This is a genomic window from Kitasatospora sp. NPDC002522 (genome assembly GCF_053595195.1).
Genome location: NZ_JBSFXE010000020.1, coordinates 56,745 through 138,565, shown reverse-complemented (window position 1 = coordinate 138,565; position 81,821 = coordinate 56,745). Strand labels below are relative to the sequence as shown.

The 81,821-nt window shown below is 71.7% G+C and carries 51 protein-coding genes and 4 pseudogenes (1 of these 55 only partly in view); 34 read left to right on the top strand and 21 right to left on the bottom strand.

The window, feature by feature from the left end:
• The coding region (locus ACWD4U_RS19035; RefSeq protein WP_449787237.1) for a non-reducing end alpha-L-arabinofuranosidase family hydrolase at positions 1-336 on the top strand (336 nt) is incomplete at its 5' end.
• A 76-nt stretch (positions 337-412) separates the two neighbouring features.
• Here the strand turns inward: ACWD4U_RS19035 and ACWD4U_RS19030 are convergent.
• Positions 413-820, bottom strand: a complete 408-nt coding sequence (locus ACWD4U_RS19030) for a hypothetical protein (RefSeq protein WP_363454661.1) — start codon at positions 818-820, stop codon at positions 413-415.
• A 148-nt stretch (positions 821-968) separates the two neighbouring features.
• Positions 969-3,719: a LuxR C-terminal-related transcriptional regulator gene (locus ACWD4U_RS19025; RefSeq protein WP_363454663.1), complete on the bottom strand. Its 2,751-nt coding sequence runs from the start codon at positions 3,717-3,719 to the stop codon at positions 969-971.
• A 237-nt stretch (positions 3,720-3,956) separates the two neighbouring features.
• Here ACWD4U_RS19025 and lanL point away from each other — a divergent pair, with 237 nt between their 5' ends.
• The 10 genes from lanL (at position 3,957) to ACWD4U_RS18975 (ending at position 13,063) form a co-directional block, all read left to right on the top strand.
• Positions 3,957-6,653, top strand: a complete 2,697-nt coding sequence (gene lanL / locus ACWD4U_RS19020; protein WP_363454665.1) for a class IV lanthionine synthetase LanL — start codon at positions 3,957-3,959, stop codon at positions 6,651-6,653.
• A 35-nt stretch (positions 6,654-6,688) separates the two neighbouring features.
• Complete coding sequence (locus ACWD4U_RS19015; protein WP_449787236.1) at positions 6,689-8,464, top strand: alpha/beta hydrolase family protein; 1,776 nt, start codon at positions 6,689-6,691, stop codon at positions 8,462-8,464.
• A 6-nt stretch (positions 8,465-8,470) separates the two neighbouring features.
• A complete protein-coding gene (locus tag ACWD4U_RS19010; RefSeq protein WP_363454669.1) occupies positions 8,471-8,599 on the top strand; it encodes an ALQxL family class IV lanthipeptide in 129 nt (42 codons plus the stop codon).
• A 44-nt stretch (positions 8,600-8,643) separates the two neighbouring features.
• Positions 8,644-8,778 carry an ALQxL family class IV lanthipeptide gene (locus ACWD4U_RS19005; RefSeq protein ID WP_363454671.1) on the top strand — a complete coding sequence of 45 codons (135 nt, stop codon included), beginning with the start codon at positions 8,644-8,646 and terminating at the stop codon, positions 8,776-8,778.
• A 53-nt stretch (positions 8,779-8,831) separates the two neighbouring features.
• Positions 8,832-8,966: an ALQxL family class IV lanthipeptide gene (locus ACWD4U_RS19000; RefSeq protein ID WP_363454673.1), complete on the top strand. Its 135-nt coding sequence runs from the start codon at positions 8,832-8,834 to the stop codon at positions 8,964-8,966.
• Positions 8,967-9,014: 48 nt separating this feature from the next.
• Positions 9,015-9,137: an ALQxL family class IV lanthipeptide gene (locus tag ACWD4U_RS18995; protein ID WP_363454675.1), complete on the top strand. Its 123-nt coding sequence runs from the start codon at positions 9,015-9,017 to the stop codon at positions 9,135-9,137.
• A 41-nt stretch (positions 9,138-9,178) separates the two neighbouring features.
• Positions 9,179-9,295 carry an ALQxL family class IV lanthipeptide gene (locus tag ACWD4U_RS18990; RefSeq protein ID WP_363454677.1) on the top strand — a complete coding sequence of 39 codons (117 nt, stop codon included), beginning with the start codon at positions 9,179-9,181 and terminating at the stop codon, positions 9,293-9,295.
• Positions 9,296-9,340: 45 nt separating this feature from the next.
• Complete coding sequence (locus ACWD4U_RS18985; protein ID WP_363454679.1) at positions 9,341-9,457, top strand: ALQxL family class IV lanthipeptide; 117 nt, start codon at positions 9,341-9,343, stop codon at positions 9,455-9,457.
• A 79-nt stretch (positions 9,458-9,536) separates the two neighbouring features.
• On the top strand, positions 9,537-11,303 hold the full coding sequence (locus tag ACWD4U_RS18980) for an ABC transporter ATP-binding protein (RefSeq protein WP_363454681.1): 1,767 nt from the start codon (positions 9,537-9,539) through the stop codon (positions 11,301-11,303).
• Positions 11,285-13,063 (top strand): ABC transporter ATP-binding protein, encoded by a 1,779-nt coding sequence (locus ACWD4U_RS18975; protein ID WP_363454683.1) that lies wholly within the window; start codon positions 11,285-11,287, stop codon positions 13,061-13,063. Before ACWD4U_RS18980 ends, ACWD4U_RS18975 begins: the two co-directional genes overlap by 19 nt.
• A gap of 12 nt (positions 13,064-13,075) precedes the next feature.
• Here ACWD4U_RS18975 and ACWD4U_RS18970 read toward each other — a convergent pair whose 3' ends face one another.
• Positions 13,076-18,553 (bottom strand): AAA family ATPase, encoded by a 5,478-nt coding sequence (locus ACWD4U_RS18970; protein WP_363454685.1) that lies wholly within the window; start codon positions 18,551-18,553, stop codon positions 13,076-13,078.
• Between the two features lie 508 nt (positions 18,554-19,061).
• On the opposite strand from ACWD4U_RS18970, the pseudogene ACWD4U_RS18965 reads away from it, so the two are divergent.
• Positions 19,062-19,229: pseudogene (locus ACWD4U_RS18965) on the top strand (nitrate reductase); the annotation flags it as partial.
• A 531-nt stretch (positions 19,230-19,760) separates the two neighbouring features.
• On the opposite strand, the gene ACWD4U_RS18960 reads toward ACWD4U_RS18965, so the two are convergent.
• Both ACWD4U_RS18960 and mycP read right to left on the bottom strand, forming a co-directional pair.
• Complete coding sequence (locus tag ACWD4U_RS18960) at positions 19,761-20,294, bottom strand: type 1 periplasmic-binding domain-containing protein (protein ID WP_363454687.1); 534 nt, start codon at positions 20,292-20,294, stop codon at positions 19,761-19,763.
• A gap of 31 nt (positions 20,295-20,325) precedes the next feature.
• Positions 20,326-21,573, bottom strand: coding sequence for a type VII secretion-associated serine protease mycosin (gene mycP / locus ACWD4U_RS18955; protein WP_449787235.1), 1,248 nt, complete (start codon positions 21,571-21,573; stop codon positions 20,326-20,328).
• A gap of 908 nt (positions 21,574-22,481) precedes the next feature.
• Here mycP and ACWD4U_RS18950 point away from each other — a divergent pair.
• Positions 22,482-34,280: a LamG-like jellyroll fold domain-containing protein gene (locus ACWD4U_RS18950; RefSeq protein WP_363454690.1), complete on the top strand. Its 11,799-nt coding sequence runs from the start codon at positions 22,482-22,484 to the stop codon at positions 34,278-34,280.
• A gap of 12 nt (positions 34,281-34,292) precedes the next feature.
• Positions 34,293-34,784, top strand: coding sequence for a hypothetical protein (locus ACWD4U_RS18945; RefSeq protein WP_363454692.1), 492 nt, complete (start codon positions 34,293-34,295; stop codon positions 34,782-34,784).
• A 775-nt stretch (positions 34,785-35,559) separates the two neighbouring features.
• On the opposite strand, the gene ACWD4U_RS18940 is transcribed toward ACWD4U_RS18945, so the two are convergent.
• Positions 35,560-37,227, bottom strand: a complete 1,668-nt coding sequence (locus tag ACWD4U_RS18940; protein WP_449787234.1) for a recombinase family protein — start codon at positions 37,225-37,227, stop codon at positions 35,560-35,562.
• A 79-nt stretch (positions 37,228-37,306) separates the two neighbouring features.
• On the opposite strand from ACWD4U_RS18940, the pseudogene ACWD4U_RS18935 reads away from it, so the two are divergent.
• Positions 37,307-38,557: pseudogene (locus ACWD4U_RS18935) on the top strand (uracil-xanthine permease family protein); the annotation flags it as partial.
• Positions 38,558-38,584: 27 nt separating this feature from the next.
• Here ACWD4U_RS18935 and ACWD4U_RS18930 read toward each other — a convergent pair.
• The 4 genes from ACWD4U_RS18930 to ACWD4U_RS18915 all read right to left on the bottom strand — a co-directional run bounded on the left by ACWD4U_RS18930 (position 38,585) and on the right by ACWD4U_RS18915 (position 45,001).
• Positions 38,585-40,102: an arabinofuranosidase catalytic domain-containing protein gene (locus ACWD4U_RS18930; RefSeq protein WP_449787233.1), complete on the bottom strand. Its 1,518-nt coding sequence runs from the start codon at positions 40,100-40,102 to the stop codon at positions 38,585-38,587.
• Between the two features lie 113 nt (positions 40,103-40,215).
• The gene (locus ACWD4U_RS18925; protein ID WP_449787232.1) at positions 40,216-41,913 is read right to left on the bottom strand and encodes a glycoside hydrolase family 27 protein; all 1,698 of its coding nucleotides are present in this window, start codon (positions 41,911-41,913) and stop codon (positions 40,216-40,218) included.
• A gap of 1,328 nt (positions 41,914-43,241) precedes the next feature.
• Positions 43,242-43,916: a hypothetical protein gene (locus tag ACWD4U_RS18920; protein WP_363454698.1), complete on the bottom strand. Its 675-nt coding sequence runs from the start codon at positions 43,914-43,916 to the stop codon at positions 43,242-43,244.
• A 101-nt stretch (positions 43,917-44,017) separates the two neighbouring features.
• Positions 44,018-45,001, bottom strand: coding sequence for a LysR family transcriptional regulator (locus tag ACWD4U_RS18915; protein ID WP_363454700.1), 984 nt, complete (start codon positions 44,999-45,001; stop codon positions 44,018-44,020).
• A 218-nt stretch (positions 45,002-45,219) separates the two neighbouring features.
• Between ACWD4U_RS18915 and snpA the strand changes: the two genes are divergently transcribed.
• A complete protein-coding gene (gene snpA, locus ACWD4U_RS18910) occupies positions 45,220-45,846 on the top strand; it encodes a snapalysin (protein WP_363454702.1) in 627 nt (208 codons plus the stop codon).
• Positions 45,847-45,956: 110 nt separating this feature from the next.
• Here snpA and ACWD4U_RS18905 read toward each other — a convergent pair whose 3' ends face one another.
• Positions 45,957-47,654: a purine-cytosine permease family protein gene (locus ACWD4U_RS18905; protein WP_363454704.1), complete on the bottom strand. Its 1,698-nt coding sequence runs from the start codon at positions 47,652-47,654 to the stop codon at positions 45,957-45,959.
• A 178-nt stretch (positions 47,655-47,832) separates the two neighbouring features.
• Positions 47,833-48,912 (bottom strand): substrate-binding domain-containing protein, encoded by a 1,080-nt coding sequence (locus tag ACWD4U_RS18900; RefSeq protein WP_363454706.1) that lies wholly within the window; start codon positions 48,910-48,912, stop codon positions 47,833-47,835.
• A 110-nt stretch (positions 48,913-49,022) separates the two neighbouring features.
• On the opposite strand from ACWD4U_RS18900, the gene ACWD4U_RS18895 reads away from it, so the two are divergent.
• Positions 49,023-49,472 carry a MarR family winged helix-turn-helix transcriptional regulator gene (locus ACWD4U_RS18895; RefSeq protein WP_363454708.1) on the top strand — a complete coding sequence of 150 codons (450 nt, stop codon included), beginning with the start codon at positions 49,023-49,025 and terminating at the stop codon, positions 49,470-49,472.
• Positions 49,473-49,506: 34 nt separating this feature from the next.
• Here the strand turns inward: ACWD4U_RS18895 and ACWD4U_RS18890 are convergent, their stop codons facing one another.
• Positions 49,507-51,906 (bottom strand): SpoIIE family protein phosphatase, encoded by a 2,400-nt coding sequence (locus ACWD4U_RS18890; RefSeq protein ID WP_363454711.1) that lies wholly within the window; start codon positions 51,904-51,906, stop codon positions 49,507-49,509.
• Positions 51,907-52,101: 195 nt separating this feature from the next.
• Positions 52,102-52,473, bottom strand: coding sequence for a recombinase family protein (locus ACWD4U_RS18885; protein ID WP_363454714.1), 372 nt, complete (start codon positions 52,471-52,473; stop codon positions 52,102-52,104).
• 347 nt (positions 52,474-52,820) lie between these two features.
• Here ACWD4U_RS18885 and ACWD4U_RS18880 point away from each other — a divergent pair.
• From ACWD4U_RS18880 to ACWD4U_RS18870, 3 genes and pseudogenes are all read left to right on the top strand, one after another.
• Positions 52,821-53,618 (top strand): annotated as a pseudogene (locus ACWD4U_RS18880) (Tat pathway signal sequence domain protein); the annotation flags it as partial.
• A complete protein-coding gene (locus ACWD4U_RS18875) occupies positions 53,598-54,008 on the top strand; it encodes a carbohydrate-binding protein (protein WP_363454841.1) in 411 nt (136 codons plus the stop codon). The pseudogene ACWD4U_RS18880 and the gene ACWD4U_RS18875, both read left to right, overlap by 21 nt.
• A 217-nt stretch (positions 54,009-54,225) precedes the next feature.
• Positions 54,226-55,959, top strand: coding sequence for a glycosyl hydrolase family 18 protein (locus ACWD4U_RS18870; RefSeq protein WP_363454717.1), 1,734 nt, complete (start codon positions 54,226-54,228; stop codon positions 55,957-55,959).
• Between the two features lie 71 nt (positions 55,960-56,030).
• Here the strand turns inward: ACWD4U_RS18870 and ACWD4U_RS18865 are convergent, their stop codons facing one another.
• On the bottom strand, positions 56,031-58,001 hold the full coding sequence (locus tag ACWD4U_RS18865; RefSeq protein WP_363454720.1) for a sigma-70 family RNA polymerase sigma factor: 1,971 nt from the start codon (positions 57,999-58,001) through the stop codon (positions 56,031-56,033).
• A 366-nt stretch (positions 58,002-58,367) separates the two neighbouring features.
• Between ACWD4U_RS18865 and ACWD4U_RS18860 the strand changes: the two genes are divergently transcribed.
• Together ACWD4U_RS18860 and thpR are read left to right on the top strand one after the other, a co-directional pair.
• Positions 58,368-60,062 (top strand): glycoside hydrolase family 71/99-like protein, encoded by a 1,695-nt coding sequence (locus tag ACWD4U_RS18860; RefSeq protein ID WP_363454723.1) that lies wholly within the window; start codon positions 58,368-58,370, stop codon positions 60,060-60,062.
• A 117-nt stretch (positions 60,063-60,179) separates the two neighbouring features.
• The gene (gene thpR / locus ACWD4U_RS18855) at positions 60,180-60,797 is read left to right on the top strand and encodes an RNA 2',3'-cyclic phosphodiesterase (RefSeq protein WP_363454726.1); all 618 of its coding nucleotides are present in this window, start codon (positions 60,180-60,182) and stop codon (positions 60,795-60,797) included.
• 66 nt (positions 60,798-60,863) lie between these two features.
• Here thpR and ACWD4U_RS18850 read toward each other — a convergent pair whose 3' ends face one another.
• Positions 60,864-61,448: a TetR/AcrR family transcriptional regulator gene (locus ACWD4U_RS18850; protein ID WP_363454728.1), complete on the bottom strand. Its 585-nt coding sequence runs from the start codon at positions 61,446-61,448 to the stop codon at positions 60,864-60,866.
• A 161-nt stretch (positions 61,449-61,609) separates the two neighbouring features.
• On the opposite strand from ACWD4U_RS18850, the gene ACWD4U_RS18845 reads away from it, so the two are divergent.
• From ACWD4U_RS18845 to infA, 5 genes are all read left to right on the top strand, one after another.
• Complete coding sequence (locus ACWD4U_RS18845; protein WP_363454731.1) at positions 61,610-62,311, top strand: SDR family oxidoreductase; 702 nt, start codon at positions 61,610-61,612, stop codon at positions 62,309-62,311.
• A 153-nt stretch (positions 62,312-62,464) separates the two neighbouring features.
• Entirely contained in the window at positions 62,465-63,970 is a 1,506-nt protein-coding gene (locus ACWD4U_RS18840) for an FAD-binding oxidoreductase (RefSeq protein WP_363454733.1), read from the top strand.
• Positions 63,971-64,100: 130 nt separating this feature from the next.
• Positions 64,101-64,625 carry a gamma carbonic anhydrase family protein gene (locus ACWD4U_RS18835; protein WP_363454736.1) on the top strand — a complete coding sequence of 175 codons (525 nt, stop codon included), beginning with the start codon at positions 64,101-64,103 and terminating at the stop codon, positions 64,623-64,625.
• A 287-nt stretch (positions 64,626-64,912) separates the two neighbouring features.
• Entirely contained in the window at positions 64,913-65,713 is an 801-nt protein-coding gene (locus ACWD4U_RS18830; protein WP_363454739.1) for a GNAT family N-acetyltransferase, read from the top strand.
• Positions 65,714-65,763: 50 nt separating this feature from the next.
• The gene (gene infA, locus ACWD4U_RS18825) at positions 65,764-65,988 is read left to right on the top strand and encodes a translation initiation factor IF-1 (RefSeq protein WP_363454741.1); all 225 of its coding nucleotides are present in this window, start codon (positions 65,764-65,766) and stop codon (positions 65,986-65,988) included.
• Between the two features lie 110 nt (positions 65,989-66,098).
• On the opposite strand, the gene ACWD4U_RS18820 is transcribed toward infA, so the two are convergent.
• Positions 66,099-66,377, bottom strand: a complete 279-nt coding sequence (locus ACWD4U_RS18820) for a hypothetical protein (protein ID WP_363454744.1) — start codon at positions 66,375-66,377, stop codon at positions 66,099-66,101.
• 158 nt (positions 66,378-66,535) lie between these two features.
• Here ACWD4U_RS18820 and ACWD4U_RS18815 point away from each other — a divergent pair.
• Positions 66,536-66,793 (top strand): annotated as a pseudogene (locus tag ACWD4U_RS18815) (Uma2 family endonuclease); the annotation flags it as partial.
• Between the two features lie 217 nt (positions 66,794-67,010).
• Here ACWD4U_RS18815 and ACWD4U_RS18810 read toward each other — a convergent pair.
• Positions 67,011-67,523, bottom strand: a complete 513-nt coding sequence (locus ACWD4U_RS18810; RefSeq protein ID WP_363454746.1) for a hypothetical protein — start codon at positions 67,521-67,523, stop codon at positions 67,011-67,013.
• A gap of 407 nt (positions 67,524-67,930) precedes the next feature.
• Here ACWD4U_RS18810 and ACWD4U_RS18805 point away from each other — a divergent pair, with 407 nt between their 5' ends.
• Positions 67,931-68,305, top strand: coding sequence for a hypothetical protein (locus ACWD4U_RS18805; RefSeq protein WP_363454749.1), 375 nt, complete (start codon positions 67,931-67,933; stop codon positions 68,303-68,305).
• Positions 68,306-68,334: 29 nt separating this feature from the next.
• On the opposite strand, the gene ligA is transcribed toward ACWD4U_RS18805, so the two are convergent.
• Positions 68,335-70,380 (bottom strand): NAD-dependent DNA ligase LigA, encoded by a 2,046-nt coding sequence (ligA, locus tag ACWD4U_RS18800; RefSeq protein WP_449787239.1) that lies wholly within the window; start codon positions 70,378-70,380, stop codon positions 68,335-68,337.
• 119 nt (positions 70,381-70,499) lie between these two features.
• The gene (locus ACWD4U_RS18795; protein ID WP_363454755.1) at positions 70,500-71,924 is read right to left on the bottom strand and encodes a helix-turn-helix domain-containing protein; all 1,425 of its coding nucleotides are present in this window, start codon (positions 71,922-71,924) and stop codon (positions 70,500-70,502) included.
• A 240-nt stretch (positions 71,925-72,164) separates the two neighbouring features.
• On the opposite strand from ACWD4U_RS18795, the gene ACWD4U_RS18790 reads away from it, so the two are divergent.
• Positions 72,165-75,356 (top strand): M28 family peptidase, encoded by a 3,192-nt coding sequence (locus ACWD4U_RS18790; RefSeq protein WP_363454757.1) that lies wholly within the window; start codon positions 72,165-72,167, stop codon positions 75,354-75,356.
• A gap of 96 nt (positions 75,357-75,452) precedes the next feature.
• Here the strand turns inward: ACWD4U_RS18790 and ACWD4U_RS18785 are convergent, their stop codons facing one another.
• Positions 75,453-76,640 carry an ABC transporter substrate-binding protein gene (locus ACWD4U_RS18785; protein ID WP_449787238.1) on the bottom strand — a complete coding sequence of 396 codons (1,188 nt, stop codon included), beginning with the start codon at positions 76,638-76,640 and terminating at the stop codon, positions 75,453-75,455.
• Here ACWD4U_RS18785 and ACWD4U_RS18780 point away from each other — a divergent pair.
• From ACWD4U_RS18780 to ACWD4U_RS18765, 4 genes are all read left to right on the top strand, one after another.
• Positions 76,591-76,728, top strand: coding sequence for a hypothetical protein (locus ACWD4U_RS18780; protein WP_363454857.1), 138 nt, complete (start codon positions 76,591-76,593; stop codon positions 76,726-76,728). The two genes, ACWD4U_RS18785 and ACWD4U_RS18780, sit on opposite strands and share 50 nt — an antisense overlap.
• Before the next feature lie 367 nt (positions 76,729-77,095).
• The gene (locus tag ACWD4U_RS18775; RefSeq protein WP_363454760.1) at positions 77,096-80,179 is read left to right on the top strand and encodes an amino acid adenylation domain-containing protein; all 3,084 of its coding nucleotides are present in this window, start codon (positions 77,096-77,098) and stop codon (positions 80,177-80,179) included.
• Complete coding sequence (locus tag ACWD4U_RS18770) at positions 80,172-81,401, top strand: cytochrome P450 (RefSeq protein WP_363454763.1); 1,230 nt, start codon at positions 80,172-80,174, stop codon at positions 81,399-81,401. Before ACWD4U_RS18775 ends, ACWD4U_RS18770 begins: the two co-directional genes overlap by 8 nt.
• Before the next feature lie 147 nt (positions 81,402-81,548).
• On the top strand, positions 81,549-81,821 hold the beginning of the coding sequence (locus tag ACWD4U_RS18765; RefSeq protein WP_449787231.1) for a CehA/McbA family metallohydrolase. 1,269 nt of this gene lie beyond the right edge of the window; the window shows 273 of its 1,542 coding nt (coding positions 1-273); its start codon is at positions 81,549-81,551; its stop codon lies off the right edge, out of view.

Here is an 81,821-nt window from a genome sequence, read left to right as displayed (position 1 = left end):
GTCTACAAGGTCAAGGACCAGAACCAGTACCTCATGATCGTCGAAGCCCAGGGCGCCAACGGCCGCTACTTCCGCTCCTTCACCGCCACCAGCCTCAACGGGTCGTGGACCCCGCAGGCCGCCAACGAGAACAACCCCTTCGCCGGCAAGGCCAACAGCGGCGCCACCTGGACCAACGACATCAGCCACGGCGACCTCGTCCGCAACAACCCCGACCAGACCATGACCATCGACCCCTGCAACCTCCAACTCCTCTACCAGGGCAAGAACCCCACCGCCGGCGGCCCCTACGACCAACTCCCCTGGCGCCCCGGCCTCCTCACCCTCCAACACTGACCCACCCAGCACACAGGAGCCCCGACCACACAACGGCCGGGGCTCCCCCCATTCACAGCAGATGCAGGGCTGCAGCTCAGAGCCCGGCTTCGAGGGCCTCCTGGAGGCGCTTCGCGCGCTCCTCGCCGTGGTGGGTGTTGGTGTCCGACTTGTGGTCGAACGTCAGCACGCCGTCGGTGAAGGAGATCCCGGCCGGGCTGAAGTACTCACCGGTGTTCCGGATGACGACCTTGGAGATCCCCTCGCGGAGCGCCTCCTTGCCCATGTCGTCGGCCCCGACCACGCTCAGCGCGTCCACCAGCGGCTGGAAGTACACCTGGGGGAAGTAGTCGGCGTAGCTGTCGGCGTAGTCGGGGACGGCCAGTTCCTGCCACTCCACCTCGATCGGCACCTCGAAGCCTGCCGCCTCGTCGATCCGCGACTTCCAGCCCGGGTAGTCGTCGTTCTTGAACCGCTCGACGCTGCGGCGTTCGGCCAGGCCCATGCGGGACCTCCACATTGTTCGTGATTGTGCTGTTCTTCAGAGCACAGCGGTGATGTTCCTCGCTTGCGGTGATCCTTCCGGTCGTGCGGCCGGGAGGCATCCGTAAGTTCACGGAAATCCCCTACGCAGCAGCCGTGGTGATGGGTGCTCAGGCGGCCTCCAGGATGCCGAGGGCGATGATCAGGTCGGACCGCGACGTGACGTGGAGCTTGCGGAAGATGCGGGTCAGGTGTCCTTCGACGGTCTTGACGGAGATGAAGAGTTCGGCGGCGATGGCGCGGTTGCTCCGGCCGCGGGCGACGAGCTCGGCGATGCGGTGCTCCTGTTCGGACAGGGCGGGGTGGGCGGGGGCGTGGCGGCCGGGGCGGGGGCGGTGACCGCCGATCCGGCGCTGGGCGTTGACGGCGAGGATGCCGAGGTGGGCGGCCCCGCAGGCGTCGGCGAGCTGTTTCGCCCGACCGACGGCGAGTGCGGCCTCGTCGAGCCGGTGACCGTCGGCGAGGCTGCGGCCGAGCAGCAGGCGGGCTCGGGCCTCGGCGGGGGAGAGGCCCGCGGAGGCGAAGAGGTCGGCTGCGGATCGACAGAGTTCGGCGGCGGTGTCGGGGTCGTCGCTCCGCACCGAGGCCAGGGCGAGTGCGGCGTATCCGCGCTGGCCGGGCAGGTCCACGGTGTCGGCCGCCTCGGCGGCGGCCGTGGCCCAGTCCCGGGCCGCGGCATGGTCGCCCCGGGCCGCCTCGGCCCGGGCGGCGGTACAGCACCACATGGCCCGCAGGGCGGGCAGGGGCACCGGGCGGCCCGGTTCGACGACGGCGCGGATGAGGTCCAGGCAGTCGTCGGGTCGGCCCTGCTCCAGGCGCAGCGCGGCCAGCATGCCGGCGGACGCCTCCCAGAGCCGTCCGCGACGGTCGACGGCGCGAAGCGCCTGCTCGACGGTTTCGGCCGCCGAGGTGGGGCCGGTCTGCAGGGCGGTCGCCGCGGCCCGCAGGGTCAGGGCGAAGGCCGCGAGGTGGGGCAGGGCGAGCTGACGTGCCGTCTCCTCGGCGCTTCCGGCCGCGGCGGCGCTGCCCGCCAGTTCGCCGGTCGCCTGCTGCGCGTAGGACTGGCACAGCAGCAGGTGGGGCAGCAGGTGGGTCTGCCCGGTCCGGCGGGCGATCGCGACGGCGCGGGTGGTGTGGCGCAGGGCGTCGTGGTGGCGTTCGGACAGTGCTTCGGCCCAGCCCAACTGGGCGGCCCCGTCGAGGCAGGCGGCCAGTTCCCCGTCCTTCATGGAGGCGAACGCGGCTGCCGCTTCGACCGCGTGCGTTCGGGAGGGTTCCCGGCAGCCGCGGTACGCGGCGCCCAGGGCGCGGCAGGCGGCGACGGCGGTCCGGGTCCTGCGGTCGGAACGGCTTGCCCGGAGCGTGTCGAGGAGGCCCGCGGCCTCGTCGTACCTGCCCTGCGCCGTGCGCACGATGGCGAGTTGCAGCCGGAGCGGGTCGGCGCGGGGGTCGTGCTGCGGCCAGCGGGCCAGTTCGCGTTCCAGGGCGGGGCCGTTCGACCGCGGGGTGAGGGTGCGTTCGACGGCCGACCCGGCTGCCACCAGGGGCACCCGCAGCTCGGGTCGGTCGGGTGGCACCAGGTCGAGGGCCTGACCGAGGCTGTCGCGGCACCCGGCCAGGTCGCCGGTCATCGCGACGGCTTCGGCCAGCCCCAGCAGCATGCCGCGTCGGAGCGGGGCCACCTCGCCGGAGCGGTCGGTGGCGGACAGGCGCAGCGCGGCGCGCAGCCAGGTGGCCGCGGTGGCGGGGGAGAGGTGGAGGGTCGACGCAGCCGCCTCGACCAGCACCGCGAGGGCCTCGCGGTCCCCGGGGCGCGCCGAGCGCGCGACATGGGGGGCGCGTTCCACCGGCCCGGCGCCGCTGTCGCGCAGGGCCAGGTCGGCGCGGCGGTGCGCGGCCAGGGCCCAGCCCGGCGGGGTGTCCCCGGCCACCGCCTCGCGCAGGACGGGATGGCGTGAGCGCAGCAGCCGGTGCACGTCCGACGGTGCTCCCGCGGGGTCCGCGGACCGGACGAGGTCGAGTGCGGACAGGCCGTCGAGGGCGTCCAGCGCGCGCTGGTCGGGGAGGTCGGCCACCGCCGCGAGGAGCAGCGGGTCGAAGGGGTCGCCGAGCACGGACGCGGCGCGCAGCACCGCGAGTTCGTCGGCGGAGAGCACGGCGGTCTCCCGGATCAGGGCCGCCCGGACGGCCTCCGGCAGACCGGCGGCGGCGTTCCGGGCCAGGTCGCCCAGCAGGCTCAGGTAGAACGGGTTGCCCTGGCCGGCCGTGCAGAGCCGGTCCCGGTCGTCGGAGGTGTACCCGGGGCCGAGCAGGGTTTCGCAGGCTTCCCGGTCCAGCGGCGCGAGCGGGACGCGGAGGACCCGGTAGGGCGCCGCCGGGTGCTGGAGCGCGGCCAGGAGTCGGGCCGGGGACTGCCGTGGCCGGTGACCGCAGGCCAGGATCAACGCGGTGCCGGGCGCTCGTCGCAGCAGGTCGTGGAGCAGGCCGAGCGTGGCCTCACCGGCCCAGTGCAGGTCGTCCAGGCAGAGCAGGACGCCGCGGCCGCGGTCGGCGTCCGCGAGCAGTCGGGCGAGGTCCGGGCGCGGCCCGTGCCGTCCGGGGTGCTCCTGCGCGGCGGTCCGGAGCAGGTCCAGCAGGAGCGGGCGTTGCCGTTCGAAGGCCGAGGAGCGGTCGCAGAGGACGGTCAACCCCTCGGCCCGGGCCAGCCGTTCGAGCTCGGCGAGCAGGGTGGACTTCCCCAGGCCGGGGTCGCCGGTGATCTCGAGGACGGTGGACGCTCCGTCGGCGCATGCGGTGACGGCCGACCGGAGGAGTGACATCTCGTGCGCCCGGCCGGTCGGCGGCGGGTTCTGTTCCCTCATAGGCATCCCCTCTGACGTGCTGAGGCCCCGTGGAGCTGATCGTCAGTCATGTCCCGCCCAGGCAGCGTCCGTTGAACTACGCCAGCCCCTTACGCAACTGCCGGCGGCGCGGGAGAAACGAGGGTCGCACCCTCATGCTGGTCCCCCCGGTCCGCTGCCAGATTGGCCGTCAAGGTCGCTGCCGAGCGGCGGATCGTCGGATGGGGTAGTCACGTGCATGACTTTCGCTTGCAGTGGGTGGTGGAGTCGGTTCTCGCCGAGCGCGGGCTGGACGGCTGGTCGTTCACCGAGGACGAGGTCTGGTGCCGGGTGACACCGGCCGGCGACGGCGGGGTCGACCGGGTACAGGGGTGGAAGCTCCACGTCTCCGCGACGCGGCTGTCCGCTCCGGAGGTGCTGCACCGGGTCGCGCACGTCCTGGTCCCGCGCGGGGTCGCGTTCAAGTTCTCCCGCAGCATCAGGATGGTCGAGGAGATGACCGGCGAGCGGTACGACCGGGCCCAGTGCGGGAAGATCATCGCCGTCTACCCGTCCGACGAGGACGAGTTCCGCGAGCTCGCCACGGCGCTCGACGAGGCCACGGCGGGGCTTCCCGGGCCGGCCATCCTGAACGACCGGCCGCTGCGGCCCGGCAGCCTGGTGCACTACCGGTTCGGCGCGTTCCGGGGCGTTCCGGTGCTCACCGACGACGGGGTGTTCGAGATCCGGGTCGCCGATCCGGACGGGACCCCGGTCGAGGACCGCCGCAAGCCGTGGTTCTGCCCGCCGTCCTGGGCGGAACTCCCGTACCCCAGCCCGCCGAAGGCGTCCAAGCCCGGCGCGCTGCTCGCCGACCGCTTCGAGGTGCGCCAGGCGATCCGGCACTCCGCCCGCGGCGGCGTGTACCGGGCGCTGGACCACCGGACCGGCGCGGAGGTGATCGTCAAGCAGGCCCGCGCGCACGTGGGCGGGCGGCTGAACGGCGAGGACTGCCGCAGCGGCCTGCGCAGCGAGTGGCAGGCCCTGAGCACCCTGGCCGGGATCACCGCCGAGCCGGTCGACCTCTTCGACCTCAACGGCCACACCTTCCTGGTGGAGTCCCTCGTCCCCGGGGTGACCCTGGCCCAGTGGCTCGACGAGCAGTTGGCGGACGGCGACTGGCGGGGCGGACTGGAACCGGCGCGGCTGCTGGACATGGCGCGGAAGCTGACCGGGCTGCTGGCCGAGGTCCACGCGCGCGGGCTGGTGTTCCAGGACTTCACCCCGCTCAACATCATGGTGACCCCGGACGGCGAGCTGAAGCTGATCGACCCGGAGATGGCACGCGTCCCCGGCGAGTGGGGCGTCCGGGGTCACACGCTCGGCTTCGCCGCCCTGGAGGTCGTGCGCAACCCCGGCGAGGGCTGGGTGCCGCAGCAGACGGCCGACCTGTACTCGCTGGGAACGGTGCTGGCCTTCCTCGCGGTGGGGACGGCGCCGATGTTCGGGAAGGACGGCCCGAAGCCGCTCTCCGTGCACGAGCGCCTCGCCGCGGTCCTGCACGCGGCCGGCGTGCACTACCCCGCGGCGCGGATGGTGGCACCGGCGGTGCGCGGCCTGACCGCCGACGACCCCGAGCAGCGCTGGTCGCTCGACCGGCTCCGGGAGTTCCTCGCCACCTGCACCGTCCCGGCGGCCGTCGTCCCGGCCGGCGGAGACACCGCAGCCGCGGACCGGCTGTCCGACGCCGACCGGCAGCGCTTCACCGACGACGGTCTCGCCCACCTGCTGGCGACCATGGCCGCCCCCGGTGACGACGCCCGCCGGCTGTGGCCGAGCACCGACTTCGGCGACGGCACCGACCCCTGCAACGTCCAGCACGGCTCGGCCGGCGTCCTGGGCGTGCTCACCCTCGCCGACCGCCACCTGCACCGGGACGACCTGCGCGCGGCCGTCGTCCGGGCGGCGGACTGGACCGCTCGGCGGCGCGACGCGATCCCCCGGCTGCTGCCCGGCCTTTACTTCGGGCGCTCCGGCACCGCCTGGGCGCTCTTCGACGCGGCCCGCCACCTCGGTGACGCGGAACTCGAGCGGCAGGCGGTCGACCTGGCCCTCGCGGTGCCGGTGGAGTGGCCCAACCCGGACGTCTGCCACGGCGTCGCGGGGTCCGTCCTGACCCAGCTCCACCTGTGGCGGGGCACCGGCCGCGGCGAGTTCCTGGAGCGGGCGACCAAGGGCGGCGAGGCGCTGCTGGCAGCCGCCGAGCACAGCGACGGCCAGGTCTACTGGCCCGTCCCCGCCAGCGTCGACTCGCTCCTGGCGGGCATCTCCCACCTCGGGTTCGCGCACGGCGTGGCCGGAGTCGGGTACACCCTGCTGGCGATCGCGCAGGCCACGGGCGACGAGCGGTACCTGGCGGCCGCGGTGGCCGCCGGGAGGACCCTGGTCGCCGAGGCCGAGCGCGAACCGTCGGGCGCGCACTGGCGCAACGACCGCGCCGACGAGCCCGGCACGGGCATGCGCACCCACTGGTGCAGCGGCGCCTCCGGCGTGGGGACCTTCCTGCTGCGGCTGTGGCAGGCCACCGGTGACGCCGAGTACCTGCAGCTGACGGAGGAGGCCGCGCAGGCGGTCCGCCGGGCCCGGTGGTACTCGGGCACCGCGGCCTGTCACGGCCTGGCCGGCAACGGCGAGTTCCTGCTCGACCTCGCCGACGCCGTCGGCGGCCCGTACCGCGAGTGGGCCGAGGAACTGGCCTGCGCGATGGCGCTGCGCCACGGCATCCGCGGCGGACGCCTGGTGATCCCCGACGAGTCCTCGCAGGGCGTGGCCGTCGACTACAACGTCGGGCTGAGCGGCGCCGTCGGCTTCCTGCTGCGGCTGGCGCACGGCGGGGTCAGGCCCTGGATGGTCGACGGGGCCTCGGAGCAGGCCGTCGACGGGGCCCGGTGCTCGATGCAGTTGGTGACGCGGTGACAACTCCCTGGCGGGGGCGCATCGATGACACCACGGTGACGGCGCGGATCAGCTTCCGGTTCTCCGCCTCCGGCACCCGGGCCGCCTGCCTGGCCACCACCGAGTCCGGCCGGCAGTACGCCGAGAGCTGGAGCCTGCGGGAGAACGGGCCGGTCCTGGACTTCTCCGCCGAGCTGACGGGCGACCTCACCTACACGATGGTCCTCCCGCTGGACGGCGAACGCCTGCTGGTCTCCCGGCACGGCCCCGAGGACACCCAGACCCTGAGCCTGCTGCACGACGACGGGCGGCTCAGCGCCGTGGGCAGCACGCAGCACGCACCGCTCGCCCTGCTGGGCCTGCCGGAGGGAGCACCCGGCCTGGCACTGGCCTGGTCGAGCCGCGGCGGGGGTGCGGCGGACGAGGAGACGGCGCTGTACCGGGTGACCACCGGAACCCCGTGGCTGCAGGAGCTGGTCCGGCTGCCGGGGCCGGTCCGGGACGTGACGGTCTGCGGCCCGCGGGTCCTGTTCACCCTGGAACCGGCGTCCGGCCGGGTGCGCCTGCTGGTCGATCCCCGCGACGGGACCACCGTCCCGGTGCCGTTCCCCGACGACGCCTCCCGCGTGCTGGCCGGCACCGAGCACCAGGTGCTGCTCGCCCGGCGGGGGCCGCAGGGATCGTCGCTCGCCCGGGCGGACCTCGCCGACGGCAGCATCCGCCCGTTCGACCCGGACACTCCGCCACGGGGGACCGTCTACCCGCTGGCGCTGGACCCGACCGGGACGTTCGTCGCGGTCCTGGAGACCGTCGGCGCCCACTCGCTGCTCAGCTGCTGGGACACCGAGTCCGGGGCGGTGCACCGGATCGCGGTGCCGGAAGGCGAACTCCTCCCGCTCGCGGCCTGGACCCCCGCGGGGCTCTGGCTCCCGCACTCCGACCCCCGGCGGCCCCGGACCATGGCCTGGCTGCCACCGGGCTCGCCGGAACTGCGGCTCCCCGCCGCGCCGGTGGAGCCCTGGCTGCCCGGCCGGGTGGAGACCTTCCCCGGGGCGGAGGGGCCGGTCGAGGCCGTGGTCCACGGACCGGACTGGCGCACCAGCCCGCGCGTCGTGGTGGCCCTGCACGGCGGCCCCACCAGCCACTGGACGCTCGGCTTCAACCCGCTGTTCCAACTCCTCGCGGCGGCCGGCATCGCGGTCGTGGCACCCAACCAGCGCGGCAGCACCGGCTACGGGGCGGCGCACACGCTCGCGCTCGTCGGAGCCTGGGGCGTGCCCGACCTCGCCGACGTGTCGGCCGTCGCGGCCCACGTCCGGGACCACCGCGCGGCGGGACTGCAGCGCCCCGCCGTGCTCGGCATCAGCTACGGCGGCTACCTGGCGCTGCTGGCCGCCGGCACCCGACCGGACCTGTGGTCCGGCTGCGTGGCCGTCGCCCCGTTCCTGTCCGGACCCCGGCTGCACGCCGAGGGCTTCGCCACAGTGCGCGGCATGGTGGAGCGCCTCGACGGGCTCACCGAGGCGACCGACGCCCTCGGGCCGCGTGACGTGACCCGGTTCGCCGCCGACCTGCGGGCCCGGCTGCTGCTGGTCCACGGGGCCCGCGACGAGTCCACGCCGGTGGAGCATTCCCGCTCCCTGGCACGCCAGTTGGCCGACCTCGGCCGCCGCGAGGGCACGGACTTCCGGTATCTCGAACCCCCCGACCGCGGCCACGCCGCCCTCGGTTCCTCCGTCCAGGACCCGATCGCCGCCCTGGTGACCCGGTTCCTCATCGACGGCGAGCCGGCCGCCGACCCCGCCGGTGTACCCGCGCACGAGAGGAGGTGACCGTTCATGGAGTTCGACCTGGAAGCCCTGCAGGAGCTTCCCCCCGAGGAGGAGCTGGCTGCAGGTACGTGCAAGGCGAGCTGCAGGTTCTCCGCCTGCTCCGCGTTGACGTCCACGACCCTCTACGGCCAGTGATCCGTTCGGCCCGTGTGCCAGTCCGTGAGAGGAGGTGATCACCCATGGAATTCGACCTCAACGCGCTTCAGGAGCTGCCCGCCGAGGAGGACCAGGCCGGCATCGGCTGCCGCTTCAGCTGCGGCGTCAGCTGCGGCGGGTCCTGCCCGGCGACCTGCCTGGCCACCGGCAACCAGTGAGCCGGTAGGTGACGGTCCGTCAGATCACGGTCCGTGAGAGGAGGTGATCATTCATGGAGTTCGACCTCGACGCCCTGCAGGAGCTTGCCTCGCAGGAGGAGCAGGCGGCTGCCGCCTGTGCCTGGAGCTGCGGCCGGAGCTGCCAGGTGACGGTGTGCCCGTCCACCTGCCCGGTGAGCACCGTCTGACAGCCCTTCAGCCCGCGCCACCGATCCCGTGAGAGGAGGTGATCACCCATGGACTTCGACCTCGACGCCCTGCAGCAGCTCGCGCCGCAGGAGACGCAGACCACCGGCGCTTGCACCAAGAGCTGCTACCCGACGGTCTGCCCGGCCACCTGCACGATCACCGACCCGTGACCGGCGCCCGCAAGGACAACCCACACCAGAAAGGACCTCGCATGGAACTCGACCTCGACGCGCTGCAGGAACTGCCCGCGCAGGAGGAGCAGACCGGCTACTGCGGCCGGAGCTGCTCCGGCACCTGTCCGGCGACCTGCACCGTCACCGGGTTCTGACAGCCCGCCACCAGTCCGACCCACACACCGAAAGAGGTGCCGTACATGGAGCTCGACCTGGACGCCCTGCAGGAACTCCCCGCCGACGAGGAGCTGGCCGGGAACTGCGGCTTGAGCTGCTCCGTCAGCTGCCGGTCCACCTGCCACTCGACGGGCGTCTGACGCCGTAGCGGTACCGCGGTGCCGGAGCGACCCGGCTCCGGCACCGCGCCCACGCCCCCTTTCTCCTCCCGGAGGTTCCATGCCAGCCACCCCCGGTGGCCGACTGCTGGTCGCCACCGCGATCCGCCTGCGCACGCGACTGATCCTGCTCACCGCCGCACTCGGTACGCAGGTGGCCGCGGGGCTGGCCCTCCCGGTCCTGCTGGCCCGGGCCGTGGACGCGGTGCTGCGGCACGGCGACACCGTCCGGCCGGTCGCCGCCCTGGCCGCCGTGCTGGCCGCCGGCGCGATCGGCGAGACCGCCACGGTGCGGCTCTCGGTCTCGGCGGGTGCGCACGGCACCGCCTGGATACGGATGCTGACGGTCCGTCGGCTGCTCGGCCTCGGGCCGCGATCGCCGTTCCCGGTCGGGGAGGCGGTGACACAGGTGGTCCAGGCCGCGCCCCAGGCGGCCACCCTCCCCGCCCAGGCGACCGAATCAGCCGTCGCGTCCGCCGGCTCGGCCGTGGCGCTGGTCGCGCTCTGGACGGTGGACTGGCGGGCCGGCCTGGTCTTCACCGTGCTGTTCCCGCTCACCGCGCTGGTGGCGCGCAGGTTCATCACCGAGGCCGGCGACGCCGAGGCCCGCTACCTGGCCGCCCAGACCGGCATGGCGACCCTGCTGGTGAACGCGCTCGCCGGGGCCCGCACCATCCGCGCGGTCGGCACCCTGGCCGTCGAGACGGAACGCGTGGTCGCCCCGCTGCCGGACCTGTCCGCCGCGGGACACGCGATCTGGCGCGTCCAGCGGGACGTGGTGTGGAAGATCGGGCTGCTGATGCCGCTGACCCAGGTCCTGGTCCTGGCCACCGCGGGGCTGGACCTGGTCGCCGGACGCATCAGCCCCGGCAGCCTGCTGGCCGTCACCGGCTACCTGACCCTGGCCTCCGGCCTGCTCGACCAGGTGGACGTGTTCCTGGGTCTGGCGAGCGCCCGGGCCGGCGCGTCCCGGCTCGGCGAGGTCCTGGACCGGCCCGTCGTCGAGGGCGGGCCGCTGCGCACGCCGCCGCCGAGCGGGGCGCTGTCGCTGCGCGGCGTCACCGTCCGCCGCTCCGGCACCGCCGTGCTGGACCGGCTCGACCTGGACGTCCCCGACGGAGCGTCAGTGGCCGTGGTGGGCGCGACCGGATCCGGCAAGAGCCTGCTGGCCGCGCTGCCGGGCCGGCTGGCCGACCCGGACGAGGGGGAGGTGCTGCTCGGCGGGGTGCCCGTCCGGGAGCTGGACCTGCGTACCCTGCACGACGCCGTCGCCTACGCCTTCGAGCGCCCCGCGCTGCCCGGCGGCACCCTGCACGAGGCGATCGCCTTCGGACGTCCCGAACTCCCGCGCCACGCCGTCGAGTCCGCCGCCCGCGCCGCGCAGGCCGACCCGTTCGTGCGCCGCCTGCCCGCCGGCTACGACACCCCGCCGAGCCTCGCGCCGATGTCGGGGGGACAGCTCCAGCGCATCGGGCTGGCCCGTGCCCTGGCCCGCCCGGCCCTGCTGCACGTGCTGGACGACGCCACCTCAGGGCTGGACACGGTGACCGAGACCCTGGTCAGCGAGGCCGTCACCGAACGGCTCGGCGGCAGCACCCGACTGATCGTCACCCACCGCGCCACCACCGCCGCCCGCTGCGACCTGGTGGCCTGGCTGCACGACGGACGCATCCGCGGCTTCGCCCCGCACGCCGTGCTCCGGGCGGACCCCGCCTACCGGGCCGTCTTCGCGCCCGCTGCCGAACCCACCGCCGCCGAACCCACCGCCGCCGAACCCACCGACGACGACCTCCCCGGCAAGGAGCAGCGATGCACAGCCGACCGCTGACCGGCGCGGCAGCCGAACCGGCCGCCGCCGCACCGTGGTTCAGGAGGACGCCGCGCCTGGGCCTGACACCGACCGCGGCGGCGCTGCTCGCCGACGGCCTGCACGGGAGCCGGCGACCACTGCTGCGGATCGCCGGGCTGTCCGCGGTCGAGGCGGCCCCCGCACTCGCCTCCGGCTGGGTGACCGCCGCCGCCCTCGACCACGGCTTCCTGGCCCACCGCACCGGCACCGGACTGGCCTGGCTGGGCGTCCTCGCCCTGCTGTACCTGGTCCGTGCCTGCGCCGAGCGCGCCATGTTCGACCCGATGGCCGCAGTCGTCGAACCGCTGCGCGACCACCTCACCCGTCGGGTCGTCCACAACACCCTGCGCCAGGCGACCGAGCTGGGCCGCGACCCGGGCACGGCGAGCGTGTCCCGGCTCAGCGGCCAGATCGACTCCGCCCGCGGCCTGATCGCGTCCCTGCTGCGCACGGCGCGCCCGCTGGCGGTCACCCTCCTCGCGGCGCTGGTCGGACTGGCCGGGCTCGACCCGCTGCTGGCCGTCCTGGTGCTGGTCCCGCTCACCGCGGCGGTGGCCCTCTTCGCCTGGTCCATGCGCCGGCTGACCGCGCTGCGCCGGGACGCCCTCCTCGCCGCGGAGGAGGTGGCGCGCCAGGTCGGGGCGGTCCTCGCCGCCGCCCGCGACGTCACCTCGCTCGGGGCCGAGGAGCACGCGGCGGCGCTGGTCGAGGCGGAGTCGGACCGGGCCCGCAACTCCCTGCTGCGCGTCGGACGCGCCGTCACCCTGCGCATCCCCGTGGTGCTGCTCGGCGGGTACGTCCCGCTGCTGGGCCTGCTGCTCGGCCCGCGCCTGACGGACGGTCACCCGATCACCGTCGGCGCCCTGATCGGCGCGGCCGTCTACGTGGCGGGGTCCGTCGTTCCGGCGCTGCAGCTGATGACCGGCACGGTCGGCGGCTACTGGAGCCAGCTGGGTGTGCTGCTGCACCGCCTCGGCGAGGTCGCGCCGGAACGGTCGGCGCCCGCCCGCCCGGGGCCGGACGGGTCGCCGCTCGGGAGCCCTGCCGAGTCCGTGCCGATGCCGGACCTGACCGTCGACCGGTTGTGCTTCGCCTACGGCGTCGGCGCCGAGCCGGTGCTGCACGACCTGAGCCTCACCGTCCCGTTCGGCGACCACCTGGTGATCACCGGAGCCAGCGGCATCGGGAAGTCCACCCTCGCCGCCCTGCTCGCCGGCCTCCACGAACCGACGTCCGGCGCCGTCGCGTTCGCCGGTCGCCGGGTCACCGCGCTGCCGGAGGAGACCCGGTGCCGCCTGGTCGTCCTGGTCCCCCAGGAGGCGTACGTGTTCCCCGGAACGGTCCGGGACAACCTCCGCTACCTCGCCCCGCTCGCCGAGGACGCCGCCGTCCTCCACGCCGCCGAGTGCGTCGGGCTCCAGCCCCTGCTCACCCGGCTCGGCGGCCTCGACGCGCAGGTGGGCGATCCGGCCGACCTCTCCAGCGGGGAACGCCAACTCCTGGCACTCGTCCGCACCTACCTCTCACCCGCACCGGTCGTCATCCTCGACGAGGCCACGGCCCACCTCGACCCGGCCGCCGAGGAGCGGGCGGAACGAGCCTTCCGGGCCCGCCCCGGCACGCTCATCGTGATCGCCCACCGCACGGGTTCCGCCGCCCGCGCCCGACGGATCCTCCACCTCGACGGCGAGGCACACCGGCTGACGACCAATGAGCCCCTCGCCACCGTTGCGTCGTGAGCGGCGTGGCGCTCACCGGGACGGCGGGGCGGCGGTGGCCAGTCGCGCCCGCAGGTCGGCGGCGTCGGCGCCCAGGCGTGCCGAGCCGCACTGGTCGGCCAGCACCGCGGCCCGGTGCAGCCAACCGCCCACCGCGTCGGTCCGCCCGGCGTCCAGCGACACCGCCGCCGCCGTGAGCAGGGTGCGGGCCAGCTCGATGCGGTCACCGGCGTCGGCGAAGTCCGCGATCGCGTCCTGGGCGCAGCGCAGTGCGCCGTCGGTGTCCCCACCCACCGCGTGGGCCCGCAGACGGGCCCGCAATGCGAAGCCCTGCCGGCCCACGGAGGGAAGTTGGGCGACGCTCTCCTCGGCCAGCCGCGCCCAGCGGTCGGTGGCGGCCGGGTCGCCGTCCGCGGCTGCCACCTGCGCCAGCAGGTCGCACCAGCGGGGCCTGCGCCAGGCGGTGAGCCTCGGCAGCTCCTCGCCGCCCGCGACGTCCAGCAACTGCCAGCCGGCCCGGGCCGGGTCGCCCGTGTGCAGGATGAACTCGGCCTGGGCGCAGCGCACGGAGACCGCCCACGAGGTCAGCGTGCTGCCGACGGCCGCCCTGGCACGTTCGGCGGTGGCGGACGCCTCCGCCAGGTCACCGGGGCCGTCGCGCCAGAGCAGTACTTCGGCCCGCAGCGTCATGAGGACCGTCTCGGTGGTGGTGTCGCCGATCCGTCTGACGTGCTGGTCGGCCTCGTCCAGCGTGGTCAGTGCGCCGGACAGGTTCCCGGCGCGCAGCCGGGCGTTGCCGAGGACCGTCAGGATCTGCGGATGGATGTAGGTCTGCCCGGTGCGCCGGGACAGGTCCGCGCCACGGGCGAGGTGGCGCTCCGAGTCGGCCAGCCGTCCCATCATGCCTTCGGCGATGCCCACCTGGAACGCGGCTTCCAGGTAGGCCACCAGCATCGTGTCGGGGACGGTGTCCAGGATGTCGGCGGCCTTGGCCAGCGTCGCCAGCGCGCCCGCCTGGTCTCCGGTGAACAGGTGGCCGAGTGCTGCCTTGCCCAGGGCGTTGGCCTCGCCGACCGGGTCGAAGTGCGCCCGTGCGAGCCCGGCGGCGGTCTCGGCGTGCTGCTGGCACGTCTCGTAGTCCTGCACGTCGTAGGCGTAGTCGGCCAGTTCCGCGTGCAGGGCGGCGGCGGTGGCCGAGTCGTCGTCGGTCAACGCCGCGAGTCCGGCACGGGCGAGGGCGCCGGCTTCGCTGTACCGGCCCAGTCGCCGTTCGATCCGGCTGGAGTCGGCGAGCGCGGTCGCACCGTCGGCCGGCCCGCCGGGAATCTCCGAACGCAGCGCCTCGAGCAGCGCCCGGCCCTCCGAGGCGTCCCCGGTCAGCAGCCGGGCCCGGGCGAGCAGGACCTTCGCCTCGTACCAGTGCGCCCCGCCCTCGCGCAACAGCGACAGGGCGGCCTGCAGGTGGCCCGTCGCCACGGCCGGAGCGGTGTAGAGCATGCCGCGGGCCGCCGCGATCAGCGTCGTCGCGTGTTCCGGCTGCCACGGGTCGGCGGCCCGCGCGACGTGGTGGGCGCGCTCCGCGATCGGCGCCGCCCGCCGGGCGAGTTCGGCCTCCGCGCGCTGGTGCAGGGCGATGCGGCGGCTGGGCTCCAGCCGCTCGTAGACGACGTCGGCGACCGCCCGGTGACGCAGCGACAGCCGCGGCGCGGGCTCGGCCGGGCGGACCAGGTCGAGCCGGGTCAGCCCGTCCACTGCGGCCATGACCTCCTGCGGGTCCAAGTCCGCGACGGCGGCGAGGAGTTCCGGGTGGACGTGATCGCCGAGGACCGCCGCGACCTGGACGACTGACAGGGCGACGGCGTCGAGACCGTCGAGTTCGCCGAGGATCGCCGTCCCGGCATCGGCCGCCGTCCCACCGTCGGCGGCCAGCACCTTGAGGTACTGCGGGTTGCCGCCCGCCACGCCGTGGACCTCCTCCAGGTCCGGCCGGTCGCCGAGCAACTCGCGGGCCTGCGCCCGGGAGAGCGGTCCGAGGTTCCACACCTCCAGGAGCCCGGCGGACGACGCGCGGGAGAGCACCGCGGCGAGCGGGGACGAGAGCTGGCGCTGCCGGTAGGCCATCAGGCACAGCACCGGACCGGTGACGGTGGCCTCCAACAGCCGCTCCACGTCCGCGATCCGCTCGGGCGCGAGCTCGTGCAGGTCGTCCACCACCGCCAGGACGGCGGCGCGGTCGTCGGCGCGCGCCGCGAGCTCGTAGACGTCCACGAGGTCGGGTCCGGCGGGCAGCGGAGGCAGCGGCGCGTGCTTGCCGCGCGCGGCGAGCACGGGCACGCCCTGGGACCGGGCGTGCGCGGCGGCCGTCCACAGCAGGCAGCTCTTCCCGATGCCCGGCTCGCCGACCAGGACGACCGCCCGACCGGAGCCCGCCTTCAGCGCCTCCAACGCCCGGGTCACCGCGTCGAGTTCGACCTCCCGGCCGAGCAGCCGGGGCGCGTCGACCACGGCCCGCGGCGTCGCCGGCGCGAGGTCGCCCGCTTCCGGACCGTCAGCGGGAAGCGGCACCTCGGGGGCAGGCCGGCGGGCCTTGAGGTACGCCTGCTCAGGCCCGGTGTTGCGGCTCACGATGACGGCCAGCGCGGCGCGACTGGACACGCCGGTCTTGCGGTAGATCCGGGCGATGTGGGACTCGATGGTGCGCGGGCTGAGCACGAGCTTGTCGGCGATCGCGGCGCTGGTCAGGCCCTCGGCGACCAGTTCGGCCACCTCCCGTTCGCGGGCGGTCAGCGAGACCAGCTCACCGGCCGGTTCGGCCGGGGCGGCGAAGACCACCGGACGGATGCGTTCGGCGAGGCCCGAGAGCAGGCGGGCCCCTCCCTCCGAAGCCAGCCGTGATCCCCGGTGCCACATCTCGGCCGCGCCGGTGCCGTCGCCCACGGCGCGCGCGTGCGGAGCGGCGAGGAGCAGTGACTGCGCTTCGCGGAGCGTCGCCCGGGACCGGACGCTCTGCTCGGCCGCCGCGGTGAACATCCGGGCCGCCTCGGCCGAGTCGCCGTGGTACGCGGCGATCCGGCCGAGACTGCGCAGCGCCGCGCCGCGCTGGGCCGGCAGACCGAGTTGCTCCGCCTCCTTGCGGGCGCGCTCCGCCCAGCGCACCGCGGCGTCGGTGTCGCCGACGGCGAGGGCGGCGCTGCTGAGCATCTCCAGGCAGTTGGGGCGGGTCGAGGGCTGCAGCCGGCGCAGGTCGCTTCCGCCGCCGGCCCGCAGCAGGATGTCCGTCGCCCGGTGCGGATCGGCGGCGTCGAGTGCGGCGGAGGCGAGCATGCACAGCGCCAGGGTCGCCCACCAGTGGTCGTTGCCGCCGGCCGCGGCCGCGGCCTCCTCCGCGACGGCCAGTGCGCTCGGTGGTTCCGGCCGGCAGGCCTGCTGCAGGATCTGGGAGCGGAACGCCAGGGTGAAGGCGAGCAGTTCGTCACTCCCCACGGCGCGCGCCATCGGCTCGGCCTCCTCGGCCAGTTCCAGCGCGCTGGTGATCCGACAGGTGCTGAAGTGGACGTAGGCCTTCGCGGTCAGGAACTGCGGGACCAGACAGACCTGGCCGGTCCGCCGGGCGATCTCCAGCCCGCGGTCCAGACGGCTCTCGGCAGCGGCGTAGTCCTCCAGGAACGCCTCGGTCCAGCCCAGGGTGCACAGCGATTCGCACAGCTCGGCGAGGTCGGAGTCGGCCAGGGTCTCGGCGAGTGCGGCCGCCGATGCGGCAACGGTGCGGGCCGTGCCCAGGTCGCCCTCGTACGCCTCGCCCAGGGCGATCCGGGCCAGGGCGCCCAGCTCGCCGATCTCGTCGCCGAGCGAACGCGCCGCAGCCAGAACCTCGTTGATGTCGGCACGGGCCTCCGGGTAGCGGGCGGCGGACAGGATGCAGGAGCACAGCTCCAGGCCGATCCGGACCGCGTGGGACGCCGACGGCCCGGGGGTGCGGGCCAGTTCACGGCGGAGCATCGCCTCGGCTTCCTGGTGGCGTCCGAGCTGCCGCTCCAACTGGCCGCGCAGCGTGGCCGCAGCGGCGCGGATGTCGTCGTAGCGGTCCGGGGCCGGCATGTCCATCACCTGCTGCAGGAGGTCCCGGCCCTCCTGCAGCCCGCCGCTCACGCCGAGCGCGCGGGCCCGCAGGAGCGTCAGTTCGCGGCGGGCGGCGAGGTGTTCCGGGCCGTCCGGGAGCAGCCGCAGGACGACGCCGAGCCAGTGTGCGGAGGCGGCCGGAGCGGTCGCGGCGCTCTGCTCGGCGGCCGCGACGAGGACACCGGCTGCCTGCGGATCCCAGTAGGTCACCGACCGCTCGACGTGGTAGGCCCGCTCGATGACGGTGGCTCCGGCGGCGGCGATCTCCGCCGAGGCCCGGCGGTGGAAGTCCTCCCGCAGCCACGGGTCGATGTTCTCGTGGACGAGTTCCCGGACCAGCGGATGCCGCAGCGCCAGCCGTCCGCCCTGTCCTCGCCGCAGGAGGTCACGGTGCATCAACCCCCGCAGCGCGTGGATGACCTCCTCGGAGCCGGACCCGGTCAGTAGCCCGATCATCCGCGGGGTGGTGTGGTCCCCCAGGACGGCGGCCGCCTCCAGGATCCGGCGCTCCACGGGGCTCAGCGGCGCCAACTCGTCGAGCAGCAGCGTGCCGAGCCCGACCGGCAGGCCGTCCGGCTCTCCGGACACCGCCCGGCCCGCGACGGGGGAGGGGCGCCCCGGTGACTGGCGGGCCTCGCGGTGGGCCTGGAGGAGGGCGAGGAAGTACAGCGGGTTGCCGTCGCTCGCCGCGTACAGCTCCGAAGCCTGCGGCTGCGGAAGATCTGCGGCCAGGCCCTCCACGCAGTCACGTTCGGCCAGCGGGCCCAGCGTGATCCGGAGCACCGTCCCGGAGTCCACACCACGCGCGAGCGACGTGGTCAGCACGGGCGGAGTCTGCCGGCCCCGGCGGGAGACGACCAGGAGGAGCGGAGAGCAGACGGGATGGCGCACCAGGTGGTCCACCAACTCCAGCGACGCCGGGTCCGCCCAGTGGAGGTCGTCCAGCACCACGGCGAGCCCGTGCGGGCCGAGCCGGTCCAACAGGGCCGCGGTGGCCTGGTACAGGGCGAACCGGTTGGTGTCGCCCGGGGCGACCGGCGTCTCGGCGACGCCCCGCAGGGCCGGCGACAGCTCCGCCAGCGCGGGGAAGCGGCGCAGCACCACGGGGCTGAGGTCGGCGAACGCATCCGCGAACGGCCTGAACGGGCTGTGCTGTTCGTACTCGGTGGCCTGCCCGCTCAGCACGGTCAGCCCCCGGCTGCGGATCCGCGCGCAGAACTGCGCCAGCAGCCGGCTCTTGCCGATCCCGGCCTCACCCGTGACGTCGATGATGGCCAGTCCGCCGCCCTTGAGCTGATCCAACACCGAGTCCAACAGCCCGACTTCGGCAGCTCTGCCGACGAACGGCACCTGGCCGGCGCGCTCCGGTTGGCCGCCATACGCTTCGACCACGGGTGGCTCCCTTCAGATGAATCCTCCGCCAGGCTCAAGGCGCCGAACTGCGAGGGTAGGCCGAAACCTCGGATCTCGGACACGGGTTCTACGGCTGGCAGCAGCGTAGTTGATGCTCCGTCAGTAACCCGCTCACACGTGCGGGGCTCGGAACGCCCCTGCCGGCGGTCGCGGTGGTCCTGCCCACGGCGACCTCGGCACCGGACTCCGCCCGGGCCTCGCACTCGTGGCGGCTGCCCGGCGCTCGGCGTCCGATCATGACGACCAAGCCGGAATCGGCGTCGATGAGGAGGGTCAGCATAGCGATGCCGGCCCCGGAACGGGTTCCCCGAGGATCTTCCCTGCCGGGCCTGCACTCAGTCGTTGCCGAACGCGGAGTGATGGAGCTGTGGTGGCCGTCCCCGCGGTCCGTCGATCGATGACACGGGTGGCCTGCGTCGGTGCGCCGGCCGCCGTGGGAGATCATGGCGCGACGTACGGATGGTCGAGCGCAGAGGCGGAGAGCGGCATGAACGTCGGGTTCGGGTGGAAGCTGCACGGCGACGGGCGCTCCCCGCGGCCCGGGGCGGTGGTGAAGCCGGACGAGCGGCTGTCGTGGGGGAGGACGGTCGGGCTCGGCGCGCAGCACGTGGTGGCGATGTTCGGGGCCACCTTGGTTGAACCAGTACTGGTGGGATGAGTTCTCCAAGTCCCTTCTGGATAAGGGGATTTGAACTATGAGGAATCGTCAGATGGGCAGCTTTGGTTAGGGCAACCTCAGCTCATCTGGTGCACTTGCCTGCCGGCAGGCACAGCACGGCCACCTCGACGAGAGTTCAGTCGGACATGAACAGCCCGATGGTGTTGGTGCAGGTGTCCGGGCCAGCTCCACGCGCGCGGGGGTAGCCCGTCATCCACGAGCGCGTCAAGATCGATCCACTCGTCAGCCCCATCCACAACTGCCCTTGCCGACGGCGGTGATTGCGTGGGGTGCGGGCAGAGCCCTGTTTGAGGTCTCAAAGTCCGCCCGGGCGGACGCCGTGCTGTTCCTGGCGCCGCGGTGCCGGTACCGCTGCCGACGGCCGTCTCCGCTTCGCGGCCGAATGCGGACAGCGTGGTGAGATCGACACCGACGAGCAGGATGGAGGCGAGCCAGGGTCCAGGGCTCCGGACTCCTACCGTGAGGCTGGCCGCTCGAGGGCGGGCTGAAGTCGCGCGTCACCTATGGCTACCGGATGGGCGTGGACTCCTGGATGCTTTGCATCTGCTGGCGGATGCGGTCGGGTGCTTCGTCGGCGGTCACTACGGTCGCACCCGCGATGGTGGTCGACGACGTGGGTTCGACTGCGGTGAACTGGATCGTCGGTACCAGCTTGGCCAGTGGGGCGATGGCTTGGCCGAAAGGTGCGCCCACCGTGACGATAAGGGTGCATCGTTGGCTGATCAGACCTGCGAGGTATGACTGCGCTTGGGCGGGATCACTGACTGGCATGGTGAGCTGCTGGGCGTTCTCGGCGTTCGGTTTCGCCGCGTCCTGAATGGCTGCCCAGACCTTGGCGACAGTCGCGGACTTGGTGGCGGTGGCGCTGTCCGAAGCCAGGCACACCGTTGGGCGACCGGAGACATTGTTGGCGACCACCTTCGGCGGGTGTTTCGGTTGGCCCTCGCCGTACACGAGCAGGAGGACCGTGAATGCGGCGACGCAGGTGACCGCGGTGGCGATGAGGATGACTCGGGCCCGCCTGGATGCGGGGAACTTCATCGGATGGCTCCTTGCAAGGTGGGTGTCCCGATCATCGGTGTCGACGATTGGGTTGATTCCTGGGCCGCGATCCGCCCTGGCGGGCTGCGGCGCTCGGACGGGCGCTCGGTCGGTGCGGGTGCTTGATCTTGTTCAGGGGCCGATCTTCGGGGGTCGGTGTGTTTCCGGTCGTACGGCGCTTGCGGCGCCACATGAGGACAACTGCCATGGCTGCTAGTCCTGTTACGCCCAGAGCTGCTAGGGCGAGGGCGAGGCTGGGCGAGTGTCCCGTAGGTACCGGGGGATTCGGGGCGGGGTGAAGAAGCGGGTTTCCGGTGTCGGCCGTGTCGACGCGGGCTGTGAGAGCGGCCAAGGGATTGAGTCTGCCGTAGCCGGTCTTCGGGTCCGGTTGGTTGTGGTGGCCGTCGGTTGTGGTGATGAGGCGGCGGATGACCTGACCGTTGGTCAACTGGGGGTAGCGGGCACGGACGAGAGCGGCGCTGGCCGAGACGTAGGCGGCGGCGTAGCTGGTGCCGCTCGCGTTGACGTATTGCCCTTGGTCGTTGGCGGAATAGATTTCCTCTGCGGGTGCGGCGAGGGTGATTCCGGTGCCGGACTCGCTGGGCTTCCAGAACTGGCCATTCTGGTCGATTCCCGAGACCGAGACGACGCCCGGGAACGCGGCCGGGTAGAGGGCGGGGTTGTCGCTCTCTCCTTGGTTGCCGGCTGATGCGACAAGAACGATGTCTTTTCTCAGTGCGTATGTGACGGCCTGTCGAAGCAGTGGGTCGGGGCTCGGAGATCCTATGGAGATATTGATGACTCTGGCACCGTGATCCGCAGCCCAGACAATGCCCTGGGCAAGTGTTGACGGTGAGACCTGGCTGCCCTGGGCGACGCGGACGGGGAGGATTTTCGCGTCGGGGGCGAGTCCTGTCAGGCCCGTCCCAGGGGCAGGACCTCCGGTGGCCGCGATGATTCCGGCGATGGAGGTGCCGTGGGAATCACCCGAGGTGTCGGTTCGGCCGTCTCCGCCATCGCCGAGCAGGCTGGTGCCGGGAAGCACTTGGCCGGCCAGGTCAGGATGACTGGCAGCGACGCCGCTGTCGACGACGGCCACGGTTATCCCCCCGCCGCGGGAGAGCTGCCAGACCTTGTCGGCTTGGAAGTGGTGACTGTCCAGCGGCCACTCGGCGCTGCGTACGGAGTCGGCCTGCGCGGAGCTGCCTGTCAGCGCTGCGACTGAGGCGGCGAGAAACACGGCCGTACATCTCAGCAAAGGCGGGCGGGTTCCCGGCACGGCGGCCTCCTGCGATCAGCGGGCGGTTTGCGCCTGCGTGCCCGGAACTGGCCACTGACTGTCAGGCGTCTAGGGGACGGAGCGTGATAGTACCCGCTGCCCGGATGGGACATAGAGACGGCGGCATGACTGATGGACCATCAAATCTTCCTCATGTCGGCGGACTGCAAAATCTTGGCAAGCAACGCTGAGTCATATCGACGCGAATAGATGTAGAAGCCGCATGTCACCCTCGGCGAATGATCGACAGAACATACGTGTGATCGGTAGAAGGTTGTTCGCCTGCTCTCGGGAGTGGGCGTACTTCTTCTGCGCTCTGGGGGTCGGCTGTGCGCCGCTCGTCGCTGTACTCGTTCGGTTCGCTTGTGAGGATGGCCGCGGCGGCTATGCGGCTCGCTCGGCGGACTACGCGACCTCGTCTGCGCTGGGCCGCGCTCCAGTGGACCGCCGTGGTCACCGGCCTGGCTGTGCTGCTCATGTTGTCGACACAGTCAGCCAGCGCCTTTACGCTCCTGCAGGCCGGTAAGGCGGGAAGTGCTCCGAAGACGCCGGAGCAGCTCAGTGGCAGCGCAGCGGGCCGCTCATCCGTGGTCTCGGCCTCTGCTACGTCCCGCAATTCGGGGAAGGACAAGGGCGACCACGTGCCTGCGGCGGGGGAGCTCCCGGAGCAGTCAGGCCCGACGAGAACCGGTGGGCCTCGGCTTTCTGATGTTCCCCCTCCTGCGGTGAAGGGTGAGGAAACGACGCCACCCGAGTGGATGAATCAGCGCAAGTCCGGGCCGTCTGCGGCGCCTTCGGCCGCTTCCGTGCCGTCCTTGGCACCTACGGACGCCGCTAGCTGGATCGGTCCGGCAGGTTCCGATGCAGGCGCGACTGAGCTCACGGCTTCTCGGACGGCGACCACGTCGGTGTTCCAGAACCCGGATGGCACCAAGACGGTGCGGATCTACAGCCGCCCCGTGCACTACAAGAAGTCCGACGGTTCCTGGGACAACATCGACACTGGGCTCGCTCAGCGTCGCGACAGGCGCTGGAGCGAGACGGCGAACGGCCAGGACATCAGCTTCTCCCCGAAGGCCGACAGCACCGCTCTGCTGAACTGGTCGGTCGATGCCGGCCACAGCCTCTCCTACAGCCTGAAGGGAGCTCAGGCGGCCACCGCCGTGGCCAAGGCGGACACACTCACCTACCCGATGGCCGCGCAGTCGACCGACGTCGTCTACAACACCCTCGCGTCCGGGATCAAGGAGTCGCTGGTCCTCCACGACGCATCGGCACCGACCACCTGGGTGTTCCCGCTGACTCTCAATGGCCTCACCGCCACGCTCGACGACGCGGGCGACGTGCAGTTCACCGACGAGACCGGGCAGGTCAGGCTAAAGATCCCCCACGGGTTCATGGAGGACTCGGCCGTCGACTCCCACTCGGGTGACGGTGTCATCTCCGACGGAGTCGCGTACCACCTCACGACGGTCGACGGAGCCCCGGCACTCGAAATGGACCTCGATACGGCATGGCTGCACGACTCCCACCGCGTGTTCCCGGTGAAGGTCGACCCGTCCACGAGCCAGATCAACTCCACGCGTACCACATACGTCTCGACCCAGTACCCGAGCAACCACTCGTCCGAGAACGAGCTACGCGTCGGCAGTTACAACGGCGGCACCGACTCCAACGTCGGCTACGTCGTCTTCGACAACATCGGCACGACGCTGCAGAACATGTACGTCGAGAAGGCCGAGCTCGACATGGACGCAATCTGGGGCGGCGGATGCTCCTCCCGGTCAGTGGATGTGCACCCCATCAACGGGTCGTGGGATCCGGGAAGCGTCACCAGTGCATCCCAGGTCGCCACCAGCAGCTCAGTCATCGGAACGGCGAATTTCCAGGCATACAACTACAACTGCTCCAACTCGCCGAGCGGCCCGACCTGGGTGCCGTTCGATCTCGGTGATGACCCGACGACTGCTGGTGTCCAGTATGTGAACGGCTGGACCCATGGTGGCGGCAACTTCGGCGTGGCGTTGACCGCCGACACGGGCGATGTCGCGGCATGGAAGAAGTTCAACAGCGTCAACACCAGTTTCCCGCCGTACCTCAAGGTCACCTACGTGGACTGGGCCGCGACCTACTCCACCGATGGGACCTACAACCCGCCGACGTACAACACGGCAGGCTCGCAGCAGCTCACCATGACCAACCAGGGTGCCAATTGGTGGGACTCAACCAGCATGCAGGTGAAGCCCAGGTTCTACGACGCCAACTGGCACGAGCAGTTCCCCGCCAGCAGTCCTCCGCTTACCGCGATACCTGGATCCCAGACTCCCGTACATAGCAATCAGACGGTGACCTTCACGGCGACGATCCCGCCGATCCCACCGGGGCAGCAGTACCAGTTGTGCTGGGACGGATACGTCCAAGGCATTACCTCGCTCAGCGACTCCTACCGCGTTCCGGTATCGCACTGCACTTGGATCCAGGCGGCCAATGTTGCACCGCAGATTGATACGGCGTCACCACTCGGGGGCACCGTTGTCGGCGTCTTGACTCCCCAGTATTACGCGTCGGGGCATGACCCGGACAACTTCCCGGGTACCGGCCTGCAGTACCAGTTCCAGGTGTTCCCGGCGGCCGGCTCGACCCCGGTGGCGGACTCGGGTCTGCAGGCGAACACCTCCTGGTCGGTGCCATCGGGCCTGTTGGCGTGGAACTCCAGCTACTACTGGATCGTCCGAGTGACGGACGGTCAGGCGTCGTCCGCGTGGTCGAGCCCGATCCCGTTCTCGACCAAGGTGCAGCAGCCGGTGATCACGGGCCAACTGGGCGGCGCCGCAGGCGACGTCGAAGGCCACACGTTCAACGCGCAGGTGGGCAACTACACCACCGACGCGACGGACGCGGCGGTGGCGGCTGTAGGCCCCGCGCTGCAGGTGCAGCGTTCCTATAACTCCCTTGACCCGCGGACCTCGGCGCTGTTCGGAGCGGGCTGGTCGTCGACGTGGGACATGAGCGTGGTCCCCGACGCGGACGGTACCGGCTCGGTCCTGGTGACCGGGGCCAGCGGCCGGGAGGAGCGGTTCGGCCGCAACGACTTCCAGCTGACCCAGATGGCCGGCGCGGGGGATCAGACCGGTGACGGTATCGACGACGCGGTCGCTGTCGATTCGACCAACGGACAGCTGTGGCTGTACCCGGGGCCTGACTTCTCTGCGTCGAAGCGGAAGATGCTCGGCGTCGGCTGGTGGGGCCTGTCGCACCTGACTGGTGCGGATGTGACCGGTGACAATGTCGGCGACCTCCTCGGGGTGGCGAACTCCGACGGCACGCTGTGGGAGTACAAGGGCGTCGCCGGTGGCGGCTACAGCACCAAGACGGCTGTCGCCTCGGGGTTCGGCTCGATGACCGACCTTGCGATCACGGCACCGCTGGCCGGCGGCGGCGGCAAGGACCTGGTCGCGGTGGACTCCACGACCGGGCTCCTGTGGGCGTACCCGTTCAACTCCGATGGCACGCTGAACACCGCGGGCCGCGCCTCGCTGGGCACCGGTTGGAATGGAATCACCGAGCTGATCGGCGGCAACTTCAACAGCACGGGCATCGGCTCGCTCGTCGGTATCCAGACCGGTACCGGCAACCTCGTGCAGTACCAGGGCACCGGCAACACCACCCTCGGTACCAGCACGCTCGGCAACCCGACGGTGCTCGGCACGGGTTGGGGCGGCATGCGGAACCTCGCCCCCATCCGTGGCGTACCCGGCGACAGCGGCACCGGCGTCCTCACCGTCGCCAAGGACACCGGCATCCAGTACCTGTACCACAACAACGCCACCCAGAGCGGCGGTGCCAAGACCACGACGGGCATGGCGCTCTACAGCTCGGCGCAGGGCGAGTTCGAGACCCTGGCGACCGACACGGCCACGGCAGGCGGCGGCTGGGTCCTGCAGGACAAGACCGGCACCGTCTACAGCTTCAACCAGCCGACCGCGAACAGCGGCTTCCAGCTGTCGAAGATCACCGACCGTGAGAAGCACACCCAGGTGCTGCACTACAACACCTCCGGGAAGCTGGACACCGTCACCGACAGCACCTCGGCGAGGGTGCTGCACCTGACTTGGACGGCGGACGGCCGGCACGTCGCCAGCGTCACCACCGACCCCGTCTCCGGCACAGACCCCGCGCTGACGTGGACGTACAGCTACAACACCAACGGGACCAACAACCCGGACGAGTTGGACAAGGTTTGCGCGCCGCCGACCGGCGGCAACAGCACCCCGTCCTGCACCCAGTACACCTCCCAGGCCGGCTCTCACCTGCGCAGCGCGACGCTGGACCTGGTCCCGTCGTCGTACTGGCGCCTCGGCGAAGCCAGTGGCACGACCGCGGCCAGCGAGGTGATCGCCAACCAGGGCAACGACAAGGGCACGTACACCAACGTCGGCCTCGGCACCGCGCAGGGACCGCTGTCGCCTATCGCCTCGGCGGCCGCGCCGAAGGCGGCCGCGTTCAACGGCACCACCTCCTCGGTCGCCCTGCCGAGCGGGAAGCTGAAGAACAGCTACCAGTCCGTCGCCCTGTGGTTCCAGACCACCAGCGCCGGCATTCTGATGTCCTACCAGAACACGGCACTGACCGCCGTGCCCTCCCACGCCTCCCCGGTCCTGTACGTCGGCGCCGACGGCCTGCTTCGCGGTGAGCTGTACAGCCCGACCGTCGGCACACACCCCATCACCACCACCGGCACGGTGACGGACGGCCAGTGGCACCTGGTGGTGCTCTCCGGCCAGGGCGCCTCGCAGACGATGTATCTGGACGGGGCCGTGGTCAACCAGGCCCCGCTCGCCGGGCAGATCGACCACCTCGACCAGGACTCGGTGTTCCTCGGAGCCGGCTACGCGACGAACCTGCCCTGGCCGTCCGCGCCGAGTGCCGCATCGGACGGCAACAACCACTTCAACGGTCAGATCGCCGAGGCCGCCGTGTTCGACCACGGGCTCGGTGCTCCGGCGGTGGCCTCGCTGTGGCAGGCCCGGCAGCACGCCTCCACCGAACTGATCAAGCAGACACTGCCCTCGGGGAAGACCAAGCTCGCCGTCAGCTACGACGCCGTCAACGACCGCGCGAGCATCGTCACCGACGCTTACCAGGGCAACTGGACGATCACCCCGCCGACGGTGTCCGGTTCGTCGCAGGAATACCGCAGCGCGGTGATGGGCGCGAACCCGGCAGGGTATTGGCGACTGTCGGACGGGCAGGGAACCCAGGCCTACAACCAGGTCTACGTCCCACGCCCGACCCCGAACAACGGCACGTACTCCAACACCACCCTGGGTGCGGCGGGACCGGTCGCAGGCTCGACAGCGGTGTCGTTCAACGGCACCACGTCCTGGGCGGAGGTGCCCGCCTCCTACGCGCCGCAGTCCGGCCCCGGCGCGATCGGCGTCTGGTTCAAGACCACGACCAGCGGCGTGCTCGTCGGATACGAGGACGCGCCGATCGGCGCCACCGGCGCCAGCGGGCAGATGTGGAACCCCGCCCTGTACGTCGGCACCGACGGCTACCTCTACGGCCAGATGTGGACCGGAAGCGCGAACAACAGCCTGAAGTCCGCCACCAAGGTGAACAACAACATCTGGCACTTCGCGCTGCTGTCCGCCGACAGCGCCACCAGCCAGACCCTGTATCTCGACGGCCAGGCCACCGCGGGACCGCGCACCGGCGCGATCATCGGCCAGGGCACCGGGCACGTCTACATCGGCGCGGGCGCGGCCGCCAACTGGCCGATGGCCTCCACCACCGACCCGTGGATGCACTTCAACGGCCAGATCGCCGACGTGGCGATGTTCGCCCACGGCCTGACCTCCACCACGGTCTCCAACCTGTACACGCAGGCGACCGGTGCCGGCGCGAGCGCGTCCGCGTACGACGCGGCCGTGGTGGGCGCCTTCCCCACCGGCTACTGGCGGCTGAACGACGCCACCGGAAACACCGCCAACGAACTGCTGTCCTCCGCCGCGCTCGCCCAGAACCGCGGCACCTACACCAACACCACCCTCGGCACCACCGGCCCGTGGGCATCCGGCACGACGACCGGCGCCAGCTTCAACGGCACAACGTCCTCCACGCAGCTCCCGGCGAATGCCGTCCCCAAGCTCGGCGCCGGCGCCACCGTCGCCCTGTGGTTCAAGACCAGCAGCCCCGGCGTGCTCTACGGCTACCAGGACTTCCCGCTCGGCGGATCCCACACCACGTCGAACGTGTGGAACCCGGCCCTGTACGTCGGCTCCGACCACCTGCTCCACGGCCTGCTGTGGACCGGAGGCGGCGTCGCCCCCGCCACCTCGACCGCCGCGGTCGACGACGGCAGGTGGCACATGGCCGCGATCTCCGCCACCGGCAGCAGCCAGCAGCTCTACCTCGACGGGCAGGCCACCGGAGGTGCCATCAGCGGCGCCCTCAAGTACAACGGCGCCAGCAACGCCTACCTCGGCGCAGGCAACGTCGACACCTGGCCCTCGGCACCCACGGACGCAAGCGGCCACCTCAACGGGGCGATCGCCGACTTCGCGATCTACCAGTACGCACTCGCCGCCGGCACCATCAGCACCCTCTACACCACCGCGACCACTGCAGGCAGCACCGGAGGACTCGACGCGGCCAGCGCCTACCGGGCTCAGGTCGTCGACCAACACGCCAGCGCCTACTGGCGCCTGGACGACCCGGCGGGCTCCGCCTACGCCGCCGACGAGCTCGGCACCGCCCTGCCTGACCAGACCTCCTCCGGCACCTACACCAGCACCAACCTCGGCACCGCCGGCCCCTCCGGCGACCCCAACCAGGGATCCGCCACCTTCAACGGCACCACGTCGGTCCTCCAACTGCCCTCCAGCGCCGCCCCGGTCAAGGGCCCGGCCACCATGGAGCTGTGGTTCAAGACCACCACCGCCGGCGTCCTGTACTCGTACCAGTCGATGCCGATCGGCACCGCCCCGGTCAACGGCGCCGGCATGTCCTGGAACCCCGCCCTATACGTCGGCACCGACAGCAAGCTGCACGGCCTGTTCCTCGACCAGCCCGGCAGCACCAGCGACCAGCTGACCACCAGTCAGACCGTCACGGACGGCAAGTGGCACCAGGCCGTCCTCGCGGCGACCGCCCACTCCGAGACGCTCTACCTCGACGGCCAGCAGGCCGGCACCGAGAACACGGGCACGATCTCCTACAACGGCACCTCCTACGTCTACCTCGGCGCGGGCGCCGTCTCCTCCGCATGGCCGGCCGCCCCCTCGGACTCCAGCGGCCACTTCAACGGCTCCATCTCCGAAGCCTCCTACTACGAGACGACTCTCGACGCGGCCACCGTCAGCGCCCACTTCCAGGCCATGGGCAACGCGTCCACGCCGACGGCGGTCACGCTCGCGACGGTGACCGACCCGGGCGGCAGCAAGCTGAAGTACCGCTACGACACCCGTACCGGGCAGCTGACTTCCTTCACCGACGCCACGGGCAACATCACCTCCTACACCTACGACACCTCGGGCTTCCTGCACACCGTCACCGACGCCGACGGCCACGCCGTCACCACCGGCCACGACGCCCGCGGCAACGCGGTCTCCCGCACCTCCTGTCAGAACCCCGCGAGCTGCCAGACCAGCTACAGCACGTACCTGCTGGACACCGTCAACCCGTACAACCCGACCAACGACAAGCTCGCCACCTTCAGCGACGCCCGGTCCCTCAGCCCCACCGACCCCGCCTACACGCCCACCTACACCACGACGTACGCATACAGCGCGGCCGGTGACCTGACCTCGGTCACCACCCCGGCGACCAGCGACTTCACCAAGGGCCGCACCACCTACTCCACCATCACCGCCGGCACCGAACAGGCCGTCGACAGCAACGGAAACCCCATCACCGGCGGCACCCAACCCGCAGGCCTGACCGCCGCCCAGTCCGTCACCGTCGATGCGAACGCCTACCCGCAGGCCACGTCACTGCCCGCAGAGCAGAAGACCCAGTACTCCTACGACACCGCCGGCAACCTCACCAAGACCGTCACCCCGCTCGGGCTGACCACTACCTACACGTACGACAACCTCGGCCGCCGTACCGCCAAGACCGAGACCTGCGCCAACTGCGGCATCGGGCAGACGAGGATGGTCAGCACCACCACCTACGGCTGGGATGGCGAGGGCAACCCCGTAAGCCAGAAGGACCCCGGCACCACCGACACCGTCACCAGTAAGAGCCACACCCGGCAGACCACCACCACCTACGACGCGGACGGCGACCCGATCAACGAGACCGTCGCCGACACCGCTGTCGGCGGCGACGCGTCCCGGACCACCACCTGGGCCTATACCGCCAACAATGACCTCCTCGCCCAGGTCACCGACCCGGCCGGCCACAAGACCAGCTACACCTACGACGCGTTCGGCCGCACCAAGACCGAAACCGATGCCGCCGGCACCACGTACAACCACGTCTACTCAGCCCGAGGCCAACTCACCCAGGTAGCGATCTCCAACTACACCGGCGACCCGAACCACCCCGTCAGCTCCCGTTACCAGATCATCGAAGCCCGCGCCTACGACCCCGCCGGCCGACTCGCCATGGTCACCGACGCGATGGGCCGCACCACCCACACGTACTACAACGACGACAACACCGTCGCCGAGACCGACCTCGACGGCTTCCACAGCTTCAACGTGAGCACCCAGTCCTTCGACGGCACCACCCGCGACGTGGTTCTCCAGCAGAACACCTACGACCCCGCGGGCCACCTCACCCAACGCGTCACCGGCGGCGGCAAGACCACCGTCACCAACACCTTCGACGCCGCCGGCCGCACCACCAGCACCACCCTCGACCCCGGCGGGCTCAACCGCACCACTACCTATAAGTACGACGCCGCGAACAACGCTCTCAGCGGCGTCCTCACCGGTGGCGGGGACAGCCGAGAGACTGACTACACCTACGACGCGCTCGGCAACCCGTTGAGCGAGACGGTCAAGAACTCGCCGGCCGACTCGGTCACCACCCACACCTACGATCAGAGCGGTCGGCTCACAACCACAGTGAGCCCGCTCGGCAACGTGACCGGGGCCGACCCGACCGCATACACCACCAGCTTCACTCACGACGCCCTCGGCCGGCTCACCACGACCACCGGCCCTGCCATCGCCACCACCACGTTCAACATGGCGACCGGCGCGCCCGTGACGCTGCCCTCGGCCAACCCGTTCATTCGTGTCGGGTACGGGGTGTTCGACAACCCGACCTCCGTCCAGGATCCGAACGGCAACATCACCACGTACACCCGCACCTACGACACTGCGGGCGAGCACGACTCCGCCGCCAAGAACTCCTACACGGCCCCCGGCCAGACCACCGCCGTCACCGCGGTCACCCAGATCGACTACGACGCGATGGGCCGTGTTGGGACGGTGCATGACGCCAAGGGCCAGGTCACCAAAAACACCTATGACCAACTCGGCAACCTCGTGGAAACCGACTTGCCACCGGTCAACACCACCACCCCGAAGGTCATCAGCGCCTACGACCTCGACGGCGAGAAGCTCTCCACGACCGACCCGATCGGCGCCCAGGCGCAGTCCACCTACGACGACCTCGGCCGCCGCATCACCCAAACCCAACTGGTCCGCAGCACCACCGGTGGAGCCACCGCCGCCTACACCGCAGCGTTCGGCTACGACGACGCAGGCAACGGCATCACCGTCATCACCCCCGGCGGAGCTGCCGCCACCGCGGCCTTTGACGCGGCCGGTGAACGGACCAGCGTCACCGACCCGCTGAACAACACCACCAGCACCAGCTACAACCTGGCCGGCCAACCCACCAAGACCATCCTCCCCGGCAGCCAGCCCGGTGCCACCGGCCCGTCGGCCACCATCACCTACGACCACGCCGGGCGCGTCACCTCAGCCGCTCAGCTGTCCACCGCCGGCACCACGCTCGCCACCACCAGCAACGTCTACGACGTCGCCGGCAACCCGACCTCCGCCACCGACGCCGACGGCAACACCACCGCCGCCGACTACTACGCCAACGGCCACGTATGGCACCACACGGAGCGCGTCACCGCAGACAAGAGCATCACCACCACCTTCGGCTACGACGCTGCGGGCAACCGCACCGCGTACACCGACGGCAACGGCAACACCACCTACTACACCTTCAACACCCTTGGACTGCCCGAGTCCACCATCGACCCCGCCACCTCCGCCTACCCCAACGTCGCCGACCGCGCCTACACGATCGGCTACGACATCCTCGGCGAGCCCGTCACTAAGAACGAGCCCGGCGGCGTCACCATCACCAGTACCTACGACCCGCTCGGACACCTGACCAACCAAACCGGCACCGGCGGCGAAGCCGCCACCCCCGCCCGAGCCCTCGGCTACGACCTCGACGGCCACCTCACGTCGCTGTCGACCCCGAGCGGTAACCAGGCATACACCTACGACGACCGCGGCTTCACCCTCACCGCGAGCGGCCCGCTCAGCCACGCCACCTACACCTACAACCCGGACGGCAACCTCACCTCGCGCAGCAACGAGGCTGGAACCACCACCTTCACCTACGACCCGGATGGGCACCTCAAGACCCTCGCCGAACCCTTGACCGGAACCACCCTCACCTACGGCTACACCCCCCGAGGCCAGGTCAGCACCGTCCAGTACGGCACCGGCGACATCCGCAGCTACACCTACGACGACCAGGGCAACGCCACCGCCGATAACCTCAAGACCAGCACCGGCGCAACCGTCTCCTCCCTCGCCTACACCTACTTCCCGTCAGGCCGGCTGAAGACCAAGACCACCACAGGCCTCGCGGGCGCCACGACCAACACGTACACCTACGACCAAGCCGGCCGCCTGGCCACCTGGAACAACGGCACCACCCCCACCGCCTACGGCTACGACGGCAACGGAAACCTCACCGCTAACGGCATCAACACCGCCACCTACAACCAGCGCAACCAGCTCACCAGCAACAGCCTCGGCGCCAGCTACACCTACACCGCCCGAGGCACGCGCTCCGCCGCCACCACCGGCGGCAGCACCACCAGCGCGACCTACGACGCCTTCGACCAACTCGCCACCCAGCAAGCCCAGAGCTACACCTACGACGCGCTCGGCCGCCTCACCACATCCAACGGCCACGGCTTCACCTACGACACCACCACCAGCAGCCTCACCTCCGACGGCACCGAGAACTACACCCGCACCCCCGCCGGAGCCCTCACCGCAGTCGGTACCGGCACCAACGCCGCCCTCGCCTACACCGACCGCCACGGCGACCTCATCGCCACCTTCACCCCCACCGCCACCACCCCCAGTGGCTCCACCGCTTACGACCCCTGGGGCAAACCCCTCAACACCACAGGCACCAACCACAACCTCGGCTACCAAGGCGGCTGGACCGAAACCACAACCGGCCAAATCAACACCGCCAGCCGCCGATACGACCCAGCAACCTCCGGATTCACCAGCCGAGACACCGCCAACCTCGCACCCACCACCGCAGCACACGCAAACCTCTACAGCTACGGCGCAGGCGACCCCCTCAACACCACCGACCCAACCGGACACAACCCCTCGTGCGATCCGGACACACCCCCCGGAGACCCACAACCGCAGGACACAAAGTGGCCCGGGCACAACCGATACCTTGACCTTGGCGATGACGGTTTCAACTACTCCGCATACTTCAACATGATGAGCTACGGCGAGAGCTCATCAGGCAACGAGTTCATGTATGAACTAGGCCACCCCCATGGTGGGCATCTGACGGCATACAATGGATATGCTTGGTATCCGGTCTCCGCCACCGAAGCCGAACTTGCTGAAGCCGAGGCCGCAGATGCACAAGTAATCAGCATCTTCTCGCTAGTCAGCTATCTTGAGGAAGAAGACATCGCGCTAGGTGAGGTCGCCGCGTATAGCGGTTGCGACACCGACGGCCCGCCCCCGCATCGGCCCGCACCGCCCAGGCCTGACCCCCACAAGATCACGCCGAAACCCTGCGTAGTCTGCACGACCCCCGCCCCACCAAGCGGAATGAACGGACCGGAAGCAGGCCCGACAAACTCTGGAACCCCGACCACCGGAACTGCAACGCCGGGTGGATCCCCGTTCCAGGTTGGCCAAGTTGATTCGAATCAAGGCCTCGGATTCAGTCCAGGATTTAATGGGAACCTGCCCGATCGAGATGGCTGTAACACTGGCGCCGGCTTCACCGGAATAAACAAGGTATATCTGCCAAGAAAAATGCAAGCTGGACAGTGCGTGGCGGCCGGCGCTTTTGCAGACCTAACGCCAAGCGACTACACGCCGCCGCCACGGCCAAAGTTGGGCTTTGCGCTACCCGGGCTGACCTCGTTGCCGGACGACAACAGGGCGCGAGGGCATCTAATTGGATATGCAATGGGGGGATCAAATAAGGATACTCGAAACTTTGTTCCCATGTACCAAGAGGCCAACCAGTGGATGTATGATAATGCGGAAGATCCCGTAGTCGAGGCACTCAAGGGCGGCGGGTCTGTATTCGTGGAGGCCCGACCAATTTATGGAAACATGGCGTCGCCGGTGCCTACGGCGATTGAATATGTAACCTTCGGTGCGGTGGCGGAAAGGTGTATCATCATGAATAATTCGACTGCCGCCGGCAGTTGGTGCAATTAATAGGAGCTGGACGTGCGAAGCGTGGCCGACTTTGTGGAGATTCTCGGATTTCCGATCAGGAGCGATTCTGAAGATGTTTGTAGCGTTGGCGCAGGGTGGGGTATTGAATTCCCGTCAGATTTCTGTGAGATTGCCGGCGCGTATGGTGATGCGACCATTTCCGAGTACATCTTTTTTTGTGGAGCTCGCCGACTTGAAAAGTATGCCATGGGCATGGGTAGAAAGCTGGAGCAGTCTCGAAAGGTTCCAGAGCTGGTTCTCCCTTCGCCGGGTGGTGCGCTAGTTTGGGGGAATACGCTTGAGGGGGACCAGTTCTTCCTGGTGCCACGCAAGGGGGGCAAATGGACGGTTTCGGCGTTCCGTCGAGGTTGGGGCGACTGGTACGAGTCGGATTTGGAATTCAGCGAATGGTTCTATGCGGCATTGGCGGGCGAGATTGCTACTGACTGGCTCCCCGAGTGGGGGAAAATGCCGCACGCTGTCAGACCTATGGTTGAGCGATGATTCTCCCTGCCTGTCTCCTGTTCGCGCCCGGGAAGTCAGCCGATCTGCCGCCCGCTCGTCCGTCAATGCAGTACGAATCGCCTGTTCCACCTCCCGCAGCTATGCCGCGCTGAGCCCATCGCCCGGCGTGCGTGCTCGGTCGACGTGGCGACCAGGCGGTGGCGTTGCCCGGACAGTTGCGGGTGGCGTCGATTCGGGCTTGTGGCGGATTCCTGGGCGTCACGCAGTGCGCGGCCGAGCTCCAGCGACGAGCTGACCTCCTCGCAGCAGCGGCGCACCAGCCAAGTCACCGTGAACACGGCGAGTGTGGCTGGTGCAACGCCTCGATCGTCGCGGCAAGCGGTCGGTCTCCGGCCTTCCGGGCCCGGCTGCCACAGCGTCCGCGCGCCGCGGTGAAGGCCGACGGCGGCACGTACCATTCGTTGGCAACCGTCCCGAATACCTACGCCAACCGCGTTTACCCACTCGTCCACCGATGGCGACTCACCCACTCCTCGGGCACTGCCGCGCCCGAGGGTACCCGCCCCCACCGCACCGCCCGCCTGGCGGGTACCACAGTGCCGTACCCTCACCGGTGTGGCAGCGGCCCCGGCCGGTGTGCGAGCGGGTCCTAGATCGGGTCGCGCTCATCTGCGTGGGGCGAACCGCTGCGCAAGTCCCGCGACGAGGGACGCGGCACCGTCCGCCCCACCCGCGTGGGGGTAGCCCGAAGGCCGCCAGTGCTTGCGAGAAGGACGCATGGTCAGCCCCACCCGCGTGGGGTCAGTCGGGCGATCTAGGAACCGGACTTCGGAAGTCTTCCCAGCTCGTGCGGGGGTTCCCATGTGGCGGTGATCTCGTACTTGACGTCCAGGGGCAGGCTGCGGCCCTTGCGGACGGTGATGTGGCGGACCACGTCTTTGATCATGGCGTTGCGCATCGCCGGCGTGGCGCCGTCCCAGGCCGCGAGGACAGCCTCGATCGCTGCGGCCCCCGGGTGTCGCGTCACCTTCGCCATTGCTTCCTCCAACCTCGTCAGTGCGGTGGTGAGTTCGGTGCGGCGCTTGTCGATGCGTTCCTTCTTGCGCTGCGCGGCCCGGTAGTCGATCACCCGTGCCGCCACCGCGTCGGCGATCGCGTCTTCCTCCGCAACCAGGTCGGCGAGTTCCGCCCGCACCTCCTCCTCGCGGGCCACGAGAGTGGCCCGCTCCGCGGCGACCGCGGCGTCGACCATGCCCTCGGGCGCTTCGGCCTGCTCGCGGAGCCAGGCCAGGAGGCGGGTCTCGATGTGTTCGAGGTTGCCGTACCCCGACTCGGGGCAGTTGCCGAGTTCGGCGTGGTTGCGGCATCGCCAGGTGACGTCGAACGGGTGCGGTCGGCCGTTCACTTCGGGCCGGCGTTTCTTCTTCGCCCGGAGCAGCGGCTGCATTCCGCCGTGGCAGTAGGGGCATTGCATCCGTCCGCTGACCGAGTACCGGGGGAGGTGCCGGTCGTTGATGGTGGGTCGTTTCGGCATGGTGCCGCGGCGTTCGGTGTAGCGGTCCCAGAGGTGTTCGGCGGTGGCGCGGTCGCCGGTGACGGGTTCGTGTCGGCCGGGGAGGTAGAGGCCGAACTGCTCGGGGCGTCTGGAGCGGTTGCGCCGCTTGTGCGGCACGCCGTCCTTGTCCGGGGCCACCACGTGCAGTTGCTCGGGCAGGCGGTAGCGCACCAGCCCCAGTCCGAAGCCGGAGTCGAGGATGTCGTACAGGCGGGCCGGCGTCACGGGCTTCCCGGTGACTGGGTCCACGATGCCGTCGCGGTACCACTCGTGTGTGATCGACACGGTGTTCACCCCGTCGGCGACCCGCTCGTACGCGTCCCACAGCCGCGGCCCCAGCTGTTCCTGATCGACCTTCAGGACGCCTTCCTTGCACTTGGGGCAGGTCTCCAGGGGCAGGCCCCGTTGCTTCGGCGGGCAGGTGTCGCACCGGTAGTAGCCGAAGCGTCCCTGGTTGGCGTGCGGCAGGCCCTTGCGCTGCCGGCGGGCGATGGTGTCCTTCCATGTCTCCGACAGCTGGTCGGAGAACAGTTCGGCGATGTTGAGCATCTGCCGGATCGCGAACCGGCCGATCACCGTCCGCCCGTCGAAGTCCTCCTTCGCCGCCCGGACCTCCACACCCAGCTCGGTCAGCCGCTCCAGGTTCTGCAACGACTCGAGGGTGTTGCGGCCGAACCGCGACCACACCCACAGCACCAGCACGTCGAACTCGCCGCGCTCGGCCATCGCGATGATCTCCGCGATCTGCCGGTCGCTGAACGCCCGCCCCGACTTCCCCAGATCCACCAACGGCTCCCGCACCAGCAGCATCGACTCCCGGTCCACCAGCCCCCGGCACTGGAACTCCTGCAACTCCGGACTGATCATGTCCGGCCGCGCCGTACTCACCCGGATATAGACCAACGCACGACGAAGAAGCCCACGCACACCCACCACCACAGCAGCCTCCCCAAGGCAGCACCCGATCAGGCCAGGTCAGAGGTGGTCACATCATGCGTTCATCGCAACAACCTTCGTCGCGCCGGTGTTGATGGGGCTGGACCCGAACCTGGCGGTGATGGTCTCGGGTGTGGCGACGATCTTCTTCCTGCTGGTGACGAGTGGTCGGATTCCGTCGTACCTGGGCTCCAGCCTGTCGTTCGTCGGGGTGGCGGCGGTCATCAAGACGCAGGGTGGGGACGCCTCGACGCTGACGGGTGCGCTGCTGGTGGTCGGTGCGGTGCTGGCGGCGTGCGGGGCGGTGGTGCAGGGGTTCGGCTCGCGGGTGATCCACGCGGTGCTGCCGCCGGTGGTGACGGGTGCGGTGGTGCTCCTGATCGGGTTCAACCTGGCGCCGGTCGCGGCGGGGACGTACTGGCCGCAGGACCAGTGGACGGCGTTGCTGACGATGGCGTTCACGGCGCTGGCGCTGGTGGTGCTGCGGGGGTTCTGGTCGCGGATCGCGATCTTCCTGGGGCTGGTCTTCGGGTACGTGGTGTCCTGGCTGTTCGACCGGATCTTCGGCCGGATCCACTCCCCGGCGGGTGGCGGCGCGGCCGTGGACCACTGGCGGCTGGACCTGTCGGGCGTCGGCAGCGCGGACTGGATCGGCCTGCCGTCGCTGCACGCGCCGAGCTTCTCCGCGTCCGCGATCCTGGTGGCGCTGCCGGTGGTGGTGGCGCTGATCGCGGAGAACGCGGGGCACGTGAAGGCGGTGTCCGAGATGACGGGTGATCCGCTGGACGACCGGATGGGCACCGCGATCATGGCGGACGGCGCGGCCACGGTGATGTCCACCGCGGTCGGCGGCCCGGCCACCACCACGTACGCGGAGAACATCGGCGTGATGGCCGCGACCCGGGTGTACTCGACCGCCGCCTACTGGTGCGCGGCGGGCTTCGCGATCCTGTTCGGGCTGTGCCCGAAGTTCGGGGCGGTGGTCGCGGCGATCCCGGGCGGGGTGCTGGGCGGGATCACCGTGGTCCTGTACGGCATGATCGGCCTGCTAGGCGCGCAGATCTGGATCCACAACCGGGTCGACCTCACCAACCCGCTCCACCTGGTCCCGGTCGCCGCGGGCGTCATCATCGGCATCGGCAACGTCACCCTGAAGTTCACCGACACCTTCGAACTCAGCGGCATCGCCCTCGGCACCCTGATCACGCTCCTCGGCTACCACGGCCTACGCGCCCTCGCCCCCGCCCACCTCAAGCAGCCCGTCCCGCTCCTGGACGCCGGGACGACCGAGTACGACGACGCCGAGGGTGGTGGCCGGTGAGCGGGTCGGCGCGGGTGATCCTGGACGTCATCCGAGCTTCCACTGCTGGTTGCTCTGCCCGTTGCAGGCCCACAACTGGACCGGGGCGCCGTTCGCCGTCGATGCTCCGCTGACGTCCAGACAGAGTCCGGACTGGACGCCGGTGATGGTGCCGTCGGCATTGCGGGTCCACTGCTGGTTGGACTGTCCGTTGCAGGGCCAGGTGATCGCCTTCGTGCCGTTGGCGGTGCCCTTGCCGCTGGCGTCAAGGCACAGCTGGCTGCTGCCGGAGTACACCGTCAGCTGGCCCGAGGAGGTGGCGGTCCAGGTCTGGTTCGCGGCTCCGGAGCAGGAGTAGATCTGGGCCTGGGTGCCGCTGGTGGTACTGGAGTTGGGGATGTCCAGGCACTTCGCGGCGCCGACGGCGTGCAGCGGACCGGTGCTGGAACCGCCGCCGGTGCCGGCGCTGTAGCCGGCGGTCGCGATGTTGGCCTGGACGGCGTTGTCGGTGGCGTCGGACGGGTAGCCGCTGACGACGGCGCCCTCGTAGAAGGTGCCGAGGCTCTGGTTGGTGTTGCCGGCGCAGCAGTCGCCGCCGCTGCCCAGGATGATCGCGCCCTGCTGCTTCATCGGGCTGTAGCCGGGCGGGAGCGCGCCGTTCCAGAGCGTCGTGAGCCCGCCGGACTGGGCGTCACCGCCCTTGAGCGCGAACTGCGAGACGCCGTTGTTCTTCAGCATCGCGGTGACGTAGCGGCTGGAGAAGGCCCGCTGGTTCTGGTTCCACGACTGGCTGCCGCCGGAGTACAGGCCGTACTCGAGGTCGGCCTGCACCCACGGACCGGTGCCCGAGCAGCCGCCGAACCAGCAACTGGTTCCGAAGTAGATGGCGTTCATGGCGCCCGCACCGTCGGCCTTGCGGTCCGTCTCGCTGTTCCCGTAGTCGAAGCAGCAGCCGCCGTTGACGTGCGTTCCGCTGGTCACCATGTACGCGCCCTGGGGAGCACTGCCGAGCGGCATCCCGGAGGAGGACCCGTCGTGCCAGTAGCTGTTCCCGGGGTTGATGTAGAGCGAGTACGCCTTGGCGCCGCCGAGCGTCAGGGCCTCGCTGGTCGCGCTGGCCGGGGTGTCACTGCCTCCGGCGCCCCCGGGACCCTGGTAGGCGAGGTCGTTGCCGTGGCCGGACTGGTCGAAGATCACCGTGACCACGCACGAGGTGCCAGCGCAGAAGGCGTCCTGGGTGGCCGCGTTGGCGACGCCCCCGGCACTGACGACGCCGACGTTCTGCGTCCTGCTGTCCGAGCTCCGCCGGACCTGGTAGAGCGCGCCGCCGTACGCCGAGTAGAGCGCACGGGTCGTGGAGTGCGCGGCCACGCACGGAGTTCCGCCCGCCGCGTAGATGTCGCACGGGCCGGCGGTGGCGGCCCTCGCACTGCCGACGAAGGACCCCGCACCGGTGAGACCGGCGACGACCAGCAGGATCGTGGCGGCCACCCGGGTCAGCGTGCCGAGCCGGCGGTGAAGCGAAGCGATCCTCGGTCGTCGTCCCGGGCCTTGACTGTCGCGCATCTGAGCTCCCTGCATCTCGTGGGGTGAACGGGTGTGATGGACGGTGCACCTGCCGTGCTGCCTCACGAGGTCGGGATCTCGGCGGCAGCACGGCAGTTGCACCCGGTGACCGCTCAGACGGCCCACTGCTGGTTGGTCTGACCGTTGCAGGTCCACAGGTCGATCAGGGCGCCGTTGGCGGTGGACTTGGCGGTGACGTCGAGGCAGAGCCCGGACAGGGCGCTGGTGATGGTGCCGTCGGCGTTCACCTTCCACTGCTGGTTCGCCTGGCCGTTGCAGGTCCAGATCTCGACCTTGGTGCCGGGCGAGGTCTGGTTGTTGTACGCGTCCAGGCACAGCTGGGTGCCGCCCGAGGTGACGGTCAGCTGGCCGGAGGAGGTGCGGGTCCAGGTCTGGTTCGGCTGGCCGTTGCAGTCCCAGATCTGCAGCTGGGTGCCCGGGGTGGTGGTCGAGTTCGGCACGTCCAGGCACTTGTTCGCACCGACCGCGCGCACCGGGCCGGTCTGGTTCGTCCCGCCGCTGGTGCCGCCCGCGACGCGGAACATGGTGGTGCCGTGCGCCGGGACCGAGGCGCTGATGGTGCCGGTGGTGGTCGAAGTCGCGCCGGTCCACAGGTCGGTGAGGTTGTAGCCGGACGCTCCGGTCTTCCCGATCGCGGCGGCGGAGGTGCTGATGGTCGCGGTCGATCCGGTCTCGTTGAACAGGGCCACCGAGACGTCACCGTTCGCCAGCGGCCTGGCCAGCACGTCGAGACCGCCGGCGGAGGACACCAGGGTGCCCTGCTTGCCGAGCGAGTCCTGGTTCACCGCGATCACCCGGGTGTTGGTGAGCGTGGCCAGGGTGGCCGGGCTCGCCGAGGCGACGTTGGTGCCGACGATCAGCGGAGCCGCCATCTCCGCCCACAGGCTGAACTCCGAGCGGGCCTCGACGTCGGTGAGCGGGCTGTTGCCGACCTCGAGCATGTCCGGGTCGTTCCAGTGGCCGGGCCCGGCGTAGGCGGCCAGGTTCACGTTGCTGTGGAAGATCGACAGCATGCTGCCGTAGCTGGAGTTGATGTCGCCGGTGGTGCGCCAGCTGTTGCCGACGCCGGCGCCCCAGGTCCACACGTTGTCCTCGCCCCAGTTGCACAGGCTGAACAGGATGGGCCGGCCGGCCGCGGCCAGCGCGTCACGCATCGTGGTGTAGCGGGTCTGCGCGGGCGCCTTGCTGCCGTTGGGGCAGGAGTTCAGCCAACAGCCGGGCCCCGCATAGCAGTTGTCGTACTTCAGGTAGTCCACGCCCCAGCCGGCGAAGGTCTGCGCGTCCGTGGTCTCGTGGCCCAGGCTGCCCGGGAAGCCGGCGCAGGTCTGCAGTCCGGCGTCCTCGTAGATGCCCAGCTTCAACCCCAGCGAGTGGACGTAGTCGGCGGTGCCCTTGATCCCGTCCGGGAACTTGGTCGGGTCGGGCACCAGGCGCCCGTCGGAGCCCCGACTGTGGGTCATCCAGCAGTCGTCGATGTTGACGTACTCGTACCCGGCGCTCTGCATGCCGTTGTTGTGCATGGCCAGCGCCGTGCTCTTGATCAGCGCCTCGGAGACGTTGCAGCCGTAGGCGTTCCAGTCGTTGAAACCCATCGGCGGCGTGACCGCCAACCCGTTGCCCAGGGCCGCCGCAGAAGGGGCCGCGCCCGCGGCCGCAGCCGGCTGGGCCGCGCCCAGGGAAAGCAGCGGAATCGCCAAGGACAGGAGTAACGCCGAGAGTACGCAGGCAAGCGTCCTCCGCAGCCGGGTGCGCGCCGAGGGCGGGGTGACGCGCAGGTTCGCGTGGAGCATGTGGTCGCCTCCTGAGGGGAGTGGTGGGGGAGGTGTCTGTTTCTCGCGGTTCGGCATTCGCGGGCGCATGGTTGTGAGCATGACAAACGCGTCTCGGTGGAGGGCCTCACGGTTGCGGGCGGGGATCTCGGGGAGGCTCGACTGGGCATCGAGGTCGCCGCGCGAAGAAATGGCGGACTGTGCGCCGGTATTTCCGGTGCGGCTTTTCCTGGAATATCGGGACGGCGAATCCAACCGGGATCTCCGGTTCGGCTTCGTGAGTGCCGGAATGAGCGGAAGAAGCCGGCAAGCCGGCGCGACTCCTCGCTCGCCGTCCGGCCGCGCAGTGCGCCGAGTGGTCGCACGAGGCCTGCCGGTGGCCGGTCGTGGCGCTCAGGTCCGCATGCCGGCCTCCCGATCGGCGGTGGATTCGACGGCTGACTGTTAGCGCTAACAATCAATCGCAAAAAAGATCACCGAGGTGAATGTCCCCGGTGTGGGCCAATGGGAGCTTCCAATACCCCGCGCGCAGTGTCAACCCTTCTTGCAACAATGCGCGCCTCCCGGTGGCCGGTCCCCGAGTTGTGGCACCGCGATCGCCCGGCTCCGCTGCTTCCGCGCACGGGATACCCCCCTCCCCGTGGGGTGGCGTGGCGAGGGGCCGGGGGTGTGGGGGCTGTGCGAGGTGGTCGGGCATGGCCGGGTCCGGGCAGGCCGCAGGGCGGCGCACCAGGTCGAGGGACGGACCAGGGCGGATGATCTCGGTTCTGTCACTGAGGTCCCGGAGCTGTCGCGGGGAGTCGTCCCGTCCCGGCGTGGCACGGGAGTCGGGCGTGCGTGGTGGACGGAGACGGTTCGGCGGGCGCCGGTCCGATCGTCGAGCGCGCGAATCGTGCACGCCGCCGGTATGCCGGTGAAAGTTTCACCACCGTGGAATCGGTGCCGGACTCCGACATGTAGGGCGGGGGTCCGGACCGCGTGCGGTCCGAAGGCCGGGGTGGGACGGCGGTGGGCGTCGGTATTCCTCGGCCAGGGAATTCGCGGTGCCCTTGCGGGCGGACCGGCTCCGTCCAACCCAACAGGTGCCCGCAATGGGGCGGATACCGAGCAGCCCGAACTCGTCGAAGGTGAACGTCCGTCAGGGAAGCGGTCCAGGACGTACGAGATTCGGTCGAGCCTGGTCGCACGATCCGCTGCGACTGCTGCTGCTTCACGCTCCGCCGGCCACCGGACCTTGACCGGCCCCGCCACCACCCCACCCAGCACCGGCTGAATGTCGCCGACAGCCAGACCGGTAGCGGTCTCCCGAGCGCCGCCCCGGTCAACCTGTCCGGTCGGAGAGCACCGGGTCACAGCCCGGGGTAGTAGCCCAGCTGATAGGTCGACAGGTCGGAGATCGCCAGCTCGCCGGCACCCTGGCAGATCGGACAGACGCGTCGCGCGAAGCACACGCGGCAGCGCTCGCGCCTGCGTGGTTCGCCCGGCACCCAGCCGCGCCCACCGCAGTGGTCGCAGGCGCCGAGACCGTCGCACTCGTAGCGGAGGACAAAGCCGGGCGTGACGGTCTCCGGCGTCCGGACCGGTTCCGGCCGCCGGGCCTGCTCCGGTTCGCGCAGGGCCACGGCGGGGGTCCGCCCGCTGTGGAGCACGCCCGGGCCGCCGTCGCCCGAGCGGATCTCGATCCGGATGCCGTCGGGGTGGAGGGCGGTGAGTACGTACCTGCGCGACGGCCCGTTGCCCTCCTCCTGCGGACCGGTGGCCTCCCAGCCCGCCGCGCCGAGCAGTTGGGCCGCCCGGGAGACGGCGTCGGCGGCACGGACCCCGTCGGGGCGTTCGCCGTGGAACACGACCGAGTAGGCGTGAGCCGACGGCTCGTGCCCCTCGACGGCCTCCGGCGCACCGAGCGGGAGACGCCCGGAGTCGGTGGCACCCGGGGTCAGTTCCTCCATCAGCGCGACGAGCTGCGCCCGCAGGACCTGCCCGAACCGCTCCAACTCCGCACGCGCACCCGGAACCTCTCCCATGGGACGCCTCCTTCCCCGGCCCGACCGGGCGAATCCCGTGCGAGCGGGAACGAACCTCAGGTCAACGGACCTCAGGTCGGCGGACCTCATGTCAACGGACCTCAGGTCGGCGGCCCCGCCGGTGCGAGGAGGGTGTGCAGGGAGCGGTTGTGGCGGTGCAGCCAGGCCCGGTAGGCGGGGTTGACGCTGGCCAGGTCGAGGTAGGCGTGGCAGAGGTCGACCCAGAGGCCGTCGAGTGCCGGGCCGCCGACGGTGTCGGGGCGCCAGGTGAGCAGCAGCCGGACGGCGAGCGGGTCGCCGTGGACGGGGCGAAGGATGGTGCCGGGGCCGGGCGGTGAGGTGGGCTGGCAGGGGCGGACGGCTTCGCCGGAGGCGACGAGCTCGGCGGCGGTGGCGTTGTCCCTGACCTGGACGACGCGTGGGTCGAGTCCGGCCTCGGCGAAGACGCGGCGCAGTGCGGCGTACTCGTGGTCGGCGGTCGGGTCGACCATCCAGGTGTCGTGGGCGAGGTCGGCGAGGCTGACGACCGGCCGGGCGGCGGCGGGGTGGGTCTCGGCGAGGGCGACGAACTGGGGTTCGCGGGCGACCAGCACCCGCTGCTCGGCGCCGGCCGGCACGTGCAGCGGAAAGCCCTCGCTCTCGTGGACGAAGGCGATGTCGAGCTGTTCGGCGGCGACCAGTTGCAGCAGGGCGATCGCCGAGATGTCGATGTGGATGGTGGTGTCGGTCTCCGGGAGCCGATCGTGGATGCGGCGCAGCCAGGCGGCGACCGCGCGGCTGCCGACGCTGCCGATGCGCAGCCGGCGGCGGCCGGGTCCGGCGGCCTCGGCGCGGGCGGCGACGACGAGGGCGTCCATCTCGGTGATCACGGGTCGGGCGCGGGAGAGCACCGAGTGGCCGAGGGCGGTGGGGCGACTGCCGGTCTGTTCGCGGGTGAACAGCCGCCCGCCGATGGTCCGTTCGATGCGGTGAAGTTGGGTGGTCAGCGAGGGCTGGGTCATGCCGAGTCGACGGGCGGCCTTCCGGACGCTGCCGGTATCCGCGATCGCGCACAGCACCCGCAGGTGTCGGACGTCGAGCTCCATCACGGGAGCATAGCCAGGCGCCCACAATCTGCCAAGAGCATGTCAAATCCAGCCCACGGGCCGTCAAATCGCGGGCTGCGCACGGGTATTGACCCGAGCTATCGCCGGTTGCCATCTCCGCGCCCCGCCCGCCCTGCCCCAAGCTCGGTGCAACACCTCGTCACCGCGTCCCGGACGGCCTCCCCACGGCCCCGGGACCCGCGAAATGGAGTCCCCACATGAACCGCTCCATGACCGTGCTCGCCGCTGCCCTCGGACTGGTCCTCGCCGTCGGTACCGCCGCCGTGCCCGCCACCGCAGCCACCACCCAGGGCTACACCCCGTCCGCGGGCATCACCGCCAACTCCTCCGAGGACGCCAACAACAAGGCGTTCTACGAGGCCGTGATGAAGTCGGCCCGCGCCAAGCAGGCCGCCAGCCCCTACCTGGCGAGCGTCACCGTCACCTATGACGCCAGCCAGGCCCCGACCTTCCGCACCGTCATCTCCCAGAGCGCGCAGATCTGGAACTCCTCGGTCACCAAGGTCCAGCTCCGCTCCGGCACCAACGCCGACTTCCGCTACTACGAGGGCAACGACTCCCGCGGCTCCTACGCCTCCACCGACGGCCACGGCAGCGGCTACATCTTCCTCGACTACGCGCAGAACCGGCAGTACAGCTCGCTGCGCGTCACCGCCCACGAGACCGGCCACGTGCTCGGCCTGCCCGACCACTACTCCGGCCCGTGCAGCGAGCTGATGTCCGGCGGCGGCCCCGGCACCTCGTGCACCAACCCGTACCCGAACACCAACGAGCGGAACCGGGTCAACAACCTCTGGGTGAACGGCCTCGCCCTCGTAGGCTGACCCCGCCCGTCCGGGACGCGGGCCCCGATCCGGGCCGACGTCCGACCACCGCACCGCAGGACCCCCGCCGCGCATCACAGCGACGGGGGTCGGCGGCCGTTCAGGTGCGGTCAGGCGGTGGAGCGGACGGCGGGCATCGCGAGGTCGACCGGGCCGCTGCCGGATCCGCTCTTCTTGCAGGCGTCGTGGCAGTCCTTCTCCAGGCTGCAGCACAGGGAGCAGATGGCGCCCTGGTGGAAGGGGCAGCCGGCGATGTCCGGGCGTTCGAAGGCCTCGGCGCAGACGGTGCAGGTCAGGGTCGCGGCGGAGAGCAGGCCGTCCTCGGTGAAGAGTGGCTCGTCCTGGTCGTCGGTGCGGGCGATGTAGTACCGGCCCTTGGTGAGCACCGCGAGGAGGGGGGAGAGCACCATCGCGAGGAGCAGGGCGATGAACGGGGAGTACGCGGTGCCGTAGCTGCCGAAGGCGCCGAAGTAGGCGGCGATGGAGACCGCCGACGCGATCAGCATCGAGCCGAAGCCGACCGGGTTGAAGTTGTGCAGGTGGGCGCGCTTGAACTCGATGTAGGACGGGCTGAGCTTCAGCGGCTTGTTGATGACCAGGTCGGCGACGACGGCGCCGATCCAGGCTATCGCGACGTTGGAGTAGAAGCCGAGCACGGTGTTGAGGAAGCCGAAGACGCCGCCCTCCATCAGCGCCAGGGCGATGCCGACGTTGAGGAAGATGTAGACCACCCGGCCCGGGTGACGGTGGGTCAGGCGGGAGAAGAAGTTGGACCAGGAGAGCGAGCCGGAGTAGGCGTTGGTCGAGTTGATCTTGATCTGGGAGAGGATCACGAAGAAGGTGGCCAGGCCCAGTGCGATCGGCGCGGCGAAGGTCCTGAAGCCGGCGAGGTACTGCTGAATGGGCTGGTCGGCCTTGCCCAGGCCCACGCTGCCGGCGATGTAGAAGGCGAGGAAGGCGCCGCCGATCTGCTTGGCCGCGCCGAGGACGACCCAGCCCGGTCCCGCGCTGATCACGGCGCCCCACCACTTCCTGGCGTTCTGCGGGGTCTTGTCGGGCATGAACCGCAGGTAGTCGACCTGCTCGCCGATCTGCGCGATCAGGGACAGGGCGACGCCGGCTCCGGCGCCGATCCCGATCATGCTGATCCGGGACCCGGTGGGCGAGTTGCCCGCGAAGTGGGTGAACGCGGAGAACTTGCCGGGGTCCTGGACGGCGATGGAGACGAAGGGGGCGACCATGAGGACCAGCCAGATGGGCTGGGTCCAGACCTGCATCTTCGACAGCGCGGTCATGCCGTAGACGACCAGCGGGAGGATGATCAGCGAGGCGATCAGGTAGGCGACCGCCAGCGGGATCCCCAGGCCGAGCTGGAGCGCCTGGGCCATGATCGACCCCTCGAGCGCGAAGAAGATGAAGGTGAAGCTGGCGTAGATCACCGAGGTCAGGGTCGAGCCCAGGTAGCCGAATCCGGCTCCCCGGGTCAGCAGGTCCATGTCGATGGAGTACTTCGCCGAGTAGTACGAGATCGGGATGCCGGTCAGGAAGATGACCACCGCGGCGGCCAGGATCGCCACCATCGCGCTGCCGAAGCCGTTGGAGATGGCGATGGAGCCGCCGATGGCGAAGTCCGCCAGGTAGGCGATGCCGCCCAGGGCGGTGGTCGCCACCACGTACGGGGTCCAGCGCCGGAACGACTTGGGCGCGTAGCGCAGCGAGTAGTCCTCCAGCGTGCTGTTCTGCGTCCAGTCGTTGTAGCGCCTGCCGGAGCTTGTGCTCGGCTTCAGCTCGTCGATGGTTTCCGTCACGACTCGTCACTCCTCCGCGGGGCGAGGCCAGGGCCGGGCGCGTGGGCCCGGCCGACGACGGAAGAGTTGCGGCAGGTCGTTTCCGGTGAGTTTCCCCGGCATTTAATTCCAGGCTCAAAACTTCCCGTGGAAAATATTCCCAGCTCACGATACTGTCGGCCGCGTGCGCGGAGGACGGTCAGAGCTGGGCGACGACGTGGAAGTCGAAGACGTCGGCCCGCGCGAGGTAGAAGCGCTGGTCGAGATGGTTGCCGCGGAGCCGCAGCGCACCTCGCGGGCCCTCGTACGCGACCGCGCCGCCGGCGGCCCGGATCGCGCCCACGTCCAGCGACCGCGCCCGCTCCGCCAACGCGGCCAGCAGCCGCAGGCCCTCGAAGCAGGACTCGCCCAGGCTGCCGACCACGGGCGCCTCCGTCCCGAAGCGGTCGACGTAGCGGCGTCCGAAGTCCAGGCTCTCGGCGGTCGCCAGGGTCTCGAAGAAGCCGGACGCCGCCCAGAGCCCGCCGGTGGCCTCGGCCCCGGCGGCCAGCAGGATGTTCTCGTCCATGTGGGTGCTCAGCCGCTGGCAGCGCTGGTCCAGGCCGCGCGCGGCGAAGGCCCGGTTGAAGCGCACCGCGTCCTCGCCGACCAGCAGCATCAGCACCGCGTCGGCCTCGCAGCGCTCCACCCGCCGCAGCGCCGGCCCGAAGTCCTCCGCGCCGAGCCGCACGAACACCTCGCCGACGACCCGCCCGCCACAGGCGCGGGCGTACCCGCGCGCGGCCCGGGCCGTGACCTGCGGCCAGACGTAGTCGTTGCCCACCGTGCACCAGCGCCGCACCCCGGTGGCCTCGGCCAGCAGCCGCATCGCCGGGAGGAGTTGCGCGGCGTCCGACTCGCCCGTCAGGAAGATGCCCGGGGTGTGCTCGCCGCCCTCGTGCTGCGCGGTGTAGACGTACGGCACCCGGCCGACGATCCGCGGTGCCAGCGCCTGGCGTACGGCGGAGGTGTGCCAGCCCACCACGGCCTGCACGGCTCCCAGCGAGACCAGTGCCTCGACCTCGGCCGCCACCCGCTCCGGCGACGCCCCGCCGTCGACCACCACCAGCCGCACCTCGCGGTCCAGGATGCCGCCGGCCGCGTTGATCTCGGCGGCGGCCAGGCGCGCGGCCAGTTCGCAGGACGGGCCGAAGATCCCCGCCGACCCCTGCAGCGGCACGACGAGGGCGACCGCCAGCACGTCACGGTGACCACCGTCGCCGGGCAGCCCCAGATGCACCGGACCACCTTCCTGAAGGGCGCAGCCGCGATGAAACGGATCCCGCCCCGGCACCCTGACCGAGGCTCGCAATCCCGCCGCACACTAGACCGACCGTGAGGAACCCGGCAATGCCTTCCGAACCGCCGCAGGACCTGGCCCACCTGCTCAGCCGCGCCGAACACCGGATGGCCCGGCGGCTGGCCGCGCTACTGGCCGAGGAAGGATGCACCGTCGAGCAGTGGCGCGTCCTGGCGCTGGTCGCCGACGGGCAGGGGCATCCGATGACCGAGATCGCCGAGCACGTCCTGATGCCGCCGCCGAGCCTCACCAAGCTGGTCGACCGCATGGTGGCCGACAATCTCGTCCACCGCCGCCCCGACCCCACCGACCGCCGCCGCGTGCTGCTCCACCTCACCGCCCGCGGTCGCATCACCCACCAGCGCGCCGCTCATCGCGTCCACGAGGACCAGGCCCGCCTCCTGGCCGCGATCGACGACCACGGCGAGCTGGCCCGAGCCCTCACCCGCCTCACCGCCGCCAGCGGCGGCCGGCTGGCCCGGGCGGAGCCGGCCGGCTGACACCGGCCGTTCGACGGCCGACCGACCCGGCTCCTCAGGCGGTCCAGGTCGGCGGGGGAGTGTCGGAGAGCGGCATCTCGGCCCAGATGGTCTTGCCGGTGTGGCTGTGCCGGGTGCCCCAGCGGTACGCCAGCTGGGCGACGAGCATCAGGCCGCGGCCGCCCTCCTCCCAGTCGCGGGCGCGGCGCAGGTGCGGGGCGGTGCTGCTGGCGTCCGAGACCTCGCAGATCAGGACCTGGTCGCGGATCAGGCGCAGGGTGATGGGCGGGGCCGCGTAGCGGATCGCGTTGGTCACCAGCTCGCTGACGATCAGCTCCGCCGGGTAGATCTGCTCGCTCGCTCCCCACTCGGAGAGCCGCTGCGAGACCGCCTTGCGGGCGGCCGCGACCGCGGACCGGTCGGGCGGGACCTCCCAGGTGACGACGTGGTCGTCGTCCAGACCGCGGGTACGCGCGATGACCAGGGCGACGTCGTCGCGGGGCCGCCCCACCACCAGGTCGTCGAGGACCGCGTCACAGGCGTCCTCCAGCGAGGGTCCGGTGCGGGCGAGCACCTGGCACAGCCGCTGGTACCCCTCGTCGACGTCGCGCTCGCGGTCGTCGATCAGGCCGTTGGAGAACAGCGCCAGCAGGCTGCCCTCCGCCAGTTCCACCGTGGTCGACTCGAACGGCAGCCCGCCGACGCCGAGCGGCGCGCCGATCGGCGTCCGGGCCGCGGCCGGGACGCCCTCGGGCGGCATGATCACCGGCGGCGGATGTCCGGCGCTGGCCATCGTGCACGTCCGGGACACCGGATCGTAGATGGCGTAGCAGCAGGTGGCCCCGATCTCGCCGACCTCCCCCGACGCCCCGGCCTCCGAGGACAGCCGCACCACGAGGTCGTCCAGGCTGGTCAGCAGCTCGTCCGGCGGCAGGTCCACGTCGGAGAGCGTGCGCACGGCGGTGCGCAGCCGGCCCATGGTCGCGGTGGCGCGGATGCCGTGGCCCACGACGTCGCCGACGACCAGGGCGATGCGGGCGCCGGAGAGCGGGATCAGGTCGAACCAGTCACCGCCGATCCCGGAGCGGGTGGAGGCGGGGATGTACCGGGAGGCCGCCTCCATCGCCGCCCGCTCCGGCATGTGCTGCGGCAGCAGGCTGTGCTGCAGGGACAGCGCGGTCTCGCGCTCACGGGTGTACCTGCGGGCGTTGTCGATCGCGACGGCGGCCCTGGCGGCCAGTTCCTCGGCCAGCAGGAGGTCGTCCCGCCCGAACCGTTCCATCCGGTCGGGGCGGCTGCGGCGGTAGAACACGGCGACGCCGAGCGTCACCCCGCGGGCGCGGAGCGGGACCGCCATCATCGAGTGGTAGCCCTGGTCCCGGATGATCGCGGCGCGGCGGCTGTCCACCGCCATCCAGTGGACGAATTCGGCGTCCTCGGCATTGCTGAGCACCCCGGCGCCCGTCGCGAGCGCGCGGGCCGGCGGTGAGAACTCGGGATAGCTGTCGGTGGTGCCGATCGCCAGCACGGTCGGCAGCCGCGTGCCCGGGGCGAAGCGGTGCGCGATGCGCCGGAGCATCACATCGCCGAAGAGCTCGCCCTCGACCGGTTCGACGTCGGCTTCCAGTGCGGTGAGCAGGTCGACGCTGGCGAAGTCCGCGAACTCGGGGACCGCCACCTCCAGCAGCTCGCGCGCGGTCCGGCTGAGGTCCAGCGTGCTGCCGATCCGGCCGGCGGCGTCGTTGAGCAGCACCAGACGCTTGCGCGCCCAGAACTGCTCGGTCATGTCGTGGGCGACGAGGGCGACGCCGTGCACCGTGCCGTCGGGGTCCTTCAGGGGGGCGAAGTCGACCGACCAGGCATGGATCCGCCGCTCGCCCCCGGTGCGCTGGTAACTCTCCAGGTGCACCGGCTCGCCGCCCTCCAGCGCGCGGCGCATGCCGTCGGCGAGGTCGGCCGCCTGCGGCTGGCTGGTGATGTCGCAGATGCCCAGGCCGCGCACCGCGTCGTCCGGCAGGCCGACGACGGGAACCATGGCCTGGTTGGAGCGGCGGTAGCGGAGCTGCGCGTCGTACAGCGAGACCGCGCAGCGTGGCAGCTGCTCGAACGCCCACCGCGCGAGGTCCTCGTCCTCGGGCCGGGGCTGCGACCCCGTCGGCGCGCACACGACGCGCCAACTGCCCGACGGGTCGTCCGGTGCTTCGCCGCGCGGTACGCCGCGGTGCGCGATCACCGTCACCTCCACGCGCCGCCCGTCGCGGTGCCGGAGGGTGAGCGGGCCGCTCCACCGTTCCGGTCTCCCGGCCAGTGCGCGGCGTACCTCGTCGGGGGCAACGGGTTCGGCCAGCAGGTCCGCCGCGGGCCGGCCCACGACCTCGGCGGTGGGATGGCCCAGCAGTCGCTCGGCGTCGGCGTTCCAGCGCGTCACGTACCCGCGAACATCGACGATCGCCATCGCCGTGCCCGGCTCGCTACCGCCCCGCGGGGTCGGCCGGCCCTCTGGAGGGCGCCCATCCTGTTTCGTCACGGCACGATCACTCACAGAACCCCCGGGAAACACCACCGTAGCCCGGCCCGGAGAGCAGCAACAACAGCACCGAGGGAGCCGCCGGTCGGACGGGGCAGCGGCGGGGCGAACCCGTCGGGTGCGTCAGGACGCGACGCGGTACTCGCCGGGGGCGGCGTGCCCGGGCAGTTCCTCGACGCGGGCTCCGGTCGAGCGGAGGAACTCCACCACCGCGTCGGCGGTGCGGGCGTCGAGCGAGAGCACCCACCGCCCGGGGATCAGCACGGTGGAGATCTGCCCCATCGACGCCCGGGCGAGCAGCAGGCGCAGCTGCGGCCGGATCGTCCGCGACGACGCGCCGTTGTCGAGGTAGACCCGCGGGTGACGGACGCCGAGCTGCTCGGCGTGGTCCTCCAGGGCCCGGCGATGGGTCTCCATCTGCCAGCTGTCGTACGGGTAACAGCGCAGGTACAGCGCCGTACTGGTGCAGACCTCGCGGTCCTGGCCGATGGTCATGGTTGCTCCTCGTTGAGCCGGACGACACCACTCGGGCGCCGCCCACTGACGCACTGCCCATGATGGCCTGGACCAATGTCAAACGTCCAGACCAATCCACGCTGTGGACGAAAACCTGCAGGTCGTAGCCGCAGGGAGGTCGTCGAACCGCGCGAGTGGCCGGAGCGGCGGGTCGGGGGCGCCCAGGCTCCCGCGGCGTGCCGGTGGGTGATCTGGCGCATCGTCACCTCTCTTGACGCGACCGGAGGCTGCTGCTTTTCTCGTCGCGTTAGGAAAGGTTCCTAACCTCATCGTGGACCGCGCGAGCCGATGCCGGATCGCCGCCTCTCTCCCCCAGGAGTCGTCCCGTGAACAGGCCGTCCCGTCGTACCGTCCTCGGCGCCGCCCTCACTGCGGCCGCCGCCACCGCACTGCCCCGCGCCACCGCCTCGGCCGCCACCCCGATCGTCTCCAGCTGGCAGCAGCGCTGGTCGCCGTCGGCCGCCGTCGACGGCCTGGCCGCCTTCGAGACCGTCGAGGACGACCGCGCCGACTCCCACCCGGCCGGCGCCCCGCACATCCGCGTCGAGGGCGACAACTTCCGCTGGAACATGCACATGGTCGACCGCGACACCTCCACCGACCGCCAGCGCCACGAGGTCACCGGCATGCGCAGCCCGGCCGGCGGCGACTACCTCCAGTGGCTGCCCGGCGAGACCTGGCGGGCCACCTACTCGATGTACATCCCCGCCTCGCTGAAGGCGACCACCACCTTCACCCACATCATGCAGATGAAGGAACCCGGCGCCGGATCGTCGCCGATCGTGGTCCAGTCGCTGCGCCGGGTGTCCGGCGCCCAGACGATCGAACTCGAGCTCCCGGTCAGCGGAGTCTCGGTGGGCAGCACCAGCCTCGACCCGCTGCACGACCGGTGGGTGGACGTGGACTTCCAGATCAAGGTGGGGGACGGCGCCTCGGGGTCGGTCCGCTGGGTCCTGCGCAGCGCCGGCACCACGCTCATCGACGTCACCAGGACCGGCGTCGACACCTTCCTCGCCGACCGGGTGCGGCCCAAGTGGGGAATCTACCGCTCGCTCGGAGACACCTCGGGCTCGCTCCAGGACTGCTACCTGCTGACCACGGGGATGCGCGGCTACCAGCTGGTCTCCGGCAGCTCCGGCGTCTACCAGGCCGAGGAGGCCCGGATCTCCCAGGGCGTCGTCGAGTCCAACCACACCGGCTACAGCGGCACCGGGTTCGTCAACCTCGCCAACACCGCGGGAAGTTACGCCGAGTGGACGATCCAGGCGGGCGCGGCTGCCGGGGCCACCCTCGACCTGCGCTACGCCAACGGCACCACGGTCGGCCGGCCGATGGACATCACGGTCAACGGCACCCGGATCGCCGCCGGGCGCCCCTTCGCGCCCACCGCGAACTGGGACACCTGGGCGACCACCTCGCTCCCGATCACGCTCAAGGCCGGAGCCAACACCGTCCGGGTCACCTCCACCACCGCCGACGGCGGCCCCAACCTCGACCGGATCACCCTCCACTGACGGCGCTCGACGTCTCGTCAAGGTGCTTCGTTCCGTGGGGCGTTGAGTTGGTGCAGACCATTGACGCGTCATTTCCCGGCCGCTACCTTACAGGCCGTTAGGAAAGCTTCCTTACTATTTGCCCGGGTTGCCTGCGTACCGGCCCCGGCCTGCTTCGTGCCGTAGCGCCGGGGCACCTCGCTCATCACTCCTCCACAGCGAAGGAACCGATCCCCCCATGTCCCGATCCGCCCGCAGGGCGCTCACGGCGGCCGTGGCCGCCGCGCTTCCGGCCGCCGCGCTCGCCCTGGTCGCGGCACCGCCCGCCCACGCCGCCGGTGGTGCCTTCCCCGCGCACTACTCGGCGCCGTACCTGGAGATCGACAGCACCACGGCGGGCGACCTGGCCGCCGACCTGAGTGCCAGCGGCGACAAGTTCTACACGCTGGCCTTCCTGACCCCGAAGTCCGGCTGTACCCCCATGTGGGAGCGGGGCAACGACCCGGTCGGCGCCTTCAAGTCCCAGATCGGCTCGCTGCAGTCGGCCGGCGGCAACGTCATCATCTCCTTCGGCGGGGCCGCCGGAGGCGAACTGGCGCAGACCTGCACCTCGGTGTCCAGCCTCACCGCGGCGTACGCCAACGTGGTCAACACCTACGGCGTGACCCGCCTCGACTTCGACATCGAGGGCTCGGTCCTGGACGACACCGCCTCCAACGCCCGCCGCGACCAGGCCCTGGCCGCGCTGCAGGCGCAGAACCCGAACGTCCAGATCGACTTCACCCTGCCGGTGGACCCGAGCGGCCTGCCGAGCAACGCGATGAACATGCTCAAGGACGCCAAGTCCAAGGGCGTGAAGGTGAACCTGGTCAACATCATGACGATGGACTTCGGCGACGGCGAGAACGCCCTGAACGACGCCGAGTCCGCCGCGAACGGCACCGCCCCCCAACTGGCGTCGCTGTACGGCATCACCAGCGCGCAGGCCTTCAACCGCATGGGCCTGACCCCGATCGCCGGGAAGAACGACGACAACGAGGTCTTCAGCCAGGCCAACGCCCAGACCCTGGAGACGTTCGCGGCGTCCAAGGGCGTGCAGGAACTGTCGTTCTGGGAGGTCGACGGCTACGACAAGGCGCTGAACTACGCCTACTCGAAGATCTTCCAGAAGATCACCGGCGGTACCGCCGCCAACGACTTCTCCGTGGCGGTCGCACCCGCCTCGGGCAGCGTGAAGCCCGGCTCCTCCGTGACCGCGAGCGTCTCCACCGCGGTGACGTCGGGTGCGGCGGAGTCGGTGGCGTTGTCGGCGTCGGGTCTGCCGTCGGGGGCGAGTGCGTCGTTCAGTCCGGCGTCGGTGACCTCCGGCGGTGGTAGCACGCTGACGATCGCGACCGGCGCGTCGACCCCGGCGGGGACGTACACGGTCACGGTCACCGGGACTGCCGCGACCGGCAGCCACAGCGCGACCTACGGCCTCACCGTGACCACGGGCTCGACGGCCAACGACTTCTCCGTCTCGCTGTCGCCGGCCTCCGGCACGGTCACCGCCGGCACGACCGGCTCGACCACGGTGTCGACCGCGGTGACGTCGGGTGCGGCGGAGTCGGTGTCCCTGTCGGCGTCGGGTCTGCCGTCCGGGGCGAGTGCGTCGTTCAGTCCGGCGTCGGTGACCTCCGGTGGTGGCAGCACGCTGACGATCGCGACCGGCGCGTCGACTCCGGCGGGGACGTACTCGGTGACCGTCACCGGGACTGCCGCGACCGGTAGCCACAGCGCGACCTACAGCCTCACCGTGACGGCGGCGTCCGGCGGTACCTGCAACCCGGCGTGGAGCGCCACCGCGTCCTACGCCCCCGGCGACAAGGTCTCCTACGGCGGCCACAACTACACCTCCCTGTACTGGAGCACCAACGTCACCCCCGGCACCCCCATCGCCTGGAACATCTGGCAGGACGACGGCACCTGCTGACACCGGCGGGACTCCTCCCGAGGTGACAGCGTGAGGCCGTCCGGTGTGGGGCCGGACGGCCTCGCTGTCACTCATCGGGGATGCGCGGCGAAGGCGTCGTGGAGGATGTCCAGGTAGGCGCCGTGGCCGCTGGGGCTGGCCCAGGCGGTGGCCGATTCGGTCGCGGTTCCCTCGCCCCACTCGTTGTAGGTCACCACCAGCTGGAACGGCGCGCCAGAGGCGGCGACGGTCTCGGCGTCGCGCCGGAAGCGGGCGAGGTCGCGCGGGACTCGCGGCGTCGCCTCGTCGTTCTTCCAGAAGCCGGGCGACAGGCTCGCCGAGAATCCGGGTTGGACGTCCACGGTGTCGGAGTACTGGTGCCAGCCCTGCGGCTGGTTCGCGCAACTCCGGTAGCCGGAGAACACCTTGAGGACGACGTAGTACCCGGCGGTCCGGTTGGCCTCCGCCCAGCGGGTCGCCATGTCGCAACCGTCGTCGCCCTCCGCGTAGACGAAGACCACCGGCTTTCCGTCGACGTGCAGCCACGCCTTCTGGTCCGCGAAGGTGCGCAGGTGGGTCAGGTCGCTCTGGATCTGGGCGACCGACGGGTCGGTGTAGCCCTCCTGCTCGTAGTAGACCGACCAGGAGAAGCCCGTCCTGGCTCCCTCGGCCATCAGTAGCGGCAGCCTGGTGTCCTCGCGCCGGCCCACGCCCCACCAGGAGGCGATCCCGGCCTGGAGGCCGCCGTACTGCATGTCCGCGATCTGGCGGTTGACGGTCGCCGGGGCGTCGACGGAGTACCGGCCGGCGGAGGCCGTGTAGTGGCTGCCGCCCGGGGTGAAGTTGTCCGGGTACCAGGGGTAGTAGAAGGCGGCGCGGACCGGCAGCCCGGTGCCGGATTCCTTTCCCGGCGCCTGCGACGGGGAGCCGGTCGACGCCGTGGGGTCGGGTGTCGCCGCCGTCGCCGAGGGCAGGTCCGACGGTGCGGAACTCGGCGCGGCGAGGGCCGTGGCCACCGTGGCGGGCGGCGGCGCGCCGGCTGCGGCGCGGCTCGCCCCGTGCCGCTGGGGCAGGCCGACGACGTAGCCGAGGACGAGGACCGCCACCAGGGCGACGGCACCGGCGCCGGCGAGCACGGCCTTCCCGGCGGAGACCTTGCCGGCCCGCGCCGCGTGACTCGCCGCACCGTCGACGGTGGCCGAGGCCCCGGCGGTGGCGAGGTCCACGGGGTGCGGCGCCAGGAGGGCCAGCAGCACGGGTGGGACGGCGACCAGCGCCAGGTCGGCCAGCAGCCGCTCGGAGGCGATCAGGCCGACGGGTTCGTCGCCGCAGACCGGGCAGGTGCGCAGGTGCTTGGCGATCCGCTTGCGCCACAGGCCGTCGGGCTTCCCGTTCCAGCCCCGGAGCGTCTCGCGCAGGCCGGGGCACCGCGGGTCCTCCGCGAGCGCGCGGACGACGGCCCGGGCGACCTCCAGCCGGGCCTTCAACCGCTGGACCCGGACCGCGGTCTGCGGCAGCGTCAGCTCCATCGCGCCGGCCAGCTCGGCCCGGGTCAGCCGGCCCGCGACCTCCATCCACCACAGCGACAGCAGGTGCTGCTCGTCGGCGTCCAGCCACCGGGTGGCCTCGACCGCCTCCCGCCGCTGGCCGGAGAGGCTCAGCACGGTGATCGTCAGGTCGACGAAGTCGGCCGCCGGGTCGGCGAGTTGCACCGCATCCGCGTCGAGCGCCGCACTCCCGCCGGTCGCCGGGGCGCTGCGCCGCGCCTGCGAGTGGCGGCCCACCTCGCGCAGGGCGATGGTGACCAGCCAGGACCGGAACGCCCCCGGGTCCCGCAGCTGCCGCACGTCGCGTACCAGTTGCAGCATGACCTCCTGCACGACGTCGTCCGCGTCGGCGGGGGTGCCCAGGGCCCGTCCGACCAGGTTGTAGACCAGGGGCAGGTGGTCGGCCACGAGCACGTCCAGGGCGCGGGCGTCGCCGCGTTGCGCGGCGCGCACCAGCTCGGTCCGGGCTTCGGGGAGCCGCGGGCCGTCGTACCCGCTCGGTGGTGTCTCGGTCATGGTTCGCGGAGGTTCCCGGGTGTCGTCGGGACAGCGGAGGTCGGCAGGAGGTCTCGGCAGAGCGGCTCGGCGGCGGGGCTCGGCAGAGGTCTAGGCAAATGGGTCTCGGCCAAGGGCCGCGGGCCGACTCCCCGGCATCATGGCAGGCGTTGATTTAGCGGTCCAACCTGGGCTCTTGTCCCGGTCGGAGCGACGCCGCGGGCCCAGGGGACGGGGAGCACGGGCCCCTGCCGATATCAGAAATCGGGCCGGAAGAGCTGATCCCCACATCGGCGCCGAACCGATTGACCCGCCGTCACCCGCGCCCGTTGAATCTGCTCCACCGCCGGCCCGTCCCCCCTCCACCTCCCCATGGAGCAGCACGCCATGTCGCAGAGCCACCGCAGGAAGATGTCCCGCCGCACGATCCTCACCACGTCGATCGGCGGCGCGGCCGCCGCCGCCGTCGGGGCGTTCGCCGTCACCAAGGCGGCCACCGCCAGCACCGCACCCCAGGCCGCCGCGGCTGCCGCCCAGGTCGGGGACGTGGTCGGGAAGGTCACCGTCGGCTACCAGGGCTGGTTCGCCTGCTCCGGCGACGGTGCGCCGATCAACGGCTGGTGGCACTGGAGCACGAGCATGAGCCAGCCGCCGTCGCCGAGCAACAACTCGATCAAGGCCTGGCCCGACATGACCGACTACGGCAAGAGCTACCGCACGGCCTACGGCGCCCTGGGCAACGGGTCGCCGGCGGCGCTGTTCTCCTCCTACGACCAGCAGACCGTGGACACCCACTTCCTGTGGATGCAGCAGAACGGCATCGACACCGCGGCCCTGCAGCGGTTCAACCCCGTCGGCGGCGAGGGGCCGACCCGCGACGCGATGGCCACCAAGGTCCGCAGCGCGGCCGAGGCGCACGGCCGCAAGTTCTACATCATGTACGACGTCAGCGGCTGGTCCACCATGCAGTCCGAGATCAAGGCGGACTGGACCAACAAGATGAAGGCCCACACCGCGTCGGCCGCCTACGCCGTCCAGAACGGCAAGCCGGTCGTCTGCATCTGGGGCTTCGGCTTCAACGACAGCAAGCACGCTTTCGACGCCGCCGCCTGCCTGGACGTCGTCAACTGGTTCAAGGGGCAGGGCTGTTACGTCATCGGCGGGGTGCCGCGTGAGTGGCGCACCGGGGTCAACGGCTCCCGGGCCGGGTTCTCCGACGTGTACCACGCGTTCGACATGCTCAGCCCGTGGATGGTGGGCGCGATCGGCAACGCGGCGGACTCCGACTCGACGTACCAGAACGTCAACGTCCCCGACCAGGCGGACTGCAACGCCCACGGCATCGCCTACCAGCCCTGCGTCCTGCCCGGCGACCTGTCGGCCCGTCAGCGCGCGCACGGCGACTTCATGTGGCGGCAGTTCTACAACATGGTCCGGCTCGGCGCGCAGGGCATCTACATCTCGATGTTCGACGAGTACAACGAGGGCAACCAGATCGCCAAGACCACCCCGACCCAGGCCACCGTCCCGACCGGCTCCGGCCTGCTGAGCCTGGACGAGGACGGCACGGCCTGCTCCTCCGACTACTACCTGCGCCTGACCGGCGACGGCGGCCGGATGCTCAAGGGCCAGATCGCGCTCACCGCCACCCGCCCGACCCCGCCGGTGGTCAGCGCCCCGCGGGTGGTCCGGACGGTCTCGCTGCGCGCGGTGGCGAACAACGACTACGTGACCGCCGAGAACGCCGGTGCCAGCCCGCTGATCGCCAACCGCACCGCCGTGGGCGGGTGGGAGCAGTTCGACGTGGTCGACGCGGGCGGCGGCAACATCGCGCTGCGCGCCAAGGCCAACGGCCGGTACGTCTGCGCGGACAACGCCGGCGCCAGCCCGCTGATCGCCAACCGCACCGCGTTCGGCCCGTGGGAGACCTTCAAGCCGGTCACCAACGCCAACGGGACGATCAGCCTGCTCGCGCAGGTCAACGGCAAGTACGTGACCGCCGAGAACGGCGGAGCCAGCCCGCTGGTCGCCAACCGCGCGAGCATCGGCGCCTGGGAGCAGTTCACCCAGACCACGGTCTGACCCCCACCAGCCGGACGGATCTCCACTGACTGCGCGGGCACGCGGGGGCGGCCGCCCGGTCCGGTGGCCGCACCCGGCCGGCGACGCCCCGGTGGCCGCGGGTGCTAGAAATCTCTCGTGGACGATCACCCGGAGCCCCCGACCCTGCGCGTCTTCGTGGCGCTGGCTCCGCCCGACGACGCCAAGGACGAGCTGGCCCGCGCCCTGCAGCCCGCCTACGCGTCGTATCCGCGGCTGCGGTGGAACCGGATCGAGGACTGGCACATCACCCTCGCGTTCCTCGGCGAACTGCCCGCCACGGCAGTGCCGTTGCTGCGCTCGGCGATCGCCGACGCGGCAGCCTCGCACCCCGCCCTGCAGCTCGGCCTGCGCGGGGGCGGCCACTTCGACGAGCGGCTGCTGTGGGCCGGGATCGACGGGGACCTGGACGGGCTGCGCGGGCTCGCCGCAGACGTCCGGGACCTGGTCAGGTCCTGCGGGATCGGGTTCCGGGACCGCCCGCTGCACCCGCACCTGACCCTGGCGCGCGCCCGCCGCGACGATCCGACCAGCGTGCCGACGGCTGCCGCCGGGCTCGCCGACTTCGCCGGCCGGACGTGGTGGACCGAGCGCCTCCACCTGGTCGGCAGCAACATCGGCCGCGGGCCCGGGCCGATCCACTACCGCGACATCGAGGCGTGGCCGCTCGGCACCGCCGTCCGGGCCGCGGGCGGCGGCGCCGCCGCGAACCCGTAGCGGGGAGCGAACCCGGAGCCGGCGCCGGATCGGTAGCCGGACCCGTAGCCGGAGCCTGACGGGACGTCAGACGTCCCGCACGCCCGCGGCGTCGAGCAGCGTCGCGGCGGTGGAGACCGCCAGGCCGTCCAGCGGGTGCGCCTGGACGACGCCCCAGGCGCTGGACCCGTCGAAGGCGACGGTCAGTTGGCGGGCCAGCAGCGCGGGATCGGCCGCGCCGCCGCGGGTGGCCTCGCGGCGGAAGAAGGACGTCAGCGCGTCCTTGTGGTGACGGGCCACCAGGTGGGCCGGGTGGTCGGGCGCCTTGAGCTCGACCGCCGCCGCGACGTACGGGCAGCCGCGGAACTGCGGGTCGGCGGCGAGTCCCTCCAGGCTGCGGAAGACGTGCAGGATGCGCTCGCGGGCCGACCGCCCGTCGTCGGCCGCCGGGAGCAGCGCGGCGGCGTGGCCGGGGGCCCGGCGCTCCAGGCTCGCCGCGACCAGCTCGTCCTTGCTGTCGAACAGCTGGTACATCGAGCGCTTGGAGACGCCGGCCGCCCGGCACAGCGCCTCGACGCCCACGTGGACGCCCTCCCGGTAGAACAGCTCCACCGCCGCGTCCAGCAGGCGGTCGCGGGTCGAGGCGGCGGGGGCGGCGGCCGGATTCGTCATGTGCACAGCGTACGCCGCGGGCGGCCCGTTGAAAACCGAACGGTTTCCCGGTCTCGCGTGCGGCGGCATGACGCCTTGCGGTCGGAAACCGATCGGTTTTACAGTGGTCGGGCGCAGCGAGAAACCGATCGGTTTCCGCGTGGAGCGAATGGGAGACGGCCATGACACGGATCGACAACGCGGTGGCGCTGGTCACCGGCGGCAGCCGCGGTATCGGCAAGGCGCTGGTGCAGGAGCTGTACGCCCGCGGCGCGGCGAAGGTCTACGCCACGGCGCGCGACCCGCGCACCGTCACCCACCCCGACGCGGTGCCGCTCGCGCTCGAGGTCACCGATCCCGACTCCGTCGCCGCCGTCGCCGCGCAGGCGAAGGACGTGACGATCCTGATCAACAACGCCGGGTCCTCCTCCGGCGCCGACTTCCTGGACTCGCCCGTCGAGGACGTCCGCCGGGACTTCGAGACCAACTTCTACGGGCCGCTGTACGTCACCCGCGCCCTGGTGCCCGTCATCGAGGGCAACGGCGGCGGACACCTCCTCAACGTCCACTCGGTGCTCTCCTGGCTCGGCACCGCCGACTCCTACAGCGCCTCCAAGGCCGCGATCTGGTCCCAGACCAACTCGCTGCGCCTGCGGCTGCAGCCCCGCGGCATCGGCGTCACCGGCCTGCACGTCGCCTACGTGGACACCGACCTGACCGCCGCGATCGACGCCCCCAAGTCCAGCCCGGAGGCCGTGGCGGCGCTGGCGCTGGACGGGATCGAGGCCGACGCGTACGAGGTGCTGGCCGACGACGTCACCCGGCAGGTCAAGTCCGCCCTGTCGCAGGACCTCGCCGTGCTCTACCCGCACCTGGCGCGGTAGCGGCCCCCGTTCGGGCGGCGACGGTTCGGGTCCGGAGCGACCCGGCGCGGCAACCGCTGCGCGGGCGGATGCGCAGGCACCCTGGTGTCACCGGCGGCGAACTGACGACCCGTCACCCTCGGCCGCCCCGCCGGGAGAAGGGCGTACCGCACCATGACCACCATCGATCGCCGCCGCTTCCTCACCACCCTCGGCGCCGCCGCCACCGCGGTCGCCGTCGGCGGCAGCCCCGCCGCCGCACTCACCACCTTCCCGGCCCGGCCGCGCAGCCGCCGGGCCATGCCGCCCGACTGGCAGGCCCTGCGGCAGCGGCTCGGCTCCCGGCTCGTCCTGCCGGACGACAGCGGGTACCCGACGGCGCGGCTCGGCTTCAACGAGCTGAACGACGGTCAGCTGCCGTCGGCGGTGGCCGAGTGCGCGTCCGCCGACGACGTGCGCGCCTGCCTGGACGTGGCCCGCGGCCACGGCATCCCGATCGCGGCGCGCAGCGGCGGCCACGGCTACCTCGGCTACAGCATCCCGAACCAGGGGCTGGTGATCGACCTGCGCCGGATGCGCGACATCCGGGTGCACCCCGACGGGACGGCGGAGGTCGGCGCGGGCGCCCGGCTGATCGAGGTGTACGCCGGCCTGGCCGCCGCGGGCCGCCTGCTGCCGGGCGGAAGCTGCCCGACCGTCGGCGTGGGCGGGCTGACGCTCGGCGGCGGCATCGGCGTACTGGCCCGCAAGTACGGGCTGACCTGCGACCGGGTGGCCGGCGCCGAGGTGGTGACCGCCGACTCCTGCCTGCTGACCGCCGCGCCCGACGCCGAGTCCGAGCTGTACTGGGCGCTGCGCGGCGGCGGTGGCGGCAACTTCGGCGTGGTCAGCCGGTTCCGCTTCGCCACCGCGCCCGCGCCCGGCCTGACCGTCTTCGTGCTGCGCTTCCCGGCCGGATCGGTGACCGAGGTGCTCGGGGCGTGGCAGGGCTGGGTGGCCGACGCACCCGAGGAGCTCTGGGCGAGCTGCCAGATCTCCGGTGGCACGCCGCCGAGTTGTCGGATCGTCGGCTGCTTCGTCGGCGACCCGGCCGGGGCGAACGCACTGATCGACCAGCTGGTGCAGGCCGCCGGGACGGCCCCGACCTCGCGCACCGTCGCCGCCAAGGACTACCTCGACGCGATGAAGTTCATGGCGGGCTGCGCCAACGACACCATCGCCCAGTGCCACCCCACCTGGGAGGGCGGCATCCTGACCCGGGCCGGGTTCGTCGCGGTCTCCCGGATGTACGGTCCCGGTCCGCTCGACCCGGCGGGCGTCACCGCGCTGATGGCCGGCCGCGACGGCGTCGACCTGCTGCTCGACTCACTGGGCGGCGTGATCAGCGACCTCGCCCCCGACGCCACCGCCTTCCCGCACCGCGACTCGCTCGCCAGCGCCCAGGTCTACGTCGGCGCCACCCCGTCCACCGAACAGCAGGCCCGCGCCACGGCGGACGCCATCCGCGACGGCCTCGCCGACCTCGGCGCACCCGGCGCCTACGTCAACTACATCGACGACACCCTCCCCGACTGGGGCCACGCCTACTACGGCGCCAACCTCCCCCGCCTGCAGGCGGCCGCCCGCCGCTACGACCCGGACGGCGTCTTCGCCTTCCCGCAGTCGGTGGTGGCGGCCTAGCGGTCTGCCCGAGAGGGAGGGCGAGGGGGAGGGGCGGGGTGCGTGGGAGGGGGGAGGGGGTGCGGGTGACGGGTCGTGGGCTCGGGGGAGACTGGCCTGCGACCCGCGTACCCGAGTGAAGGAGCAACCCGTGGCCGAGCCCTTGATCGCCGCCGTCGGCGGACTGGAACCGGAGATCGACCCGTCGGCGTTCGTGGCGCCCGGGGCGGTGGTGGTCGGCGCGGTGACCGTCGGAGCCGGAGCCAGCATCTGGTACGGGGCGGTGCTGCGGGCCGACGCCGAGCGGATCACCGTCGGCGCGCAGACCAACATCCAGGACAACTGCACGGTGCACGCCGACCCGTCGTTCCCCGCGGTGCTCGGCGCGCGCATCTCGGTGGGCCACAACGCCGTCCTGCACGGCTGCGTCATCGAGGACGACGTCCTGGTCGGGATGAGCGCCACCGTGCTCAACGGGGCCAGGATCGGCGCCGGTTCGCTGGTGGCGGCCGGCGCGGTGGTGCCGCAGGGCATGGTCGTCCCGCCCGGTTCGCTGGTGGCCGGGGTGCCGGCCAAGGTCAAGCGGGAGCTGACCGAGGAGGAGCGCGCCGGGATCAAGGCCAACGGCGAGGGCTACCAGCTGCTCGCGGCGGCCCACGCGGCCGACGTCCGGTAGGGCGAGGCGTGCTGGCGGTGGCGCGAGGCGTGCTGACGGTAGGGCGAGGCGTGCTGGCGGTGGGCGCGAGGCATTCTGACGCCGTGTCGGGCGGCCGGTGGAATTTAATCGGTTGGACGGGCGGGGGAGGGGCGGTAGTGTCTGCGGAGCCGTGAACGAACCGTAGGAGGTGGGACCCATGTACGCAGGACGCAGGTGGGTGCTCCTTCTCCTCCCCACGGTGGCCGACTGACCAAGGTGTCGTCGGGAGCGCCCCTCCAGCAGGGAACTCCCGAAAGGTGACACCGATGGATACTTCACACTTCACCTCCCCCGCCACCGCACCCGCGGTCCATCAGGTCGTGCGCGTCGCCCCGACGCAGTGGCACGCCCTCGCGGACGGCCAGGTGGTCGGCCGTGGCGACAGCACGAGCCGTCCCGACGGGCGGATCTTCCTCAGCATCGACGCCTGGCACCGCCCGGTCTTCGACCGGCTCGCCGCCGCGATGGCGGCCGACCTGCCGGACACCCTCCACACCCTCGTGGACGCGGACGACACCGAACTCCGCTCCGGCTGGGAGCGCGCGGGATTCGTCCCCGGCCGCCGCGAGTGGGAGTACCTGGTGCCCACCGACCCGCAGCTCACCGGACTCGATTCGGTCGTCCCGCCCGGTGTGGCCATCCTGTCCGCCGGGCAGGCTGAGGAAGAACCGCTGCGGGCCCTCGACCGCACGATCCGCGAGGAGGTCGAGGCCACCGTCGGCTGGCACACCATGCCCGCCGAGGTACTGCCCTGGCCGGTCGGTGCGCCACTGCCGGTCGACCCGGCGAACTACACGGTGGCCACCGTCGGCGGTGCCTACGTCGGCCTGGCCCGGCTGGCCACCCGGACCCGGCAGGCGCGGATCGGCCTGATCGCCGTCCGCGCCGACCACCGGCGCCGAGGCATCGGCCGGGCCCTGCTGTCCCACGCAATGACCGCACTGCACCAGGCCGGCCGCCCCAGCGCCCGCGCCGAGGTGCACGAGGCCAATGCCGCCGCGTTGGCCCTCCTGGACGGCGCCGGGGCGACCCGCGTCGGCGGGAACCTGGAACTGGTCCGCGCCTGACACCCCGTCAGCACCACCGCACGACGACATCTCCCGAGAGAAGAGACGACTTGACCAAGACATCCACCGGCATCGACGTCGAGGGCACCGTCACCGAATGCCTGCGCAACGCCACCTTCCGGGTGGAGCTGGCGAACGGCCACGAAGTCCTCGCCCACATCAGCGGGAAGATCCGCAAGAACCGCATCAAGATCCTCCCGCAGGACCGGGTGCTCGTGGAACTCAGCCCCTACGACCTCACCCGCGGTCGGATCCGCTTCCGCTACCGCACCTGACGGTGGGTCAGGCCTCGCCGTCCCCCCGTCTCCCTGTCCCTCTGGCCCGACCGCGGGCCGGGGGGACGGGGGGCGGGGGCGGGGACGGGGGACGGCGAGGGTCTGACCGGTCAGAAGGTGCGCTCGGTGAACCAGGTGGACTGGCTGCCCGGGTTGGTCAGGTCCACCGTGGTGCCGGAGAGCCGGCCGTCGGTGCCGCGGTTCCCGGTGTAGCGGCCGACCGGGCCGTGCGACCAGTAGAGGGTGAAGTGGATGCTGTCCCCGTCCACCGCGCCGTCCTTCGGCGTCGCCACCGTGCTGCCGGAGGAGGCGGTGCCGAACAGGTTGCCGTTGCCGTCCTGGGTGATGTCCACCCGCACGGTCGCATTGGTCTGGAAGACGTCCCACACCCCACCGGCATAGAAGCCCGCCGCCCGCACGGACTGGGCCGCCCGCGGAACGACGGCACTCGCGGGAGCAGCGGCAACGCCCGCCCGGCAACGGCGAGCAGCGCCGCGAGCGCGGCGACGGTGGCGCGGGCAGGCGAGCGACGGTAAGCGAACACGGGTCCTCCGAGACAATCGCCGTCGTGATCGAGATCGCGTCCCCCTCGACCCGGGTCACCGACAAGAAGATGAAGCCGAGCCTCTACGCCGCCGCGGGCATCCCGCACTACTGGCGCGTCGAACTCGACCCCGCGCCCCGCCTCCACCTCGGCCACCTGGAGCGCGGAAACTACGTCGACCGCCTCATCCACGCCGGTGAGAGCACCGCCCTCACCGAACCGTTCCCGTTCGACCTCGACCCCGCCGTGCTGCGCCGGTAGCTGTCCGCACGTCGTGAGCCGCTCGCCTGGTGCTGTGACCGTGTAGGTTCGCCGGGTTGGCGGGCGGGCCGTCCGCCGATTGGATGTCGCGAGACGTTCAGCTCGGAGGGCCTCGATGGCGGAGCCGGTCAGGGTCCGGAGGTTCACGGGCCACGAGGGACAGCAGCTACATCGGATCGCGCGTCGGGGCGGCACGAGCACGGTGCGGAACGTTGCCTCAGATCAGTGCATCCGTGGGTTCGAGTGAAACGCCAGGGCGCTGAGCCAGCCGGCGTGCTTCGGTCGTGACCTCTTCGTCGATCTCCGATGGGGCCCTGCCGCCCCCGTAGTCGAGCATGCCGTACTCGTCGTCGAGCGCGGCGAGCCGTTCTGCAAGGGGCAGTTCATGCCCAAAGCGCTGATGGATACGGAAAGCGAGCTCCCGAGGGGTCAGCTCGCCGGCGAGCATCTGGCCTGCGAGTGCCCGGGCGGCGGCTTCCTGGCCGGCGATGCTGTCAACCGGGTAGAAGGTGAGGCCCAGCTCGTCGAGCGCAGAGGGGAGAATCTCGGGCACGTCGTAGTCCGCTTCGGCGCGTGTGCACGCTGCCAGGGCCCGCAGGGCGGGACTGTCGAGTCCGGCAACGAGGGCATCGCACGCGGCGCTGACGACGTCGCTTGCTCGGACCTCACCGGTGCTCCAGAGAACGGCGTGGTCCTGCAGGTTTCTGGCTGCTGATTGGGTCGACCGCACTGACACATGATCCGTGCAAGAGGTGGCCCGGTCGAGCGGGTTTTCACAGCGAGGACGTCGGGATGGCGGGCGTTGGCGTTGCGCCGGCGCAGGTAGGAGTGCAGCGCAGCGCGAGGAGCGCGCCCGCATCCGCAGCGCGAAGGGCCTGCGCTGGGGCGGACGGCCGCAGCACGTGAGAGCCGCGGACGTTCAGTCCCTCAGGTGAGCGGCGTGCCCGCGGGCGTGGATGATGCGATCCGGCGGCCGGCGGAACCTCTCCTGGCGTGCGACGCCGCCGACCACCAGCGCGGTCCCGGTGTCCGCGAAGACGTAGTCGTACGTGAGGCCGCCATCCGACCACCACTCCCGCCGCTTCACCGGCCGGACCAGGAGTTGAGCCCTCCGGGCCGGCTCGACATACTCCCCGAATGACCAACACTGGGACCGAGGCCGCACAGCAGGGGTGGGACGGACCCTGGTACCGCGTCCGAACGGATCGGTTCGAGGCGTCGTTCCTGCCCAGCGCCGGCGAGCCTCTGGACGGCATCTGCAACGTCGACGTCGAGGTCCGGCTGACAGCGGACGGCTCACGCTGGAGCGCGACCGTGTTCACCCTTGCCGAGGTCGAACGCCTCATGGAGAGGTGGTCCCGCACCGGGGAGGCACTGGGCGGCCGCTACTTCTGGTGCTCCGATGGCCTCATCGTTCGGGATCCCGGCATCGACAGCATGACCCAGGTGCTGGTCGGCTTCCTCGACGACGGCGACTTCACACAGGTTCTCCAGCGGCTTGATGACGAATGACCGTCCGACCCTCATTCTGAAACGATCAGTCAGTCCGCGTCCGCCGTGAGGCCGACCAGGGCGGCGAAGTCGTCGGGGGAGAGGATGCGGATGCCGAGCTCCTCGGCCTTGGCGCGCTTGGAGCCGGCCTTCTCACCCGCGACCAGGAGCGTGGTGCGCTTGGAGACGGAGGAGGAGGCCTTGCCGCCGGCGCTCTCGATGAGCTCGTTCACCTCGTTGCGGGAGAGGGCGGCCAGCGGGCCGGTCATGCTGCCGGTGACGACGACCGACTCGCCCGCCAGCGGGCCGGTCGCCGCCGCGGCTTCGGCGGGGCCGGCGGCGGGGGCCTCGGGGGCGGTGACGGCGATGCCCACGCGTTGAGCGGCGAGGCGGTCCAACAGGTCGCTCAGCTCGGCGAGTTCGGCGACGACGACGCGGGCCTTCTCGGCACCGATGCCGTCCACCTCGGCGAGGGTGTCGGCGTCCGCGGCGCGGATCGCCGCCATCGAGCCGAAGTGCGCGGCGATGCGGCGCGACATGGTGCGGCCGGTGCCGCGGACGCCGAGGGCGCAGAAGACCCGGCCCAGCGGCTGGTTGCGGGCGGTCTCGATGGCGGCGAGCAGGTTGTCGGCGCTGGTGTCGCCCATCCGCTCCAGGGTGAGGAGTTGATCGCGGGTCAGGGTGAAGAGGTCGGCCAGGTCGCGGACCAGTCCGGCCTCGACGAGCTGCACGGCGCGGGTCCCGCCGAGGCCCTCGATGTCGAGCTGGTCGCGGCCCGCCGCGTAGATCACCGAGGCGACGGCCTGGCAGTTGCGGCCGCGCGCGCAGCGCCAGCGCTGCTCGCCGGTGTCGATCGCGTCGCCGCAGCGCGGGCACGACTCCGGGAAGACGATGGGGAGTTCCGCGCCGGTGCGCTGGTCGACCAGCGGCGCTTCGACGCGCGGGATGACGTCGCCCGCCCGGTGGACGAAGACCTGGTCGCCGAGCATCAGGCCGCGCCGTTCGATGTCCGCCGGGTTGTGGAGCGTGGCGTAGGTGACGGTGACGCCGTCGATGACGACCGGTTCGAGGACGGCGCGCGGGGCGATGATCCCGGTCCGGCCGACGTTCCACTCGATCGCCAGCAGGCGGGTGACCTTGTGCTCGGCGGCGAGCTTGCGGGCCACCGCCCAGCGCGGCGCCCGCGATCCGGAGCCGGAGTCCCGCTGGTCGGCGGCGGCGTCGGCCTTCACCACCACGCCGTCGATCCCGAACGGGAGCGCCGCGCGCAGCGCCGCGATCTCCTCGACCCGCTGCTGCACCTCCTCGACGGTGGCGCAGCGCAGCGGCCGGGCGTCGGTGCCGGCGGCGGTGTTCGCGCCGAGCACCGCGAGGCGGTCGAGCAGCTCGCTGTGGGCGAGGGCGTCGTCCGCGCCGACGGCGCCGTAGGCGAAGAAGGTCAGCTCGATGCGGTACGGGCGGTCCTTGGCGCGCAGGGTGCCGGCCGCGCCGCTGCGGGGGTGGGCGAACGGCGGCGCCTCGTGGGCGATGCGGATCCGGTTGGCCTCCTCGAACTGCTCGTGGGTGAGCAGGACTTCACCGCGCAGTTCGACGTCGACCGGCTCGGTGAGCACGCTCGGCAGGCCGAGGACGGCTTCTGCGGCGTGGGTGATGTCCTCGCCGGCCAAGCCGTCGCCGCGGGTGAGCAGTTGCTGGAGCCGCCCGGCCCGGTAGCGGGCGGCGACGGCGAGGCCGTCGAGCTTGGGCTCGACGCACCAGCCGTCGACCGGCCGGCCGAGCCGCCGGGCCAGGCCGTCCGCCCAGTCGGCGAGCTCCTCGCCGGAGAAGACGTTGTCCAACGACAGCATCGGCACGCTGTGCGGCACGTCGCCGGTGACGGCGCCGCCCGCGACCTTCCCGGTCGGCGACTGGGGCAGCACCTCGTCCGGGTGCGCCTCCTCGTACGCGGCGATCGCCCGGACCAGCGCGTCGTACTCGTCGTCGCCGAGCGGCGTCGTGCCGTCGCCGTAGTAGGTGGCGGCGGCCCGGACGGCGTCGGCAACGGCAGCGGCGTAGTCGCCGGGGGAGAGCAGCGCGTCGTTGATCATGTGCATCATCATGGCGAACCGCACTGACACTCGACCGGGCGGCTCGCGGGTGCGGCCGCGGCGGGTGTGAGCGCGAGCCGCCGGCGGGCGTGCCCCGGGGCCGGTGCCCGGTTGGTGGGCACCGGGGGTCAGGGTGCCGCGCCGAGGTGGAGTGCGGTCTCGGCCAGGTCGTCGCCCCAGCCGCGGGCGCCGGCCGGCAGGCGGGAGCGCAGGCCGCGCAGCTCGTGCCGGACGAGTGCGGGGAGGGTCCCGCCGTCGGTCGCCAGCAGCGGGGAGAGCACGGCCAGCGCGGTGCGGGGGTCGCCCGCGCACAGGTGGCAGTCGGCGATCCGGACGGTCAACATCGCCCGGGTGGAGGGGAGTCGACCGCCTCCCAGCAGGTCCAGCGCGGACTCGGCGGCGGCCAGGGCGAGCCGGGCGAAGCGGGTCTCGCCGGAGCGCGCCGCGACGTCGCGCAGGGCCGCCGCCGCGCCGGACTCGACGCGCAGCCGGAGCGAGGCCGGGGTCAGCCAGGGGACGTCCGAGTCGATGCCGGTGTCGGCCGCGTCGAGGTGGTCGAGGTGCATGCGGGCCCGGCCGACGTGCCGTACGGTCGCGCGGACGTCGCCCGCGAGGGCGTCGGCCCGGGCCTCGCCGAGCTGCGACAGCGTGCCCGACCAGTGCCGGCCCGGGGCGGCGCGGCGCATCTCGCGCGCGTAGTCGGCGGACGCGGCCGGGTCGCCGTCCAGCAGCCCGAGCACCGCCATGTCGCTGAGCGCGGCCACCTGCGTGATGGCGTCGTCGGCCAACTCGGCCCAGCCCAGCGCCCGGTCGAAGCAGGCCATCGCGGTCGCCGCCCGCCCGCCGTGCAGGCGCAGCGCGCCCGCCGCGTGGGCGTACTCCGCGGCCAGGCGGGCCAGCACGCGGCGCTGCCGCCCGGGCGCCCGCGCCAGCCGGGCCACGATCGCCCGCAACGTTCCCTCGACGACCGCTCCCGGTGACGGACCGTCGGGCGACGTGACCTCCGCCGAAGCGTTCTGCCGGGCGGCGGCCCGCAGTTGGGCCGCCAGCACCGCCGCCAGGGCGTGCACCGTCTCGGTGTCCAGGGGTCCGCGCGGCTCGCCGCAGAAGACCGCGTGCAAGGCCACCGCCGTTGCGGGGGTGGGCAGTTCGCAGCCGGACGCGCCGTGCAGCGGGCAGAGCAGGTCGTACTCGGGCAGCCGTGACGGGCCGTCGTCCGCCGCCGGGGCGGGCAGTGCCGCGGCGAATCCGGCCGGGCCGGGCTCGGGGGACCGCGCCAGCGGCGGACGCAGCAGCTGCGCGGGCACGGCCGGCCCGCCGTCCGAGCGCTCGGCGCGTCCGCAGGAGCGCTCCAACTCTCCGCCGGTCTCCAGCAGTTCGTCGAGCCGTCGGGAGAGCCGGGGGGTGGCCCGGCGGGTTCCGTGCTCCAGTCGGCTGACCGCAGTGTGGTCGTAGCCGACGGCGGTGGCGAGCTGCGCCTGGGTCCAGCCGGCCCGCCGCCGCCAGTGCCGCAGCAGTGCCCCGAACTCCTGCCAACTCCCGCTGCCCGCCATCGTGTGGTCGCCCGGCCCGCCCGGCCGTATCGAGACCGTACCGAACGCGGGCTCACCCGTACATGGTGTGGTCTGTACCAATTCTTTGCCGACGGCGGGCGCAGCGCTTTGCCAACTCCATTCCTGATCGCGGAACTTGACGGAACGTGTCAGCCGACCCGGGCACCCGTTCGGAGCGTTGACCAGGCCATGGCGAGGGTGTGAGGGTTCCGGGCACCCCCACACCCCCGAGGAGCTCTGATGAAACGCAGACTGCTGACCGCGGGCACCACCCTGGCCGTGCTGGCCGGCCTGCTCGGCGGCACCGCGGCCCAGGCGTACGCCGCGCCCGCCCCCGTAACCCCCACCCCGCCCAACCCGCTGGCCGCGGCCGTCTCCGCTGCCGACCTGGCCGCCGCGGCCGGACTCGACGCACTGGCCAAGGGGCCCGACGAGAGCTACGAGCGACGCACCGTCACCCCGTGGCTCGGCGGCCTCTACTCGGTGTCCTACGAGCGCAGTTACCGCGGCCTGCCGGTGGTCGGCGGCGACGCCGTGGTGCTCGCCGACGGCCAGGGCAAGGTCCGCGCCGTGCAGTCCGCCGCGTCCGGTCCGGTCGGCGTCCCCACCACGCCCACCGTGACCGCGGCGGCGGCCGAACGCACCGCCCGCAGCAGGCTGGCCACCGTGGACGGCGCCGACCCGGCCCGCCTGGTGGTCCGGGTCAAGGACGGTGCGGCCAAGCTGAGTTGGGAGTCCGTCCTGACCGGCCGGACCGACCGTGCCCCCAGCCACCTGCACGTCTTCGTCGACGCCACCACCGGCGAGGTCGCCGACAGCTACGACGACGTCCGGGCCGGCACCGCCAACAGCAGGTGGAACGGGCCGGCCCCGGTCACCATCTCCACCACCGGGTCCGGGAGTTCGTACTCCCTGCGGGACCCGAACCGCCCCGGTCTGAGCTGCGCCGACTACTCGACCGGCCAGGTGTTCAGCAAGTCCACCGACTCCTGGGGCACCGGCAACCCCACCGCCAAGGAGACCGGCTGCGCCGACGTGATGTTCGCGGCGCAGAAGGAGTGGGACATGCTCCGCGACTGGCTGGGCCGCAACGGCCAAAACGGCAACGGCGGCAGCTGGCCGGTCAAGGTCGGCCTGAGCGATGTCAACGCGTACTGGGACGGCTCGTCGGTCTCGATCGGCCACAACAACGCCAACGAGTGGATCGCCTCGATCGACGTGGTCGGCCACGAGTTCGGCCACGGCATCGACCAGTACACCCCGGGCGGCGCCAACAACGAGGCGGGCCTGGGCGAGGGCACCGGGGACATCATGGGCGCGCTCACCGAGGCGTACGCCAACGAGCCCGCGCCGTACGACAGTCCGGACTACACCGTCGGCGAGATGATCAACCTGGTCGGGTCGGGCCCGATCCGGATCATGTACAACCCCTCGCAGATCAGCGGCAACCCGAACTGCTACTCCTCCTCCATTCCCAACACCGAGGAGCACGCGGCGGCCGGCCCGCTCAACCACTGGTTCTACCTGCTCGCCGAGGGCTCCAACCCGGGCGGCGGCAAGCCCACCAGCCCGACCTGCAACAGCAGCAGCGTCACCGGCCTCGGCATCCGCGACGCCGGCCGGGTCTTCTACGGCGGCATGCTGCTCAAGACCAGCGGCATGACGTACAAGAAGTACCGCACCGCCACCCTGACCGCGGCCAAGAACCTCGACCCGAGCTGCACCTTCTTCACCCGGGCCAAGGCCGCCTGGGACGCCGTCAGCGTCCCCGCCCAGAGCGGCGACCCGACCTGCACCCCGTCCGGCAGCAACGACTACTCGCTGGCGCTGAGCCCGTCCGCCGGCACCGTCCAGCCGGGCGCCTCCACCACCGCGACGGTCGGCACCGCCGTCACCTCCGGCACCGCGCAGGCCATCTCACTGACCGTCAGCGGCGCCCCGACCGGCACCACCGCGCAGGTCAGCCCGTCGAGCGTGCAGGCCGGCGGCTCCGCCAGCCTGACCGTCGCCGTCGGCGCGGCCACCCCCGCCGGCACCTACACGCTGACCGTCACCGGCACCGGATCGGCCACCCACACCGCCCAGTACCAGCTCACCGTGAGCGGCGGCGGCAACCCCGGCGGCCCGGCGCCCGACATCGACGTCGCCAAGGTCCAGGCCCACCTGACCCAGCTCAACACCGTCGCCAGCCAGAACGGCGGCACCCGCCGGGCCGGCAGCGCCGGGTACACCCAGTCGGTGGCGTACGTGAAGGGCAAGCTCCAGGCGGCCGGCTACACCGTGACCGAGCAGACCTGCACCAGCTGCACCTACGCCTCCAGCAACCTGATCGCCGACTGGCCCGGCGGACCGTCCGACCAGGTCACCATGTTCGGCGCGCACCTCGACAGCGTCGCCGCCGGACCGGGCATCAACGACAACGGCTCCGGCTCGGCCACCCTGCTGGAGAACGCCCTGGTGCTCGCCCAGCAGAACCCGACCATGAGCCGGCACGTCCGCTTCGCCTGGTGGACCGGCGAGGAACAGGGCCTGCAGGGCTCGCAGTTCTACGTCGGCCAGCTCGGCTCCGCCCAGCGCAGCGCGATCAAGGGCTACTACAACTTCGACATGGTCGGCTCGCCGAACGCCGGCTACTTCATCAACAACCTCACCTCCACCGCCGCCGCGCCGCTGAAGGCGTACTGGGACTCGCTCAACCTGCAACCCGAGGAGAACGTCGAGGGCCAGGGCCGCTCCGACGACTACTCCTTCCAGCAGGCCGGCATCCCCACCTCCGGCTACGCCGCGGGCGCCGACGCCACCAAGACGTCCGCGCAGGCGACCAAGTGGGGCGGCACCGCGAACCGCGCCTACGACTCCTGCTACCACCAGTCCTGCGACACCAGCGCCAACATCAACGCCACCGCCCTGAACCGCAGCGCGGACGGCGTGGCCAGCGCGATCTGGACCACCTCGGTCACCACGACCACGCCCGGCAACGACTTCAGCCTCGTGCTGAACCCCGCCACCGGCACCGTCCAGGCCGGCTCCACCACCACCGCGACGGTCGGCACCGCCACCACCAGCGGCAGCGCCCAGTCCGTCACCCTCACCACGACCGGCGCCCCCACCGGCGCCACCGTCACGGTCTCCCCGTCCACCGTCACCAGCGGCGCCACCGCCACCCTGACCATCGCCACCGGCAGCACCACCCCGGCCGGCACCTACACCATCACCGTCACCGGCGCCGGAAGCAGCGCCACCCACACCACCGGCTACACCCTGGTGGTCAACGGCGGAGGCGGCGGCACCACCACCTGGGCCGCCGGCGTCACCTACAAGGCCGGCGACCTCGTCACCTACAACGGCGTCACCTACCGCTGCATCCAGGGCCACACCGCCCAGACCGGCTGGGAGCCGCCCATCGTCCCCGCCCTCTGGCAACAGATCTGACCCACCCGCACGGAACGTGCCGCGGCCCGGTATGGGGACGGACCGCGGCACACCGGCATGCCCGGGAGTTCTCAGTCCGGTCGGCCAACGGGGGTGCTACTGCGGCGGCTTACGGCCCGTCAGTGCCCAGCGGACGTCGACGAAGCCGCGCTGCTGCTCGGCCAGGCGACCGCCCTTCACCTGCTGGAAGGTGACCCAGGTGTTGACCAGGCGCGGGGACTCGGCGCTCGGCAGCATGTCGGTGAGGCCCCAGGTGAGCGGGGGCGTGACGCCGCCGACGTCCATGGTGTCCTCGCCGTCCAGCTGGTCGCGCAGGGTCTTCGCGGTGACTGGCTTCCCGGCCGAGCGCAGCCTCAACTCGGCCTGGAAGAACACCTGGTAGGCCACCCAGGTGGTCTGCACGGCGAGGTCGGACGGCTGGATGCCGGCATCGGACGCCGCCTGGTCCTTCACGGTGGTGCGCAGGTCGTCCCAGGCCGCGGCGGACTCCGGCGGGTACCAGCCGGTGACGTACGCGTCGGCCAGCGGACCGCTCGCGCCGCCCGTCGCGTCGACCACCGACTGCTCCACGGAGCCGGCGATCGAGGCCAGCCGGGTGCGCTTGGGGTTCAGCGCCCGGTAGGCGGTGAGCAGCGGCTTGGTCTGGTCGGGGCCGAGCGCGGCGATCACGCAGTTCCCGGTGGCGTCGTCGCCGAGCGCACGCTTGGAGAGCGCCGCGAAGTCCGCCTTGTTCTCGGGTGCCTTGACGTCGACGGCGGTGATGCCGGCGGGCTTCAGCGCGGCCGAGAGGTAGCGCGCCATGGTGTCCCCGGCGGGGGTGTCGGGGCGGATCAGCGCCACCGACTTGCACCCGGCCTCCACCAGCTGCCGTCCGCTGCCGGCCACCAGCGCCGGGGTCCCGCCCGCCACCGGGTACGACAGCGGGCTGCTGAACTCCGGCCCCGACAGCCCGTACCCGCCCAGGTACGGGATCCCCGCGCTCTCCAGCACCGGCATGAACGCGTCCGCGTGCTGGCTGTACGAGCCGATCACCGCGACCACGTGCGCGTCCACCGCCTGCCGGGCGCAAGCCGTCGCCCCGTCCGCCGAGTTGTGGTCGTTGCAGGTGAGGACCTTGAGCTTGTGCCCGGCGAGGGTGTCCTTGGCGTTGGTCTCCCGCGCGATCGCCGCCGCGAGCGCCGTCACCCCAGGCCGGTCCGTCCCCCCGGTCCCCGACGGACTCCACGTCATCACCGTGTACCCGTCCCCATCCGCCCCGGCAGCGGCCCCGCCGCACCCGGCCACCGCCAGCAGCACCAGCACGCCCGCCGCGGCCGACACCGTCCGCCTGATCATCTCCGCGCCCTTCCCCGACCCGACCAATGTTGTCTAGCCAAGTTGTCCAGGCGAACGCACAGGCAGCCACCGGAAGAACAGCGGAAGTCCTACGTCGGAACAGCGTCACCCGACCCCAGTTCCGGCCGGGCAGCGGCAGGGGCCCACGGAGCCGACGCGCGGATTCAGATTATCCGTCAGTTACCGTCTGTGTCAGTGGAGTTGGTGGAGGGCGCCGGGGGAACACGGCACTTTCTGCGGTGTGGCGGCGGGCCCGACCTGCTAGCGTGCCGACAGTTGGCTGCCGGAGTCCAGAGACTCTCAGTTGGCAGTCCTGTCACGCTAGTTGTGCTCGTCCTGCGATGGCGCGGCCTGCACCTTCCGCCGCGATCCAGCCCGGGACCGACGAGAGGTGGGGGGCCACCATGACCGTGGACGGCGAACTGAGGAGATTGCCGGCCGGGCGACATCCGCACCGGCAGGCACTGGTCGAACTCTTCGCGGCACAGCTGCGCCGCGCACCCGACCGACCGGCCGTGTCGGGTCCCGACGGGACCACCAGTTATGCGGAACTCGGTGCCCTGGCCGAGCAGTTCGCCCGCGGACTGGGCAGGCTGGGAATCGCCCCGGGGGCGGTGGTCGGCCTGGTCGGCAGGCGAGGCACCGACGCCTGTGCGGCGATGCTCGGCAGCGTCCACGCCGGGGTTGCCTACCTGCCGTTGGACGCCCGGCTGCCCGCCGAGCGGCTGGCCCTGATGGTGGCCGACAGTGCGGCCGCGGCCGTGGTGGCGCTGCCCGGCGGCGGTCCGGTGCCGGCCGAACTGGGCGAGCGGGTCCGGGTGCTGGAGCTGTCCGAGGTGCTGGCGGCCGGTCTGGCGGCGGGCGATGCGCCGCTGCCGACACCGGATCCGGACCGCCCCGCCTACGTGATGTTCACCTCCGGCACCACCGGGCGACCCAAGGGCCTGGCGCTGCCGCAGCGCGGGGTGGCCCGGCTGACCGTCGACAACGGATTCCTCGCCTTCCGGCCCGAGGACCGGGTGCTGCACGCGGGGTCGCTCTCCTTCGACTTCTCGATCCTGGAGATCTGGGGAGCGCTGCTGAACGGCGCCTGCCTGGTCCCCGTGGACTCCGCCGTCCTGCTCTCGCCGCCCGCCCTGCAGGGGTTCCTGGCCCGGCACCGGATCACCGCGGCCTTCCTGACCACCGGGGTGTTCCACCAACTGGCGCAGGAACGGCCGCAGGTGTTCGCCGGGCTGCGGGTGGTGGCCACCGGCGGCGAGGCGCTGCAACCCGACGCGGTCCGCCGGGTACTCGAACTCGGCCGGCCGCAGCACCTGTTGAACGCCTACGGGCCGACCGAGGTGACCTGCATGGCGACCTGCCAGGAGCTCACCGAGCTGCCCGAGGACGCCACCTCGGTGCCGATCGGACACCCGATCGCCGACACCCGCTGCCACGTGCTCGGCCCGGACGACCGGCCGGTGCCGCCGGGCGAGGAGGGCGAACTCTGCGTCGCCGGCGGCGGACTGGCCGAGGGCTACCTCAACGCGCCCCGGGAGAGCGCCGAACGCTTCACCACACTGCCGCTCGGCCCCGGCGGCGCCCCCGAACGCGTCTACCGCACCGGCGACGTCGTCACCCGGGACGCCCACGGGCGGCTGGAGTTCCGCGGTCGGCGGGACGACCAGGTGAAGGTGCGCGGGTTCCGCATCGAGCCCGGCGAGATCCGGCTCGCGCTGGTCGCCCACCCGGGCGTGACCGACGCCGCGGTGCTGCCGCGCGAGGACGGGGTGAGCCGCTACCTGACCGCCTACGCCGCCACCGGCGGACGGCCGGGGCGGGTCCCCACCGGCCAGGAGCTGCTGGCCCACCTGCGCGAGCGGCTGCCGGCCTTCATGGTCCCGGCCACCGTCACGGTGCTGGACCGGCTGCCGCTGACCACCGCCGGGAAGCTGGACCGGGCCGCGCTGCCGCAGCCGTCGCCGGCCGGCCCGGCGGGTGGTCCGGCGGACGGCGACGCGCCGACCGACGGCTCCCCGGCCGCCGAGGTCGGCGCGGCCTGGGCCGAGCTGCTGCCGGCCGGGCAGGAGGAGGACTTCTTCGAGGCCGGCGGCAACTCGCTGCTCGCCGTGCAACTGGTGGCCCGGGTGCAGCAGCGCCTGGAGCTGGACGACGAGGCCAACTTCGAGCTGATCACCCACCTGCTCGAGCAGCCCACCCGGTCGGCCTTCACCACCGCCGTCGAACAGGCCCGGGCCGCCGGTCCCGGCACCGGCCCGGCCGACCGCTGGCGTCCGGACACCTCCTGGGAGGTCCCGGCGGCCGGCACCGCGCAGCCGCGGCCGAACTGGCGCGACCCGCGGCACGTGCTGCTCACCGGCGCCACCGGCTACCTGGGCGCCTGGCTGCTGCGCGAACTGCTGGCCCGCACCGACGCCCGGGTGCACACCCTGGTCCGGGCCCGCGACGTCGAGCACGCCCGGGAGCGGCTGGCCGGCGCCCAGCAGCGCTACGGCAGCCTGGCCGCGCTGCCCGCCGACCGGGTGCACCCGGTGCTCGGCGACCTGGCCCGCCCCCGGCTGGGCCTGGCCGACCGGGACTGGGGCGAGCTGGCGGCCACCGTGGACGTGGTCCACCACTGCGGCGCGGAGGTCAACTTCCTCTACCCGTACGAGAAGCTGCGGGCCGCCAACGTGCACGGCACCCAGGAGGTGCTGCGACTGGCGGCCGGCCGGTCGGTGCCGGTCCACTACGTCTCCACCCTGGCCGTGGTGCACGGCATGGGCGCGGCCGGGCTGAGGCGGGTGACCGAGCGGACCCCGCTGGATCACGTGGAACTGCTCGGCATGGGCTACCCGGAGAGCAAGTGGGTGGCCGAGGAGGTGGTGCGGGCCGCCGGACGGGCCGGGCTGCCCGTCGCGGTGCACCGCCCGCACGAGATATCCGGCGACACCGTGCACCACGTGTGGAACAGCGGGGCCGCGGTCTGCGAGCTGTTCCGGGTGATCGCCGAACTGGAGCTGGCGCCCGATCTGGACTTCGCCCTCAACCTGGTACCGGTCGACTTCGTCGCCGCCGCCATCGTCAGGCTGGCCCGGCAGGTGCCCGCCACCGGTCAGAGCTACCACCTGGGCAACTCGCGGGAGGCGCTGCTGGGCGAGGTGGTGGAGCGGCTCCGCGCGCACGGCCACCGGATCGCCACGGTGCCGTTCGAGGAGTGGACCGCGGCCGTCGCCGCGCACCTGACGGACCGTCCGGGCCACCCGTTCGCCCCGATCCTGCCCTCCTTCACCCGCACCGGGCCGGGCGGGTTCACCGCGATGGACCTGTTCCGGGCGAGCATCAGCCCCGAGCTGGACCGCTCCAACGCGCTCGCCGGGCTGGCCGGCAGCGGCATCGACTGCCCGCCGGCCGACGCCCGGTTGCTGGACGGGTACATCCGTTACTTCCACGCCAGCGGCTTCCTCACCGAGCCCGCGCTCACCGCCGGAGGCCTCGATGGCTGAGCTCCTGACCGCCGTTCCCGACCTGTCCGACCCGCGCGCCTTCCACCCGGCCGCGCCGTACGCCGCGCTGGCCGAACTGCGCCGCCGCGACGGACTCCACTTCCAGCCGCGCACCGGCGCCCCCGGCTTCTGGTCGGTCACCCGCTACCGCGACCTGGACGCGGTCTTCCGTGACGCCACCGGGTTCAGCGCCGAGTCCGGGATGACCCTGGACTCGGCGCTGGGCGAACGCGACCCGGCGGCGGGTCTGATGGTCGAGATCTCCGACCCGCCCGCGCACACCCGGCTGCGTCGGCTGCTCAGCGGCGGCCTGAACAAGTCCATCGCCCGGGCGATGACCGAGCAGCTGCGCGAGCTGGTCGCCCAGCGGGTCGGGCAGGCGGTCCGGGACGGCGAGTGCGAGATCGTCTCCACCGTCAGCGCGGTGGTGCCGGCCGCGGCCACCGGGCTGCTGCTCGGGCTTCCGGAGCGGGAGTGGGCCAAGCTCGCCGACCGGGCCGGCCGGGCGATCACCGGCTCGCTGTCCGCCGACGACCCGCGGGCCGGCGACCTGGCAGCCCGCCGCGCCGCCACCGCCACCGCCAACGGCCAGCTGCTGATGCACCTGGCCGGCCTGCTGGACCACGCCGAGCTGGCCCCGGACGGACTGATCCGCCGCCTGCTCGACGCCGAGGTGGACGGGGACCGGCTGAGCCGCGAGGAGGTGCTGGTGAACTGCCTCAACCTGGCGGTGGCCGGCAACGAGACCACCAAGAACGCGGTCACCGGCGGCCTGGTGGCCTTCGCCGAGCACCCCGACCAGTGGGACCTGCTGCGCCGGCGGCCGGAGTTGCTGGACAGCGCGGTGGAGGAGGTACTGCGCTGGGTGACCCCGACCCAGCACTTCGTGCGCACCGTGCTGGAGCCCCGGGTGGTCGGCGGCACCGCGCTGGAGCCTGGCGAGCTGATCTGCCTGTGGATCACCTCGGCCAACCGGGACGAGGAGGTGTTCGACCGTCCCCAGGACTTCCGGATCGACCGCAGCCCCAACCTGCACTACTCGTTCACCAGCGGCAAGCACTTCTGCCTGGGCGCCCCCCTGGCCCGGACGGAGATCCGGCTGGTCTTCGAAGCGCTGCTGGCCCGGGTGGCCCGGATCGAGCTGCTCGGCCCGCCGCAGCGCCGGGCCACCACGCTGATCAACTGCTACGTGAGCCAGCACCTGGTCCTGCACCAGGACTGACCGGCCGTGGCGTGCAAGCGCAGCGGGGCGTCGGGGCCTTCACCGATCCGGCGCACGGTGGTGGGGTCGTGGGCACCCGGGGTTCATCGCGCGGGGTAGGGGGCCGGGCGGACGTGTTCTTGTGGACCTGTCGATCGGGAGACCATTGTGACCAGTGATCAGCAGCCCAGCCGTCGGGTCGTGTTGCGGAGCGGGATCGCCACCGGGGCGGTCGCCGCGGTGGGGCTCGGTGGGGGAGAGGCGGTGGCGGAGGGGGTGCCGGCGGATCGGGTGGTCACGTTGACCGGTCATCTGCCCACGGGCGCAGCGGACTTCGTGTACTTGCCGGTGGAGGTGCCGAAGGGCGTGCGGGAGATCGCCGTCTCGTACAGCTACGACAAGCCGGCGGTGCCGGCGGGTACGCCGGGGAACTCGTGCGAC

Bases quoted from the DNA above. Each gene is read 5' to 3' on its own strand.
- ACWD4U_RS19030 (WP_363454661.1), bottom strand. From the start codon at position 820: ATGGGCCTGGCCGAACGCCGCAGCGTCGAGCGGTTCAAGAACGACGAC.
- ACWD4U_RS19025 (WP_363454663.1), bottom strand. From the start codon at position 3,719: ATGAGGGAACAGAACCCGCCGCCGACCGGCCGGGCGCACGAGATGTCA.
- ACWD4U_RS19010 (WP_363454669.1), top strand. From the start codon at position 8,471: ATGGAGTTCGACCTGGAAGCCCTGCAGGAGCTTCCCCCCGAGGAGGAG.
- ACWD4U_RS19005 (WP_363454671.1), top strand. From the start codon at position 8,644: ATGGAATTCGACCTCAACGCGCTTCAGGAGCTGCCCGCCGAGGAGGAC.
- ACWD4U_RS19000 (WP_363454673.1), top strand. From the start codon at position 8,832: ATGGAGTTCGACCTCGACGCCCTGCAGGAGCTTGCCTCGCAGGAGGAG.
- ACWD4U_RS18995 (WP_363454675.1), top strand. From the start codon at position 9,015: ATGGACTTCGACCTCGACGCCCTGCAGCAGCTCGCGCCGCAGGAGACG.
- ACWD4U_RS18990 (WP_363454677.1), top strand. From the start codon at position 9,179: ATGGAACTCGACCTCGACGCGCTGCAGGAACTGCCCGCGCAGGAGGAG.
- ACWD4U_RS18985 (WP_363454679.1), top strand. From the start codon at position 9,341: ATGGAGCTCGACCTGGACGCCCTGCAGGAACTCCCCGCCGACGAGGAG.
- ACWD4U_RS18980 (WP_363454681.1), top strand. From the start codon at position 9,537: ATGCCAGCCACCCCCGGTGGCCGACTGCTGGTCGCCACCGCGATCCGC.
- ACWD4U_RS18975 (WP_363454683.1), top strand. From the start codon at position 11,285: ATGCACAGCCGACCGCTGACCGGCGCGGCAGCCGAACCGGCCGCCGCC.
- ACWD4U_RS18960 (WP_363454687.1), bottom strand. From the start codon at position 20,294: ATGAAGTTCCCCGCATCCAGGCGGGCCCGAGTCATCCTCATCGCCACC.
- ACWD4U_RS18930 (WP_449787233.1), bottom strand. From the start codon at position 40,102: ATGCGCGACAGTCAAGGCCCGGGACGACGACCGAGGATCGCTTCGCTT.
- ACWD4U_RS18925 (WP_449787232.1), bottom strand. From the start codon at position 41,913: ATGCTCCACGCGAACCTGCGCGTCACCCCGCCCTCGGCGCGCACCCGG.
- ACWD4U_RS18920 (WP_363454698.1), bottom strand. From the start codon at position 43,916: ATGGGAGAGGTTCCGGGTGCGCGTGCGGAGTTGGAGCGGTTCGGGCAG.
- ACWD4U_RS18915 (WP_363454700.1), bottom strand. From the start codon at position 45,001: ATGGAGCTCGACGTCCGACACCTGCGGGTGCTGTGCGCGATCGCGGAT.
- snpA (WP_363454702.1), top strand. From the start codon at position 45,220: ATGAACCGCTCCATGACCGTGCTCGCCGCTGCCCTCGGACTGGTCCTC.
- ACWD4U_RS18895 (WP_363454708.1), top strand. From the start codon at position 49,023: ATGCCTTCCGAACCGCCGCAGGACCTGGCCCACCTGCTCAGCCGCGCC.
- ACWD4U_RS18890 (WP_363454711.1), bottom strand. From the start codon at position 51,906: ATGGCGATCGTCGATGTTCGCGGGTACGTGACGCGCTGGAACGCCGAC.
- ACWD4U_RS18885 (WP_363454714.1), bottom strand. From the start codon at position 52,473: ATGACCATCGGCCAGGACCGCGAGGTCTGCACCAGTACGGCGCTGTAC.
- ACWD4U_RS18875 (WP_363454841.1), top strand. From the start codon at position 53,598: ATGCGCGGCTACCAGCTGGTCTCCGGCAGCTCCGGCGTCTACCAGGCC.
- ACWD4U_RS18870 (WP_363454717.1), top strand. From the start codon at position 54,226: ATGTCCCGATCCGCCCGCAGGGCGCTCACGGCGGCCGTGGCCGCCGCG.
- ACWD4U_RS18865 (WP_363454720.1), bottom strand. From the start codon at position 58,001: ATGACCGAGACACCACCGAGCGGGTACGACGGCCCGCGGCTCCCCGAA.
- ACWD4U_RS18860 (WP_363454723.1), top strand. From the start codon at position 58,368: ATGTCGCAGAGCCACCGCAGGAAGATGTCCCGCCGCACGATCCTCACC.
- ACWD4U_RS18850 (WP_363454728.1), bottom strand. From the start codon at position 61,448: ATGACGAATCCGGCCGCCGCCCCCGCCGCCTCGACCCGCGACCGCCTG.
- ACWD4U_RS18845 (WP_363454731.1), top strand. From the start codon at position 61,610: ATGACACGGATCGACAACGCGGTGGCGCTGGTCACCGGCGGCAGCCGC.
- ACWD4U_RS18840 (WP_363454733.1), top strand. From the start codon at position 62,465: ATGACCACCATCGATCGCCGCCGCTTCCTCACCACCCTCGGCGCCGCC.
- ACWD4U_RS18830 (WP_363454739.1), top strand. From the start codon at position 64,913: ATGGATACTTCACACTTCACCTCCCCCGCCACCGCACCCGCGGTCCAT.
- ACWD4U_RS18805 (WP_363454749.1), top strand. From the start codon at position 67,931: ATGACCAACACTGGGACCGAGGCCGCACAGCAGGGGTGGGACGGACCC.
- ligA (WP_449787239.1), bottom strand. From the start codon at position 70,380: ATGATGCACATGATCAACGACGCGCTGCTCTCCCCCGGCGACTACGCC.
- ACWD4U_RS18795 (WP_363454755.1), bottom strand. From the start codon at position 71,924: ATGGCGGGCAGCGGGAGTTGGCAGGAGTTCGGGGCACTGCTGCGGCAC.
- ACWD4U_RS18790 (WP_363454757.1), top strand. From the start codon at position 72,165: ATGAAACGCAGACTGCTGACCGCGGGCACCACCCTGGCCGTGCTGGCC.
- ACWD4U_RS18775 (WP_363454760.1), top strand. From the start codon at position 77,096: ATGACCGTGGACGGCGAACTGAGGAGATTGCCGGCCGGGCGACATCCG.
- ACWD4U_RS18770 (WP_363454763.1), top strand. From the start codon at position 80,172: ATGGCTGAGCTCCTGACCGCCGTTCCCGACCTGTCCGACCCGCGCGCC.